Genomic DNA, 115,343 nt, shown 5'->3' with positions numbered 1-115,343 from the left:
AAATAGTTGGGATATCAATCGCGGCTACGCTTGTCGTCATAACGCCATCTCAAAAGTTGGTCATGACGGTGGCGAAGTTGGTTTTAGTATTTTCCGTACCAAAAGACGTGACTGCCCTATTACCTTATCGGTGATGGAATACCATCCGTTTGGTACGCAAGCCTTCTTTTCTATGAATAGCACAGACTATATAGTCGTTGTCGCAAAAGCTGGCGAGCCACCAAAATCAGCGGATGATTTAGAAGTTTTTTATGCCCGTTCGTATCAAGGTGTACAGTATGATGCCAATGTTTGGCATCATCCGCTACTGGCGCTAAAAGCGGATTGTGATTTCTTAGTAGTAGATCGTATCAATGGCGATGGTAATAACTGCCATGAGTTCGAAATTGATGATTGGGAAGTTTGCGTTGATGTCTCTACTGAGGAAGCTAAGTCAAATAGAGCAAAGGAAAATGCTGTTTAAAAGTTATATAAATAGTATTTTGATTGTGCTTTAATTTGACTGTACTCTAATTTTATTATGCTCTAAAAAGCTTACTGGTAGCAGACATAGCAACAATCGATATAAAAGAATATTAAATAAAATTCTCTAGAATAATTATCAAGATTTTTAGAGAAACAACACTCTGTTTTAACGAAGACAACAAGGAAATCTAATCATGTCAACTAAAAGTACTTATTACGCCCCTACAGGCGGCTTGCCCCCTCAAACACAATTACTATCAGATCGCGCTATCTTCACCGAAGCTTATGCGATTATTCCAAAGCGTGTATTAACTGATATTGTCATCAGCTATCTGCCGTTTTGGACAGGTATGCGCATGTGGGTACTTGCACGCCCACTTTCAGGTTTCTCTGAGACTTTTTCACAGTATATCGTTGAAGTTGAGCCTAATGGCGGCTCAGAAAAGCCTGAACTAGATGCCAACGCTGAAGGTGTTGTATTCATCGTTGAAGGCGAAATGGATATCACTATTGAAGGTGAGTCTCATCATCTTGAATCAGGTGGTTATGCATTCTTACCACCTGGCTGCAAATGGACGCTAAAAAACAATAGCGATAAGCATGTTAAGTTTCATTGGATCCGCAAAGCTTATCAACATTGTGAAGGTGTTGATGTGCCTGAAGCTTTTGTTACTAGCGACCATGATGTTGAAGCGATTGAGATGCCGGGTACTGGTGGCGTATGGACAACCACTCGATTTACCGAGCAGTCTGATATGCGTCACGATATGCATGTGAACATTGTTACTTTCCAACCAGGTGGCGTGATTCCATTTGATGAAACTCATGTTATGGAACATGGTTTGTATGTATTAGAAGGTAAAGCGGTATATCACTTAAACGGTGAATGGGTTGAAGTTGAAGCGGGCGACTTTATGTGGCTACGCGCATTCTGCCCACAATCTTGTTACGCTGGTGGACCTGGTCCATTCAGATACTTGCTATATAAAGACGTCAATAGACATATGCCGTTTATTCGTCCAGTAAAATAAGCAAGATAAAGGTATAATCGTTCATTCGAATAGGTCATTGATTACTTTTTAAAGGACAACCAAAACCTTTAATAATAAAGCCAGCTAATTGCAATTAGCTGGCTTTTTTGCGTTTAGTTGCCTCATAATGTTAATAAATATAGAAGAACAGCGATGCTCATTAAAAATCATATCTCTATACAAGCCAAACGTCTTAGTATGGCATTGTCCTTGCTAGTACTGTCTTCATTGAGTACCGCAGTTGCGCCTTTAGAAAGTAATTCTGTTATAGGGTTGGATATACAAGGTCAACGCTTAAACCGTTATGATGGCTGCCCAGAAGGTTATGTCAGGTGTGATAATATGCTATTGGTTGCACCAGATTTGGCAAGTATGACTTTTGCGGCACCAGCAGAAAAAGGGCTTAATAGATTGCTTTATAACATAAAGCTTTATCACGCCAAAACCATGTATAGCACCTGCAAAGATAGTGTGACGCCTTGTAGCTTTCAAGGTTATAGCTTTGATGGTGAAGATATTAATGGCTTTATAAATCCAACAAGCCACGAAATCACTATACATAGTAATTGGACGGATGACAGTCGAACCCTTCTCAATTCAATAAGCGTCCACTTAGGAATTATTTAGAATATTAAAACTAACGGTCTATTATCAGTAGTTCCGCAAAGACAGTCTATTTTAAGTGGTCTATTAACTGGTTAATGAGTCTGATTAGGTAGTTCCATTGAGGTATACTCTACGAAACTATGCTTTATTTATAGAGAATTTGAGCTGCCTTTTTACTTTTTAGAACTCACACATCTTTCCCATTCCTTCATAGGGATATAGTATTCATCAAGCTCAGTTTGATCTAAGTTGCTAACTGACCTCATATATAAACCAGGCCAACTATCTTCTTCAGAAATATAAGCGAAATCAATTTTAAAATTACCATCTTCATTTAAGACAACTTTAAACTGTGTCCAAGGTTCTTTATTGAAAATTAAGCATTGCTTCAAGTCTTCCATCAGCTTTCGTAAATCAAAGAAAAGATCATTTGTCATTTCTACATATTTAGGCCCTTCATTTGTTTCACATAGTAACTGAAAGTCTTGATGTTCAGAATAAATACGTCCTCTAAAAACAATATTATTATCTTTCAGAGACATTACTGACCATAGCAACTCACCTATTTTTTGATAAATGATTTGATCATCTGTTTTCATGCCATTTTCCTATATCAGTATTTTTTTTGATGCCTTAGCAATTGATAAATGATTTATCATTAAGACTGACGCTGATTATTTCATAATTACTAAAGTTGCATCTAACACTAGAAGCTCGATGCCTGTATAGCTCACCGATCATAGGTAGAATATGTATGGTAAGTACACCGTGAAGTACACTATGGTTATTTCAGTGAGTTAAAACCTTAATATCATTAGCTTACAGCCTAGTACTCGAGTCCTCACTAGGGAACCATGCTTATTTCCACAACAGGCGTTATAGTAAGATATTTTAGAACAAAAAAGCCACTGTATCGGTTGCACTAAAATAGCGATACCTTGAGACAAGTATGTTTAACAGATACTAGGGCGTATTGAACATAGACTCATATCCAACTCAAACGATGAAGACCTATATAAGAAGTCTAATGCTGATAAAAATGAGAAATGAGCCAAAAAAAATCATCAGCTGATCCACTAATGATTTTTTATGACTGAACCCGTTAAATACTTTAGTACTATTACTGCTCAATACGCTGCAAAAACGCTTGAGTTCGTGGGTGCTTCGATAGCTCGAACATTTGCGCAGCGCTGCCCTCTTCTACCACATAGCCATCTTCAATCAACACCACATGATCAGCAACATCACGAGCAAATTTAATCTCATGAGTGACCACAACCATCGTCCAGCCCTCTGATGCTAATTGCTTCATAGTCTCTAGCACATCTTGCACTAGCTCTGGATCTAAAGCCGAGGTTGGCTCATCAAATAATAATAGCGAAGGCTCGATAGCGAGTGCGCGTGCAATACCAATACGCTGCTGTTGACCCCCTGATAGCTGAAAGGGGTAAAGGTCTGCTTTATCTGATAGACCCACTTTATCTAGTAGCGCTAATGCTTGCGTATGAGCTTGTGCTCTACTCGTCCCTTGTACTATCGTCGGTCCTAAAGTTAGATTTTGGATTGCCGTCTTATGTGGAAATAAATTATAAGACTGAAATACCATGCCAGACTTACGTTGCAGTGCTAGCAAGGACTTCTTACTAGGCTTAGCCCCAAAATCTACTGTTAGGCTGCCATCATCAAAAGCTATTATTCCTTGATCGGGAGTCTCTAGTGCATTAATACAACGTAAAAAAGTAGTTTTACCAGAACCTGATGGCCCTAATATTACTACTACTTTACCTTTATGAATAGTCAAATCAATGCCTTTGAGCACTTGATTGCTACCAAAGGCTTTGTGAATATTAGTGATTTGAATCATAAGGGTTCCTGTCGGCTTAGCAGATCTAAAAACATCGGCTCATTATTTAAGATCAATGCTGCTCAATTATAAAGGTGGTAGTAGTTACTTTTAAAATTACAGTTATTTAGCAACATAGCGATCAAGGCGAGTCTCAAGCTTACCTTGAATAAAAGTCAGTATCAGACAAATCCCCCAATAAATGACCGCCGCTTCAGTATAAACCAACATAAACTCATAATTACGGGCAGTAATTATTTGTGCTTGTTTAAACAGCTCAGTGACTAATACTAATGAGGCCAAAGATGTATCTTTTACTAAACTAATAAAAGTATTAGATAATGGTGGTACTGATACTCGTAATGCTTGCGGTAAAATGACATGACGAAAAGTCTGTAAATAAGTCAGACCTACTGTCGAACCCGCTTCCCACTGACCTTTGGGGATGGATAAGATCGATGCCCGCACCGTCTCTGAGGCATAAGCGCCAATATTGAGTGAAAAGGCGATAATGGCAGAAGGAAAGGGATCGAGCTTTAGCCCTATACTAGGAAGACCATAAAATATAATAAATAGCTGCACTAGCATCGGCGTGCCACGAATAGCAGAGACATAAATACGCGCTAAGCGATAGGTAATACGGTGCATCCAGCTAGCGCGCGGTACAATCCGAATCAGCGCCACACTAAGCGCAATAGCCATACCTATTGCAAACGATATCAACGCCAGCGGTATCGAATAATAGATACCGCCTTTAAGCATTGGCCAAAACGAGGCAATGACAATTTGTGCCCGATCGGGAGTCATAAATGGCAGCAACGCCAGTAAATCAGCCAATACTGAAAGGATAGACGCTATCATTAGTCCTGCTTACTTATATCAGCACCAAAGAATTGCTGGCTTAATTTCGTTAAAGTACCATCCTTTTGTAAGGCACTCATTGCTTCGTCGATTTTTGCCACTACTGCGTCATCACCCTTACGTAAGATTAGGCCTGAACCACGCAACTCACTGGCAGGTGCCGTCAATTTAATCTCAAGGCTGCTATCTGGGAAGTTTTTAAGATAATCGAGCACCGCTAGATTATCGTTCATAGTAAAATCAGCTCGGTCTTGTTTGACTAACTGTACTGCTTGCGCCATACCATCAACGGGTACAATCTCGGCTCCATAACGTTCAGCAAGCTCGCCATAATTACTCGATAGCGATTGTGCCGTACGCAGTCCTTTTAGCCCTTCCCATGAGCTATAGCGGTTATCATCAGTAGGTGCTAGTACTACGGCACCTGACCAGCTATAAGCCATTGCTTTGTCATATTTAGCTTTACGCTCAGGGGTGGTTAGACTGACTTGGTTGGCCACCATATCGAACCGCTTGGAATCTAGTCCTGCCAGCATAGCATCCCACTGAGTTTCTTTAAACTCGACGGTAACTCCTAGCTTATCAGCAACTGCTCGCGATACTTCAACATCATAACCGGTAAGCTTGCCACTGACATCATGATAAGTAAACGGCGGATAAGTCCCTTCGGTACCAATGTTAATCGTGCCACCGCTATTGATGCGTTGTAGCAACTCGGATTCACCATTATTAGCAGCATCAGTGCTAGCTTCATTAGTAGTAGACTGACCACAAGCGCTTAATAATAGTGTACTGACCGCAAGGGTTAATAGGGCACGACGTTTCATAGGATGTCCTTTTATCATGATTTAGGCGTTCGGTTGCCCGATTTGAGGGTCTAAAGAGTATTTTTCAATATCAGCGGCAAATATATTCAATTTTATTGCTAATAGCTTCACTTATAGTAACGTGATTGACGCAACAACAACGTACAAAAACAGTGAACGTGTATGATTCATTAGCCTTTGCACTTATAGCTATGACTGGCAATAACTGACAAATATAAGCAATAAAATAGCACTTATTAACTTAGTTAATAAGTGCTCTCATAGTCGATAAGCAATTGTTAGAGGTTAGTACTGTTAACTGTCGTTGCTGTTAACTACCTTTGCTGCTTACTGTTATTTACGCTAACGGTTGTTGACGGTTATTTTTTAGTTTTCTTAGCGAATACCGAACCCGTATTAGCATCCACGTTTAGCTCAATGATTTGCTTGCCTTTAAGAATTTCAACTTCATAATAAAAAGTACGATCTTTATGATCACTATCCTTCTTAAACTCAATTTCCATTACTCGACCTTTAGTATTTTTTTCAGCGATATTCATAGCGTCTATAATGTGAACTTTTGCTTTGCGCTGAGTCTGGTAGTCTTCAATATCACCACTGTCTAAATTTTTAGTTTCTATTTTAATAATCTTGCTAGTCGTAGCATCGACCTTGATCTCGTACTTAATGCTATCGCTCTTGAACTCTATCTCGTACACCCCTGCTTGCGCATCATCGTCATCATCGTCAAACTCTGCACTAACTAGAGTACCTGCAGCTTGGGCGCTAGCTATAGTGATGGCTTGTTTTAAGCTTATTTTAGTTGCTTGGGCAGCGCTTATTTCACTTGATAGACTGCTAGCATTAGCCGCAGTACTCAAGGCACCAGCAGTTAATGCCAATATTAAGCCCGTGGCTAATGCAGTGGCCTTAAGGTTTTTGCTTGTGCTCATCATCAATAATCTCCTTAACTTAATTAGTAATTGTACAATGCTTGGTCTATTTATTTATCATAATAAACTTATGTAATATCTCTTAATAAGAAAAACAGTAGCGTAATGTACTGGCATTGTTAATCGAGGCTTATATGACCATTTGGGCTAGCTATAAAACTACAACTTGACTCTGTAAGCGTTACAATATCATCGTCATTACTTAAGTTCATACTGCAAAGCTCATAGCGCAAATCTCATATCCTAGGATTGCCTGCTAATTTTTCCCTACTTTTCTATAAACTCTTATTAGGTTGCTACTGTCTTTATGCTCAATAATTCTTTACCTAGTTCAGCGAATGACTCATTAGATTATTCGCCAGACGCTTGTAGTGTTGCCAAACCTAGCACGGCTAACCTTGACTCTATAAGCCTAGCACAAACCGCTTTTGACAGCTTACCGTCAGTGATACAACAAGCGCTATTTTATCAAAAACGTATAGTATGTATGGCTAATAACCCATCTATCACTAGTGATAGCCTTGATAAATTGCTGCAAACAACTGACATCCTAGTGCTGTTTAATGACTTCATTCATGCTGATTATCTTATTACTAATCCGTTAGCTCGCCAGCTGCCAAAATTACTATTCTTTCGTCAAAACGGCGATAGCCTTCTGCACTTTGGTCTGCCACCTAGAAGTAATAATGTGCTTGCTATCGATAAAATGGCCAAACTCGCACCGTTAGGTCTATTGTTTAGCAATCAGTGCTATCAATTTCCAACGCCGAGCGACGACCCCAAGCCTGCTGATGACCCTATAACCGCAAGTCGAACTTTGATTATTCCTCCGGCATTGACTCAGTTGCTGCATAGCTCAGAACATTGCCGCGTATTATCAGAATGGCATCCAGTAGTCGCTGACTATCCGAACTTTACGGCTATCCACTCTTCTGCACCTTCGTCAGGGTTCTTATTGTATCGGCTGTTGTTGGCCGCCCGCCAGCATGTCCAGCAGCTGCAAACCTCAGTAGCGCTCTTACAGATTATGATGCTTGGCTTCAATGATGAAGATAAGACCGGATATTTTTGGTCAGGACATAATTGGGCGTTCGAACGTCGAGAGATGGCTAATGCTCCGGCAGATGTGCAGCTTAGTCGTCAGTATTAGAGCCAATGTTATTTATATCAGCACTAGCCAAGTAAAAATAGTAAATCGACTATACATACGGCGCATCAGGATAATGTGCGGCATTTATTTCCGATTTGCTAGGCTTACGGCTCACACTAATAGCGGTTTGCTGTTCAGTGTACCAATTGATTAAATCCATCTCAGCAAATGCCGCTAACCAGCCCCCCATTGGCCACTGTTGCCATTTGTCATAAAAAATATTGGCATTGATAACAATACTGGATAAATGATTTAACGGTGGTCGATAAACACTGTGCTGCTGATGATAAATCACATCATTGGTCAAATAAAAATCAACACCTAAGGCGCGTGCGCTAAAAGAAAAATCGGTATCTTCAGCGCCGTAGCCCAAATAATCAGTATCAAAACCACCGATAGCCTCAAACTGCTTATAGCTAATAGCGAAGCATAAACTCCAAAAGGCACCATAATCTTGGGTTTGCTCAATTGCTGTGGCGTCGCTATCAAGCTCAGGCGCAGCAAAGTTATAGCGATAAGGGTTATAAACTGAGAGCTTATCTAAGCTAGTGCTAAGTAACTGACCTCGTTGTAGTTGTAAGCTCTCATCATCCGTTAACGGACGAGTCAAATATCTTGGCTGCCCCATTAGTAGTGCGTTAGGATAAATTCGCAGCTTATTATGTAACTGCTCTATAAAAGTAGACGCTACGATACAATCCACATCCAAGAATATTAACCCATCATAACTGGCTCTAGCAGCGCCTAAATTACGATTACGACCAATATCAAAACCAGTATCAGAGGTTTTATTTATGGTTGATGACTTAGAATTTTGGGCTAAAGCTAAAGCATCCCAATCAGTGGTAGCTATTTGCACAATATTTAGTGGATATTGGGCAAGCCGTTCAGGGTCTGCATCATCATTGACGATAATCACTTCACTAGGTCTAACGCTACCTTGCGATAAACTACTAAGTAGATTGTACAAATGGCCGTTACGACCATAGCAAGTAGTAATAACGCTTATAGGAATAATAGTAGTGTGAATGCTAGTCATAGTAAGCTCGCTTATAGGTACAGCTATAGATTTAGGGGGCTGCCGTGCTCATTGCTATAGTAACTGATGCTTATCAAATATCAGGTATCAGGGGTCAGTTGCAGCTGCGGCAGTAGCCATTGTTGGAACCACTGTTTATTACCACTATAAGCTACTAAGCTATCCATAAAGGTTTGGGCAGTTGCCGTTGCCTGATTATCAGCTGCCTTAGATATAGAGTGCTTGTTTAACGGTACCTCTACTGTTAACGGCACCTGCAATGAAGGCGTACTTTGAACTCGCCCTGCTGCTAACTGCCTTATAAATTGCTGCCAACTTAACGCCCGTCCTTCTGCTATTAATGCCTCTGCCATCACTTCTTGCTCCCGATGCGGCCTAGGGTCTGGTAGGACTACTAACGGAGTATCATAGCGGTAGACTTGAGCAATAGCATTGAGTCCACAAGCCATCAACAGCCAATCACTGTGAGCAATAAAAGGCGTGACATCGTCGACCTCAGTAGCAATATCTACGTATTGACGCACCTCATCACTAATAGGTCCTAAAGATAGGATTAATGCTTCTGGTAGAGCCTGTCGTAATGCAGGCAGTTTTGCATCGATAGCTTGATGGCCGCCATAGCCTTTTATGACCGTTACTATTAAAGGCTGATTCTGTTGCTTGCTGTCGCCTACACTAGTGCTGTCTATCAAGCTTTTAACTTCTGCTTGCTCAGTAGCTAAAGCTAAATCAACTAGCCGTTGCAAAAAAGCTTTATACGTCAGCGGATCACTGTTAGTAGCCGATAGAAAATCTAGGTATAAAGTTTTATTGGTTACCCAAGCTGGGGTCATAGTCGCCTCTAACGCTCTCGGGTAAGGAGCTAATAGCCCAATAGCACCTGTAAAAGCACTTATGTGCGCAGTATCGTCGCGCTCACCCGGTAATCTCACATATAGATACGGCACACTACAAGCACGGCATAGCATCGCTACTTCTGCGCTAACATCGATAATCATCAACTCAATCTGACGCTGTTGAATAGTCGCCAAAATCTGCCAGCTACGCTTTTGGATATCGCTATTACCTACTGGAGAATAATGCAAAGCTGCTGGTTGCCAGTACTGCCCTGCCCGTCCTGCCAGCACATCCTCTGCTAGCTCATCCTCTGGGTTTAAGCGAATGATTTGGGCCTCAGTTAAAGTAGTAAAGCGATAAGCATCAACGGGTAAACTAGTAAATACGGTTAGTTGCTGCTGCCATTCAATTGGCAATAATGCTGCCAGTTTATCCGCTTGCCGACAGTGCCCTGAACCATGATGATGAGCATAATAGCCAATACGCATAGCCTTACCCCTCAGCGCTGATTTTTTGCACAGTAGTGCTATTAGTATTGAGAGTCGACTCAGCTACTAGCACTGATCTATATAAGTTCAAATATCCTGCAACCATAGCAGCTACCGAACAGAACTGTTCAGCGCGATGGCGACAGGCTTGCCTTGATATGGCTTTTATATCAGTGAAAGCTTGTATAAATGCCAGCTCGTCCATTTTATCAACGATAATTCCAGTCTCCGCAGTAATAATCTCTGCGCTGGCGCCAGCATTAAAGCCAATCACTGGCGTACCGCAAGCCAAGCTTTCGGCTAAGGTCAAGCCATAAGGTTCATCCCAAGTACTCGTAAACAATAAGGCGGTGGCTTGGCATAAATAATCATTGATCTCAGCTTTGCTAAGATGTCCTACGTACTCAAATAATTTTGGCGTACCGTTAGCCTTGCTGTGTTTGTCATCTGCTGCAAACATCGGTGCCACTTGCTGCTCAAAATACTCTAGATTACTTTTTGGCCCAGCGATCACTAAGCGCTTACCAGCCGCTTGACAGTATTGCATCGCTAAATGAGTACCTTTTTCAGGACAAATACGACCGAACCAAAAATATACCTCATCATTAATAGGCTGTAGATTAGCTCTAAAAGACTGCACATCGATACCGTTATAAACCACATGCGAGAGCACAAACTCAGCGAATAATTGCTGCTGATGGCTACTAATAGCCGTGAACTGGGTAGCAGTTCCTTGTCTTAAGGTTAACAATGCTAAGCGTAGCTGAGGAAATATTGGGGTATGAAAAGTGGTAAAGCAGCGTGCACCAAAAGCCTGCCCTAGCGTCATTGGGATATGATGTAAGCTATGGTTATGAACAATATCAATCTCGCCCCGCTCATCACGAATGATAATGTCATGCATGGCACGCTGATAAGCTAAGTACTGATAGAGCTCCTCACGGCTCATGCCTACTGAGTCGTGCTCATTATCATAAACCAAGGCTTCAAACTCCTCACGAGTGAGCAACGGTATTAATGTCGCTTGAGTCTGGCTCTGGCCATGGGCATAAAGCAATACCTCGTGACCTTGCGCTGTCAACTCATCGCATATTAACTGAGTAATCATCTCAAGGCCACCAGCATAGGGCTGCGCAATCGGATATAGAGAATGGGCAATGATAGCTATTCGTAAGGTGGAGCCCCCATTGGAGTACTGCTGATCATTGAGGGCAGTAAAGTGATCATAAGCGCTAATAGCTGAGGTAAGATCTGACATAAAACATCCAAAATAAATGAGGTGAAAAACCGCTAAAATATAATTAATACTGTTAGGAATTTACGCTATGGTTATTACTAGTCTTAGCAGCATTTAACGGCTGCTTGATAACTGAACAATCGGTAGCTTGCTCATCTTCATCATTAATAGATATTAAATTAAGAGCTGAATGCTGCTGAGTATCAGCTAACGGGTCATTAACTGTGCTTATACCGGACTTTATAATTGGGCTAATGATGAGTTGAGACACTGGCTTAGTAATGCATTTAACTTCAGGATTTTTATAAGCGTAATTGGTTAGCATCACTTTTGCCGCCCAAATCTTTAGTAGACAAATACTAAGCGCACAAGCAAATAACAACGGCGAATATAACGCTGAGAATGGCGATACTATAAAAGCCGTTATCAGGTTTAGCACTAACAGTAGTTTAGGAAGGGCGAAGATATTTTCTAATAAAAGCGTGCGCAGGTTACGCTCTATAGTTAGCTTAGGAGTACAAATAAAAGGCTTGTTACGTCCCCAAAGTACTGGCAACCAAGACAAAGCTCCTAGCTCCCAAAAATTAAGATGTAACACCCAAACTCTTAAGCGTTGACTAGCGCTAGTACTAGCCATAGCTGGGTTCAATTGCCGATTTAAAGGCGACTCATCATGCCAATAAGCCCATAGACGTCTAGTTAAATAAATCCCATAGCTAGCATAGACTAAGTAAAGGGGCGCTAAAACTAAATTAGTATCAAACCGGCTTTGAGTCACTACTGCTACCAATAACAACAACAGAGTAATAGCTTGTAGCAGTATAAAAATACCCGTAGCATTTATCCAAGCACTTAACTGCGAAAAATGCGCTCTTCTATAAGCTAAGCGTTGAGTAAAAGTGTCGCTATCAGTATTAGTGAGCACTGATAAACTCGGCTTTGATGACCGCTGGGCTGCTGTCTTTAGTGCAGGCACTGACGCTATATCAGCATAGCCTTTTAGCACTTGTGCATTACCATAGATCCAACGTCGCCGTTGATTCAACAAATCGCTGATAGTAGTAGGTAGTAGCCCGGTAGCTATCACTTCAGGTATAAACTGACTGCGTAGACCTTGCTTGTGCATTAACACGCCCATCTGGGCATCTTCAGTTATAGATACCCCTGACCAACCCCCTAACTGAATCAGCGCTGGGTATTGAATAACCGCGTAAGTCCCTGTCGATAAGGCACGTTGTCTATTGAATCTACGGTAAAGATGGTAATTAAAGTAGTGATTAAGCTCGCTATCTACTTCTAGGCGATCAGCATCACGATAAAACTGTGGGAACTGCAATAAAGCACAATCAGGATAGTTGTGAATAGCGGCCGCTATGGCACTGCGACTATGCGCTAATGCTTGGTAGTCGCTATCAACTACTACTACATGCGTTGATTGAGCATCCATTAGTTGTAAGGCTAAATTTAAAGCGCCCGCTTTAAAGCCTGCCACTGTATCAACGTGATAAAAGCGTACTTTTAGCTGCTGATGCAAACTATTGCAAAAATCTGCTAATGGCTTATATAGCTCAACAGCTGTATTATTATTATCGATAATAAGTATTTCATCATCGGCCGCTTTAATTGCTAATAGGGACTCGATAGAAGCAATCACCATCTCTGGTGGCTCAGCACAAGTCATCAGCTGAAAGCTTAGTTGTATTGGGGGCGTTATTTCTTCAGCAGGTTTTGACTCAGCTAATTTTAGCTCAGCTATGAGCTTGGCTTGGTTAGATTGATGGTATTTATGAGCAGCATTGACTGATAAATGGCACACATCACTATCTACTGATAGCCAAGCATGTTGCGGTTTATCTACTTTATTAACAATCATGTTTTATCCCTAAACAGCTACATCAATTTATAGTTGTGAGTTTATTTTTCCGTTAGTTAATCACCAATTATTATGAGAATAATTGTTATAAAAATGCTTTATTAATAGGTGTTGTTTAGTTGATGAGTAATAGCGAAAAGCTACTAAAAAAAGTGGTAAGTATTATGGTATCTTCGACTTATGGAGAGCTTTTGCCTATCGATATCGACTTAGGGCTAATGCAGTCATAGTAAGCGAACAGATGATGAATGATTAGGGTAAGTCTGTGCTAAATACTAGCTTAGTGTAACTCCTAGTAAGTTGTGTAAAATCATTGTTAAATTAGACACTTATCGTCTTGGTATTCTTATATATCGTCTTTTATATTTTCTATCAAGCTAAGGTATATCTCAATATTAGTCGCCTAATAATGATTTATTAACCAGCTAAGCCTGGCTAATCTCAGCATAACCGCCCTTTAAAAAATAAAAAAAAGCTGCGCTCATCAATAGTGATAAGCGCAGCTTGCGATAAAATTATAAACTATTACTAATCTTAATAGGGATCAATAACTATTGCTTTAAAAGCGGTAGTATTTACTTAAGTTTTGTTGTGAGCTAATCATCACTCAACAACAAAACTTATTAATTAGAGTCAACCCTATTAATTTAAAATACCAAAAGCAACGAGAGCATCAGCAACACGTTTAAAGCCAACCATATTAGCGCCTGACATATAATCGATATAGCCTTCGTCCGTCTGTCCATACATCTCTGAAGCTTGAGCAGAACTGTCATGAATATCCTTCATGATACCTTGCAAACGCTCATCAACTTGCTCAAAGGTTTGATACTGACGTACTGAGTTTTGTGACATCTCAAGAGCTGATACCGCTACACCACCAGCGTTTGCTGCTTTACCTGGCGCGTAATGAACACGATGTAGACGAATATAATCGATAGCTTCAGCAGTCAACGGCATGTTAGCGCCTTCAACGATGTACTTGACACCATTATCAACAAGTAGCTTCGCGTCTTCTTCATTGATTTCATTTTGCGTTGCTGAAGGGATAGCGATATCTGCTTTGATACTCCAAGGCTTTTGATCGGCCATCCATTCACCACCAAACACCTCAACATAGTCTGCTAATGGTTTGTGTTGATCTTTCTGTACTTTTAACCAATCTATTTTTTCTTGATTTAAGCCTTTTGCATCATAAATTGTACCTTTTGAATCAGATACTGTCAGTACAATAGCGCCTATCAAAGTAGCTTTTTCAGCTGCATGTAAAGAGACATTACCAGCTCCTGACACTAAGACTTTTTTACCTTCAATACTTTCATTCTGAGCAGCTAGCATGTTTTGTAAGAAGTAAACGGCACCGTAACCAGTGGCTTCAGTACGCATTAAACTACCACCAAAACCAACACCCTTACCAGTAATTACCCCAGTAGATTCGCGTGTCAGATTTTTATACATAGCGAACATATAGCTGACTTCACGGCCACCTACGCCAATATCACCGGCTGGAACATCCATATCTTTATTAACGTAATGATGTAGCTCACGCATAAAGGCATAGCAAAAACGACGAATTTCAGAATCAGTTTTACCTTTAGGGTCAAAATCAGATCCCCCTTTACCGCCACCAATAGGTAGACCAGTCAAGGCATTTTTGAATATTTGCTCAAAGCCTAAGAACTTTAACACCGACTGGTTAACGGTCGGATGGAACCTAAGACCACCTTTGTAAGGCCCTAAAGCGTTACTAAACTGTACACGCCAACCGCGATTGATTTGAATTTCGCCGTTATCGTCTTCCCAATTCACACGAAAACCAAATACGCGATCGGGTTCAACTAGGCGCTCAAATACTTTTAATTTATCGTATTCAGGATGAGCATCGTATAACGGCTTGATAGTGATTGCCACTTCTTTGACCGCTTGTATAAACTCAGGCTGATGCGCATAACGGGCTTCAACTTTTTCAATGGCCTTACTGATACTCATATATCTTCCTTATTATAAAACGTGGAGGTTACTAAGTGGCGTGGGATCGTATTTGAATATCTCTGCGCAATTTGCCATCACAATATACGATAATATTGTGAATATTGAAGCAAAGTTATTTTGTTAATGATGCAATATGCATATAAAAACAGTGGGATTGAATACCAATAAGCTTAGCGACCAATAGGTCGTTCTCATTTAGGTATCAATGGATATCAACGGAAGGCTACTTGAAATAGTAACCGCAGACAATATTACACGAATAATACTTGCTATGCACAGCTTTACGTAAAAACAGCTCTGCAATTAATGCAAGCTATTTAATTTACCTTTCTGCTGAAAAAAGTCAATAGTTTATAGCTATATTAATAGTAACAATATTCCTATCTAATCAGCTCTATTACTGGGCAATTGTTAAATTGGTAATTTTAGTAATATTCTCGTGTTTAGCCAAACAGCATCTATAGACGGTGTAATAAGAAGATACTCGGGAAAATATAATCATCAATCATAGCTTTACCTGATGATACCATATCAATGATACTAACAAGGGTATTAGTTGTTAACAAGCTAATTTTAGACATTATAAGTAGCTATTATTTATGCCAAACCATTTTATAAGCTCGCCATACTGATAGCCGAATAAGGCTACTTAGCCTTCGATTATCCGCTGTTATAAACTACTATATCAGCGGCTGCGTAGTATGCAAAAAAGGTCAAGTTACTGTCATTGATCTAAGCTACGATGGCAAAAACAACCTTCCTTTATTCATGGCTAAGCCCCCACTACATACTAAAAGACAATAGCTATTTGGATTTACCTTGTAGAGACTCTGTGTTGATATTCTCAACAGTTGATGGGTTAATAGCGCTTGCTAACCACTGCTGCTGAGTAATTTTATATAGCACCTGCTCAGACAACCGATGGTCTTTTTTGAGCGCTGGATGGAAGAAGTTATCCTCAGTATTGGTCATACCAAGACGCTGCATCAGCTTTTGAGAGGGTTTATTAATAACCGCAGTAAAGGCTACTACTTGCTGAAGATTCAGTTCTGCAAAGGCAAACTTTAAGGCTGTCTGTGCCGCCTCAGTAGCATAGCCTTGCCGCCAATAGTCTTTATGTAGCCGCCAAGCAATCTCTACACTAGGTGCGAAGGGTAGATCAGCATGAGTAGCATTTAAGCCTACAAAACCAATGAAATTATCCGCCTTTTCTGAGTTAGCTTTTAGACTTAGCGCCCAAAAACCCCAACCGTTATCCTCAATAAGCTGTTGGCATTTATTGGCTATAATGTCGCTCACTGTAGGCGATAAGAGCTTAGGAAAATAGCGCATGACCTCTGGGTCGGCATTTATATCAGCGAATATTGGTAAGTCACTCGGCCGCCATTGACGCAGTAGCAAGCGTTGGGTTTGGATTATTTTTATAGTCATAAAGCTCTGTCTTATTTGATTATAAGTACGATTTATACTTGTACTTTATAAGTTAAATCATGCGCTTCATCGCCAGTCATACCACGAAAGCCCCAACAATGGGCTGGTTGCTCTTTTATAGTAATTTCTATGTCTATTGGGGCAATATTTAACTGCTCCTCTATACGCTGAAATAACAGCTTGATAAGGGCTTTTTTAGTCTTAACGCTACGTCCTTGCATTATGTTAATTTCGATGACAGTGTAAGCAGCAGACCTGTCAGCAGGATAATAAAAATCCTCAGCATCTAAAGCTATAAAACGCTGCGCTCGCTTGTCTTCAGGCATGCCGAGCACTGACTGCATACAGCCGTGTATAACATTCGATAGCTGTAATTTAATAGGGTTAAGGTTTGCTTTGATACCATAGATGACGATCATAATAGCTCTTATAGATTGTAGAGTTGAAAGATAGCAAAGTTCAAAGATAGCAAGAGAATCAACACAGAGTAAACATTTTTTATTTTCAATATAAAGCGCTAGCAGAATTCCTAAATAATGACGACAAAATTATTTGCTGCAAAGCTAATAAGCAAAAAGCTATTAAGCAAAAAATTACATACTAAAAAATTACTTTAAATCATACTCAGAGTTGTTTTATAGCGAAGTTATAACCTACCAAAGATAGCTAGTGAGCAGTCAAACATCGCGGTTAAAAATAGCGGTTGAAAACAGCAATTAAATCTAATGGAATAGTATTTAGACTAAAAATAAAAGGACTAAGACTTATGCGTTTAAAGACATTATGGGCAGCAGTGCTTACCGCAGGCCTTAGCCTGTCAGCAGTAACCTCAAGTTTTGCAGATACTACTGGCAAGATCATCGTTCTAATCAACCCCAACTCCAATGCTAAAGCGACAAAATCTATGGCAGATCTAGCCCGTGCTGAAAGTAAAGGCGTGGCGCTGGTAGAAGAGCGCAGCAATGAGGGCGCGCCGCCACTGTTGACCACACCAAAAGATATGCAAAATGCAATATCTGGAGTAGTCAGGATCGGTGTTGAGGCAGCAAAAGATAAGCGAGTATCAGCTATCATCGTATCTGCCTTCAGCGATCCTGGGCTGGAAGAGTTGCGCTCTGCAGTTAATATTCCAGTCTTTGGTATAGGAGAAGAAGTTTTTCACGAGGCGGCGCAGAATGGTCGAGCTTTTGGGATTGTCACTGTCACCCCCGATGAGGATCTAATACGCTCATTTCAAGAAAAAGCGGCCTCGTTAGGCTATGAAAAGCAATATCGCGGTGTACGTGCGACTCCGGGCGATCCACTTGAGTTAGTAAAGTCTCCTGAAAAACTTGATGCAGCGCTAGCGCAAGCTGTGAAAGCCTCTATCAGAGAAGATGGAGCGCAAGCCGTCATAATGGGTGGCGGACCACTTTCAGATTCTGCCATCAGGCTACAACCGCAATTCAAGGTCCCTCTTGTAGTGGCGGTGAGTGCAGCTGCCCGTGCGGCAGTTAAAGAAATACAAAAACCCAAATAATAGCTGCATCTGCTATAACTGATCTTATACTGGCTATTGTTCAAGTATTGTCCATTAAACACCCGTTTGATGGACTCTTTTATAAGTACCACTGATAAAGATTTGTTTGATAACCGGATTGATAAATGGATTAATAACTAGATGATCAGCAAGGTAACTATCAACACTTTTTCTACAGCCTCTATAACCAAAAAAAAGACCCCTTATTAGTGAGTCTTCTAAAGTATTTTTATAGCCGATAAGATAAGTATTTGGAAAATTTAAAATTTGCCGATTGCCACTGGATGAAGGCGTGAATACATCACTAGCGATAGGCCATTAGAAATCAGCTCGATAGCTAATAATACGCCAAGAATATAAGTCGATGACTGCGGATAGCCGGAAAAAATCATGATCGCTAATATAATTGAGATAACCCCAGAGAATAATACTGGTATAAACGCCGGCGTACCTTTAATTCCAAAAGCCACTACTGTTCTAACAATACCGGTTACCATAAATAGGATAGCAACTACCATAGTTAGGGTCAAGATACCTTGCAACGGCTCGGTTAACAGCTCAAACCCCAATAACACCCCAACTACCCCGCCGATAGCGGCGAATACTTTAGCGCTAGTACTACCTACAGTAAATAGCGCTACAAACTGTAAGATACCAACCAATAAAAATAGAAAACCTGCCAGCTGTTCAGCGGCAAAAGTGGCGCTCAGTGGATTGAATAATGCAAATATACCACCAACAATGCTAAGGATGCCCACCACTAGCCATAATGTACGATTCATAATATTACCTTAATTTAATCTATAGCTTTACTAAGGCGTAGATTATATCTTCTCGTTACTCTATTCATGTATGGCGGTAGTAATGTATTCAGATAGTCGTGTTAACAACGGCCTGTTAGGATTGCGTTACTCTAAACCTTCTGCTAACTGTTTTCTGTATAATTCAATTTTTCTTCTTTACTTAGATTTAAATATTATCAATGATTTAGGTTAGGGGCGCTTATTTAGCTTATTGACGCTGCTAGCTATCAAGCTAACCATGACCATTGCCATTATGATTAATATCAGCGACATCATATGAGCGGTCTGGTAATTTAGCGCTTCTACTTGCTCATAAATAGCAATAGAAATTACCTTAGTCTCACCTGAGATACTACCGCCTATCATTAACACCACCCCGAATTCGCCGATAGTATGGGCATAGCTAATCAGGCTACCGAGTATAATACCAGTACGGGCTTGTGGTAGCGCCACGGTCATAAAGCGACGTAAACGGCTGGGCTCTAATAAGTGCGCCACTTCCATCACGCTTTGCGGAATGCGTAAGAACTGGGCATAGACTGGCTGAATATAAAAAGGTAAAGAATAAATAAGGGAGCCAATCACTAGGCCCTCAAAAGTGAAGACTAAAGCACTAATCTCATGCTCAGCAAGCCATCTACCAACAGCAAAGTTCGGACTCAGTAGTAATAATAGATAAAAGCCTATCACTGTTGGCGGTAATACTAAGGGCATAGCAATCAGCCCTAGTAACATAACTTTTAGACGACTAATGATGGAACTATGACTAGGCTTGGCTAACCAATAAGCTAAAGGAGTGGCAAACACCAATAATAATAATGTAGTGACACCCGCCAGCTTAATACTGACCCAAAATGGGGTCAACATCGCTGATATAAGTGGTTGCTCTAGCATAGAGTCACTACTGGTTATATCCTATCATCAGCTACTGCACTGCCAAATAACCGGCTTCTACGAAGTATTTTTGTCCAGCAGGTGATAGTAAGTAGCTGGTAAAATCTGTCGCTACAGCCGCATCACTGATCACTATGCCATCTTGCAGGATAGCAGGATAAGCACTAGTAGGTAGCGTGTAGAACTGTTCCGGTGTGGCTTTAATAGCGGTCACTTGTGACTGGGCAACGAAGCCATAATCAACATTGCCTGTATTGGCATACTGAAACGCTTGCCCAATATTCTCCGCTTCAATCAGACGCTTTTGACGGTTGAGTGGCTCGTAGAGGTTATGCGCCTGTAGATAGGCTTTGGCAGAGGCGCCATAAGGGGCGAGCTCAGGATTGGCAATGGTAATCTTACTATCATTTTGCTCTGCTAATAATTGGGTCAGAGTGGTCTCGCTCAGCTTACCTACAGGTTTATTGACACTATAAAAGCTCAGCTGGCCTTGGGTATAAGTAAAAGCCTCGTGCTTGGTAGAATCTGGATGTCTTTGTTGCACCCATTTAGTAGGGAATTCTTGATTAGCTGATAAGAAAATATCATAAGGTGCACCAGCTATTATCTGTGCATAGAGCTTGCCTGAAGAAGCAAAAGTTACCTCGATCTCTTGATCAGGTATGTTTTTCGCTAATTTGTAGCCTGCGATAATATCAGGGAGTACATCAGATAGATTAGCAGCAGCGGCAATACGTATTTTTTGTGGCTGCAGCTGAGGTTTGGGCTCGTTAGGAGTAACTTGCTCCTTATCAGCAACGCTCTGCTTATTACAAGCGGTCAAGGTCAACACAACACAAGCTGATGCGGCAATCATCATTATATTTTTTGTCGCACTAGTGATACGCGGCATAATGTCTAACTGCCCATGAGCTGGTAATAACTTAACACTATTCATAACCTACCGCCTCTACTCTAAGATGGGTAAAACTCTAATGATTTAGAGTATTTTTATTTTCTAATTTTCTACTAAAACGACTAAGCAAAGATAGTTATAAAACTACTTATACTTAGCCGTGGTTACCTACTTATTATATGCTTTTACAACTTTAGTCAAATCTTATTTATTAAACAATGATGGTCTTTGTAGCTTAGAGGGCAGTTCCTGCGTTAAAGCTTATAGCTAGCTATTGTCGTTCAGCCATTATTGCTTAGCCATTTAGACGGTTGGTTGTCGTAATATTCCTGCTTCCAGACCGGTATTTCAGCTTTAACCGTATCCAATATCCAGCGGCACGCATCAAAGGCTGGATAGCGATGTGCAGAAGCGACACCCACCCAAACCGCGACATCGCCAATATCCAAGGCACCGATGCGGTGAATAGCAATGGCATGAGTAATCGCAAATTTACGCTTGGCTTCCTCGATAATCTGCCGACCTTGATTAATGGCTAAATCCTCATAACCATAATAGGTCAGACGCTCAACGCTACTAGCATTATTGTGGTTACGCACCCGACCTTCAAAACTGACAAAGGCACCGCAGCTATCATCATCAAGAATAGCTTTAAGCCGTCTATCATCAATAACTATATCCAATAATGCAAAACCATCAAGCTCTGCAAGCGCATAGGCCTGTTCAGCGCTGCGCTTAATAGTCATCGATTTACTGTGAACGTTAGCGCTCATTTATACTCTCTATTATTAATAGCCTATTATCAACGATATCTGTTATCAACAATATCTATTAGTGCGGTGGTTATGCAACACGCTCTATTTAACCGCCTGCTACTGGGGTAATAAAAACCACGTTATCACCATTTTCGATACTATCTGTCCACTGAGCAAAATAATCATTGATGGCGACTTTTAGCTCTAATGGTGAATGACTAAAACCGTGCTTTTCACTCAACTGCTCGTATAACTGCGTAAGTGAAGTTGACTGCGACACGGTCACGCTTTCTTCATTGCAACTGGCTTTATCTGCCAAGCTTGCGAAGTAGAGAACGTTAATATTGATAGTATTGTCTGTAACTGGGTCTGTGTCTTTTGCTGCAATAGGCATAAAGTTATCCATAGTGTATTAGGGTGTAGATGAACTTATGTATTCAACTTAGCCCTGCTGATAATCAGACTTACCACCAGTTTTAGTGATCAGATGAATATTATTGATTACGATATCATGAGATAAGGCTTTAGTCATATCATAAAGCGTCAAACAAGCCACACTGACTGCGGTTAGTGCTTCCATTTCCACTCCAGTTTTATGAGTGACCTTTACAGTGGCACTGACCGTAATAGCTTGTAGCGCATCATCGTAAACAAAGCTCAAGCCAATTTTATCTAGTGGTAGTGGATGACAAAGCGGGATTAGATCATGAGTGCGCTTAGCGGCCATAATACCAGCGATATGCGCAGTTTGAGTGATACTACCCTTTTTAGTCATCCCATCAGCCGCTTTGATCTGCTGATAGATTTCAGCTGGAAAAAGCACTTGACCTTCAGCATTAGCCTCTCTAGTCGTCGCAATCTTGCCACTAACATCAACCATGTGTATATCACCGTCACTATCTAAATGCGATAGCTTAGCAGCCATTAAATGAGCTGGAGCACCTTCTTTATTAATGGTTTTATTAGCGATTTGCTCGTGCTGTTGCTGATTACTTTTCACAAATAGTCTCATTATTTTTTTATTAGCTTTAGTAACGGCTTACCTAATAGCGATATTGTTTTATTGTGGGTATAAAGCACGATAAGCACGCTTAAAGTCTGTAGGAGTATTAAAGTTAGTCAATACTTGCTGCTCATCTAACACCGCAACCGCTTGACTGATTGGCTCAATAAAACTCATAACTTTGCGCTGCCCACTGTCGATATAGGCTCGTAACTGCGACTCAATAGTTAGCCTATAAAGTCCTAGTAGCGGATATAAATGTGACTCGTCTGTAAGACAAATGACTGACTTTTCTGTCGTTGCTAGATCGGTAGTTGAATCGATACAAGGACGCAGTTGCTGCCAAAGCCCAGCCGCCGTTATTAGGCTATCACAGCTAACGACTAGCAACCATGATAACTGCTGATTATTCAAACTATTAGCATCAGCTAACGGGTCTCGTGGTTGTGTAGTTAATGCTTGCTGATTTATTGGCTGTTTTTTTAGCGCTTGTAGCGCTGACTCGATTGCCACTAATGGCCCTTGAGGGTCAGTAACACTATTAGTAATACTGCTAGTAATAGTACCTACTTTACTACTGGCCTGAATAGAGGCTGGCAGATAGTCAGCGATATGAGCAATAACGGGCTTTGGATTGCTAGCCAATAACTCTGGGCTCACGGCAAAACCACGCCCATTATCGGCAATCATGATAGGCACCTGCAATTCACTAGCTTGCCGCACATGATAGTCCAGCAAACTTTCACCTGTTGGCAAGGTTAGCTGCGCTTTAGGCGTCCCCATACGATGCGAGGCGCCACCAGCTAAGATAACCACCCCAGCTAAGTTTGCCAACACATTAGTCATGACTGTGACCTTCATGACTGGGATTAGCACGCATAAAGTGCGGCACAAAGTTACAAGGGCGTGTACGGCTATCGAACTGCTCTTTTAGTAAGTCATTCCATCCAGTCCGGCAAGCGCCTGTCGAACCAGGTAAACAAAAAATACCAGTGCTATTAGCCATGCCAGCAACCGCTCGCGACTGAATGGTAGACATGCCAATATCGTCTTTTGAAATTAGGCGGAACATCTCACCAAAACCATCGATAGACTTATCGAATAACACGCTGACCGCTTCTGGCATACTGTCTCTGATAAAAAACCCAGTACCACCAGTGGTAATAACCGCATGCACATTAGGATCAGCAATCCAGCCACTAATAACCGCACGAATCTGATAAATATCATCGGTAATTAGCTGACGGTCAGCTAACTTATGTCCCGCTGCGGTCAAGCTATCTGCTAAGTATTGTCCTGAAGTATCTTGTTCTAAGGTGCGACTGTCAGAGACACAAAGCACAGCAATATTAAGGGGGATAAATTCTGCAGCAGGTTTAGACATCGTTATTCCTTGAGAGTTATTATGTAGTAGCAATTGTTCAGTAGTTGCTCTTTATCAAGTAGTCTTCAGCAAGAGCTGTTCAGTAGCTGTTTTATGCTAACCACCGATAATCGATAGATTGTGCATCATGCCACTGTTGGAGTCCTGTAGATGATGATGCTCAGGTTTGATTGGCATGAAGTTGTGCAAAGTCTGTACTAAGCCTGCAACGTCGTTTTGCTGTAGATAATTACGAATGTCGTAGTTACCTTCATCGAACAAGCATAGATGCACTTTGCCCTGACTGCTCACCCGTAGACGGTTACAGTTATCGCAGAAGTGCGCCGCATAAGGAGCAATCATGCCGATGCGCCCTAAATAATCCGGATGACTGTACTCAACCGCAGGGCCATCAGCACTGCCACGCTCTTGCGGCTGCCAACCGTGCTCGATAAGATAATCGGTAATCAGCTCAGATTGGGCATGTTGCGCAAAGAACAAATCGCTATTATCGCTAGTCTGCATAAACTCAATAAACCGATAAGTCACTGGGCGCAGCTTGACGTAATCCATCGCTGTTACTAAATTTTCAAATGCGGTTTCTACCATCAAAACACTGTTTATTTTTAGCTTAATGTCCGTGCTGTCTAATAGTTTATCCATATCCGTTAGCATCTGCGGCAAAGTATTGAAACCAGTCATCTTATGAAAAGTATCCGCATCAAAACTGTCCATACTGATATTTAGCTGATCCAATCCAGCACTATGCCAATTGGCTAAATGTTTGCCAAGCTTATAGCCATTACTAGTAATCGCTACGGTCTTGATACCAGTAGTGCTTTTTACGGTATCAATAATAGCCGCCACATCTCGACGGATAGAAGGCTCACCACCAGTAATACGTACTTTTTCAGTGCCTACTTGGGCAAAGGCTTTAATTAAAGTAGCAATTTCAGGCACACTCAACTCATCATCAGGACGCTTGCCTTGATAACCATTAGGCAGACAATACTCGCAGCGAAAATTACAGAAGTCAGTGATCGAAAGACGTAGATAAGTCAGTTGTCGTGAAAAGCTATCGGTCAGTGGCTGATAATGGGCTATAGACGAGTCAGTAGGCATAGCTGCTCCCAATAGGGGGCTGCGTGTCTCAGTATAAACTGGAATTGAGCTTGGTGAATATATTTGAGTGCTCTCTGCTATGGGATCGTCATAAGTCATAAATTATTACCGCCGATATTGCTTAGCTGTCATTACAAGATTGTCTTCAGCCATTACATTTACTGCTGTTTAACTATTTATTTTACACTACAAATTTTGTGCTGTGTGCTTTGAAATACATAGTTCCAACCATAAGTTGCAAACTATAATCTTTAATCACAAGTTGCTATCTATAGTTTCCAATCGTAAGTTTTACACTACTCGTTTAACAGCTTTAGAAGCTAAAAATCTGGGTCGCTAGGCTGTTAGAGACTATTGATTATAACAAACTCAAAATGGCTTTAAGCTACCTTTACTAACCATAGAGCCACGAAAAAGGTTGGACATTCACTACATTACCAGCAGCCACATTACCGCTATCTATATCCAAAACTACAAAGCAGTTGGCTAGGCTTAGCTGCTTTATTCTGTGCGACTGCTGGCTAGTGAAACACTGCACTTGATAATTACCGGTAGCGTCTTGTGACAGCAGACCACGCTGAAAGTCTTTACGTCCGGCTGACTTCCTCACCTCATTGACTAAAGTGGCTTTTAGAGTCAACGGCATAGGCTGCTGCTGCAAATCAGCTCCTGACATCTGCCATAGCGCCGGTATCACAAACTGCAAAGCCCCTACTACCGTAGACAAAGGGTTGCCCGGTAGGCCAAAATACAAGACTGGCTTATCGACGGCGCTGTGGTTATCCGCAAACAACTCTCCAAATACGAACGGCTTGCCAGGTTTCATCGCCACTTTATAATGGTTTATTTGCCCCAGTTGCTCAATAACTGTAGTCAAAAAATCATAATCACCAACCGATACTCCAGCCGTAGAGATCAGTACATCGCACTCCTGCATAGCCTTAGTCACTGCCGCCGTAGTCTGCTGTAAATTGTCAGCGATAATACCGTAATCACGAATAGTAATAGGCAAGCTGGACAATAAAGTCTTCAGCGTTGGAGTATTAGAGTTGTATATCTGCGCTAAGCTATCTAACGGCTGACCTACAGCAACTAGCTCATCACCTGTCGCCAACACTCCTACTATTAATGGCGCAAATACTGCTACTTTATCAATGCCTAAATTGGCTAATAAACTGATATCAGTAGGGTTTAGACGCTTGCCTCGTTGCAGCACGACTTCACCCGACTCAATCTCCTCGCCTTGCTTACGAATGTTGTCATCCACCTCAGCCGTTTGGCTCAAGACAATGGCATACGGCTGCGATTTATCGATGCTATCTCTAATAGCAGCAAAGTTAGTGTTCTCTTGCATAACGACCGTATCACAACTATCCGGTACTACTGCGCCAGTGAAGATACGTACGCCTTGTCCGGCTTGCAAACTACTCTCTGAGTCATCGCTACCGCTATTAGCATAAGGGCTACCAGCCTGCGACTCTCCTACTATATTGATAGTTTGGTCTTTGCCAAGATTGCTACCTTTAGCCAATGCATAACCGTCCATAGCAGATACATTCTGTCTGGGCACATTAAAAGGTGAAGTAATATTCTCAGCTAATATTTGATTACTGCTGTCTAATAACTGGCTTGTAGTTACTGCCCTGCTACTTAATGGTGCATCGACTTCGTTATAAAATTCAATGCGTTTTTTGATCGCTGCCAGCAGCTCTTCCATAGTAATCATAAGGGTAAACTCTTTTTATTCAGGGGCTTCTATAATAGTCTTAGTATTGAATAGCTAATTTTTATTGGCTAGCTGATTTATAGTGGATAGGCCATGTTACAACAACTATCCGTTAGTTCTTGACTGCAACTAGCAAGTGAGCAGCTAACGGTTTGACGGACTAATGGTTTGACTAGCTATCCAGCCATTGCTGTTGCTTAGCATAAGCCAGTTGTTCAGGCGTATCAATATCATAACTTAGTTGTTGGTTAATCACAGTACTCATTTGCTCAGTGTGCAGGGCTCTAATCAAGTGGCGCAAACCTTTATCACCCGTGAGCGCTACTCGCCACTCTTTAAGTCGCCAATAATTGATACTTATAGGTAAACCTATGATATTAGCTTTATATTTATCTACCGCAAAGTCTTTATCAGCTTCTTGCAGATGGGGATAGCTACTGGCCACTACTTCATGCTTGCCAGCTAATAGCTTATGCAAATGCTTACTGTCTAATAATAGTTGATCAGTAGCCATTATTAGCACTCGATCAATCATACTATTATCGTGGCTGATAATCCGCTGAGCCACAGCGTCAATAGCTAAATACAGACTATGCGCCATGCCAGTTTCGGGAGTCGGATTATTGACTATATGCACTACTGGCTGAGCGGCTAATTCATCAATAGCTTGTGCAATCTCAGTATTATTTTTAGGAATCACTACTATAATAGCTTGGGGCTGGGTAGTTAAGGCCAGCTTAACCATCTGCGCAATTAATGGCTCACCATCTTGAGTTAATAGTTGCTTAGACTGACCCAGTCGCTGACTCAAGCCACTGGCTAAGATAATAACGGCGTGGTTACTAAGATCATTAATAGTATTGTTACTAATATTCTTACCAATATTGTTACTAGTCATACGCATAACGCTGTTCAACTGATAATCGCTGCGTATGTGAGGACAACTCTGAGTCTATCACTGACAACTCAAATTGGTTGTCTATCACTGGCTGTGCTTGCTGATGAATTACCGAACTTATTTGCGCCATGATACTCAGTGCTAAGGCTTCTGGACCATCACCGCCTAGCTTATAGCCAATAGGATAATGCAACTTTGCAACAGCGTCAGTTAAGGTAGCGATCTTAGTAAAGTCATCCGCCTTATTAAGGCTAGCCCTAATCTCTTTGATGAGACGCTCAGTACGATAGCATGGGCCTAATTGTCCAACATAACTGAAGTTAGGCTGGGTCAATAGTATAGCTAGGCGAGCACGGTCTTGGGTTAAGCTATGTGACATCACTGCAACTACCGCACCGGCACTAAGCTGAGTTAAAGTTTCATGGTCGTGTACTGGTAAACATAACACCTTGTCTGCTTGTGGAAAACGAGCTTTAGTAGCATATTGCGCGCGGCTATCTATTACTGTTACCTGCCAGTCCTGTAGCTTAGCCATTGTCACTAACGGCATCACATCATTACCAGCACCGCAAATTAACAATCGAATCTGTGGACGAATCTGCTGTATCAACCATGCCGACTGCGCTACATAGCATTGACTGTCATTGTCTAGTAGTACGTGATCTACATCACTTTTTATATCACTGTCTACCACCATGTAGTCAGCATCTTTTTTATTAAAAGTATGCGCTGACAGCTTGGTTAGTGCGTTATGAATAAAACCTATAGCAGCAGCACTAGCCTCAGAAAAAATATGCTGGCCATCGATAGTCGCTATCTGTCCTGTAGCACGATAGGCGTCTATATCAAGGCGTATACCGATTGGCAATTGGGGACTATGCGACTTCAAATTATCGCAGCTAATCAAAGTGGCAATAGTCAAAGGTTGCTGGCTATTACGCACTTGCTGAATTGAATCTAACAGCGACATTGCAGTACTCAGGCGCTCAAACAACACATGGACTCGGCCATTACACCCTAAACCAAAATTTAACTCGCCATCCAACAACGCATCGACATCGTCATCACTGTCAATATAACTATAGGCATCGCTGTCACTATCACTAATAGCCCTATTACCAATATTACTAGCAACTGTTAGCTCTGCTGTATTGGTCTCTATGTGACTGCCAGTATCGGTATCAGTATCATCACTATAAGTAACCTCATCGCCAGTTTGATAGGTCTGAACACTAGCACCATTACGAGTTAGCCAAAAAGCACGCTTGATAATATGTGGCTCAAGACAACCCCCACTGATCATCCCAACCGAACGTCCATCAGCACAAATAAGCATCATCGCCCCAGCATGCCGATAAGCTGACCCTTCAGTGCGGACTACCGTAGCTAGTACCGCCTCAACATTTTGCTGTTGTACTCTGTTAGCTAAGTTAAGAATATCAGCGACTTGATTCATAATTTCCCTTTTATCTTAAGCATCTCAAATATCTTAAGCATCACAAACTATCTTAAAATATAGTTCAATACACTATTAAAGCTGGCATGCTGAAAAGCCATAACTTATGCCTAATGGCGATAATAACAAGCTTAAAAAACCCGTTGATTAGCGGGTTTTTTAATAAAAATCACTACTAGCTGTTGTTACTGGTAGCGACTACTCTGGCAGCTCACCCAGCAGCTTGTCCATAGTGATTGGAAAATCATAAACTCTTATCCCTACTGCGTTATAAACAGCGTTAGCAATAGCAGCGGCTGCACCAGCAATAGCCGTCTCACCGATACCTTTTATATGCATAGGATTAGTATAAGCATCATCCTCTTCTACTAAGATAACCTCGAGCTGCGGGACATCGGCATTGACCGGAATATGATACTCAGCTAAGTCATGATTACATAGACGACCATCACGCTTATCATGGATGACTTGCTCCATTAACGCTGAACCTATCCCGAACACCATACCGCCATAACACTGTGAAGTAGCGGTTTTATGATTGAGGATACGCCCTGCTGCAAAAGCACCAGTCATACGTTTGACTCTGATTTCACCGGTAACTCTATGCACAGCTACTTCCGCAAAATTAGCGCCAAATGATGCTTGACGATAACTTTTTTCATTCTTACCAGGAGCGATTGCCCCTTTAGCACTAATCAACTGCTCGTTGTACTCAGCAATGATATCAACTAACGGATAACCCTGAAAATTACTAAAGTCATAGTCTGTTTTGCCATCAGCTGGCTCAGTAGAGCGTTTTGGCTTAGGCAAATGAATGTCTGTTCTTTCTGCTATCTTAGCAACGAGCTCTGTGGCTTTATGAACAACATTGCTAGTGATATTTTTACCTGCCTCAATGGTAGCTTCTGTAATTGTCGCCTCATGCTCGCCCGCTTGTTTGACATAGCCGTTATCCAATTGAATGGTATCGGCATAGAGACCGACTTTTTCTGCTAACATCTCACGCAACTGCTGACAGGCCAGATAAATACTACTACCCGAACTGGCCGCTCCCATACTACCGCCGGAGCCCACTGCTGGCGGCAAGCTGGTATCTCCGAGTTTCATTTCAATATGGTCAATCGGTAAGCCTAATAAGTCGGCCGCAATTTGAGAAAACACCGTGTAAGAGCCTGTGCCAATATCGGTCATATCCGTCTCGATAATAGCTTTGACCCCCAGCGCTTTAGAGCGATCTACTTGTAGAGTGGCACGTGCCTGCGAGGGTGCTAAACTATTGCCACGAGCAGCAGCAGCCATACCCATACCTAGCCACCAATCCCCTTCTAAACGACTGGCAGGAAGCGCTAGGCGATGATCCCAACCAAACTGTTCCGCCCCTTGTTCCATACAAGCGATAAGGCTGCGAGTTGAAAAAGGAATCTGTTGAGTAGGATCTTGCTCAGGTTCATTACGGCGGCGTAGCTCTATAGGATCAATATTTAGCTTGATCGCCAATTCATCCATCGCACACTCTAAAGCTATCTGTCCGACCGCCTCGCCAGGGGCACGCATCGAGCCCGATAGCACTTGATTCATATCTACCATTTGATAATCTACTCGGCGATTTTCACCGCGATATAGATACTTAGTAGATAGTGCTGCAGGCTCAAAAAAGGTTTCTCCCGGTAAGTTGCTAGAGACCGTATCGTGAATAAGCGTATTAATAATACCGTCTTCATTACAGCCAATCGCTATACGTTGATGAGTATTTGAGCGTCTTATCGTCGCTTCCATCACTTGCGGGCGGGTCATAGTAATCAGTACTGGTCGACCTAACTCTTTGGCCGAAATAGCAGCAGCGATGGATTCAGGTGAGATACCAAGCTTACTACCAAAACCACCCCCAACGTAATGAGCGATCAGTTGTACATTATCAGCGTCCAAATCTAGCGCATCAGCGATTTGCTTTTTACAAGAAGCTAGCATTTGGTTAGAGGAGTACATAATCAGCTTGTCCCCTTCCCAGTGCGCTAAAGTCGCATGCGGCTCCATAGCAGAACTGTTTTGACTCGGCGTCTGATAAGTACGGTCGAGAGTCACTGCTGAGTCACTCAACCCTTGTTCAGGATCGCCTTGCTCAGCGTTTTTGTCTGAACCTTGTTTTTCATCTACTTCATGCGTATTAGGTAACTCTTTAGTAAAATCTAATGCCGCTTGCTCAGTCTCATCTTTATAAGTAACCTTTAGCGCTTTGGCCCCTTCAGTTGCCGCCTCAAAAGTCTCAGCGATTACCGCAGCAATAGGTTGACCATGATAAAAAATCTCTGTTGCGCCTTGAGTCGGTGATTTAGTAGCTCCACCCTGCTGAGCATTACGCAAAAAATGCTTGGGGTCAGTGACCACTTTAATCACTCCAGGTATAGATTCAACTGCGCTACTGTCTATTTTATCGACTTTACCTTTAGCGATAGTGGCACCAACTAATACCCCATAAGCTTGGTTCTCTAAATAAAATTCTGCACTATAAGTGGCTTGACCACTCACCTTTAGTGAACCCTCTACCCGATTAATAGGTTTGCCAACCAGTTTGCTAGCCGTTTGATCGAACAGTGTTTCAGTAGGCTCATTCATCATTAGCTTTTTGGTCGGTTCCGATGCAAATAGTGCCATGATTATGCTCCCTGATTCGCTAATGCGCGTTGAATAACTTGTTTTAGTAGACGACGAGTCAAAGGTATCTTAAAGTCATTTTGGCCACTACCTTTAGCCTCTTTTAATAATAAATCTGCGGCTTGGTTAATCACCTCAGTATTGCCATCGCTGCCAATTAATAGTGCCTCAACCGCTGTATTACGCCATGGTTGAGTACCAATACCACCAAAGGCTAAACGTACTGTAGCTAATTTATTATTATCGTCAACCTCTACTACCGCCGCGCAAGAAACTACGGCAAAGGCATAAGAGGCACGGTCACGGACTTTATCGTAGGTGTGCATACCTTTAATAGGAGCAGGCAAAGTCACATGAGTAATTAGCTCGCCAGTCTCTAATACGGTTTCGATATTTGGCGTATCTTTTGGTAAACAGTAAAAATCTGCTAGCGCAATTTGTCGCGTACTGCCATCAGTCTTTAGAGTTTCAACGCGGGCATCTAATAACCGCATAGCTAATGCCATATCCGAGGGATGCTGAGCGATACAAGACTCACTAGTACCCAAAATCGCTAATAGACGGTTCTCACCATTAATAGCTGGACAGCCAGACCCTGGCTCACGTTTGTTACAAGCACTATCCGGTTGATAAAAATAATAGCAACGCGAGCGCTGTAAGAGATTGCCACCCGTAGTGGCTTTATTACGTAACTGTCCAGTAGCTCCCGCTAAAATCGCTCTAGATAATACTGGGTAATTGGCGATCACTGTTGGATGCGCCGCCAAGTCACTGTTGGTCACTAGCGTACCGATACGTAGGCCGCCGTCAGCTGTTTCTTCAACTTCTGCTAACTCTAAGCGATTAATATCAACCAGCTTAAGTGGCGTCTCAATCTCAAACTTCATTAAATCGAGTAGATTAGTGCCACCGGCAATAAAAGAAGCATCTTTAGGAGTAGCAAACATAACCGCTTGCTGCGGCTCAAGAGCGCGAATATATTCAAAACGTTTCATGAGCGCTCTCCTTTAGACTTACTGCTTATCGATGGTGCTGCTTGCTTGCCGAGCTGAGTTTGGCTAGGCGGCGGCGACCAGATACCAGTTACGGTAGCTGCGTTATTCGAGCTGGCGAGGTTGTTTGTGGTTGAGGCATGTGTTGCAAGTTGCTCTGAGAGCACTTGATGAATGGCATTGATAATATTAGGATAAGCCGAGCAGCGACACAGATTGCCACTCATACGTTCAGATATCTCTTGTAGTAACAAGCCATCAGGATTACTCAAATCAGTAGTCACATAACTGGGCCACTGCGCTTTGATCTCTGCTATCAATGCTGTTGCTGAACAAATCTGTCCAGGCGTGCAATACCCACACTGAAAGGCATCATGATCTTTAAAGGCTTGTTGCAAGTCCGATAGCGAATCTGGCATGCCGATACCTTCAATAGTAGTGATCTCGTCGCCGTCATGCATCACCGCTAAAGTTAAGCAAGCATTCACTCGCCGACCATTAATAAGCATAGTACAAGCACCGCATTGACCGTGATCACAGCCTTTTTTGGGTCCTGTAATGTGCAAATGTTGACGGCATACATCGAGTAAAGTGGTACGAGGGTCAAGATCATCAAATTGATAATCAATTTTGTTAATCGTTAAAGTAAGCATGCTGGCTTCTCGCTGGCAAGTGGTAAGGGCTATCTACAAGGCTGAGTTTATTTTTTATTCACTTATTACTCATCACAATGACTAATTATAGTTGTAGCTACTAGTTGTAACTACTAAGATAACGGTTAGAGGTAATTAATCATTACTAGAGGAGTCAGCAATAAAAGAAATTTATTATGACTTATTCGACAAGCAAACTTTGTTTCAGCTTTGTACTGCTTACAGGGTAGTTTTTTAACTACGTCTTGGTTTGAAATATATTATTCAGCAGATTTAATAGTAGTCCTAGCATCGCCAGCAACAGCATAGCCTGTATAGTAAGTCACTCTATTGTCTCGCAAAAACCCAGCTAACCCTAGCCCGTAACGCTCTGCAACCCGTACCGCTGTACTAGTAGGCGCAGACATGCCTATCAGCCAAGGCAAACGCATACGGATAGACTTTTGTACTAGCTCAATAGACAATCGTGAAGTCATGACGACACAATCGACCTCGTGCTTATGTCGCAGTTGCCAACCAATCAGTTTATCAAGTGCATTGTGGCGTCCTACATCCTCAAACAAATATAACTGATCTTTTTGCAGGGTGGCTGCTGCATGAACTGCCCCCGTCAATTGGTGCGTATGTTGACTCGCATCGACTTGCGCTCTTATCGCTAACAAACGATCGAGACTAGGTCGCTTTACTACAGCTTTTTGTGAATTAATCTGCGAATACGGACTTAAATCCGGTAAAGCTTGCGTAAGTCCTGTGATACCACACATACCACAGCCAGTACGTCCCGCCAGCATACGCTTTTGCGCTTGGATACGCTGATGACGGCGTTGGTTAAGTACTAGCTCAACTATATAAATATCGTAATCTAATAAGTGTTGTAGATTATCTGCAAGCACCCCTGACACATCTATAGCATTAAGCTGGTCCTGCTGGTCAACCCTACTATCTGTAGCAAAAGTTTGAAAGCTGGCAGCATCATTCAATTGAGTCACTTCCCAATCCAACAGCTCATAGCTATGCTCGATCAGCCCTTCGCTAAACAGAAACCCAATAGCCAAATACTCCAGCTGGCTAGGACTAGCCATCAGTACGGCATAGTGAATACCATTGATAACAATAGCCACTGCTGCCTCTACCGCTAAACTAGTAGTTTGATGTTCAGTAGAAATAGACTGGGTGGCTTGCTTTTGATTACTATCTAAGATTGAAGAACTACGATGCTGCTCTGCTAAATGCTCACGAGCGAGTGGCGTAGCAGAAGCGTTGAGAGTTTCAGAAATAGCTTGCACGACAAGGTTAGAATTATTTTTAATCATTGAGCGCTATCTTTAATGGTAATGAATAGAGTTGACAGTCATACGCGCTATGAAAATAAATATTGTAGGCTGAGTATTTTATCGAAACTAGGCCTACAATATTCATTTTCATGCTAAAACATATCTAAGCAGAAGCTGTCAAGGTACTGTCGCTAATCCGTTCCAAAACAACGGTTGATGACTTATAGGCAGGTATATGCGAGTCTGGCGCATGAGTATCTAAGTCAAATAAGTCATTACACTCAGGATAATAAGTAGCCACCGCATTGGCAGCAATGTCCATCTCAGTGATTATCAGCGGTCCTAAAGTACGTGGCTGATTGTTACTGTCTTGACGCATGACCATAACGCTATCCCCCTTTTGCCAGCCTAAGCGTGCTATCTCATCAGGATGCATAAACAACACATCACGGCGATCGGTCTGACGGTAGCGATCTTGATAACCAAAAATCATAGTATTAAACTGATCATGACTACGCACACTAGTTAATTGCCATACTTTTTGTTCAGCAGCAGTGCTAGTAGTGCTAACAACATTGCTATTATTATCGGTACTCGATTGCAGCTGGGTAGTTGCCTGCGCCATCTGCGCTGCTACATAAGTAACCGGATACTTTGGTACTTCAAATTGCGCTTTGCCGCTGTCAGTAGTCCAAACCCGATGACGTGCTGGATGATACAAATAAAACCCACGCTCAGTCTCTCTGATGCGCTCATTAAAGTTCTCGAAACCGTCAATAGCTTCAGCAATATAATCACGAATGATATCAAAATCCTCGCCCATAGCTTGCCAAGGAATAGCCGACTCAGCACCAAGTACTTGGATCGCCATATCTGCAATTATTTGTACTTCAGATTTTATGCTGTCACTGATCGGTTTAAGATTGCCTTGCGATCGTGATATCTGACACATGGAGTCCTCAGTCGTCGCAAACTGCTTACCTTGACCCGTTAAGATAATCTCAGTACGGCTGATACAAGGTAAAATCAGGTTATTAGTACCCGGATATAGCATAGTGCCATTGAGCTTAGTGGCAACAAAAACATTAAGCTGGGTCTGACGCAAGGCTTGTTGAATCGCACTCATATCAGGAGCAGCTACCGCATAGTTACCCCCCATACTCACAAAAGCTTTAATTTTCCCGCTTATTAAAGCTTTAGCACCAGAGACGACATCATGGCCATCTTCTTGCGGCATAGGACGCTTAAAAACACGCTCTAAACTATCAAGCAAGCTCTGATTAGGACGCTCATGAACGCCCATAGTGCGATCGCCCTGTACATTGGAATGCCCACGTACAGGGGACGCGCCAGCCCCATCAATACCGATCATGCCCATCAATAGCAATAAATTGGTAATCATCGCTACATTGTCATCGCCCTGCACATGCTGAGTAATACCCATACCCCAAGTACAAATAGTTTGTGGGCTCTCGGCAACTAGACGTGCAACACTGATGATCTCATCTTTACTAATACCAGAGCCACGCTCCACATCTGCCCAAGACTGCTGACGTAGCCACTGATCTAGTGCCTCAAAACCAGAAGTATGCTGTTTAATAAAATCGGTATCGATCTTATTATTTTTAGTGAGCCATTTTGCCATACCAGTCAATAATGCCGCATCGCCACCAATTTGGATTTGAATGACATTATCTACCATAGCGTCGCTTTGACCAGCAGCCATGTGAGTTGGCTTTTGCGGATTTCTAAATGCTGCTAGTCCCTGCTCGCGCATAGGATTAATAGAAATGATTTTGCAACCTTGCTTATGGGCATGCGCCAACATCTCTAACATACGGGGATGGTTGGTCGCTGGATTTTGTCCAAACATCATGATCAACTTAGCTTGTTGAAAATCCTCTAACTTAACCGTAGCTTTACCGATGCCCAACTGCCGACTAAGCATTACTGAAGTCGGCTCGTGACACATATTAGAACAGTCAGGTAAATTATTAGTGCCAAAACAGCGCACAAATAGTTGATATAAAAAAGCCGGCTCATTGGTTACTCGACCTGAGGTATAAAATAAGGCCTCATCCGGGGAATCAAGCTGTTTCAATTGCTCAGCAATACGTGCGTAAGCATCCGCCCAAGCAATTGGTACATAACGATCTTGCGCTGCATCATAAGCCATAGGCTCTGATAAACGCCCACTATGCTCAAGCTCGTAACCGTTCCAGCCTTGTAGTTCAGTCACCGTATGCTGCGCAAAAAACTTAGCATCGGCCTTGGTGGACATGGTCTCACTAGCAAGCACTTTGATTCCATTCTCACAGACATCTAAGGTTTTATGCGATTTATGATCTGGCCAAGCACAGCCCGGACAGTCAAAACCACCGTTAGGCTGGTTGCTACTAAAAACACTCAAGCCACCACGGGTCAAGGCTTTATAGTCCATGAGTTTATGAGTAGAGGCAATCAGCGCAGGCCAACCAGCGGCAGGATGAGAGTAGATAGGAATTTTGCGCATGATAAACCTCGAAGATAAGTGGCTGTGATGAATGGCTGTGAATAGATAGCTGGGGCTAAATAATACTAAATGCGCTGTATAGATAGTGACGAGAAACTCAATAGTAGCGATGTTCTTACAAATATAATTATTAATAAGGGTTACGCACTATAGACAAGGAGGATAAGTTAAACGGCCGGTTAAATAATAATTTTTTGGTATATTTTCGGTAACTATTGTGAGCATTGAAGGTAAAAAAGGAATAGCAGCACGAAGATAAAGAGAACGAAACTTCATTGTCTCTAATATTACAACAATTGCAGTTAAAGTAAAGCGCAAAAAAAGCAGCCAAATAATAAATATTTGGCTGCTATAAAAGCTATTAATTTAAAGAATTACAACGAGATATGCTGAGCCTGACCTTTCTCGACAGCAAGTCTTGCAGCAGCGGAAGCGACTGCTAAATCTTGCAAGCCAACCCCAGTACCATCGAACAGAGTGATCTCATCATCTGAGCTACGACCTGGATGATCACCATTGATTACGTCACCTAGGGTGGTAATATCAGACTCTTTGATCGTGCCGGATTTGATTGCATGTTGCGCTTCACCAAGAGTGATCGATTGGGCGATCTCATCAGTAAATACAGTAGCAGAGGCTATTAGAGCGGGATCAACTTCTTGCTTACCCACTGTATCAGTACCCATACAAGCGATGTGCGTACCCGGCTTGATCCACTCTTTCATAAGCAATGGCTCAAACGCTGAAGTAATAGTAATAATGACATCAGCTTCTGCACATAACTGCTCACGATCAACAGACTCAAACGGTATGCCTAATTCTTCAGCGATGGCTTGTAGATTGCCAAGACGATCAGCGTCTTTATTCCAAGCAACGACTTTTTCGAAGTTACGTTGCTCAAGAGCAGCCCGTAGCTGAAAAGTAGACTGATGACCAGCACCAACCATACCAAGCACTTTACTATCTTTGCGTGCTAGATGAGCGATTGATACTGCAGATGCTGCTGCAGTACGTACAGCAGTTAGGTAGTTGCCGCCTACTATAGCGCGTAATTTACCATTATCAGGATTGAATAAAAAAATCGTTGACTGATGGTTAGTCAAGCCTTTAGCAGCATTGCCTGGCCAATAGCCACCTGATTTTAGACCTAGCGATTTGCCTGCACGGTCAAAACCTGATTTAAAGCCATACAAGGCATCAGCATAGCCAATAGCTTCGCGAATAACTGGGAAGTTATAAGCATCACCTTTCGACATTGACGCAAATACATTTTCAATCGCAGTGAATGCAGAATCACGATCAATCACTGATTTACAAGCGTCTTCTGATACGATCAACAGGCCTTCGTTGTTACTATTGTTTTCTTCACTCATTCTAAACTCCTTTTTATTACATGATTTTTACTTGATGTAGGCTGACGCTTATAATCTAAATAGTGGCAAATAACTACCAAATATACTAGGTAAAATGCGCAGCCTACGCCAAAAATTATGATAGTAAGAGTAGAGTTTCTTAGTACATTTTACCACGTGCAGATACAGGCCATACGCTTTCTACTTTACCGTTACGAACGCCGACGTAGAAATCATGAACGTTACAAGTAGGATCACAATGACCAGGTACTAGTTTAAGTTTTTCATTAATTTTAAGAACGCCATGCGGATCGCTAACTACGCCATGCTCATCTGAACATTTAACGTATTCAACATCGTCACGACCATAAATGAACGGTAGGCCACTATCAACTGACTGAGCTTTTAGACCAGCATCAACAATTGCTTTGTCAGGTTTGGCATGGCTCATCACAGAAGTTAGAAGGAATAAAGCATTTTCCCACTCATTCTTATCGATACGGTTGCCTTCTTCATCTAAAATACGACCGTAATCCGCATCCATAAACGCGTAAGAACCACACTGTAATTCGTTATAAACGCCAGAGTTACTTTCGAAATAGTAACTACCTGTACCGCCACCTGAAACGAATTCTGGTTTTAGGCCGATCTCTGTTAGGGCATCAACAGCGTCTTTTACTTGAGCCACAGAAATGGCAGTCTTAGCTTTACGATCGCTATAGCTGTCCATGTGCTGCATGGCGCCTTGATAAGCTTGGATACCTTTGAAATGGATATTTTCAGCAGCATCGATAGCTTTAGCGATTTCAACAACTGCTTCGGTAGTAGTCACACCACAACGTCCAGCACCACAATCGATTTCGATAAAGCAATTAAGTTGCGTACCATTTCTAGTCGCTGCTTCTGATAATTCAGCGGCACTATCGATGTCATCAACACATACAGTAATAGTTGCGCCCATTTTAGGCAATTTCGCTAAGCGATCAATTTTGGCAGGTTCGCGCACTTGGTTTGATACCAATACATCTTTGATGCCACCGCGTACAAACACTTCCGCTTCAGAAACTTTTTGACAGCAAACGCCAGCAGCGCCGCCAAGCTCTTCTTGCAATCTTTGTACATCAACAGATTTATGCATTTTACCGTGGCTACGGTGACGCATATTATGCTCTTTAGCATAATCACCCATTTTTTTGATGTTACGCTCAAGGGCGTCAAGATCTAGTATCAAACAAGGAGTTTGGATATCAGCTTCATCCATACCAACAGTTGCGGGTACGTTATAGCCTACTTCTAATGCTTCAGTTGTAATTGTCATTCGAAAATCTCCATTTTCTTAGTTAGTTTTATACAAAGTATTTTAAATTTGCACTTAATGTACGCTTGATTAATGCCTAGCTAATGCTTAGTTCCAAGGCAGTTTATCAAGATCAACGTTACCACCAGTAATAATTACCCCGACGCGTTTTCCAGCAAATACGTCTTTGTTCTTCAAAATAACAGCAAGCGGTACGGCACAGCTTGGCTCAATGACAATTTTCATATGAGTCCATGTCAGCTTCATCGCTTCAATAATTTCTTCTTCTGTCGCGGTCAAGATATCAGTAACGTAGTTGCTGACAAAGTGCCACGTCAAATCTTTAAGCGGCACTTTTAGGCCATCAGCGATAGTCTCAGGTGCATCATCAGCGATGATATGACCGGCTTTAAATGAGCGTGCTGCATCATCAGCATTCAATGGCTCTGCTGCATATATTTTTACGTCAGGAGCTAAGTTAGATAAGGTCAAGCAAGTACCTGATATCATGCCACCGCCACCGATTGGAGCCACTACCATATCAGGTTTTACGCCGATTTCTTCCATTTGCTCCAAGAACTCACGTGAACAAGTTGCTTGTCCAGCGATTACTCGTGGGTCGTTATAAGGATGAACGAAGTCACCACCAGTTTCGGCTTGAACCTTAGCAAACACTTCTTCACGTGAAGTAGTTGATGGTTCGCACTCAGTAATAATACCGCCATAACCACGTACTGCAGCTTTTTTAGCTTCTGGTGCACTGTGCGGCATTACTACGTGACAAGGTACCCCACGACGGCCAGCAGCATAAGACAAAGACAATGCATGATTACCTGAGCTATGCGTGCATACGCCATTTTTTGCTGCTTCGTCAGAGAGACCAAATACTGCATTTGAGGCACCGCGAACTTTAAAAGCACCAGCTTTTTGAAAGTTTTCACACTTAAAAAACATTTCACAACCTGCCAACTCGTTCAAAAACCGAGAAGTCATAACTGGTGTGCGATGAATGTACGGCTTAATGCGCTCATGAGCCTCTAACATATCATCGAGGGTTGGAATTGTTAATCCATCATCATTTGTAATCATAAAAGATACTCCCTATTAGTTGTTTATTTGGTTGCTTATCTAGCTGCTTTTTATTTAGGTGTTGCGGTAATACTCTTGTGCAGCAGCGACGCCTTGACCTAAAGTGATTGGATAATCTAAATCAACCATTGCCATCTCAATAGCTGCCAGCCCTGCTAGAACCATTACTTCAGTGAGTGAACCCAAATGCCCTATTCTAAAGGCACGACCGGCCATCTCGCCTAAGCCGACACCAAAAGATATGCCATATTTATTGAAGGCATGATCAGTCAGCTCATTACTATTAAAACCTTCAGGAACATATATCGCACTTACGGTTTCAGAATATAAATCAGGAGATACAGCACATAACTTAAAGCCCCATGCACTAACGGCTTGGCGTACGCCTTCAGCTAAACGATGATGACGCGCATAGACATTCTCAAGACCTTCTTCAAATAGCATATCAAGACTGGCTCTCATGCCATAAATCAGATTTAGTGGTGGCGTATAAGGGAAGCCACCATTGGCATTAGCTTTTAGCATGTCACGAAAGTCAAAATAAGTACGAGGTAATTTTGCTTGTTCCATTGCCGATAGAGCTTTTTGGCTAATAGCTAGTATCGCCATACCTGTTGACAGCATAAAACCCTTTTGTGAACCAGCTACCGCAATATCGACACCCCATTCATCCATTTTAAAAGGAACAGAAGCGATTGAGCTGACGCCATCAACGAATAACAAGGCAGGGTGATCAGCATTATTCATAGCACCACGTACCGCACCAATATTACTTAATACGCCAGTTGCTGTTTCGTTGTGCGTAACCATTAATGCTTTAATTTCGTGATTGGTATCTGCTGCTAAAATAGCCTGAAACTGATCAGCAGGAGCGCCAGTGCCCCAAGGGCATTCGATAACTTGTACATCTAGCCCATGACGCTGACACATATCGATCCAGCGATGAGAGAACATACCGTAGCGAGCGATTAATACTTTATCGCCAGGAGATAGAGTATTGCTGATAGCCGCTTCCCAGCCGCCTGTGCCACTTGAGGTAAATAAAAGGATTTCACCCTCTTCGGTGCCAAATACTTTTTTGGCATCAGCAAGCACCGGTAAGAAGGTATCTGAAAAGTCAGGAGCACGGTGATCTTGAGTGGGCACATTCATCGCGTGACGTAATCTTTCTGGTATATTAGTAGGGCCAGGGATAAAAATAGGATTTTGTAGCGACATGATTTACATCCTTGTAAGTGTGTATGAAGGTGACACAAAAATTGTATGAGTAGGTTATCGAACAGATTTAAGGCAAGAGTCTTCCCGACTCATACAGTTGTATTTTTTGTGTTTAGCAGATTTTCGTGTTGTACAGATTTAAAAATTAACCATGTCAAGAGAAAAGAGTTGCAGGTGATTTATCACTCTACTGCTTACTGCTTTCTTTTTATGGTGTGTCTTGCGGTAATCGTTTTTGGGGATGATAAACTAAGAGGTTTTGGTTGAAGAAGTTTAGATACTCGGCAACCATTTAAAAAATTATAGCATATACTAGAGGTGTTGTTTAACATACAGGGAAAATAATCTTATTACAAGCATATTTTGATCAGGCCTTATGCTTGTATTGATATTTTACCGCTATTAGCTAACAATTTAAACTGATAATTTAATAATCTAAAATAATGCTTGCAAACCTTCTGGAATTTGCTAAAATGCTCAACCTAAATAGGCGTATAGCTCAGTTGGTTAGAGCGCTACCTTGACATGGTAGAGGTCAGCAGTTCGAGTCTGCTTATGCCTACCAAATATTTAGAAAGCCCCAGTCTAACGATTGGGGCTTTTTTTGTCCGTAAAATATGGGCTGTAGCGGAAATATAAAGCTGATCTTGATCAAAACTTGCTTACCTATAGCCTTAGCCAAACTGCATCAAAAAATCTGTGTGCCTAAATTGTGCCTAAATTGTGCCTTCTATCAGTTTTGCCTGTCTTTCAAAATAGCATTTTTGACCTCTACTCTAGTTTTCCTAAAACTACGAAATAATTAATTTACTGCTTTTCCTCTACTGACTCATTGGGTACGTAAGTGAATAGATCACCTACTCCAACATTTAATGCCTCACAAATTTTATCCATGGTTTCAAAGTCTATCCTTGAAGTTTGTTCATTATAAATCTTGTGCATAGTCGATTTACTGATACCTGTCATTCTTATCAAATCTGCAACCTTCATTCTGCGCTCAGCCAGTAGCACTGGCAAATTACATAAAATCATAATAAAACCCTTTATCGACTAAAAAAGTACTTGCATACAACAACCTTTGCTAGTAAAGTACTTCTATCGAACAACTTAATAGTTCGATTAAATAATATAATTATTGAATTGACTCATAAGGAACTTATTATGTCACACACCTACCTAACTACCCAAGAGCTTTCTGAGCTTATCAAATACAACCCTCGTACTATCCGTAACGAGCTTAAGGATACTGTACTCATTGAAGGTATTCATTATATACGTCCCTTCGGAGGACGTAAGATTTTATATGTTTGGGAGGAAATTGAAAAAGATATGCGTACTGGCGTTGCCGGTAGCATCAACGCCATGGCATTACAATAAGGGGAATTACGATGGCTAGCATAAGAACACGTAAAGGTAGCGACATGCTGTTTGTTGACTTTCACTACATGGGCAAACGCTGTCGGGAGACGACAAACCTGATAGACACCCCAGCAAACCGCAAGAAGCTTGAAAACATCATTTTAAATATGGAAGCAAAAATCAGATTGGGCATTTTTAACTATGCTGAATTCTTCCCTAAAAGTGATAAAGCAGAAGAAATGATGGCATTAAACGATCGTAAGGAATGTATTAATAGTAATGTCCCTTCTTTTAAGCAGTTTGCCACACTATGGTTTTCTGAGAAAGAAATTGAGTGGCGCGATACTTACAAACGTAAAATACAGGAGATTATTGATATGTATTTACTACCTGAGTTTGGGACTAGACCCGTTCATCTCGTAAAAAAGACAGATGTATTAGCCTTCCGTTCATCCCTCGCCAAAGTGACTTACGGAAAAGCTAACAAACATCTGTCAGCGGCACGCATCAATTCGATAATGGTACCTTTAGGTATGATACTAAAAGAAGCCGCTAAACGCTATAAGTTTGATAACCCTTATGATGACATTAAGTCGCTCAAAGAGCCAAAGACTGATATCCAACCATTTACACTGGAGGAAGTCTGGAAATTCATCAATGGTGTGAGAGCTGATTATCGTAATTATTATCTGGTGCGCTTCTTTACAGGTATGCGTACGAGTGAGATTGATGGACTAACGTGGGAAAATATTGACTTTAATCGTCGTGAGATTGTGATTAAGCAGGCTCTGGTTAAAGGCAAAATGGTTCCCCCTAAGACGCAAGAATCTTATCGAGCGATTCAAATGTCACCTTGGGTTTTTGATGCTTTAAAAGATCAGCAAGCCATCACTTATAAGCGCTCAGAGTGTGTGTTTTGTGCTCATACTGGTTCGCCCCTCGATTATAACAATATCAATAAACAAGTATGGCATCCCACGCTACGGCTTTTAGGACTCAAGACACGCAATGCTTATCAGACACGGCATACAGCAGCCACGCTTTGGCTAGCAGCAGGTGAGAGCCCTGAGTGGATTGCCAGCCAAATGGGACACTCTACGACTAAGATGCTATTCAATACTTATAGCCGCTATGTGCCAAATGTGACCCGCCAAGATGGCAGTGCATTTGAGGCCTTGGTTACGCGCAGTCAGACTGTACAAGTATCTACTGACAAGGAGACATTACAATGAAATCCATTGATTATGATAAATTGCATGCGGCATTCAAACCTAGCGGCTATGTCAGTAAGGATGCCAATACTATCGGCAACATATTGATTTATGATCTATGTATTCAGCCTGGTTCTAATCTCGCGCGCTTTTTGGAAGTAAAAACGTGCTTTGACAATCATATGGCGATGCGTGTGTGGGTACAGAAGCGCTTGGACGTGAATATTGGGTATGTGGTTGATGATATGTGTCAGCAGCTTCAGGGTGAGCTTTATGAGCTATTATCGCAGCCTGGCTATGCGTACTGAGGAGAATATTATGAGTGTGAAACTTCAACCTAGCATGACGCAGAATACACGAGATTTAAATATCTGTAGCGATTACTGGGCATGTAATAATCAAGGTGATTATATTACACACGTAACATCAGTTTGTAAGAAGTACGACATCAGTTCTCATATCTTGTTTCAAACTATAGGTGAATGTTTTGCTTATTTAGATGATGTGCGATGCGAGTATTGTGGTTACGTTTGTCCTCTAGAAACACCTGCAGACATTCCTTTTATGCGCTCAAAAGAGCGTTGGTGTTGTGAGGTGTGCGAGCATGCCTTATGGCGTGACAACTAAAGCACTTAACAAGATAAAGTATTTTACTAATTACCAGATAATTTAGGTTGTCTGGTTTTTATTGTTTTAAAATGGCTAACGACGTTCGATGTTGTTTAACTCCCTTTTTGTATTGTGTCTTTCAATTTATTAAGATATGGTTGTTTAATAATTTAAAGAACTCTTGTTTGGATTGAAACGTACTAATGAAAAGTCTACCTATTGAAAATGAATCATCAGCTTCTATTCAACAGACGTTTATTGCGCATGTTCGTGCTAGCGATGGTAGCGAGCAATTGCTCTATAATCATCTGGTAGGTACGGCTAAAATATCTAAACTATTATCAACTAAAATTGGCTTGCCATTATCTGGTGAGCTAATCGGTCTGGTACATGATCTAGGTAAGTATAGTGAAGCGTTTCAAACATATATCAGAGATAGCATAGCCTTTGATAATTACAAAGATTTGGACTTAGATGAGGACGAAGAAGCTGAGATACTGCTCAAAGGTAAGCCTAAACGAGGCTCAGTTGATCACTCTACCGCTGGGGCAATATATCTTCATGAGCTATTTTGGAGATTAACAAAAACTATAAAAGATAATCTCAATCAGCAGAAAATAGCAGTCGGACAAGGACAGCTACTCGCCGACATTTTATTTATTTGCGTGGCTTCCCATCATAGTGGCATGGTAAATGTCGTCGATAAAGAAGGAAGCCGCTACCTTCAAAATCGTAAACAAAAAGAAGAGGATAAGTCCCATTATCAAGAATCTTTAGTTAATGCCATAAGCAATGATTTATTTTTTCATTTAGATAAGAGCATTAAAAGCGCAACGCTTAAAGAGTTCAATAACGCGATTGCTGATTTGCTATATGACAAGTCATCAACTACTAAACAAAAAGACTTTTATGTCGGCTTTTACGCACGAATGCTATTTAGCTGCCTTATTGATGCCGACCGTAGTAACAGCATTGCTTTTGAATATCCAAGCCAAGCTCACCTCCTAGAATACTACCGCCCCGACTGGCAAAAAGCTATAGATAAAGTCGAAACGCTTTACAAGGGTTTTGCTAGTAAAGCCATTCATAGTCCTCCTAACCCCATCAATCATCAGCGCAACCTTATTGCTAGTACCTGCTATGACACTGGGCAAAAAGAGCAAGGCATTTATACCTTAACAGTGCCTACAGGTGGCGGGAAAACGCTTGCCAGCCTGCGCTTTGCTGTGCAGCACGCCAAACGTCATAATCTTGATCGCATCATATATATTATTCCCTTCACTAGTATTATTGAGCAAAACGCTCAAGAAGTGCGAGATATTCTAGAAGAAAAGCTATCTGATGGCTGTTATGACGGGAAGTGGGTATTAGAACAACATTCTAATTTAGAGCCTGATTTACAGACATGGCAAAGCAAACTTATTATGGATAACTGGAATGCACCGATTGTCTTTACCACGATGGTGCAATTTTTAGAAAGTTGCTTTGGTGGCGGTACTAAAGGCGTCAGACGTTTGCACCAATTAAGCCGTGCAGTATTGATATTTGATGAGATTCAAACCCTGCCTATCAATTGCTACTATTTGTTTTGTAACGCTATTAACTTTTTGACTAGCCATGCTAATTCTACAGCGGTGTTATGTACTGCCACTCAGCCTGTATTAAACAAATTACCTATTGCCCATAATGGTAGTCTCAACCCATCGATAGAGATCATCGGTAATCGTGATCAATTAGCAGAACTGTTCAATACCTTAAATCGGGTAGATATTCATGATCATACTGGACAAGCTAAAAATTTAGACAGTATGACAGGTTATATTAGCGAAAATTTTAATCAGTATGCCAGCACTTTAGTGATTGTAAATACCAAGATTTGGGCAAGCCAGCTTTATCAGACATTATCAGAGTCCATACCTAAAGATGAGCTATATCATTTAAGTACGGGACAGTGTGCGCGTCATCGCAAAGACTTACTTGATCAGATTAGAGAACGCTTAAACCAAGGTTTGCCAACTTTGGTCATCTCAACTCAGCTCATCGAAGCGGGTGTTGACGTATCTTTTGCCTCAGTAATTCGGTTTTTGGCAGGGTTAGATAGTATCGCGCAAGCATCAGGACGGTGTAATCGTCATGGCGAAATGAGGAATAAGAATGGCAAGCCTACCAAAGGGCAAGTTTTTATCGTCAAGCCTGATAAGGAAAGCCTTAGTAAGCTGCCTACGATTAAATTAGGCAAAGAGCAGATGGAAAACAACATTTTACCGCTTCTATCTCGACCTGAAAATCAAGATAAACATCTTCTCGATCCCGACATCATGACTGACTTTTTTAAAGTGTTTTATACCACGGACTTTGCCAAGCAGCAAATGGCGTATCCTGTTAAAGACACGGGTAACAAATATTCTGGTGGCGACACTATCTTTGGTTGGACAAGCAATAATAGTCTCAATCCTGCGGTCAATAATGATAACGCTCACAGACTTAAAAATGGGCAGTTCCCTAAGTTATGGCAATCATTTATGGATGCAGGACGTGCATTTAAGGCTATTGATGCGCCAACCAAAGCTATTGTTGTGCCTTATGAAGATGAAGGTCGTGAATTGGTTACTGATCTATACGGAACACAAGTTAGTGACAAAGAATTCTATAAGCTGGCGCGAGAAGCGCAGCGGTATAGCGTCAACGTTTTTCCTTATATGTTTGATATGCTGCAGCAAGAGCATGCTATAGAACAGGTTAGAGATACAGGTATTTTTACTTTATCAGAGAAGTTCTACGATGAGCATATGGGGTTGAATATAGGAGGAGATGGCAAGCTTGATTTTATACAAGGATTTTAAAACGAGCTGGATGTTTTAGAGACAAATTAGTCAAAACTGTTTTAGATTATAAAAGGATATCCAATGTTGCAAAATACAAAACCAAAAAACTCAATCGAATTTCTACTCACAGGACGAAATGCTTTATTCACTGACCCTATTACGCGCATTGGTGGCGAGAAGACCAGCTACCACTTACCCACTTATGAAGCGTTAAAAGGCGTCTGTAAAAGCATTTACTGGAAGCCTAGTATTATCTGGTACATCGATAAAGTACGAGTGATAAATCCGATTCGTACCCAAACCAAAGGTATGAAGCCGATTAGATATCATAAAGACGGTAATGACTTGGCCTATTATACTTATTTGCATGATGTGGCTTATCAAGTGCAAGCGCATTTTGAATGGAATATGCACCGTCCAGAGCTTGAAGCGGATCACATAGACGGCAAGCATTATAGTATTGCTAAACGTATGGTTGATAAAGGCGGTCGCCAAGATATATTTTTAGGTGCTAGAGAATGCCAGGGCTATGTTGAACCCTGCGTATTTGGTAGTGGCAAAGGCGCTTATGATGATACTGATGAGCTAGGCTACGGGCTGATGTTTCATAGCTTCGCTTATCCTGATGAAACTGGCGTAGATGAATTGCACAGTCGTTTTTGGCATGCTGTAATACGTTTTGGTGTTATAGAGTTCCCTAAGCCTACGGATGACTTGCAAGCTGATAGTAATAACGGTATGCCGAATCGGTTTGTCCGCGCTATGAGCGCCAAAACCTTTACGCTTGATGAAAATATTGAGCCTGTCACCAGTACGGAGGAGTCGCTATGAGCTGGTTGCAACGACTATATCAAACTTATGAGCTGGCAAGCCAGAATGAAGAAATTCAGGCGCAAGAAAGCAGCTTAATGCCTTATTATCATGTCAATCAAAACGTGCAAATTATCGTTACTATCAACGATAAAGGCGACTTCGTCAACGCTGAAGTATGCCGAGATGGCAACGGTAAGGTTAAATCAAGCTACTTAGTTATTCCAGCGACCAATGATTCTGCTAACCGTACTTCGGGGGCTGTAGCGCACCCACTATCTGATAAGTTGCAATATATTGGTAAAGACTTTCATGAATATAGTGATGGAAATAAAAAGGATTTATATCCTTTATACGAACAAGAGCTATCTACTTGGTGTCATTCAGAATATGCCCATCCAAAAGCGCAAGCTGTCCTCAACTATGTGCAAAAAGGCACGCTAGTCAAAGATTTGTTAGACGCTAATGTCTTGATTGCTGACCCCGATGATATCAGCAAACTTGCCTACCCTGAACAAGCCAGCGATTATCCTGATAGCCTTTTATCCTCGTTAAATAAGAACAAAGGAGTGTTCGACCAAGGAGCAGCGTTTATTGCTTGGCGAGTCGCTGCTACAGAACTGGGTAAACAAGCTGAACACGGTGTGTCTGAAACATGGCGAGATGAGAGTTTGTTTGAGTCATGGCAGCAATTTTATGCCACTCTTGATAGTCTTGATGGTTTTTGTTATATCACTGGCAAAGACAGTCCACTGGCAAGCAAACATCCCAATCGCATACTTCGTAGCGCCACCAATGCTAAGCTTATCTCTGCCAATGACTTATCAAGTTTTACCTTCCTAGGACGCTTTACTGATGATGAAAAATCCATTAAAGCGCATGGGTTACAAGGGGCTAATATCAGTGCCGTTGTCACTGAAAAAGCTCATGCTGCTTTGTCATGGTTATTGTCTCGTCAAGGACGCGAAGATGCCGGTCAAGCCGTCGTCGCTTGGGCAATCTCGGGTAAAGAAACCCTGCAGCCCACCCAAGAAATTAATGAAGATGAACCTTTTGATGTTGAAGAAATTGTTGAGTCAGTGGACTTAAAGGAAGAGGAAATCAATCCTTTTACAATGTCCGATGATGACGACTTTGATGACGGCTTAGATAAAACAGACGATGATTCAGAATATAGCGAAATAGATGCAACGAAAGTAAATGAAAATAAACCCAACAAGCTCAACCATAGTAATAATCTAGGTCAGACTTTTGCCACGCACCTTAACAATACCATGCGAGGCTATCGTCAACAGCTTGATGTGCATGACCAAATCTCAATCATCACTTTAGATGCCGCCACCCCTGGGCGCATGGCTGTTACCTATTATCATGAAACTATGTCAAACGATTATATTGATGCTTTGGCATGCTGGTATCAGCAGTTTTCTTGGTATGCCACTTATAAAGATAGCGAAACCAATGAGTATAAGCTGATTATAAAATCACCAATACCTAAGCTCATAGCAGAAGTCGCTTATGGCTCTCGTGTATCAGATGCACTCAAAAAGCAAGTCGTCTCGCAAGTATTACCTTGTATAGTAGAAGGAGAAGCAAGACATTTTCCTTGGCAACTAGTAGACTTATGTATTAAACGTGCCTGTAATCCGTTGACATTAGAACATAGGGATTGGGAGCAAGCGTTAAGTGTCGCCTGTGCTTTATACCGTGGATATTATTTGCGCCAATCAGACAATAAAAAAAGGAGCTATACCGTGGCACTACAAACCGAACATAACAGCCGTGATTATCTATACGGTCGTCTATTGGCTGTTGCTGAAGATATTGAGAGCTTGGCATTATATATTGCAGGTGAAAAACGCAACACAACAGCGCAGCGTTATATGCAGCAGTTTGCCAATCGACCATTTACCACATGGCGCAATATAGAGCTGGCGCTTAAGCCTTATGAGAATCGCTTAAAGTCAAGTCGTGCTGGGTATCTAGCTAATATGCAGGACTTACTAGACCAAATTATGAGTCACTTTGAGGTTGAATGTTTCAATAATGACTCCGCCTTATCAGGTGAGTTTTTACTGGGCTATCACAGTCAAAAAATGCAAATAAAACTGGATAAACAGCAAGCGAAGAAGGCTCGTGAAGATAAGAAGCATTTAGAAGAGACGAGTAAAACGGCTTAATTCAAACTTTTGAACATCTGAATTTTAAACTTAATAAAAGGATATACCATGACTGCTTCTACCCAAAACACACTGAGTAATAAGATAGATTTTGCCTTAATTATTGGCGTGAATAATGCCAACCCAAACGGTGACCCATTAAACGGCAACCGTCCGCGTACTGATTTTGCAGGTAACGGCGAAATCACTGATGTTTGCTTAAAACGCAAAATTCGTGACCGTTTACAAGAGTCAGGTGAGGCGATATTCATCCAATCTGATGAGAAAAAGACTGACGGTATGACAAGTCTAAAAAATCGTGCTTATGATGAAGTAGTTGGCTTAGGTAAAGGTGCGTTTGAAGCCAATAAAAAAGAAAACATAGAAGCCAAACGTGACGAAACCGCACAGAAAGCCTGTGATAAATGGTTTGATGTGCGTGCGTTTGGTCAAGTATTTGCTTTTAAAGCCGATACTAAGGGCGCGGATGGTGTGTCTATCCCTATACGTGGTCCTGTTACCATACAGTCTGCATTTAGCTTGCAACCTGTTGACATTACTAGCACCCAAATTACTAAAAGTGTCAGTGGTGAAGGTGATGGAACGAAAAAGGGTAGCGATACCATGGGTATGAAGCACCGTGTTGATGAGGGTGTTTATGTCACTTATGGGGCGATCACTCCGCAATTGGCAGAACGAACAGGTTTTAGTGATATCGATGCTGAAAAAATAAAAGAGCTTTTACCCAATCTGTTTGAAGGCGATGCGTCATCTGCTCGCCCTGAAGGTAGTATGCAAGTTAAAAAGGTGATTTGGTGGGAACATAGTAGTAAATCAGGTCAATATTCTTCAGCTAAGGTTCATCGCAGTTTAAAAGAATTGCTGGACAAAAATAACGGTGAGTTTGATGAAGATGCCTTAAAATCAGCGTTAGGAGGATTAGAGCCTGAAATTATTGAAGGGTTTTAAATTACTTAACTTTTAATACTTGAACGAATTTTACGGAGTAAGGTTTGCTCAAAACTTATTATTAATTCAGAGTAAAACTAACCATGCAAACTCTCTACCTATCTCGTCTTCAGCATTACTTATTTTGCCCACGTCAGTTTGCACTGATTGAGCTTGAATGCGCGTGGGAGGAGAATATCTTTACTGCCGAAGGGCAGGTCATGCATGAAAAAGTTAACTCTGGCGGGCATGATACGCGCGGTAATATCAAAACGGTTCGTACTTTGCGACTAGGTCACAAAGCACTAGGACTAGAAGGCGTTGCTGATGTCGTTGAGTATCACACTGATGAAGACGGTAAGCAAACGCCTTTCCCTATTGAATATAAACGTGGTAAGCCTAAGTCGCATCGTGCTGATGAGGTGCAACTATGCGCCCAGGCTCTATGTTTGGGAGATATGCATGATTGCACAGTTACAAAGGGTGCGCTATTTTACGGCAAAACGCGCCGCCGTCACGCAGTAGATTTCGATGATGAGCTACGACAGATTACTTTAGATGCTATTAATGATTGCCGTCACATTATAGAGAGTGGACAGACACCAAAGCCCACTTATAGCACCAGTAAATGCCGCAATTGCTCGCTTAAAGATATCTGTCACCCAAAGATTTTTAATAAAAATGCCAAGGCTTGGTTAAGCAAAAAAATAGCGACCAGTTTAAAGGAAACGGATTACTAATTTATTGATGCATTATTATTGGCATAAAGATATCAATCCTCTTTTTGAGGCTGCGCATCGTTCTTGGGCTCTTGCGGATTTAATTGCTTGCCTTTATTGCATTGCGCTTGATCATAAGCTTTTTTAGTACCATCAGTCACTTTATTAGGGTTTTGCATATCAGCTTCGTTGTTAGATGTACTCATATCTTATTCCTTGATAACAGTTAAGAAATAGCTGATTTAACGTAGCATAATATAAAATAATATTCAAAATATAAATGGAATGATGTACTTAAAATAATCCTTAGGAAACTCTATGCGTCCACTAAAAAATACGCTATTTGTGCAGACTCAAGGCGCATGGCTTAATAAGCAAGGCGAAAATGTGGTCATGAATATTGACCATGAAGTTAAAGGACGTGTACCGATTCATAAGCTTGATGCTATTGTTTGTTTTGGGCAAGTATCAATTTCACCAGCCCTTATGGCGCACTGTACTGATAACGCTATGACAATTACACATCTAAATCGCTATGGCAAGTTTCAAGCCCGTATTGAAGGCGCGGTCAGTGGTAATGTGCTGCTACGTCGTGAGCAGTATCGTATCAGCGATGACCCTGAGCGAGTGCAGCCCATCTGTCACAGCGTCATCTTAGGTAAAGTGCATAATCAGCGCCAAGTTATTCGTCGCTACTTGCGAGATTATAAAAATCAGTTAGATGAGGCAACTATTGATAAATTAGAATCAGCTCAAAAGCGTTTAGAGCATGGTCTAAATAAAATTCTAGCAACTCAAAATTTGCCTGACCTATTAGGTCGGGAAGGTGAGATGGCGAGCACTTACTTTAGTGTGTTTCCACATTTTATTCGCAACCCTGACTTTAGCTTTCCTAAACGCACTCGCAATCCGCCCACTGATGCGGTCAATGCCCTACTCTCTTTTACTTATACCTTGATGACTCATGATTGCCGTAGTGCGCTTGAGACCGTAGGACTTGACCCTGCATGCGGAGTATTTCATCAACTGCGTCCCGGACGTCCTTCTTTAGCACTTGATTTGGTCGAGGAGTTTCGTCCTATGGCTGACAGATTTGTATTGTCTTTGATTAATAAAAAGCAGCTTGGTAAGTCTGATTTTAAGACAGAGGCAAGTGGCGCGGTCTGGCTTAAAGATGATGCTAGGCAAACCTTTTTTAAGGCATGGCATAACCGTAAACAGCAGACTATCTATCATGAATGGTTTGAAGAGACAGTACCGTTTGGTTTGCTCCCCCATTTACAGGCAACGATTATGGCGCGTCATATTCGAGGTGATATTGATGCTTATATTCCGTTCCTATGGAAGTAAGTCTCTTAAATAAGCAATAAAAAAGGATTTCTATTATGATGGTATTGGTCACTTATGATATCAGTTCAGAGGGTACATCAAGTGCCAAACGTCTACGCCATATTGCCAAGCATTGTTTGAACTATGGGCAACGAGTACAATATTCAGTATTTGAAATTGAGGTCAATCCTGCTGAGTGGACGATGCTTAGAGCCAAGCTTGAAGATATTATCGATCATAGCGTTGATAGTTTGCGCTATTATTATCTCGGTAAAAACTGGCAAAATAAAGTAGAACATATAGGGACAAAACCTGTGCTAGACTTAAACGATGTATTGCTGTTTTAGTCGTTATCATCATAAATAATTATCTTTAAACCTACTATCTGACTGTAATAAGGTCGATGCGAACCTATAGCGTACATAAAATCTCTAGGAGACTCGCAAAGGGGTCTCAATGCTATTTAACAACTTGATTTTACCACATTTATTTTCGTACGTTAAAACTTTGGTAAGCGAAATGCTTGCCAAATTTGCTCATGGTTTAGACGTTCGCAAATTTCAAGGTTTTTTCTTAATCTTATTAGCGACTTAGACTAGGGGCTTTCGCGTCCATCACGGGCGCGTGGATTGAAACTACTAACTGGCCTAATTGTACAGGGTTTAGGCCTTCGCGTCCATCACGGGCGCGTGGATTGAAACTGTCGTTGTATTTGTCTGTTATAACAATGACTTCTTCGCGTCCATCACGGGCGCGTGGATTGAAACCAACTCAACCACATCGCGCACCAAAAAAACATTTCGCGTCCATCACGGGCGCGTGGATTGAAACTCCAATGCAACTGTAGCAGGTAAAAACAGCGTGTTCGCGTCCATCACGGGCGCGTGGATTGAAACAAGCAAGGCGGTTACACGGGCAACATGGGCGCTTCGCGTCCATCACGGGCGCGTGGATTGAAACGTTACCCCACTTAATTAGCGTACGGGCCGTAACTTCGCGTCCATCACGGGCGCGTGGATTGAAACATGATAAACAAATGGGCGCTTGAGTACGTCGCTTCGCGTCCATCACGGGCGCGTGGATTGAAACCGATACATAAACAAAACGACTGCCCATAAGGCTTCGCGTCCATCACGGGCGCGTGGATTGAAACGATATAGATATAATAACATATCTGTACTAAAATATTCGCGTCCATCACGGGCGCGTGGATTGAAACGTGCTACCTTCACCAAGGGCAGCGCCTACTTTTTCGCGTCCATCACGGGCGCGTGGATTGAAACATTTCATCAATACGACCAGTGATGTGACCCCATTCGCGTCCATCACGGGCGCGTGGATTGAAACTCTTAATGATGATACGAGGGCAGCAGCCGTAATTTCGCGTCCATCACGGGCGCGTGGATTGAAACGCTAAAGTCACAGATGGATATTGCCCCAGTGTCTTCGCGTCCATCACGGGCGCGTGGATTGAAACAAGGTAACTAATATTAAGGGCCTAAACCCTGTATTCGCGTCCATCACGGGCGCGTGGATTGAAACTAATTGCACCTGTGGATAAAATAAGGCCCTCATTTCGCGTCCATCACGGGCGCGTGGATTGAAACTTGTTAGCGTCAGCCGACTCGTTAGCAGCATCATTCGCGTCCATCACGGGCGCGTGGATTGAAACTTGGTCAATATCATTGATGATAGCGATTTTCTGTTCGCGTCCATCACGGGCGCGTGGATTGAAACAATGTAGCTACTTGTTTTATTGCACCAAATACCTTCGCGTCCATCACGGGCGCGTGGATTGAAACCTGTCATCAATAACACCAAACTAAGCCATGAGGTTCGCGTCCATCACGGGCGCGTGGATTGAAACAGCAAAGTCATAGAAAGCGCCACGCAGCGAATGGTTCGCGTCCATCACGGGCGCGTGGATTGAAACCATGAATAGATAATAAACTCTAACCGCTCAAGTTCGCGTCCATCACGGGCGCGTGGATTGAAACACTATTGATGTGCCGCTAGACGATAGCGATGTTATTCGCGTCCATCACGGGCGCGTGGATTGAAACTATTCTTGGATGATTTCAAACAACTGCCATGTTCGCGTCCATCACGGGCGCGTGGATTGAAACGTCATACTTTTGCTTAGTTATCTTTTTGACAAACATTCGCGTCCATCACGGGCGCGTGGATTGAAACTAGTGAAGCAGTGGTTAAATTCATTGCCAATATTCGCGTCCATCACGGGCGCGTGGATTGAAACAATCCAAGTCGGCAGAATCCTAGGTAAGGATTCTTCGCGTCCATCACGGGCGCGTGGATTGAAACATCCAAGGTGATTAAAGTCATAATCAAACCGATTCGCGTCCATCACGGGCGCGTGGATTGAAACCATGTTATCAGTGATATGGTGGTCATAATCCTGACTTCGCGTCCATCACGGGCGCGTGGATTGAAACGATATAGATATAATAACATATCTGTATTAATAAATTCGCGTCCATCACGGGCGCGTGGATTGAAACACTTTAGCAATTGTCGACGAGGTAGGCGCATATCTTTCGCGTCCATCACGGGCGCGTGGATTGAAACAAGAAGATAGAGTTTGGTTACCTAAAGGGCAATTCGCGTCCATCACGGGCGCGTGGATTGAAACTCAGATAACGCATACTCAGACGTAAACTTGTCAGTTCGCGTCCATCACGGGCGCGTGGATTGAAACTTAGCAACAATGGCCTCTGCTATGTTGTCAAAGTTCGCGTCCATCACGGGCGCGTGGATTGAAACAGAACGCTGTGCAATGGCTATATGACGGATCATTCGCGTCCATCACGGGCGCGTGGATTGAAACAAACTACCGTTGTCTTGATACGTAAGCCTAAAATTCGCGTCCATCACGGGCGCGTGGATTGAAACTCTACAGCACGGTTAAGCTGTGACAGTAAGAATTTCGCGTCCATCACGGGCGCGTGGATTGAAACGGTACGGGTGACATCTTCACATCAGCAGCGAAGGTTTTCGCGTCCATCACGGGCGCGTGGATTGAAACAAAATAATCCATTTATATGTGATTCTGATAAAATTCGCGTCCATCACGGGCGCGTGGATTGAAACGCTACAGATAGTCAGCTCATTTAAACAAGCTGCAATTCGCGTCCATCACGGGCGCGTGGATTGAAACTCCAATGACTCGATAACAAATACCGTTCCAGTTTTCGCGTCCATCACGGGCGCGTGGATTGAAACTTAGAGCGCAATCATTTCAAGCCATTAGAAAATTCGCGTCCATCACGGGCGCGTGGATTGAAACTGAGTAAACCTTGTTGTTTGGTATTAGCAAATTTCGCGTCCATCACGGGCGCGTGGATTGAAACTTTTAAGCTCATGTTAGTTTCCTAGTTTCCTAGTTTCGCGTCCATCACGGGCGCGTGGATTGAAACTTGCCCCACAGCATCATATAAACTTGACCTTGTTCGCGTCCATCACGGGCGCGTGGATTGAAACATCAGACGGTCTAGCATATCGTGTGAAAACCCTTCGCGTCCATCACGGGCGCGTGGATTGAAACTCTCGAGCAAATCCTCGTAAAATGCTAAGACTGTTCGCGTCCATCACGGGCGCGTGGATTGAAACTCTCAATAGCGACACCGCATATAGAAAACGGTTTCGCGTCCATCACGGGCGCGTGGATTGAAACCCTACTGAGCTAGACGCTATTAGAGCCAGTGCCTTCGCGTCCATCACGGGCGCGTGGATTGAAACGCTCAGAAACTAGTAGTTATCACGATGATGATTTCGCGTCCATCACGGGCGCGTGGATTGAAACAACTGAGAGCGAAACGCTTTGGCAAGGTTGGTTTCGCGTCCATCACGGGCGCGTGGATTGAAACGCTTGAGCGCGTGACCGTAGATAAGATATCGGTTCGCGTCCATCACGGGCGCGTGGATTGAAACTGTACGACATCTTCTAAGCCACCTATGCGGTGTTCGCGTCCATCACGGGCGCGTGGATTGAAACAATACCGGCATCGCTCCATGCTTGAAATACAAGTTCGCGTCCATCACGGGCGCGTGGATTGAAACAGTTGATAGAAGCTAGTAATTGACACTCATCTTTTCGCGTCCATCACGGGCGCGTGGATTGAAACTCTCAATAGCGACACCGCATATAGAGAACGGTTTCGCGTCCATAACGGGCGCGTGGATTAAAACTTTATGGAGACAATAAAGCATGATACTCAAAATTCGCACCTATCGCAGGTGCGTGGATTGAAACTTACTTTTTAGCTATCCTGACCGCTATCGCAGTCATTTCATTCTGAAATTCACCTAATATACTATTTTTATTTCATCTAAGACCTTTATACATTTTCCTAAACGGCTTCTCTATTTACCCTGCCCATTCGCTTGCTAACTCTAGCTCACTTCTAAAGTGATTTAGATAAAGTCATCGTAATTCCTCTCTACATAACTTTAAAAGTAAGATAAGGCGTCACATGTTGTCGCCTAGTTAACGAAGTGGGATCTAATTGCTCGCCAGTAATAGTAAGATATGAGTAGAGGTCAATAAATGGGCGTATCGACCACATTAGATCATAACCTTAGTGGAGTGTCTATGAAGTCACTTAAATCATTATCGATTGCCAAGTTGCAGACAACATCGGTGCTCGTATTTCAAGGCATCTTTGATCTATTTAATATTTATACCTGTTGTATCAGACCGTTTATTACTGAAGCCTTTAAGCTTGAGCATAGCGCTGCCTGGACTAGACCTACCTTATTTATCAAAGAGGATAAAAAACAGTTTATGGTCAATAATTTTGAGCTTTTTCACCTGATCAAAAGTCCTGATGTTGATTTTAATGTACTTAGACAACAAGTGTCTGTGAGATATATCCCAAAAGATGATTTTAAATTTGATCTCTGTTTTTATGAGCTTATTGAATTGATTGCTCAACATAACAAGAAGCTAGATATCAAACTAATTTATAGTCATCTAAAAAATATTTTAGATAAACAGATGACCCAACAGTTATTTGGCAAAAATATCTTTGCCGTCACCAAATTTTGTGAGCTTATCGACATTACTGAACAAACTTATCATGCACGCCGCTCTGGAGTATCGATATGACTCAAAATAATAACGCCTCATCCAGCCAACAACAGATATCATCGGAGAATTTAAGAAAGACTATTAGCGCATTAAAGAATGATGAAAGCTTTGATTACCCAGAAACCGTCATAGAGGCCATTTCCACTATTGTTAGCGCGATGCATAACAGTTATCAAAGCGAAGAAAACGCGATTGCAGATTTGTCAAAAACGATTATACAGACACTGCAAGAGAGGCCAGTTGCCGATCAGTACATGCAAATTACTCGCAAGGCTTTGGCACAAAAACCACTAATTTTTCAGCTACTTATTTTAATGCAAGATATTGTCAGTCGTCAGTGGCTCGATCACTCATCGCGTCTGATTTGGCTGGCTATAGCGCAGCACACCGCAGCGCTGCTTATCGTGTCCGATAGAAAAACCGATACCAATAATGTACTCATGCAATTTAAGATGGCACAGTTCTCAGCATCTCCTAGGCGCACCTGGCTATGGGACACACTTCCTGGTATCGCCCAAACTGAGATAAACATAGAGCGTGTATTATCAGTATTCGATGGTATATTGAAGCAACAAAAAAGCGCACTTGATTTGTTAAATAATAAACAATCTATTCATATTGAAGAAAAAAAAGTAGCAAAAGATAATTCTGATGCAAAAGCCAAGCATAAAGAGAAAATAAAAAAGGCTAAATCTGATGCAAAAGCAAAACTCAGCCAAATAGAGAAAATAACGACCGCATATCAAAATGCGCACGTATTACAGAAGCCAAGACCTAAACGTAAGAAGCCACCTAAAAACATTAAAATCAAAGCTATCAACTTAGCAGATAATACATCTACATCTCCCTTAGACTCTACTGCAACGAGCCATAACTGGAATACTACGCCCAGTAATGATACATGGAGCAGGATACGTGATGATATAGAACACAGTGCTACCGCTGTAGATCTCGCATTTTTAGACCCTAATACCGAAATCTATGAAGGGTTAACTACCAACTTTGAAGAGCATATTGACCACTATGAGCCACCCTATGTCAGCTATGGCGAATATCCAAACCCGTTGATCAAAAACTCTATACCGCTGCAAACTATAGATTTATCGCTACAGCAAAACTACATGTCTCAGCGCAATCTCGCGCTCAACTCTAACACGCGATTGCTCTCTGTTGCTGGTTACCAAGCACTATTTGCGGCGCTCAACCAAGATTCAAGCACCTTACCAGAATCAGAAACTCATAAAACCTGCGCAGGTATTTTGCTGTTATCTATGATTACCGGACTGCCAGTTAAATCCTTACTAATATCCGGCTATATCGGTCATCCTGGTATTTTTAACATTGAGAGTAAAAGGTATTATATTAGACACAGCTTAGGTATTACCAAAAGGTCCACAAGCCAAACACTGGCTAAAAAGGATTATGAAAATAATTCCGATACCATTAAAGTTCCACTACCGGTGTGGCTGATAGATAATTTGCTTGATTGTGAATTACCGGAAAAGAAGGATATTACGACTTATCTTGCTACCTTACGTAGCAGTTTTGGACTACCGTACTTGTCAATCAATCGCATAGAAACCGCACTACATGTCGTGCTCTCTCGTTATACGCCTAATTGTCATGCGCACATTGCCGACCTCATTTGTCGCACGCCAGCGCCACATGCTCCAGCCATGTACTACAGCAGCCACACCAGTGAAATGATCATTGCTCACTATAAATCAGCGCTAAGCGTATTTAGCAGCTTAAGTGGTTTTGATTTGAATTATATCACCCCTTGGCATAAATATACCGTAGGATCAGGGTTCGCGCTTAAGCTAGAAACCGTTCGAAACATCATTGATAAATTTAAAGTCTGGGCAGACCAAAGTACAAATGATGATGAGCATTTCAATCGAACCAGTATTCTTGTATGGTTTATATTCTGCCTCTTAACTGGTGTACGACCAAATAATGGTCTTGGCAAAATGTACAATATTGATCTTGATATGGGTTGGCTGGAAATCAACGATAAGCCAGTTAAAAAAGTAAAAAGTGACCGTTTGATACCACTATGTCCTACTCTTATACGTCATCTAATAGGCTATAGAAATTATTTAATTGATTATCAGATTAAGCATCAAACAAAACATGATATCAGCGCAACCATTGATGATATCCGCTTAGGTAACGATGAAGCATTATTAAAGCTTTTGTCAGAGAGTACCTTTATATTAAAGGATATCAAGCGCGGCGATGCTTACCATATGACTAAAGAAATCATTGACGCCAACCCCTATTGGACACGCCACTTTGTGCGCACTCAGCTTGAAAGGCATGGCGTTCAGCTCTTGTTAATCAACACGGTTATCGGTCATGAAAAAGCCCGTCAAGAAGTATTGGGGCGCTTCTCATCAACTAGTAAAGCGAATATTAAGCGTGTGGCATCCGCGTTTGAGCAGATCGCTGAACAGCTAGGACTAACCGATATAAAAATCGACAATTACACTCTTCCAAATCATGTTGGCATAAGACTCGCAGAGGTAGACCATGCTAATAGATAAATTATGCTTACCAAAAATCATCGATGATCTAGCAAAGTTTAATGGCAGAAAAAATTGCTATGTGCCTTATTCTTCGGTAGTTAAAGACAGTAGCCCTGCTAGAGTACGTGAACTAAACCTGCTGGCTGACTTACAGACCGAGTGGGAGTCCTTGCAAAAGGCCTATCCTGGTAATATTAATTTTATTAAGTGTTTTGATAAACATTACAAACAAATACTTTGGCCAGATGATCGTATCTTTTTTGCTGTACCTGCACTAACTAGTTTTTATGATGAGTTATGGTTACCACCGAGCCAAGTGGTGAGTCGATTTAACCGTGTCTTTTATGAGCAGCTACGACCTTTATCTAACCAAGGATTCGATGAATTCCAAGCTATGGTTCAGGATAAGATTTCAAGGGCTTATGAGTCAACCAAAATACTAAAACAAACATGGCAAACCATCAGTAAGTTTATTGACTATCAAAATCATCATTACATGTTAGCTGAGCATCATTACCCTAAAATAATAGCGCCACAACCTATTAAAACCAATCCACTGATTATAAATGCAGATTGGGTAAAAAATGGCAAGTTACTGGTCAAAACTATTCGCGCAGTACAACACCACTGGAATCAAACAAGTGATTACAGCCAAGAGCAAATCTTAGGTTGGCTGGTATTCTCAGGTATTGTATATGGCGGCATTAATGAGGTACAGATGCTTCAAGGGTGGCTTGATTCTTTACTTAATAGGGAGTATCAGCCGTTTATTAATGAAAGAATAGTGGTCTCGCCACGCTTTGTGCAAAAACGCTATGGTAACGAACGTATAGAAAGTAGTGATACGCTTTATAACACCAAGCAAATCGTCTTAGATGTAGTCAGTCAATGCTGGCTGATGCGTTACCATAAAAACAGTAATCAAGCAGAGATTAAACATATCATTGCCAAGCTTTCAGAAAATAAGATAAAACAATACTTGACCGTGGCATTGTCTGACGTGATCAGGCCTTTAGGTATTAAGCCACCTCCTTTTTCAAGGTTTTTATATTACGCCAGTTATCACTGGGAGTGGCTCGATGGCGCTGATATTGACCATGCTTCAGTTGGGGTGCTGCGAGGTGTACATAACACTGTTGGACTAAGTACGCAGGACTTTAACCGTTTTTTAAACCAAAAACATCAGTATAAAGATGAGCCGTATGATCTAGAACATATCTTAATGCTGTCTATCAACCAAAACTCTATTAATCAAAAAGAGACACCTAGTAGTTCTAGCAAAAAGATAGAGGTTAGAAAGTCAGATTTAATTATGAATCTTACTAAAGACTTCAAAATGGATGAAAAACAGAATAAGAAAAAAATCGTTCAGAAGACTTACACCCTTATCAAAAGAGTACAAAAACGCTACGAGCAATATGATGACTTAAGTGAAAAGATTTTATTAGATTGGGTACTAAGTTTACTCAATCGAAAGGAGTCAAAATCGCTTAGTAATGAGTCTATTTTGAAATATATTAGAACCGTAGGATATGAATGGTTATATTTCACAACGGCGCAGCCACTTGATATTTGGTCAGAAGAAGAGTTTGAGGAGCTTTATGAAGATATTTTAGAATATAAGGCTGTCGTACGAAACAATACTGACATTGGATACTCTGCCAACTTATTCAAGAGTATGCACAACTTTGCTAAGAGCAAATATAACCTACCCTCAGTGAACTTCCAACAGTCCGAAAACGGTCGGCGTGTGCGTGCGGAGCTGATATCACCGCAAGCTTACAAAGCGATTATCGATCAAATAATGGGGTCTATAGATATATTAGAACGAGAGATGTTCGCGCTGTTATTTATATTAGTCTACCGTACTGGCATGCGTAAAAAAGAGCTACTTGGACTAAAGTATGACGACATCGAAGGTTTGAAGGAAGCGACGCCTTCAGTTGTAATCAGGCCTAATAGCTACCGCCCAATTAAGACCCAAAGCAGCAACCGCCGCGTTCCCATTTTTGCTCTTTTAAAACCCGATGAATTGCACTTTTTTATGACCTTTGTGCAAAGCAATATCGTCAACAACTCAAACAAGTTTATCTTTACCTTGTCATCTGATCAGCTCCCTATCGATGACCATGTCCCCCTACAGTTACTCAAACAAGTCTTAAAAGACATCTCGTTGGATGATAAATTTGCCAAACATACCTTCCATGGCTTTAGGCATACTGCGGTGAGCAACTTATCATTAGTACTATTAGGTCATCCAGATCTAGTTCAGTCATTAACTAATTATGATAACAGCGATGTATTACGTATCAAACATGGCTTACTTGGTGAGCATATAGATGGGCAAGATCGCTGGTACGCCTTGTCCGGTATAATGGGGCATTTATCGCCGCAGCGTAGCTTTGAGTATTACAACCACTTTGCTACTCTTATGGCTACTTATGCTTTAAGCTTCTCTGATATAGAACTACCTAAAAAAACGCTACTTAGTATCACCAGATTTACTGAGCTTACTGAAAGAATGATTAATGATAACGGCGACATTACTGATAACGGTATGATCAATATACCCAGTATCCGTAAGCCTTTATTCAAAAGTGTTATAAAAGGCAAACGCAAGTCACCGCGATTTGCAGTCGAAAACTCTGATAAGTATCTTTTATTCAGCACTGAGACGCCAGCCACTGACGAGCTGTTTAGTCGCTATGGCATAAACCGAATACAACTGCTCCTACAAGCATCTGATGACGAAATACCATTAAACAAAGCCGCACAACTTGCAAATATTTCTATGTACGATGCAGATATTTTAATAGAACGTGCAAGAGATGTAGTCGTCATCACCACCAAACGCGGTAAGCCCCGCTTTGTAAATACTACAGATTTAGAGACTACTCCCTTAAGCCCACTTAATATCCAATATCAAAGTGACCTAAGACTACTGTCACCCTTATTAAGTAATGCTTATCGGCTACGAGAAACATTAGAGTCTGACTGGGCTTGGTTCTTTGAAATATGCAGTCGGAAAATATCTAATAGTAGAGCCTATATATCATTCTCAAGAGAAGAGGACAAAGAATTACAGCGCTTTATCAATATCGCTAAAGAACTACTACCTTTAAAGCATTGGCTGATAACTAGTAACAAATCTATATTGATGAAAACCATGTCATCTGCTGATTTTCGAAACGCTAAGCAACAGTCTAATGATTCGATAAACACTATCAATATTGGTATTGCTAGCCGAGATAATAGAAGTGAAACAAGAAAATGGCAATACTCACCGCTACTAAGATTTTTTGTACACATGATGCTCATCACTGACGAAACCCTGTCCATTATTGATAAGGAGTCTTAGAAAGTTTGCTGAGTATAGTTACAAAGTAAAATAGATTATCTCAGTTTAATTCTATGCTCTATAGCGACGCCACATATCTCAAAAAGGGTGTAACGACTATCAATGATCGGAAAGTCGTTATTATTTGAAACTAGCTGTGAATAATTTTTGGCTGTACCTTCATCAATCCCTGGTGACCGCCACTTCCTAAAAACAACTTCTTTTGATTTTTTTTCTAATGCAACAATATAGTCGCCAGGACTAGGACTTAACTTAGGATTTATGAGAATTAGTTCACCGACCTTGAAATCTGGCTGCATACTTTCGTTTTCTAGGATCAACCAGTAATGATATTCACTATATTCAGCACCTAAAATAGGTATATATTTATCAACTACTATATTTTCAGAATCTATGTAGAACTTAGCCGCTTGAGTAAAGTTTAGGACAGGAGCATAGTACATACTTTCTGTACATATTGAAGAAGGATCGTTTTTCGATACTGTGCCTTCAGTTAAATACTCAATACTACAACCAAAGTAATTTGATAGTAATTGTAAGTACTCAAATTTAGGTGCATTTTCATCGTCTTCCCAATTCTTAATAGCTGTTTTAGAAACACCAATCTTTTTCCCTAAAGCATCCCGAGCAAGTTTCTTCTCTCTTCTAAGATTATATAATCGCTTTCCAAGTGTTTGCATAAAATCACCTTACCTATAAGTAACTTATCTTATCAGTTGAGAAGGTAAGTTTTCTATGCTTTAATAGGTAAGTAAACTTACCTTAAATATTTTAGAGCGTTATTACATTAGGAAAGATTTCTCTAAGTGAAATTTACCAATGAATAACAGGAGAATCCCATGTACCCATTATCTAAAGAACAACTTGAACAGTCACGCAGCATTCAGGCGCAAATACTGCAAAGCGCTGCAAAGTATAAAAGAGGTCAACTAGCACAAGGCATCGGTGTTGATACCACCACCGTCGGGCGCTGGTTAGATAGCAGTCATACAGAAAGCAAACTGATGCAATTTGCCACTATTCTGGCGATGTGTGATTTAAAAGTAGTACCTGCTGATATGAAATGCTATGACATAAAGAAGATTGACATCCTATTCAGACTCGCAAAAAACAGCTTTGATCGCTTAGACGTCGCAGAGGATTTTTTTATACCAAGAATAACTAATCAAGGAGAACATGATGAGTAAGGATGATGTGGGCATTTGGCTACCCGTTTATATTGGTGAGATGCTTGCCATGACCACGCGTTTTAGTACTGAGCAAGTCGGCGCGCTGTATTTACTCATGATGGATTATTGGAAGAATGGTGAGATACCACATGATGACAGAATCATTGCTGCGATCACTGGACTGTCCGCCATTAAAACAAAGACGTTTATCAAATTACTTTTGAGTATTCAGCTCTTTGAAAGTAATGGCGAGCTATTATTCAGCTCATATCTTAATGATAAAAAAGAAACTGCGACCAATAATAGAAGGGTCAAAACCGAACGGGCTAAAAAAGCTGCGGACGCTCGGTGGGGTAAACATGAAAGCATTGATAGTCAAAACCTTAAGTCTGCTGATGATAAAACTAATGCACAAGAAGTATCTGAGCCATGCCTAAGCAATGCTAACGATATGCTTGAGCAATGCCCGTCATCATCATCTTTATCTTCATCTAATAACTCTTCTCTCTCTCACTTAAATAATAACCGTTTAAATATTGATCCTATTAAAGACTGGGCAGCACCTACACTGAGTCAGACAAACACTTTACTTAAAAACGCATCGTCATCAGCACCAGTATTAGATTCAAAAGCTTATGCCAATCATATTAAGAGTTTCAAAAAGTACTACACAGAGCAAGAACTAAAAAACAATCCCATTTTAACGGATGACAGACGATGTGATGTGTTTGTTACATGGATCAATAACGACCGTCAGTACCAATCTAAAAACAAAAAAAGCAAAGGAGAGCACTATGAGTCAGCCTCAAAAACCAATCAAAAACATGCATCTGGCGACGCATTTGACCATGCTGCCCGCTACGTTGAACAAGGACAGCAAGACGTTGATGCCTACTTCGACCGCATGGCGTGATGACGATGCTACTGATGATAACAAACAGATGCGACAAATAACCAAAGAGCTAGTGCGATTGTTTGGTGAATGGCAGCTAAGCTTTGGCAATAAAGCGAAAAAGGCAGACTACCCTATACATAAAGCCATATTATGGGTCAGAGTCATCATGCATTTGAAGCCAACTGGTGATCAGTGACATCAAGCTCGGCAGCGCTCTATCCTTGAAGAGTGGCCACCAAGCTCAGCACGTGACTTGCTGGCATTAGCGGATGCTAGCAAGCAAGAATATCCAAACAGTCGCCACGCTTATCTTGATGCCGCTCAACAAAAGTATGTTCATGCTGTGGTTTATGAGACCGCTCGAAGGGTTGGCTTTTCAGACATAAGAAATAAAGCAGAAGCCCTTACCTATCCCTCTTGGCAGCAAATATATCCAAAGGTATGCCAGGAATATAGCAACGGCGCGACATTCGCATTACCTAAATCGCGGCAAATTGCTCATAAACATATACCTATGTCTAATGATAGCCCTATGGCACCAACCGTAGATACATTTTTAAAAGGGTTTGGACGTCGAAGTATTTAGTGCTATATATGAATAGGTTGTAATAAACATAACTGGCTTAGCGGTCTAATATAAGTGGTTCCATTATGCCAGTCTGTTTAAGTAGTCTGTTAATACGTTTGAGGGGTGAAATAGATAGTTCCCTTGGGGTATACCTAAATGGAAACAGTAAAACAGACATCCAACATAATAAATACTGTTTGACCTATGATGTTAAATCCGTAGACATTAACTTGAGAGATTTTAGTTACGTAGCCTGACGATAGAAGTCAAACCACATCTGTCTTACTAGCGTCTAAAAGACCGATTATGCTATACTTTTCTAAGCACCTTTCAAATAGCTGAATAAACGAGATACAATACTTAGGTTATTATTAATTACTAATGGTTTTATATCAAAAAATTCTAGCTCGATATCTTTACAGACAATATCTAAACTAAATCCAGTAGGAATCTGATAAGTACTAAAATCCCCCCCATCCTCCTCCATAATCTAAAACCACATCATTTTCTTTGATATTACCTATTTCTATAATGCTCTCCATAGGTCCAACAAAATCTAGCTTTAAATAAGTAATTCCTAAAAAGAATATCTTACTTTCATCATAGTAACCGGGAATATTCTCATCTTCGACAATAGTATCAAAATACTCAACACCTGATGACATGTGTAAACAAAACAAATCCTCCTTTAAAGAAAATGTACGCATGTTTCCCTCGAAGATATATATTTCATTATGCTTACTTCTTTCAATAAGGATTTTTCTGCTCATAGTTATTTGACCTCTGCCGTCAATCCCATCGAAATTAACTTGGGAGATTTTAATCATACAGCTAGATAATTATATTCTCTACAGTCGATTTTATAGTTATTAAGTTCATATCTAACACTGGCAGTTCGGTGCCTGTATAGCGCACCGACCTTGTTTTGAACCACTTTTTAGGAAGATAACGTTATAGAATCATTGGGAAAAATGCTTTTTAGTGTTATGACAGTAGTTTTCTGCTTAAGTCTATCCGCTTGTAACTACGGTGTTTTTGACTGGAATAAACAAAATATTGATAAGACTAGAGCTTATAAACTAACAGAGAAATGCCGTATAGAGCAGCAGAGTATTGCAAGAAATAAACTAGATGCCAAATATAAAGATGAGATTGATACCTATATTTTTAATAAGTGTATTAAAAATCATAATTATAAACTCAAATCTGATTCTAAATACAGGTAGTATCGGGGAGCTTATACACAATGAAAAGCCTTATTAAGATCAAAATTATAATGATATCATGTCTGATATTATCAGGATGTTTTCCGTGTAAGTTCGGGGACTGGAATTGTAGCCAAATAGACCCTACATGGTCTAAAAATATTGATAAATGCCAAAGTACTCAAAGGAGTATTGCAAAAAATATTCTTAAAGACAGATATTCTGACAAAATAGATAGTGAAATAGGGAATAGCTGTATTCAAAACACAAGCTACAAATTTAAGAGCACAAACTAAGTTGTAGTCTTAATCATAATTTAAAAATTGGATTCATACTAATAGACTCGAGATAATTAAACCTAAAAAACCTCAGTCAGAAGCAATTTATGATGAAAATCTTCTCTAGTGTTATAGCAGTTGTTTTCTACTTAAGTCTTTCCGCTTGTAATTACGGTATTTTCGATTGGAATAATCAAAATCTCGATAAAAGAAAAGATTATAAGAATCGGAGTATTTGTACTACTGACCAACAAAGTGTTGCGAGGGTACAATTACAAGATAGCTATAACAAAGCAATTGATCAGGATATTTTTGAAAAATGCACTACTAACTCTAACTATAGGTTTAAATCTGATCCTCAATATAAGCAGTAAAATTAAGAAGCTCACTATCAGGTCAAATCCCAAAAACTCCCGACTGTTCCCACAACGAGTCTTATGGTAAATAAAAATAATGACCAGAAGCTCACTGCATGTGCATCACGAAGTACACTGTGACTATTTCAGGGAGTAAAACTATTGGTGCTACTAGCATAAATATCTAAGCGTCCATTTTAGACGACAGTGAGTGATCACGAAGGGCAATATTTTCCAAAATATAGTACTCATCATAATAGTGATGGGCTAATATTTAAAATACATCAGTTATTAGCCCTGCTTTAAGACCCGATAAACCGTAGCGACACCAACACCAACAGCCTTAGCGATTTCCTCTTTTGTCATATTATTTTGACTGTTTAATTCTCTAATACGGTTGTGTTTCGTTGTATTAGGCTTCTTACCAGTGGGCTTATAGCCACTGTTAGCCAATCCCTGCTTGATGCGCTCTCTACGCTTGTCATTATCAAGCTTTGCCATCGTTGCTAACAAATCGATCAGCATATGGTTAATCACTGTTAGGATCTCACCTGTCATGCCCTTACTTACCGTATGTGTCGTTGGCAGATCCGCCACCACCAATCGTAATCCTTTATCTTTGATACGCTGCTTTAGAATCGCAAAATCATCTTGAGATAATCTGCTTAATCTATCCACGCTTTCAACCAGCAGAATATCGCCTTGCTCAGCGTCCTTTAGCAGCTTGGCTAATACTGGTCTATCGAGCTTTGTACCACTGAAATGCTCAACGTATTCAACATGGTTATCATCATAGCTTTGGCTAAAACTAATCAAGTCGGATAAGGCTCTCTTAGCGTCTTGATCCTTAGTGCTGGCTCTCACATAAATACGAACGGTCATAACACCACCTCTATTACTTAGACTTAATAATTAATGTTCATTGATAATAGCAAGATATTAATGTTATTTAATAATAGAAACAAGTCTAATGATAGGTAAGTTATCGTATAGGGATTTTATGTTTTGAGTATAGACTAATGATATCAATATTTTAAATTGTTGAGATAATCGCAGTGTACTTGTTGAACGATGCAAGGTTTTTTAAGCCACCTATCCAAGTATAGCAATACTTCTGCCGTCAGACTGCATAACATAATCTACCAAGTATTTTTATGCGTGATTGATAGCAGGGATCAGCTTAATCTTTAGCATACGGCACATAGTAGTAATTCTGAAGAGAGGCTGATTATCTTTAATGAAGGCGTACTTCACTAACTGTGCTTTGCGAAGTACGCGGTGGCCTTTTTTAATATTTCCCTTTCCTCTTCGGCCACTTTAAGCTGTCGTTTGAGGCACTTGGTTTCTTCAAGTGCGCTCATAAGTTCAGGATCGTAATACTCTGTTCCCTCAAGTTTGCCTTGGTTGGCTTTCTTGTGCCAGTTAGATAAGGTATGTATGGCGCTACCAAGCTGCTTTGCGGTCGCTAAGATATTGCCATTATTGTCCGCTATCTTTTTGACGGCTTCTGCTTTAAATTCGTCGCTGTAGCTTCTTACTTTCTTGGTCATGATAAATTCCGATCAATACACTTAGTTTACCAAGTTTACTTGCACGATTTCTTCAGCATAGCTCACTAAACAGTGTCATTCGTACTGCGGTGAATAATCGTAAGGTGTTACCGTCTGATTAAGCCGCGTTTAAAGTGGTGTACTTAGTAACCCAGCAGGCATCCAAAAAGTGGTCGATGCCAATCCGTAACTGGACGTCTGACCTTAATCGATTTATGATTATATTTAATGACTGTATCAGTAAGCATTTAATCTAAAGGGCAGTTACACAGAATGTGGGATGGGCTTTATAGAATTTCTATCACCTTGGCTTACGCATGAGTAAATTTTAAAAAGTATCGCTAAAAGCACTTTTATAGTTTATACGCCGCCCGCCCCTTTACTTGACGTCTCGCTATTTTCAACCAATATCGCCGCAGCACTTTTCTTAAGTAGCGCCCATTGTTCATCATCGATATAAATGCCTTCTTTCCATGCGCGTTTATGGGTTTCAAACAGCTCATCCGTTGATACTTTTTGGTCAAAATGTTGGATTTCTTGTTCAATATCAAAGTTAGCCGTCGATAGCTCAATCACCATATCATTGGTATTATAGTTGTTCTGCGCCTCATTGAAAAAATACAGATCAGGATAAACAAATCTTTTATCTAACGTAAATACCGTATGCTTAGGGGCACTGCCATTGTCCCATTTAGCCAAACAAGCAATGCCTTTTGCTGCCAGTTTTGCAAGCTCACTATACGCTAACCAGCGGTTATGACAGTTATGCAAATAGATTTTAAAATGATCACGATCACCCATTTTTTCAATGGCATAGTCCATCACTGCTGGCAGATGACAGACCAAACTGCTGCCATGTAGATCTAAACTGACCTCACCGTCAGCTTGATGGACGATATCAATAGGTTCATCACGTTCAGATAAAATAAATGGACTGGCATTATTAAAGTGTGTGATACCGTTAAGACCTGCCATCTGTAGCTCTGCTACCATAGAGGCAATCAGATCAGCTTCCCCGACTTCACGTTGCAACCCCAAAAAGGCCTTGTTCACCATGGTCACGATTTCATTATGCGATACAATCATGTCTCAATACTCCTTATTGGGCAGCTAATGGTAAAGTCGGAAACTCGTTTATTTTCGGTAATAAAGGAAATAGCCACTCATCACTATGGACATCATCGAATAACGGCGCACCTTGGAACAAGGTCACGCGCACCCAACGATCTGAACGCGGATCAAACTTGGTTGCACCAAACATAGACAATTTACAACGCAATAAATGCATCGGTAATGCGGTTTTTTGCAAGACGTTAATCTGAATATCGCCCATCTTTTTATGACCCATCGTCCAAACGCGACGGGCGATTGTACGATATTTTGGCTGCGTTAAAATAAATTCCGATAGCAACTGTTGTGGATCTGCTTGTTGTAATGCCAAATACAGTGTATTCGCTTGTCTGCCAATATCTAACAAGAATTCTTTATCATCACCATGCTCTTGTCCACGCACGCCCATTCTCGGCTCTTCTTTATCCTCTGAGCGATACCAAAACCAATAGACATTTTCTTCTGCGGCAAAATCAATGTTAATTGCCCACTGATAACGCGCTTCTAATACCTCAATCAAGTCTTGAACGACTTTGCCACTGGGCAGAGACATGGTTTCATCAGCATTTACTTGCACTGCAAATCCATCTACAAGCTCAGGATAAAGCTCCATCATGCACGAGATAATGACTTCTTGACTCTCATAACTGAGATGGTCATTGCGCTGTAAAAAATCTGCCCACGTGTCGGAGTCTTTAATCTCAGCTTCAAGGTTTTCTTGCAACGCTGTCAAATCTTTAACAACCGCACTGTTTAGTAGAATTTGTGGCTCATTGATGGTGACCACTTCCGAGAAGTGTTGAATGGCGCGATTCATTAAGATTGAGAATTGCTGTATTTTGCTATTATCAGATTCATGCTCAATATCACAGACCAATACGGCTTGTAGCGCCCCTTCGCGGGTACTTAACCATTGATCAACGACACAAGGATGATTAATTAAATAAGGTGCCATGCCAAGACCCGTGGCATTACCGATACCCAAATATTGCTTAATCTCTGGATGTAAGCTAACTGCCTTATCGCCACCTTTTTTCTTCGCCAAATAATCAACCCAATCAAGACTAAATTCTCGAATTAGATAAACTGCACACATCTGCGCGCGGAAAGATTGGTTAAAATCTTCGCTATGATCGAGGGGTTTAAAGTCGTAAATACCGAATTTACCATTGCCATAAACGGCAGTGGTGCGCAAGATATAACCGACTTGCGCCAGTACGTCCAAATCAGGCTGTTCCCCTTCGGCAAGCGAGGTGACAATATGATCAAAGACGCGCACGCTTTTATTAGCACGTGCCAGCACCATCACCATGTTTGAGTTGCGACCGGCTTCTTGTAGCGGCACATTGGCTTTTAGGTTTGCCAATAGCTCATCGCCGATTTCGCCATAAACCAAAGCAAATGTCACGTCCCATTTTTGCGCAATTACGCGGTCGTTACGCTCTTCATCAGCGATTTTATTACAGAATATCACTAAGTGATAAACGTGCTCAGGCGTTTGCAAACGATAGATAACTTGTCCATAGCCATTATCATCTAAATCCCAAAGATGCTTAGTTAGCGTCCAATTTTCTTTATCGATTTTACGCAGTAGCGTGCGCACGAAGCTGATACGGGTTTGGTGCATCGCGCCCAATCTTTCAGAGTGCATCACCACATCAGGGGTACGGAAGCTGACCGCGTCTAGATTTTCATTTGTTAGCTGTTGATTGGCTAGCTTTTCATTGACTGGCAAAGTATGTTCCATATAACTATCACCTTAAATAATGGGTTAAGCCAATAACTTATTTGCTACTCAAAAACACTGAGCTAAACGAGTAAATAAGTTATTCGCTATATTAATGACGCACTTAATCGATTTCTTTGGCACGCTTTTCTTCAGCAAGTCGATGAGCAGTTTCCACTCGATTAGGACGATAAAGGTCTTGATCACGAGCCATTTGCTGGGCAATTTTTGGTCCATTCCACAATGATGGCAGTAGTATGAAAGATACTGGCACTGCTGTAATCACAATAAAGGATTGCAAGGCGGTCACGCCGCCAGCGCCAAGCGAGATTAAAGCAATCGCCGTCACCCCCATCATCACGCCCCAAAAGGTACGAATCGTCGCGTTCGGCTCACGCTCACCACTGATCACGACACTGATGGTATAAGTCATCGAGTCACCGGTAGTGACGATAAATATCATGGTTAAAATGATAAACAGTAACGAGGTAATCAACGGGAATGGTAGCTGTTGAGTAATAGCTAACAAAGCACCGGGCAGATTAAAGCCTTCAAAAGCTTTGCTGACACTACCAGGATTGGCAACTTCAAACGCTAGGCCTGAACCACCAATAACGGTGAACCAAAAGCAGGTAACCAGTGGCGCAATGATACAGACGGTGGTAATTAACTGGCGAATAGTGCGACCGCGTGAGATACGAGCAATAAAGATTGCCATCATTGGTCCATAGCCTAAGAACCAACCCCAAAAGAACACCGTCCAACCACCCAACCAACCTTCATCACCGCGATAAGTTGCCATTGGGATAAAGTTTTGTACCATGGTGCCGACACCTTGAATATAACCATTAACAATAAATTTAGTCGGCCCAAACATGAGAATAAAAACCATCAGCCCAGCCGCTAATATGACGTTAAAGCGGCTAAGCAATTGCATGCCACGGGCAAGTCCACTGATCGCTGATATGGTATAAAGGACAATTGCAAATATAATAACGATCAGCTGCGTGGTAAAGGTATCAGGAATACCAAATAGCGTGTTGAGAGCATAACTGGTTTGCAAACCTAAGAAACCAATGGGGCCAATGGTACCGGCCGCAACAGCGACGATACAGCACGCATCAATGATCGCTCCCGTTTGACCCGTTAGTACGCGTTCACCAAACATAGGGTATAACAGCGTGCGCGGCTTAAGCGGCAAGCCTTTATCATAATGCAGGTGCATTACAACAATGGCGGTCAAGCTACCGACAATCGACCAGGCTAAAAAACCCCAATGCATAAATGATTGAGACAATGCATTAATAGCTCTTTGTTGGATATTAGTGGATTCACCATAAAGAGGTGGCGCGGTCACGAAATGAGCGATGGGTTCAGCAGCGGCCCAAAACACACCACCGCCCGCCAGTAACGTACAAAATAAAATAGCCATCCACTTAAAGGCATCCATTTCAGGCTTAGGCAGATTACCTAAAATCACTTGTCCTGTTCGACCCGCTGCGACGGCTAACGCAATCACAAACGTCGCCAGTAGCAGAATTTGCCAAAAGGGGCCAAAGATTCTAGCTGACCACACAAAGCCTATATCAACGATAGTTGCTAAGCGTTCTTCTGCAAAGATCGCCATTAAGACAAAGATAACAATAAAGCCGCCACTGTACCAAAATGCGGGGTTTTTAAGGCCCAAGGTATCAGTTGAGTCTTTTACTTGATTCAAACCCCCGTCTGCTTCTACAGTATTATGCGAGCGTCCTTGCTCATTATTTCGGTTAAGTCCCTTTAAGTCGGCCATGATGTGGCTCCATATGATAATGTTGCGTCATTTAAATTAGCGTTACATCTAGATAGTCTTACTTAGCCTTTCCATATTTTATTTTTGATAAATCAAATAATATTAAGGGCTTTGCAACGCAGGATACTGCGTAACCATTTAAGCTAAAGGTTTTATGCCACTCTCAAGAAAGTCAAACCAGTTTTGACCGATAATTTTTCCGGCGTCTGTGTCATTGAAACCATGTTGCAATAGACCGTTATAAATATTTTCCATACCGTCTTTGCCAGCGAACCACGGCAAGGTATCTGGCCAGCCTGAATTATTGGCATTGCCTTCACCATAATCCATCGCCTTTGACCAGCGACCGTTACGCATCCACTCAAGCACGGCTTGTGGTTGGTTAAGGCACAAATCACTGCCAATTGCTAAGTGCTCAACGCCATATTTATCGGCACAATCAGCAATCATGCTACAAAAATCATTGAGCGTACAGGCGCTACCATTCGGTAAGTGAAACGGATATAAGCTGAAACCTAATAATCCGCCCGCTTTGGTTAAAGCACTAATAACGGTATCGGATTTATTACGTAACGCCTCATGGGCAGTAGTTGGATTGGCATGACTGATACAGATTGGACGGCTCGATATCTCAATGGCTTCAAGAGTTGATTGCTCTGCGCTGTGCGACATATCAATAATCATACCGACTCGATTCATCTCTGCTATTGCTTGTTGACCAAAACGTGTCACCCCAGAATCATTCTGCTCATAACAACCAGTTGCCAGTAAGCTCTGGTTGTTATAAGTCAGTTGCATAATCAGTAAACCTAAGCGGCGCATGACGCTAATCAAACCAATTTCATCATCGATAGGCGAGCAGTTTTGCGCGCCAAAAAAGATACCAACTTTGCCTTGTTGCCTAGCAGTCTCAATATCAGCGACCGAATAAACGGGCAAAATCAAATCGCTATTTTGCTCAAAGCGTACATTCCATTCAGCAAAGCGCGTTAGGGTTTGGCGTGCATCCTCGTGATAGACCAAGGTAGCGTGTACCGCGTTGATACCACTGGCGTGTAGCATCTTGAAATAATCACGATCCCAATGGCTATACTGTAATCCGTCAATGATGATATAGTCTTGGTACATCTAAAACTCCTTTTATGCTTTTTATAAGTAGCCGCTCGGCGCAGGTCCAACCAGTTGCGCCATTTTTAATTAACTAATTAATTAACTGCGGCTAGCATCCTTTTTGATCCGCTTCTAGTACGCTTTCTGATAAGCAGTTTTAACAATGGTATAAAACTCTTTGGCATACGTTCCTTGTTCGCGTGGACCGAAGCTTGACTCTTTACGACCACCAAACGGCACATGATAATCGGTACCAGCAGTCGCTAGATTAACCATGACACAGCCTGCTTGTACTTGTTCCTTAAACATCGCGCTATTACGCAAGCTTTGCGTAATGATGCCACCAGTCAAACCAAAACGCGTGTCATTGGTCATAGCAATCGCTTCTTCTAAATTCTTCACACGCATCACACAAGCCATTGGTGCGAATACTTCTTCTTGGTTAACGTCCCAGCTATTATCAGTCTCGGTGAACAAAGTTGGCGACATATAGTAACCCTCATGCGGCATGTCTAAACGCTCACCACCAAAGGTTAAATTGGCACCGGCTTGTTTGGCTTTTTCGATCCAATCCATGTTAGACGCAAGCTGCTTGTCGTCAACAATCGGACCCATAAAAATACCGTCATCAAGCGCGTGACCAACTTTTAGAGTTTTCATTTTCGCCACTACACCGTCGACGAAAGCATCATGAATACCGTCCATGACGATCAAGCGTGAAGAAGCTGTACATTTTTGTCCTGAGCCACCAAACGCACCAGCAACCGCAGCATCAATGGCAACTTGCAAATCAGCATCATCCGCGATGACCAACGCATTTTTACTACCCATCTCAAGTTGGCAACGGACAAAGTTTGGCGCGGTTGCCGCAGCAACTTTGCGGCCTGTTGCGACTGAACCAGTAAAGCTGACCGCATCAATATCTTTTGAATTGATTAAAGTATCACCGACTGATGAGCCACCACCGAGTACCAAGTTAAACGTCCCTTCGGGCAACCCTTGACGGTGAATGATTTCAGCTAAAGCAACGGCACTGGCTGGCGTTAGATTCGCAGGCTTCCAAATCACACTATTACCATAGGCTAATGCTGGGGCAATTTTCCAGACAGCGGTAGCGGTTGGGAAGTTCCAAGGTGAAATGATAGCGACAACACCGACAGCTTCACGAGTCACTTCAACTTTCACGCCAGGGCGTACTGAGTCAGCAATATCACCCATCTGACGTAACACTTCAGCAGCATAATAATGAAAGAATTGACCAGCACGATAAATCTCGCCCCGACCTTCAGCAAAAGGCTTGCCTTCTTCACGTGATAGCAAAGTACCTAACTCATCACAACGCGCAATCATCTCATCGCCAATCGCTTGCAGAATTGACTGCTTTTTTTCCATGGGCGTTTTTTCCCATTTTGGCTGCGCAAGGCGTGCAGCGGCAATGGCCTCTACCACTTGATCGCTACTTGCTTGTGCAAACTCACCAATAGTTTCACTGATATCTGATGGGTTGATATTAGTAATCGTATCTGTACCACTTAACCATTCACCATTAATATAGAGTGATTTTTTTGGGTCTTGTTTGAGCACTTGAGTTGACATAAGAACATCCTTAATAAGAAGTTTGAGTGAGTTTTTTTAAATAAAAAATATGGCAAACTTGAGTAATGAAATAAATAGAACTTGCAAATGAAAGCCTAAGGTACAGCTGCATAAACAACCAGCTCAACCAGCATTTCTTCTCGCGCCAATCCTGATATGACTAAAGCAGCTCGATTTGGATAGGGTGCAGTAAAGTATTCAGCGTAGACTTGATTGACCGTTTTTAGATATTCACGGTCTGTGACATAAATCAGTACTTGCAATACCGAATCCTTGTTTGTACCAGCACATTCTAGGGTGTGTTTAAGGTTATCTAGCGTTTTTCGAGTTTGGGCTTCGATACCACCCGCAACTACTTCACCATTCTCATCAATAGGAATTTGTGCTGTATATAATGTGCCGTTGTTAGTGACTGCCCACTCAAGTGGCGACTTAGAAGCATAAAGTGAGGTTTTAACCGCTTGTTTGGTTGAATGAGTGGTCATAGATTCAATTCCTTTGAATGGAGATTTGATAAACTCTTTCTTAGCTTTTATCTGGTATGACATTCATGCTACGCACTTATTACTGATAAATCTAACCAATTAAATATTAAATATGATAGATTTAATCTATCACTAAGATTATAGTATTTCTAATCATTTTAATAAGCATATAGGCGCTAACTACTATGAAACTACGGCAGTTACGACATTTTTTATTTGTGGTAGAAGAAGGCGGTTTTCGCGCGGCAGCCAATCGCGCTAATCGCTCACAAGCTGCGATATCGGCATCAATAAAAGAGCTTGAGAAGACGCTGGATCAGCGTTTGTTTGAAGTCGGTAATAAAGCGACATTGACATCTTTTGGAGAAAGCTGTGTACCTAAGATTCAACAGTTTCTTAGTGTTTATCAAACATTAGAGGATGATTTACAAGCAATCGCATCAGGAGATAAAGGGAAAATCAGAATTGCTAGTGTGCCATCACTGGTAACTAAACTACTACCTAGCGTACTAGTAGCCTATTCGAAAAAATATCCCGATATTGAAATCGTCTTGATAGATGATAATGCGATTGGCGTGGCCAATCGATTACGGACTGGTGAGGTAGACCTAGCATTGGGAAATTGCACGAGTATAGATGAAAAAGAAATTGATTTTACCCTGCTTATATCGGATCCTATCGGTGTGGTCTGTCTTAAAAGTAACGAGCTCAATACTGAGCTAAGTCAGTTGCAGGGGTTAAAATGGCAACAACTTACAGAAGAGCCATTTATTTATAACGGTACTTGTCGGTTGCTCGAGAATACACCCGCTGAAGCGCTCAATCGAAAAGCTCGCTACACCATAGAAAATATCACATCACTGTTCTCATTGTTAAGAAACGATCTTGGTATTACTACCCTGCCGAAACTTGCCTTCCCTTCTAATGAACCTGAACTGATCTGGATAAACTTATTTGACCCTTCTTTAAATAGACAAATCGGTATTTTTAAACTGGCTAATAAGTCTATATCTCCACCAGCTCAAGCATTTTATGAGCTGTGTATTGAGTATGTTCAGGAGAACTACTTGTTGTAATCTCCTAATAACTTATTAGAAGACTTTTATTTGTTACTACTCATGGCTTTAGATTGTAATAATAAGGTACGCCCTAAAGGAAATATTTTATTAAGTGAGTAAATATATACATTGAAAACGCTTGAGACACTAATCTATAACCCATTTATCATAATGTCTCTTATGAGAATAAAATAAAAACTATTAATGTGAAAGGTTGAGCTATGCTGAAAAAACTGTAAAACCAAACTTGGTAAACTAACGACTCAATGAGGAGTTTATCATGACTAAGAAAATCAGGACCTATAGTGCAGCTTTCAAAGCTGAAGCCGTTAAAAAGATAGCAGATAATAATGGCAATGTTTCAGCGACGGCAAAGTAGCTAGGCATAGCCATGCAGACCTTATCTAACTGGCAAAACAAAGCTGATAAAGGCAAGCTGATTGGCACTAAGCAGTATGACCCTGAACTCATAGCCATTATAGAAGAGAATAAAAGTCTTAAACGTGACCTCAAAGTTGTTCAGGAAGAGCAAGATATTTTAAATAAGGAAGGATAAAGCGAAGCATTGCTTCGCCCCGACGCAAGATGAGAGCTATGCTCGAATGAAGCCACGACGTACTTCGCGAAACACAGTTGATGAAGTACGTCTTTATCAAGGATAACCAGAAGATATTTAGAATTACCTGCATGTGTCACGTATTAAATGTCAAGTTATCAAGCTATTACAACTGGGTAAATCGTGGTGTTAGTAATCAGCAGATCCACCGCAACTAGTGTGAGCTGCTGGTTCGCGTGGCTCATGATGAAACTAAGCAGCGCTATGGCTGTGAGCGATTGCATGCTCATCTTGCAGGGCAAGGCCATCATATCAGTCAATACATGGTAAGACGCATTAAAGTAGAATACGGCATTGTTTGCCGTCGTCACAAGCGTTTTAAAGTTACCACCAACTCAAACCATAACAAGCTTATCTATCCAAACCTGCTCGATCAAAAATTTGATACCAGTCGTCCTAACGAAGCTTGGGTTAGTGACATCACTTACATATGGACAAATGAAGGTTGGCTATACTTAGCAGATGTTAAAGACGTCTATACTAAAGAGCTAGTCGGCTATGCCATTGATCAGCGCATGACCACTGATTTAGTATGCCGTGCACTCAATATGGCAATCAAGAATAAACGACCCAACAAACAGCTGATTGTGCATTCTGATAGAGGCGGTCAGTACTGTAGCCACGCATACCACAAGATCATCAAGCAGCATAAATTTAAGGGCTCAATGTCCAGACGTAGTAATTGCTTTGATAATGCTCCGATAGAGAGTTTCTGGGGCATATTGAAAAATGAGTTGTTGTATTATCAGGATTATAAAACGAGATTCAAAGCTGTCAATGACATCATTAAATATATTGAGCTTAAGTATAATGAGGAGCGATTAGTAAAGCACTGCTTTGCAGCGACGCAAGACAAGAGCTATGCTCACAGTGGGATTAGAATCCAAAAGGGTTTGGGCTATAAAACGCCAAGACAGATGTGGTTTGACTTTTATCGTCAGGCTGCATAACTAAAATCTCTCAAGTTAATGTCTACAAATTTGACAGCATAGGTCAGATGCACGTGTGCATCAACTTGTAATAAATGTGATAGGTGCTCGAAATACTGTAAATGTGGTAAAAAGTAATATTCTTGAATATAGCGTTTGAAGCTACTAATAATGATTAAAAAAAGCAGCACCTTAGAAATCTATTCTAGGGTGCTGCTTTTTTAGATTTGAGCATTACAAATAGCTGTTAAGGCCTTTAATTAACAAAAGGCTTAACAATAACGCCCTTAATTAAAGGAAAGGTTTTTAAGCACCTTACTTATGCCTTGCTCGCTGCAATCAAAGTTTGCATTTGCTCAATTTCAGCCTTCTGTACATCAATAATTTCTTGAGCAAGCTTACGCATCTCTTAATCAATACCGTACTTGAGCTCAATCTCTGCCATATCCACTGCACCGATATGATGACCGATCATACCTTGAGCAAATGCCGCATCAGGATCCTTATAATCCATGCCAACCATCATCTCTTAATGCGTTTTAGTCATTGATTCGCTGTACTCTTTGAGCATAGGGGTCATCGGAGTTCCGTCTGCTACCATATCATCTGCACTCATACAGAATTAGAAAATATATTCATGACCACCACACCACTGACAATCATTGCAATACCAATTAAGGCTGGTGTATCTAAATTTTGCTTAAATATTACTATGCTAACAATAGAAGTTAGTACGATACCAAGTCCACCCCATAAAGCATAAGCAACACCTAGAGGTAAAGTTTTTAGAGTGTGAGTCAATAGATAAAACGAAAATACATAAAGTACACCCATAATAAGGGTTGGAACTAAACGGGTAAACTGTTGTGATTTAACCAAAAAAGTCGTGCCGATGACTTCACATATAATAGCCATTCCAAGGTAGAAGTAAGCAATAGTGGTAGGACTCATATTTAAAATGCTCATATTGATATTGGTGGAAGCGCTGTTGGTTAGAATTTTCTATAGAAACCGTATAGCGGCTATCTTATATGTTTTTACTGACTATAAAAAAGACCGTTTGAGTTTGCAGCTTTACCGTTTAAACTGATCTTAATACACAAGTTTGAAAAACTGTATATTAAGTAATCTTTGGTTACCTATATTTGCTGGATTTTTGCGCATTACGGAGTACGGACAGTATCAATTGGGCAGCAGTGCGGTACGACTTAGCGCCACTGCATGGAGTCGTCATGATATGGTCGCTGCAACTGAGCCTTTACTGCGACAGTTTGCCAGTAGCAATGAGGTATCAGTAAACTTGGCAACCGATGTCGAAGGAGAAATGCGCTATCACGCTTGTTGTTGTAGCCCTGCTCGGCTATCAGTCAATTTGCAAGTTGGCTCAGCAGTGCTCGTCGCCCGAACCGCTATTGGGCGTACTTTTTATGCGGCTAGCTCGCCAGCAAGATAATCCATCATTAATAGTAATCTGCAAGAGCATTTATTTGCAGAGGATTATAACCACGCGCAATTAAAAGCTATTAGATAGTGACTTATATTTCACGGATTTAATGTGCGCCAACTAAGGACACCAAACTATTTATGACTAATTTTTATGAAAAATGCGTGACAAAAATGGGTGCTGATAAATGAGCTTAGTTAAGGGTAGTACACCTATAACTAGTTAAGCAATAGAAGTACTACCGTTTAAAGAACTGTAAGTTTCAGTTTGAACGTTTGAAGCTATCTTATTTATTAGTCAGGTAATATGACATGTTTGCTTTTTTGATAAGCCGACAAACCATCTGCTCCAAGTTCGCGTCCAATACCACTTTGCTTGAATCCGCCCCAGCCAGCCTGAGGAAGTAAAATTTGTTGTTCATTAATCCAAAAATGACCGGCTTTAATCTGTAAAACCATTTCTAACGCTACTTGCTCATCTGAGCTGACGATGGTCGAAGCCAATGCAAACAGGCTGTCATTTGCCAACTTTATTGCTTCGTCATCATTTTTAAACGTTGTGCTTACAAGTACTGGTCCGAATATTTCCTCTTGCCATAATCCACTACTCGTTGTTACACTTGTATAAATTGTTGGGCAAGCAAAATATCCTGATCTATCTAATACTGTACCGCCTATGAGGCAATCAAGGTCTTCTTCGATAGCGATATTGAAATATCTTTCTATTTGTTGCAGCTGTTGCTGACTGACTAATGGTCCCATTTGAGTCATAGGATCAAAGCCATCACCAACATGAATATTTTGAGTATATTCTTTAAGTTTTTGATATAAAGACTCAGCGATATCCTGATGTACGAGCAGCCTTGAGGTCGCAGAACACATCTGACCTGCATTGGTGAAGATACCACCAATAATAATTTCGCATGCTGCCGCTATGTCCGCATCCGCGCGGATAATAATGGCAGACTTACCGCCAAGCTCAAGACTAATGTCTTTTACGCCTTTGGCTGCTTGGCTCATAACCTTTTCACCCACCCCATTACTGCCAGTGAAAGAAACTTTATCAACCAGAATATGACTAGTCATTGCTGTGCCTACTTCGGCAGCGCCCGGTAGAATATTGACGACCCCTTTTGGCAAGCCAATAGCGGACAATATATTACCCAGTATCAATTCTGGTAACAATGTTACCTCAGATGGTTTTAACACTACTGTACACCCCGCCGCCAAAGCCGATGCCAATTTCCAAGATGTGGTCACCATAGGAAAGTTCCAAGGTACGATGAGAGCGCAGACACCTATAGGGGCATATGTTTTAAGTAGACGTACACCAGATTCAAGAATTGACACTTCAGACCAAGTTTCTTGCTTTACAATGAGATTGGCATAATAACGGTAGCAAGCGATGGCATCACTGACATCCATTTTTGCTTCTTCAATAGGTTTGCCAGTATTCAATACAGACAAGGCTATTAGTTCACGGCATTGCTGCTCCATCTCATCTGCAATAGAATTCAAGTAACTAGCACGCTCGCTTACCGTTGTTTGTGACCATAACGGTAAAGCTCGAGAGGCCGCGTTAACCGCAGCATCTACATGAACCTTAGTACACAATTGAGTAGTAGCAATAACTTCGCCTGAGCTTGGGTCATACAAAGAATGGACATTATTTTTGTTATCAATGGTAGATGAAGGCACAATAGCTTCCCAATTGCCATCTATATAGGCTGCATTTAACACCACTTTAGTTTTAACCAACTGTTTGGCCAAGTCTCGCGTTATATCGTTAGGTTCTATAGTGTTCATAATAGGTTATTACCTTTAATATTTTTGATAGAAATCATAAGCATAGTCATTACTGTGCTGTCACGGGTATAGGAATATCCATACAAAATATAAAATATTTGCACTTAATTTTTTAAGATTATTTATGCAGATATTTTCAATACAATTTTGCCAAAGGTATGGCCTTTTTGTAGTTGCCGGTGTGCTGCGACTATTTCAGACAATGGGTAAATTTTTTGGATACGTAACGTAATTTCTCCATCAGCTAGCTGTTGCAGCACTCGCGCCATATCTTGGCCATTTTGCTCAACCCCATAGCCATCGACACTTAAACCTTTATAATTACCAGCCTGTTTTAACTTATCCACCCAAATTGTTGGCAGTACCTTAACGCGCCCTCCTGATCTCAAAATGCTAAGCGCTCGTACACCTGCATCACCACCAACCAAGTCAAGTAGAAGATCGGCTTGAAGATCAGGAAAATCGGTATCTTTAGTATAATCAATCCAACTCGTAAGCTTATTTCTTTCTATTAACTCGTCAAGCTTAGCGTACTTTCCGGGTGAGCAAATAACTGTTAACTTAATGCCATCTTGCGCTACTTTTATCATTAACAACTGAATCAAAAGATGCCCAACACCGCCTGCTGGGGCGTTCATCACGACATGCTCGCCTTTTTTGATATCAGCAAATTCCATAAACTGTATCGCTGTTTGTCCTATACAAGGTAATGCACCCGCCTCTTCTGAAGTAACGCCATATGGTACTTTGGCTAGTAGATTTGCGTCTACAGTCACATATTCAGCATAACAGCCGCCATTGAATGTAAGAGCAGCGACTGTGTCACCGATAGTAAACTGTCGAGTATTACTACTCACAACTTCACCTACCACATCAAAGCCTAGAATTGCACCCTTATCATATTCAAACGTATGTTCACGGATAATGTCTGCACCCCAGCCTTTACCTTGGCGAGTTTTATAATCAACAGGATTGATACCTGCGTAAGCCACTTTTATTAACACCTGTTCATCAGCAAGCTTAGGGATAGAAACGCCAGATTGATATCTCAAAACGTAAGGAGTACCAAACTCTTGGATAAGCACCGCATTTTGGGTGCTAGGTAACGGCTGAGGCGTAGCAGAAGCATTAAACATCGTAAAACATCCTTATTTTATTTATCAATTCACCCCTGTAATCTCGGTCTTAATAGCTTATTGGGTAATGGTTTTTTTAATAAATAACATTGTCATAGCTCACTCTCAATAACATAAATATAGTAATACTCAAATGCAGCTAGTAAAAAAATTGCTTGCTGTATGGATATAGCACTACAGCGAGTTTAAAAATTCATGCTAGCCACACTAGGCTTGTTTTCAAATAAACCCATGCTATTGATGATAAAACCACTCTAAAATAAAATATTGTTTACTTTTATTATTGGATTGACCAAACCCAAGCCTACTTAGCTAAAATAAGTATATGACTTACCCATTTCAGCGATAAACCCATCGGCTTCATCGATCTCGTAAATAATCGGCTGCTTTCCTTTAATGTCTTGCTGCAGCGCTTCTACCAGCTGTTGTTTATCTATAATTCTGCGGTAGCCTGCGCCAAACCCTTCTGCTAACGGCTCAAAGTTAGGGGTTTTAATACTAACGCCAATTAAAGGTAAACCTTGCTCCTGCATATAGCGACGAATCTCACCATAGCCTTGGTTATTCCACAACAATACAATGAGTGGTAGCTCAAGCTCTGCAGCACAAATTAGCTCAGCTATCGTAAACTGAATACCGCCATCACCGATTATGCTAACAACCGCATTATCGCTTGCTAGCATGGCACCAATGGCAGCTGGTAGTCCGTAGCCTAACGTACCAAACCCCGTCGCTGAATTAAACCACTTGCGAGTACCCAAGGCCTCAAATCCATTATTACCACTATAAACAGGCTGGGTTGAATCACCAACCATGATAACGTCTTTTAGTGTATCTCTAATCAGTTTAAGTAGTGCACTTTGACCGGCAAAGCTTGCTGGCATAGACGCTGCTATTTTCTGCTTTATCTGTGCTACTCGCTCACTCGCATCACGACTAAAGCGTTGATTCTCTAAGCGTTCACATAATCCAGTAATCGCCATTTGAGCATCCGCTAATACAGCAATATCGGCTCTAAATGGACGTTGCAACTGTCGTGCATCGCAATCAATTCGAATCAGGGTGCCATTGATATGAAAGCCTTTATCAAAAACGATATCATAATCGGTTTCACCAAGCTCAGTGCCGATCGCTAGTACTAGGTCTGCCTCAGCGATAAGCGCACGACCTGCAACTGATGATTGATTACTACCCAAGCTTAATGGGTGACCAGGTGGCAACAGACCTTTACCATTAATAGTCAAAAATGTTGGCACATCTATGAGTTCTGCTAACTTTTGCGCATCACTATCGACGCCAACGCAGCCACCACCATAGAGTAAAACTGGATTCTTCGAATTTTTTAAGCAGTCAATGATTAGATCTAATTGTGCTGGATTAGGAAGCGGTCTCATGACTTGTGGTAGCATGAAGTTATTTGAATTGATTTGATTACTATTTGGCGGCTTGGCAACATGACTGGCATCCGCTGTGATTACGTCAATGGGTAATTGAATGTGAACTGGTCCTGGTCGTCCACCATTGAATAATGAGAAAGCTTCTGCAAGAATTTTAGGTAGAGCCTCAGGTTGCCAGATGGTTTTACTAAATAACGCAACCTTACTAACTAGACCTTGCTGATCCAGTAATTCATGCAAGTGACCTTCACCGCTACCAGTATTTTCGATTTTATTAACACTAGAAATTACTAACATTGGTATTGAATCAGCCGCTGCTTGTGCCATCGCTGTCATAATATTGGTCATACCAGGTCCGGTAATTATAAAACAGACCCCAACTTTTCCAGACGCTCGGTAATAGCCGTCGGCCATAAACCCAGCACCTTGCTCATGACGCGGTGTGATATGGCGAATATTAGTATTTGGCAGACCACGATATAACTCTACGGTATGTACACCAGGGATACCAAATACAGTCTCTACTCCATAATATTCCAACCATTGTACCAATAGTTCTCCACAAGTCAGCGCTGGAATAGTTGGTGGAGTGGTTACTGTCGGTGTCAGTATCGATTGCGTCATAAAAATTCATCCTTAAATTTTACTGTCAGAGTTATAGTCTAATATCAAAAATGTCTTAATAAATTATTTTAACTTTATCTAAAAATAATCAACTACTATGGATTAAATCTTTAAGCCCTCTAAAGATCCAAGGTAATTTCTTTATTTTTTGCACGAGATACGCAAATCATCATCGTTTTCTGCGATATTTTTTCATCATCATCTAAGTACTTATCAAGGTGTTCAGCCTCACCTTCAAGAATAACTGTCTCACAGGTACCACAGACACCTTCTCGACATAGACATTCGACATCAATATTCAATGATTCTATCGCTTGTAAGATAGTCTGATCATGTTGTACCTCAATACGATGATTTGATTTAGCTAAAATTACTGTAAAAGCATTGCCACTTTCAGATACGTTTGAAGAAAACTGCTCCCAATGGACATACTCGTCACGGTGCCGATACTTATCACAAGCTTCAACAGTAGCGTCAATCATGGGTTTTGGCCCACATACGTATATATGGGTCCCTAAAGGCTGTTGAGAAATCAGCTGATCCAAGTCTAAAAATACGCCTTCACTACTAACGTACGTTTGAATACGATCAGCATGAATATTCTTATCCAAATTATTCAGTAAAGCTTCATATTCTGGACCGCGACACGCATACTTTAATTCATAATCTGCATTGCGTTGAGCCAACTCCTCCATCTGAGTCATAAACGGTGTGATGCCGATACCACCGGCAATAAGAAGATGTTTTTGACCAGTATGGGATAATTCAAATAAGTTTTTAGGTGAAGAGATCTCTAATTGAAAACCTTTGACGCAATGCTCATGCATAAAGGTAGACCCTCCCTTACCGTTTACTTCTTGTTGCACACAAATCTGATAACTGGACAAGTCTTTAGCATTACTTACTAGCGAGTAGGCATTAGAGAGCTTATCGTTCATCTTCACAAACATATGACTCCCCGCTGTAAACTCAGGGTAAGATTCACCATCAATACGTTTGAACGTAAATCGCTTTACTAAGGGGGTAAGCTGTTCAACTTCGGCTACTATAGAAGGGAACATTTGATAACTTTCAGTCATCTTTAACTCCTACTCTAAATATAATTTAGTATGTTATTAATATTTTAAAATTAATGTTTTAGGTTAACGCTAAAGTTCTAGGCATAGATACTTTGTAGTTACAAACTCTTCTAAGCCATATTTAGAACCTTCACGGCCAAAACCAGATTGCTTTACTCCACCAAAAGGCACCACTTCATTTGAAATAGCGGTTGAATTCATACCAACCATTCCATATTCAAGCTGCTCTGCAACTTCAAAAATTCGAGAAATATTTTCAGTATAAATATAAGCAGCTAAACCATATATTGTATCGTTCGCCTGTTCGATTACTTCTTTATCGCTTTCAAATCTAATTAAAGGTGCAACAGGACCAAATATTTCTTCGGATACGATGTCCATACTTTTATCTACATCAATTAAAACTGTTGGTTCAAAGAAGCCATTACCAAGTTCATGGCGCTTGCCACCACAAACTAAGGAGGCACCTTTACTACAAGCATCTTCAATCAACTTCTCAGCTTTGATAATAGCCTTCTCATTAATTAAAGGACCAACTTGTACTTGGTTGTCAAGACCATTACCGACCTTTAAACTTTTAACCGCTTCTGTAAATTTCGCTGCAAATTCACTGTATATTTTTTTATGTACATAAATACGATTTGCACAAACGCAAGTTTGTCCCGCATTTCGGAATTTTGCAAATAGTGCACCTTGTATAGCTTTATCTAGGTCTGCATCTTCAAAAATAATTAGCGGCGCATTACCACCAAGTTCTAAAGCAAGTTTTTTAACCGTTGAGGAACATTGTTGCATCAATATGCGCCCAATAGGGGTAGAGCCTGTAAATGTTAATTTTTTTACTTTCTCATGTGTTGTAAAAACACTTCCAATCGCTTCTGAATTCCCTGTTATAACATTGATAACGCCTGCCGGGACACCTGCTTGTTCTGCTAGTTTTGCGATTGCTAAAGCACAAAATGGCGTTTCATTTGCTGGTTTTATCACAATAGTGCAGCCTGCTGCTAGCGCTGGAGCTGCTTTACGAGTAATCATAGCAAGCGGGAAATTCCAAGGTGTTATTGCTGCTACTACACCTAAGGGCTCTTTAGTTATAATAAAACGTTGGTCTTTATTTGTTGATGGAATAACGTCTCCATAAATGCGTTTTCCTTCCTCTGCAAACCACTGAATAAATGAAGCTGCATATTTTACTTCGCCTAATGCCTCAGCAAGTGGTTTACCCTGCTCCATGGTCATAATAAAAGCAATCTCTTCCGCATTATCTAGAGTTAGCTTGTACCATGACGTAAGTATGTCGGCTCTCGCTTGAGCAGTCATGGCTTTCCAAGACTGTAAGGCATCATGCGAACCGTCAACTGCCTTTAGTGCTTCAGCAGAGCCCATATCCGGTACAGAACCTATTTCTTCACCTGTAGCCGGATTTGTAACTATCACTCGAGCTTTACTTTGTGCTTCTACCCATTCGCCATTGATAAAAGCAGACTGCTGAAATAAATTTATATCGTTGAGTGTCTGCATAGTCTTTCCTACTATATTTTTTAGTTAAATAGGAGAAGAGTGTATCCTTCTCCTATCCAAAAATTTAAAACAATTACTGATGATACTTCGCTACAAGATTATTAAAATGAGCGATACCATGTTCACTAATTCCAGAACGTTGTTGGTCAGTCATGACACGTCCTTGGCCTCTGTAGCCCCGTGAGTTTAGTCCACGTTGTACACTTTCTACTAGACTTAAATCTTCAGGGCGGAATACATGCTTGTACCATTCAATCAAGTCTTTTTGAGCTTGAGTCAACTCTTCGTTCATAAAATAGATATCATATTGCTGTATAGTCGTTTCTTCATCGACTGGAAACTCATATATAACAGTCATGAAGTCTCCTCCAGGGTTTACGTTAAACATGGTACTAGGCCATGTCCAAAACCCACTAAAAGACGCATCCCCCGCTGATGGATCTAGTTTGAATGACTTTTCAGAAGATTTTGCATAACCAAACTGAAGGGTCCAATTGCCATGCATGGTATGCCAGTATTTATCGACTTGAACAGAGTCTGCAAAGCCAGGATGGGCATTACTACAGTGGTAACACTCCATATAGTTATCGACAATAACTTTCCAGTTTGCTGGTGTATCAGTCATGAACCTTGCTGCAAGTTTCAAGTCTTTGATCACTGCACATGATTCATTTAATTTGGCAGCAAAGCCAGGAAGTTGATCTTCAACACACGTTGCCTCAGGATCCATATTAATAAAGACAAACCCACCATATTCTTCAACTTTTAAAGAAACAAGGCCAAATTCTTCTTTATCAAAGTTAGCAACATTTTCACAATTACGTGCTAATGCCAATGAACCATCAAGCTTAAAAGTCCAAGCATGATATGGACAAGTAATTACGTTTTTAGACTTGCCTGATCCTGTTAATAATTCATGACCGCGGTGAGGACATACATTGTAAAAAGCACGTAAAACAGAATCTTTACCACGAATAACAATAATATTTTCGCCAATTATTTTACGCGTAAAATAATCATTAGGATTTGCAACTTCATTCATGTGTGAAACGCAAATCCAGCTCTTTGCAAAAATTTCTTCTTTTTCTTTTTCGAATACCGTTTTAGAAGTATAAAAAACCTTAGGTAATGTCCAAGCATTATCTGCATCCTGATCGAAATCTTCAGGTAGTTTATCTGTTACCCCCATTGTAGAACTGTTGGATCCTCTGAGAGCGTTTTCCTTGTTAGCATTCATAGCAGCTTCCTTATTAGTATTCATAGTGTCTTCCTTATTAACGTTCATAATGTCTTCCTTATTAACATTCATAGTGGCTTCCTTGTTAACGTCTATAGTGCTTTCTTCGTTAAATTTCATATGGTTTTCCTTGTTAGTATTTATAGTGACCTCCTTGTCAAAGATAAAGTTAGGTATCTAAAGTATTGACCTAAAATCAATTCACTTATAGACAAAGCACAAAGTTTAAATATTTTATAAACCTAAGGCTTATCTATTATCACCTTTTGATTTTCTTGAATAAAGCTTGAAGAATCACTCACTTCATCTTTCTCAATTAAATTAGAATGCTTATTTGTAGCTATCTTTTCACTTCCTTGAATAAGCTTTTCTGTTTGAATAAGTCTTAGAGACTCACTCTTTTCGCCTTTTTCAATCAAGTAAGATGGCAAATCTGAATAGTCTTCACGTAACCACCTTACAAAGCCGAAGGTTTGGATTAAAATAATGACAATAAAGGGAATGGCTGTTACAACTGTTGCCGTTTTCATAGTGTCTAAAGGGGCTTTAGAGAAAATCATTGCTAAAGGTAGTAGTGTTAACATCACACACCAAAATAATCGAGTTCTTGGGGCAGGATCTTGACCTTCCATTAAGTCCTTGGAGCACGTTACTGACACGGCATACCCAACGGCATCCATATGCGCCGCTAAAAAGATCACCATAATTGCTAGCAAAAACCACATCATCATAGTTCCACCAGGAAGCATACCTAATAGCTGAACAATGGCAAACTCACCGCCTTGTGAGCTCAATACTTCTGGAACATTAACGAATCCGTTGATAAATTGATAAACACTGAAGCTTTCCATGATACCAAAGAGAATCAGCATACCAACAGAGCCACCTAACACCATCGCTAAGATAACTTCTTTAATTGTTCGACCCTTTGAGACGCGCGTGACGAATAAAGCTACACCTGGTGCATAGGAGATCCACCATAGCCAATAAAAAACAGTCCATTCACGGGTAAATTTGCCATCACCTAACGGATCAGTAAACAGGCTCATGCTTACAAAATTAGTAGCCATATGTCCTACACTTGAGATGGTATTATCTAAAATAAACTTCGTAGGGCCAAAAATAAAAATATACGCGACGAAAGCCATCAATGCGTAACACACCATGGAACTGAGCCGTTGCATACCCTTGTCCATACCAATATACGAACTTATCGCAAACAATACTGAAGCCCCCAAAACAAAGATAGCATTTGTCATGAAAGTATCAGGTATACCTGTGAGGGAGGACAAAATATTAGTAAAAGTGAGTGCGGTGAGCACTAGTGATATGGTTAGGGCGCCAAACATGCATAACAAGAACATCAAATCAACAAGACGCCCGACAATACCCGTTGCCTTAAAACCAGTGATCGACTCTATCATTGAAGCAAGACTTAAGCCTTTATTCTTGCGAACGTGGAAGCTGTAGCAGACAGATATTGAAGCTATCGCATAGATTGCCCATGCACTAAAGCTATAGTGAAACATTGTATATGGGACGCTATATTTTAATGATTCAGAGCTGTTGGGTTCAACATTTAATCCAGGAGTCTGATAATAATATGCCCAATCCAAAAACCCCCAGTACAATAATGAAGAGCCGAGTCCGGCCATCATGAACATAAAAATCCACGAGGATGTCTTATAGTCAGGCTTACCTTCACCTAATTTTATATGACCATATTTGCTAAAAGCTAAACTAATAACAAATACAAATGAAAAAATTGTAAATAATAAAACTGGAGTGGAGAAAACTGTTGTACTCCAATACAAAAGCTTGGCTGCAAAATCAATTGATTCTTCTGAAAAAACTGAAAGTGCAATCACAGAAATAAAAACTATAGATAAACTAATGACTGCTAAAACTTTATCTATTTTTACTGTATGAGCTTGGTCGATATCCATATCAACAAATCCTTTTATGTAGTTAAAGTAATACTTAGCACATTTTTTATAACCACTCTCGATCTCAAGAAATCACTTGATTTTTTTAGTTTAAAATTAGTATAGATTTTCAATATTCAGTAAAACAATATCTTGAAGACTAATTTTAGAATAAAGGTATGTTTAGTTATTCATTATCCACGAAACAATGGCATCACCCGCTTCGTTTGTATTTGCTATACCACCCACATCCATAGTTTTTGGACCATTTATCAATACATATTTAATAGCCTTCATTATATCTTGGCTTGCTTTCATAAAAGACTCATCGCCATTACCCAAGAAATCAAGCATCATGGCACCGGACCAAATTGCCCCGATTGGGTTAGCAATATTTTTTCCAGATATATCAGGCGCAGAACCATGTACTGGCTCAAAAAGAGACGGGAAATTTCGTTCAGGATTTAAGTTAGCTGAAGCAGCTAAGCCCATAGTGCCAGTACAGGCAGGACCAAGGTCTGATAGAATATCTCCAAAAAGATTAGATGCAACCACGACATCAAAGCGTTCTGGCTGTAATACGAATCGGGCTGCTAGAATATCAATATGCTGTATGTCCATCTTAACTTCAGGATAATTCGTAGACATTGCATCAACACGTTCATCCCAATATGGCATACTTACAGCAATTCCATTGGACTTAGTAGCAGCTGTCAGTTTTTTAGCTTCACGCTCACTAGCTAGTTCAAAAGCATATTTTAGAATACGATCTACACCATAACGTGTAAATACTGCTTCTTGTAATACAAACTCTCGTTCTGTACCTTCAAACGCTTTACCACCGATATTTGAGTATTCACCCTCGCTATTTTCACGAACCACATAAAAATCTATATCTCCAGGCTTTTTATTAGCAAGAGGTGAACTCACCCCTTCCATCAATCGAACAGGACGCAAGTTGACATATTGATCAAATCGACGTCGAAACTGTAGTAACGAACCCCATAAAGAAATATGGTCTGGAACTTTTTCTGGCAGACCAACCGCGCCAAAAAATATAGCGTCGTACTCTTTGAGGACTTCAAACCAATTGTCCGGCATCATCTTGCCATGCTTGAGATAGTAGTCACAGCTAGCCCAATCAAAGCTCTCAAAATGTAATGGAATATTATGTTTTTTTGCAACGGCATTTACTACTTTGATGCCTTGTGGTAAAACTTCTAATCCTATACCATCGCCTGCAAGTGCAGCTATTCTTAAACTCTTGATCATAAAACGTTCCTTGTGGTTATCAATTGCTTCCTTGACCCCATCATGCGTCGGTAAGAATAGAGGATCAACACCCTAATCATCAACATAAGGAACACGAATCGTGAACAATCTACCTAGTCTTTCCGATCTGAACGTTTTTTATACCGTCGCAAGGAAGAAAAGTTTCACTGCAGCTGCAGATGAACTTAGTTCGTCGCCTGCCTATGTCAGCAAACGCATACGTATTTTAGAAGAAACCCTCAAATGCTCTCTATTTCATCGCAGTACACGTCACATCAGTTTAACGGAAGATGGGAAACTGATACTTGAACGGGTTTTTCATATTCTTAGTGAGTATGAAAAACTTGAAAATATAATAAATAATCCAGAAAGTTTACCCACTGGCAAAATTAATATTGTCAGTAACTTCAGCTTCGGACATACTCATATTGCTCCAATTCTCTCGAAACTAATGACGATATATTCTGATTTAACCATCCAGTTTGATACAGTTGATCGCACTTTAGATTTGATCGAACATGGCTTAGATTTAGATATTTGTGTAGGTAACGATATAGCTCCAAACATGATTGCTAAAAAACTACTACCTAACTATAGAATCTTATGTGCTTCTCCTCATTATTTAAAAATTAATGATGAACCAGACGATTTGGATGATTTAATAAATCATAATTGCTTAGCAACCAAGCAAAGAGATCAGTCAAAACATGTATGGAAGTTACGTAGCCCTATGGAAGATATTTCCATTTCCATTGAACCAAAATTTATATCAAATAGCAGTGCTGTAATTAAGCAGTTAGCAATTGATGGCCAAGGTGTCATGCTCTGTTCGGTATGGGACGTTATAGAAGAAATAAGAATTGGTAAGCTACAACATGTTTTGACTAGTTATTGGCAGGATGCCGATATATGGGCAGTTTACCCTTCTCGTTTGAAAAGTTCATCTAAATTAAAGATTTGTATTCTATTTATTCAAACTGAGTTATTAAATCGTTTGCAAAGCCTAAATAGTCTAACAAGAGGTAAACCGATTTTGGCTGAAGTAGATAACATTAGACTTCCTATAGAAAAAATCTTTATATAATATTCGAATGTCAAAACTTAGAAAATTTCTAAACATTGGCCATACCAGAAATAGAGTTCTCAATTGATTAAAAGAGAATTTTCAAGCAATAAAAAACCTGCTGTAATTAGCAGGTTTATTCAAACAGTAAAAGTATGAATTACACACATCACATAATTTTTTATGAATTCGTTTATATTAATTGGCAAATCGTATAACTAAGGTATATCGCCAGTACAATAGAAACTATCATCCCTAAAAGATACGATATAAACTGTAAAAACATCATTATCATGAGCTTTTATTGCTTGTTCGTCGCTATCGTCATAGATAGCACACTATATGTGTTCATCACTACGCTTTAGCATTGCGAGAGCTAAGTCACTACCGATCCAATCTTTACCAACTTTCATCTCTTTATAATATATTAATAAACTTTCTATAGTCTAATCTAAATAAAATCGATACAATCCTATTAACAATTGCATTTAATGAAATAAACGATGACTTATTCAATCAACTATCGCAAACAGGTACTTTCTAGCATCGCTGAAGGTATGACCATTCGAGAAGCTGCGCTTTTTTATGGACTTAGTACCAGCACCATTCATAGTTGGCAGCAGAATTTAGCTCCTAAAACCACCAGAAATAAAGCACCGACTAAAATACCTGATGACGCCTTGATTGAAGACGTAAAAAAATACCCAGATGATTATAACTATGAAAGAGCTCGTCGCTTAAACTGTAGTAAAACGGGCATCTTTAATGCTTTAAAGCGTCTTGGTATCAGTCAAAAAAAAGACCTTAGAACATCCAAAAGCGTGTCCGATAAAAAGAGCGATATTCCAGAGTAGGCTTGATCGCTTTACGCAGCAAGGCAATCCCATTGTCTATATGGATGAAAGCGGCTTTGAGGCTGAAACCATTCGTTCTCATGGCTATGCACCGATTGGTAAACCCTGTATCGACAGCTACAACTAGCAAGCAAAGAAGCGTACGAATGTCATCGGAGCTCTGTATGAAAAAATGCTGTTTGCGCTTGAGTACGTTGAGACAAATATCAATAGCACTATATTTTATGACTGGTGTAAGTTCACACTTATTCCAAGTCTTAAAATCAAGAGCGTGATTGTCATGGATAACGCTCGGTTTCATAAAAGCAGACGTATCCAAAAACTACTCAACAGACATGGCCATCGTATTCTTTGGCTGCCGCCGTACAGCCCTGATCTGAACCCTATCGAGAAAAAATGGGCACAGGCTAAGTTTCTGCGCCAAGAGTGGATGGAGAATAATCCACCTAAACTGTTTCATGATATAGGCTGTATCGATTTTATAAAGACTTAACTATACTATGACCAATACAGACTAAGTATAATGAGCCTATGATTGACGAGATAGGGACGGCTTCTATTAGTAATATTTTATCGAAAAATAACAGTGCAATTACTATGAGTCTAATTGCAGAAAACACACTACTTATTACATTTGAAAATACTACTTCTTTGCCGTAGTTAATCGAATAATACAAGATTAGTTACTTCGTCTAGTAATAATACCAATTCCTCAATTATAGCCTGTCTAATTTTAAGCTATGATTAGCATCGGAACTAATGAGACCTTTTGTATGAAAAATATTAGATTAGTAATAAGACTGCTATAACCAATATAAAAAATATTTTTTTACAACAGTGATTGTATTTCTTATTTTCTCATACTCAAAAAATTTAGTATTTTTCGATGTTAATTTAGAGGTATTTGAACCATTTTGCTGCCATTCATAACAATTTGACTAGTGCATACGCCATATTTGCCTACTCTTTCTTTTAATTGGGTGTATATACCCGAGTACAGACTTAAATACTCACGGGACTCCCCCCCCAATCGCACTATCAATTTCTTTTGCAGTACTTCCAACATCCAAATGTTGCCGAATTTTATAGATGATGAAATACATACGAAATGAGTCATAACCACTCCCTAAACCGACCTCTTCTATCCAACGTCATTTGTGATAACGTTCGTTATGGAAATAAAGCTCAACTTGCCTGATAAGCGAAGTTTAAGGGGGCAACTAGAATAGCCCTACAGGGAGTAGCAGCCATATTACGCTAGTAATCGAGCTAGGAATGCCGTTAAAAGTCTTCAGCATATTGTAAAAATTCGAATTCTCCAGCCTGTCTTGACAGTAAGTGAGCAGCATAATGATCAATTGCTTCTGCTGGTTTGATTAGCTTTTGGATACTATAGATATCCTGATCTTGTATCAAATATATATCTTTTTGGATATGGTTAGCGACAGAAAATACCTGAAAATTCTTCTCTTGCTCTAGACCATTAAACCTAGTATCGAGTAAGGTGCGAAGTTGAAAGTGCGTCTCATAACTCGCGTCATCTTCATAGTCGACTAGCAATGGCTGTTGAAACTTCTCCTCTAAAAATGCCACCTTCTTATGAGCTTTTTTATTTTTACCTTCAATATCTGGGCAAATTGATCCGATAGGCCGATTGTTACTCGATGGTAAGCCGCTTGAAGCTAATGGTCCATAAACAGTATCCTCAGGGATATACCAACCAGCACTGTGCCACAGCCAAGACTGAATAATCTCTATTGGAAAGTTAAACTAGTTTTCCTGAGCATCATCAGCAATATAAGGCGTATACCGCAGATAAATAATAATGCCATTTATATTGATACCAAACACCGTGATATCTGAAACTATCTCTGGAAGAGTTGTTCTTTCAATAGCATAGAAAAACTCTTCTTTAACCTTAGATAAGACCTTGTAAGTTTCAGGTTGAGTGTCTTTAGAAGGCGTAAAGAAGTGTTCATGAAAACTCTGCTCTTTAGGCTTATCGTCTTTGAAATTCAATGGGTCATGACGAAATCGATCAAGTCCTAAAGATCTAATTCGATTTTTATAATAGATATTATCTGCACTAAGCTTACTTAAGTCAGAATATATTTCATCAAACTCGTTTAAAACATGGATATTAATTTTATTTGCCTTATTAAGCTTTTACAGCTGGGCTAATTTTTTATTGTAGAATCTAAGCTTATTGCATCAGTTAAGTGATACTACCCCATTAAATGGGTTCGCCCCCCCCCTCTCATTTAGCTACCATGCTTGATAGGTAAGTTACTGTTATTTATATCATTAACTGTATATTATTGCTTTTAGTGTACATCACAGTGTACTTGTTGATGATATTTCGAGGTTTTTCGATGGGTTCGACCTCAAGTCGAGGGTGTGAAGCAATTTACCTTAAACTTTTAGAAACGCTCTGACTTAAAGGTGCATATGTCATTAGACCCTGTATCAGCATGAAAAATGTCCATTACACCAATGAAGTAGAGAGATATTTTAATTATTCGTCATAGTATAGATCAAGATAATTAAAACAGTCATGTGAATAATTTGGGTTGGAACAAAAGCAAGTGCGTATTGAAAGCCACCAGTAATTGCCGCATTAATTGATTTAGAAATTGCATGTGTCGCTAAACCTAACAATAAGGCGAGCAATAAAATAGGGTTAGTTGGGTTCCCTTGCATTACTACGGCAGCCATTGCTGCATGCACCTCAAACATAGAACTAAGTACGGTTCCTGCAATAAGACCCGCGTCACCCAGCCATAAACTTAAACCATAAACAAGTACTTGAATAATAGTAAGTGAAACTACAATGATACCTGCCTCTTTTAAACTGAACATGGGTGTATCAGTTAACTTAACTTTCTCTCCGGATCGAGGTTTTCTCATCAACCATATTGCAGGAATAATTAAAATTATAATTGCAATAATAGATGGAAATAATAAAATTTTAAGCCAACTAAAACTTACACCTGCAACAATAATAAGAAGTTGTACCACTGTTGCGACACAGGATATAAGGGCAGCTCCAGCATTTTCTTTTGCATCTGCACGACCATGACGAACTTCCATTCCAAGGCTTGCAATTGTGGCTGTACTGGATACAAATCCTGATGCTAAAGCAGATAAAAACATGGCGTGGCGTGATGGTAGAAGCCTCTTTGCCATATGTGCTAGTGCTTGAATGGCTAAAATCAATGTCAATAATTTTAAAATAATATAAGGATTTAGTACTGAACCCCAAAGAGCCCTATTGGGTATTAAAGGAAGTGCAATTAAAAGTAAAGCAAGTAAAAATATACCATCTTTGAATTCAGGCTCAGTAATCCATCTAACTGCTACTCCATGCATTGAATGCTTTGTCACTAGAAGGAAGGTAAGGACGACTGTAAGTGCAGCTGCATAAGGAATATGCCATAAACATAGTCCACCTATAAAATAGGTGAGTATAAAAGCAAGTTCAGTTGTTACACCTGGATCTTCAATTTGTTTATTAATAGAGATGATACTTATACCACCTACTATTAATGCCCCCATGAGTCCCATAAATAAACCAAAAGAAAAACAAATTGCCCCTAATAAAGAGCAAATTGCAAAAGATCTAATACCTGCAAAGCTGTGTTGATTTTCACGTTGTTTGCTACGCTCTCTTTCTAGACCAATGAGTAGTCCACAACCTAGTGCTGCAGTAGATGCAGTCATTAAATGTTGGACAGGTTCAATCGTAAATGTATTCTCTATTATGAAATTCATCCCACTCTCCATGACCTCTGCTGTCAAATCCGTATAACTAAACTTGGGAGATTCTGATGACGCAGCATGACGATAAAAATTAAACCACGTCTGTCTTGGCGATCTATATTCCGAACGAACCATCTAAGAAGGCTCATTAATCAATTCATAGACTACTCATAGTAGACTACTATATTGGAACTACTTATATCAGGCTGCTGAACCATGTGGTCTATTACGTTATGCATCATAGAACCACATAATCTTCATTATAAAGCTACCTCATAGCTCGTACTACGCCCCAAAGCCTTAGATTTTTTCAGCATCCCCTTCTCTATCAAATCATTGATATCTCGCAGTGCTGTATCTATGGAACACTTAGTCATCACTGACCATTTCTTGGTAGTCAGCTTGCCATAAAACTCTGTGAGTAAAGTATTTAGCATATTAACTTGTCTAGTGTTCAAAGCATGCTGTCGATGAGTCTGCCAAAAATTCGCTTTATGCATAATTTTATCTGTGGTCGTTTGAGCAGCGATGAGTGCTTGTTCTAGCGTTTGTAAAAACCAGCACAGCCAATCAGTGATATCAGTATCGCCTTTTTGCGTTCGCTCCAGTACTTTATAATAGTCATTACGTTTTTTAAGAATCTGCGCTGACATACTATAAAAACGTTGGGCGCTATCATCGCTTTGCGCCAGCACTCTCTCCGTAATAGCACGGGTCAAACGCCCATTGCCATCATCAAAGGGATGGATAGTCACAAACCATAAATGAGCGATACCGGCTTTAATGACCAGATCTATATTTTCCTGCTCATTTGGTGAGGTATTAAACCAGGATAAAAACTTGTCTAGCTCATCTGACAATATATTCGCACTAGGTGCAACGAAATGAACCTGCTCACGACCATAACCACCAGAAACTACCTGCATAGATCCTTGACTGTCATCACGGATACTGCCCACTTTGATAAGATAAAGCCCACTATATCCCTCTGGAAATAATGCTCTGTGCCATCCCAGTAAATCGTCCAATAATAATGGACGTTGATAGTAATAAGTAGCCACAAGCATCATCTCCACTACTGCATCAATCTCACTACTAGCAATTTGTATACCGCCGTCATCTACCCCTAAGTGGCGCGCGACAGAAGATCGTACTTGCTCATTATTTAATGACTCACCCTCGATCTCTGAAGTTTTAACAATCTCTAAAGTCACGGCATCTAGTTGCGCCTCAACATTTATATCGAACCCTAGCGTTAGCAACTTTCCAAGCAAACGCCCTTGTAATATCCGCACACTACTGACCAATGGCAGCAGTTTTTTATCTGACCATTGCCACTCAGTCCAGTCTGGATGTTCATGAATATAGGTAATATGCTTCATATTCTTCTCAATTATACGCAGAGATTAAAACATTAATCTCCTTATATTATGCAGAGAAAATAAGGAGGATACAATGTATAAAAACTTTTGGAACAAGGAAGTAGTTTAAATAATAATGTGGAATAAGCATTCTTCTATGATAAAAGTATTATTTTTGGCTTAATCGACGCTAGAGTGGAAGTAAAAAGACTATAAAAATATAGTGCCCAAATACGTGCTAAATTTTATCTTGCATGAATTGACCTTGCCATTTTTTAATTATAGAATAACTGTAAGCTAATAAAATCAACACATGTAAGATAACGGCATATTATAAGATTTGGTTGACCTACCTTGACATGGTAGAGGTCAGCAGTTCGAGTCTGCTTATGCCTACCAAATATTTAGAAAGCCCCAGTCTAACGATTGGGGCTTTTTTTGTCCATAAAATATGGTCGGCAGCGGAAATATAAAGGTGTGCTTGGTCAAAACTTGCTTACTTATGGCCGTAGCCAAACTGCATCAAAAACCTGTGTGCCTAGATTGTGCCTTCTATCAATTTTACCTGTCTTTCAAACTTGAGCTATGCTGAAGAAATTATAGAAACAAGCTTGGTAAACTAACGACTGGATAAGGAGTTTAGCATGACCAAGAAAAAGCAAAGTGATAGCACAGGATACAAAGCAGAAGCGGTTAAAAAATTGCAGACAGCAAGGGTAACTTAAGTGCAACACCTCGGCAGCTAGAAATAAAGATACAAACGTTACATATTGATATGAATTATTTTATCTGTAGTCGTTTGAGCAGTAATGAATACTTGTTGTAGCGTTTGTAGAAACCAGCACAGCCAATCAATGATATCAGTATTACCTTTTTGCGTTCGCTCCAGTATTTTATAATAGTAATTACCTTTTTTAAGAGTCTGCTCTGACATACTATAAAAACGTTGGGCGCTATTGTTACTTTGCGCCAGCACTCTCTCCCTAATAGCACGGGTCAATCGCCCATTGCCATCATCAAAGGGATGAATCGTCACACACCATAAAGGAGCGATATCTGCTTGGATCACCAGATCTATATTGTCCTGCTCATTTGGTTAGGTGTTAAACTAGGATAAAAAATTGCCTATTTCATCTGCCAATGTATCAGCACTAGGTGCAACAAAATGCACCTGCTCACTACCATAACCACCATAAACTACCTGCATAGGTCCTTGACTATCATCACAGATACTACCCACTTTAATACGATAAAGTCCACTATAACCATTTGGAAATAATGCCCTGTGCCCTCCTAGTAAATCGTCCAACAATAATGGCTGTTGATAGTGATAGGTTGCATTTAGCATCATCTCCGCAACCTCATCAACCTCACAAATAGCCGTTGGCATGCCCTCGTCATCTATCCCTAAGTGGCGCGCGACAGAAGACCTTAGTTGCTTGTTATTTAATGACTCACCTTCAATCTCTGAAGTTTTAACGATCTCCAAAGTCACTGCGTCTAACTGTGCCTCAATGTTTAGATCAAACCCTATCGTTAGTAACTTTCCAAGCAAACCGCCTTGTAATATTCGCACACCACTGACTAATGGCAAAAGTGTTTTATCTGACCATTGTCACTCAGTCTAGTCTGAATATTGATGAATATAGATAATATGCCTCATATTTTTCTCAATTATAGGCAGAGATTAAACCCTGAATCTTCTTATATTATGCAGAGAAAAGAAACATATAACAATCTTCGACAAAGTAGGTTAAATAATAATATGGAATAAACATTCTTTTATAATAGAGGTATTATTTTTAGATGAATCGACGCCACAGCGCAGGCAAAAAGACTATGAAATTATAGGACCTAAATATCTGTTAAATTTTATCTTAGATTAATTTACCTTGCTATTTTTAATTATAAAATAGTTATAAAGCAATGTAATCGATATAAGTAAGATAATCTCATATTATAAGATTTAGTTGACCTAATTTGACATGGTGGATGTTCAGCCGCACTTACTGAATTTTATTCACTAGTTACTGAGGTTAGCGTTAGCACAAAACCAGTATCACTACTAACTCCTGTTTACAAAGCATAATTAGCCATGTTTGAATTTGATTATATTTTTACTTTCGGAGCGGTAAGAAAAATACGGTATTACTTGCGATTACTGATAAACTTTATTCAAACGAATAATATAAATGTCTAAAATAGTCTAATCATTGCACTGATTTACATTAATTTGCGTTCAGTGCGCTATACAGGCTTTGAGCTGCTAGTATTACATATCAACTTAATGACTAGTAAATCGACAACATAAGTCATTATAATCGAGCTTTCTGATTAAAATATCCCCTGTTAATTTCTCTCATTTCTTCAGCATAACTTAAAGCTGCCATAGTAGAACTTGCCAGCTCGCTTATCGTTACGCTTGGCAGATTTGCGATATAATAAACCCCAGCTCATTACTTAAATGGACTGGGGCTTTTTTGCTTTTAAAATATAGGGAAGTCACGTTAAAGGCAGTCTTTATTCATGACTTATTATTAATTTATTATTAGCTATCTATAAGAACAGATAACTATAGTGCTAGGCTTAAACGGCTCTCTAGATGACTGAAGTAGTTTCCAACCCAACTTATAGACTTTATCAAAACTAATTTAACGTTCGCCCATGCCTTCTGACAAGGTTTTAGTAATAGGTTTGGTTAGATAAGACAATACTGTACGTTCCATGGCTTTAATATCAACAGAAGCCGTCATACCAGGCTTGATAACTATTTTATCCGCCCGACCTTTGAACTCAGCACCAGTAATAACGATCAATACGCGATAGTAAGGCTCTTCCCCTTTAGGGGTTTGCTCCATTAGCGTATCCGGACTGATATAATTTACTGTACCGTTCATCGCACCAAAAATCGAATAGTCATAAGCATCAAGTTTTACGGTAGCGTCTTGCCCTTCTTTCACATAAGCAATATCAGCAGGACTGACTTTTGCATCTATGATTAGATCGCTACTGGTTGGTAGAATCTGCATAATGACTTCACCTGGCTTGACCACACCGCCGATAGTAGTGACGTTAATATTTTTGATTTTGCCATCTGTTGGCGAGGTCAAACGCTTCTCATCCAACACCTGCACCCGATCTCGTAACAGCTCAAGTTCGGTGTCCAGCTCTTCTTGGGCTTTAGTCATCTCTGCTTGCGCTTCTTCGAAATACTTATTACGTTTATTATTAATCTGTGCTTCAATCTCAGCAACCTGACGGCGTAGCTTAATGACATCAGCTTGGCTGACATCGCCATACTCCAATAACGGCTCATTCATACTAAGCTCTTTGTTAGCCAGAACTAGCATAGCTTCAAGAGAAGAAACCTCCTCATTAATAGCCTGACGACGACGATTATAAAGTGCGGTTTGGTTTTGGACGTATTCAGGGTATTTTTCGACATCTGCCGTAAATACTAACGGTTTCTCAAAAATCTCTGCATTAAGTCGGGCGAGCTTAGCTTTTAAAGCAGCAGTTTTGGAGGCAGAATTATCCAATGCCGCTTTAGCTCGCTCTTCTTCTAAAACTACTAGCAGCTGTCCTGCTTTGACCTCTTGTCCTTCAGTGACTGCCAATTCTGTCAAGACACCGCCCTCTGACGCTTGAATCTCTTGCGTTCGAGCGCTGGCGATCACTGTAGCTTTTGCACGAGTCACTTGATCAATTTTAGCAAATGAGGCCCAGATGACTAAAACTAAAATGCCGAGAAAACCGATCCAAATACTCAGTCTTGAACGACCAACTTTAACCTTATTGGGGGTATATTTATAGTCTGCCATACCTACTTACCTTCAGCGTCTGTTGCAGTTTTTGTAATTGTAGGCTTTATAGTGAGCCGTCTAGTTGGGGGATTATTCGGTTTTTCCGCTTCAGATTTTGCTGGGTTTTCTGGCTGCTGCTGCTCAATGTTTTTCTTAGCTTCCCCCCTTGATTGTATAGTACCTTGAGATTTTGCTTGTTCGTTCTTGCCTAACTCATCAAGTACTGCCTGTTTGGGGCCATCCATCACAATGCGTTGATTATCCATTATGATGATCCGATCAACCAACTCTAAAAGAGCCATTTTATGGGTAGATACGATAAAGGTTTGACCTTCTGTCAGTTCGTGCTTTAGAACTCGTATGCAGCGTTGTTCCTGTCTATTGTCCATAGAAGCAGTCGGTTCATCGAGCAAAAACACATTGGGCTTGGACAATAATAAACGAGTGAAAGCAACCAGCTGTTTTTGTCCACCTGATAGTCCGCGTCCCCCTTCGCTGATAGGTAGCTCAAGACCACTAGAGTGGCTAGATACTAAATTTATCAACCCTGTTTTCATTAGCACTTCTTGCATCAAATCATCATCTGGCGCCGGCATACCTATCAGTAAATTCTCCCTTAAGGTTCCTTGAAACAAACGATGGTCTTGTTGTAAATATCCCAAACGTTCACTCAAGGTCTCACGACTGATTTGATGAATATCTAGACCATCTAATAATATACGCCCTTTAGTAGGTGCATATAGTCCAGCCAGTACCTTGAGAAGGGTGGACTTACCTGATCCAATAGGCCCAAGAATCGCTATACGCTCTCCAGGACGAATGGTTAACCTCTTGATATCGATAGCTGGTCTATCATTATCTTGGTAATTAAACACTAGTCCATCGCATTGATAAAAACCTTTGATACGACTAGGTGACAGCGGATAAGCCACACCATGATTGTCTTGCTCTAATGCAAACAACGATTCGATATTGAGCTTAGCGGCTTTAGCATGTGAATATTGTACTAAAAGGCCAGGGAGCATCATGACAGGGGCTAACACTCTACCGCCTAATATCGAACAAGCAATCAACCCACCCATAGTCATGTCACCTGAAATGACAACGAACGAGCCCACAATCACAATCCCAACATAACTGATTTGTTGCAGCATTTGGGTAAAGTATGTCAAATTATCATTAGTGTGCTTCATATCTAAGTCGTTTTTGATAGTGATATTCATCACATCAAGCCAACGCGATAAGAACTTCCAGCTTCCTGCCCCTGCTTTTATAGTCTCGACCCCTTCTACTGCCTCTACCAATAGGCCAGTCTTATAATAAGAAGCAGTAGCACCTTCAGCAGCAATAGCATCGATACGTTTGCGAGCAGATAGTCCCATTACTACAGCTATCACTGCCGCAATAACGGGAACAACTGCCACTAATGGTGAGCCAATAACCGCCATTAAAGTAATAAAGATAATGGTCATCGGTAAATCGACCAGTCCAAATAAGGTACTGGCAGTGAAAAAACTACGGACTTGCTCATAGCCCCGTAGCTGTGCTGCCATAGACCCTACTGATCCTGGCATCTGATCGATACGTACTTTAAGTAGTCGTTGAAATACCTCACGAGACAAATACTGGTCAAGCCCCACAACCACTTTGTCCATAATTCTCGAGCGCGAAAACTTCATAAACGCTTCAAAGAGAATCACTAGGAATACACCACTAGCTAAAATAATGAGCGTATATTCGCTACGGGTTGGTATCACTCGATCATAAACTTGCATGGAGAATAGTGATACGGCCAGTGCCAACATATTGATTAAAAATGTGGCAAGAATAGCTTCAAAAAGTACGCCTTTGTAGTTTCCTAAGTCTGACTTTAACAGATCGGCAAAGGAGGCTTTGCGCTTTTGAATATGCTCATCAGTGAGGCGAAGCCGTAAAATCAACGTCAGCTCATTTACTCGAGTATGAGTGTTACTTTTTTCTTGTCTAAAGTTCCAGCTGCCTTGTGGCGTCTGACCATCGATGACACCCCAACCTAAGTCGGCACGATAGGCTAATAGAGGTAGAAAAGCCGCATCGGGTTGTTCTAATATTTCTGGTGTATTGTTAATGCCCACATCTTTTAACACGCCAATGACGCCGCCCAGCTCGTTAATAGCTTGTCCTTTATTATTAGCTGATAGTCCATCGTGGCGCGCAATGACGTCTTGCAGGCGTACGTTATCTATTGGATAACCTTGCTGACTTAACAAATGCCTCACAGCATCCGCTAAAGTTTGCGTCAACTCAGACGGAGACAGCACTTGGCCTGTCACACTAGTAATATCACTACTATATGAATTGGGGGACATAGGATTTAAGTTCGAACTCATAACAATCACTTTTTTAATATTAAAACAATGAAGATTATCAGCTATGTTTTAATTCAAATCGTTACTCTAACCTTTACGGTCATCATTGACGCATCGATTTTAAACTACTGATAGCAAGATTTTCATTCATGTAACTTACTGCTTTAATTGCTTATCATGTTTTTCTAATCAACTATAGGGGTAATACTATAGTCTTCATTTAGCATAATTCGCTCACCATTGTTGAGGCTATCCTCTACATTTGCAGGCAGTCTAATTTCTATATAGTCATCATCTGCGACTGCTGTAATATAACCAAGGCTAGCGCTTGATCTTTTTGCCTCTTGCTTATTAATCCACTTCTTGACTGGATCTAGTGGTCTAAATAAAGTCACTGGCTCACGGTTATGAGCGTATTGTTGCCAGGGCATACTACCAAAGTCCACTTGTAACTTATAGAATGCGCCCAGCATATCTGCTCGTGTCTGTACCAGTTGCACCTGATACTCATTATGTTCGCGAACCGCATTTAGTACTTCAAGCCATGACTTGCGGCCGGCGATAAACTGCCGACGATAAGAGCTAACTACGAGCTGTGCCCCTGCTACTGCTGCAACCAAAGAGCTCTCTCGATCTTTAGCACTGACAAACTGCTGATACTGTATCTGAATATTTTCTATCACAGTACGGCGCGCAGCTTCTTGAGTTTGCACTAGACTATTAACTTGGGCTTGGGAGGCACGTGCTAACGCAAAATTAGAAAAACCAGCACCAGGAGTGTAATTTAAACCTAAAGAGAACTTACCACTGTCTCTCTTGTCTTTATCGTCTCTGTTATCTTCATGATAATAAGCATACTCATATTGCGCATACACCGTAGGGAATTTGGACGCCTGCCGAGCTTCAACGCCTTGCTTTGCTGATTCAATTTGAAAGTGTTCTTTTACCACTGTTGGGTTATAGAACCCAGTTTGACTAAAGGCCAGTTGCTCAAAGCCAGCCGACTGCTGTTTCGCCTGGTTTACCAACTCCTTTATGTTTGGCATACTAGTGCTACTAATTTGTGGTAAGGGCTGACCGATAATTTGTTCAAGTCTGGCGACAGCAATACGTTGCTGCTCTACTGCACCTTGATAAGCATTTTGCTCTTGTAGAATACGGTTGGTTACTAAATCAAGCTCAATACGGGCAGATACACCTTGACCAACACGGCGCTGCATCATGGCTTCAAATTCGTTAAGTTCTTTTAGACCCTCAAGATGAATATCCTGCTTTGTAATAGCTTGGATATAACTTTGCCAAGCGTCAATAGTGGTTTTGGCGACTTGATTTTGCTGCTCATAAATATACTCTACTGCTGCCTTATCATCGAATATGGCTTGATTGACATCAGCTGTAAGCTTGCCTCCAGTCCATAGAGGCTGACGAATGGTGACTTGTGAGACAAAATCATTATCTCTATCGAAGCCTGAGCTCACACTTGGGGATGGCAACAGGTTTAGCTTAGCGGCGTTAATACCTTCTGTAGTAGCCTCTTGACTGGCTCTAGCTGAATTCACTAACGGATGTGTCTTAACCGCTTGCGTAATCAAACTATTAACTTGTATATCAGTGACGGCTGCGTAAGCGTTTACCGTGGCACCAAACCAAGATAGCAAACAGCCTAATAATATACGACTGATAGGACAGTGCGGTCGATTATAGGTTCGTGACATAATTTCTGGACTGTCCCTATGAACATAGTTACTATTTTATTGTTTTACTTTATATTGGTGCTATTAAGTTAGCCACCCTACTATAAAAACAATAGCGGTATTGGATAAATAGATTACTCGTTTAATCTTATCATCTATTTATCTAATAGTTATAGATTAAAAAAACCTTGATTTGATCTACGTCTAAATTTTGAAAAATAAATTCATATAGTTAAAAGTAACTTTACTCACTATTAGCATTATCTATATTTATTAATCTGACTTACTAAATACTCTTATTTGAATAGCCTACTTACTGCTAACAATAGGCTTTAATTAAATATATGAGTATGTATATAAAACTTTATGCTCATTATATAACGCACTATAGCAGATATCACGAGTGGTCTTAATAGATATTTATACCCTATAATAGTAAAGTGCTTATTAAAAATAACGATGACCGTATAGGAATAATTATTAACCGCTGATCCTAAATTATCTTTTCATTTGCTCAATAATGTAGGTGTAAAAAAACGCCCCCTATTGGGAGCGTTTTTCATTATTAGTATTTATTACAACCTCAGTAGATACTAAAGCTAATATTATATTATTGGCGGCAAAGTAAACCCTTCTACACTAATGTCAGTATCGATCAGCCATTGATAGCCAGCGCTGCCATTAGCATCAAATACTCGGTAGATATTACCTTCATAGTTTTCCGCAGTCTTATTACCCTCTGAGTCTAGATAGACAAATTTGGTATCTTGCGACCCGGTATCAAACTCCGCCTTGATATTGCGTCCAGTATCAAGCTTAAAGCTGCCATCCATTGATCTAGTAACAAGATCCCCATCACTATCGGCAAATAAATCGGTTTTAGTAAGCTTATTATTAGTGCCTGCTTGCTGAACATAGTCGCCTCTCTCACCATCAATGAATAGCTGTGTCTTGTTGGAAGTACTATTGAGAGCACCATTATTCCTAATATCAGCTTGAGCCTGAATAACGAAAGTATCAGCATGACGCGAGTCACCGATCATATCGATAAGCTCCATGTGAATAATATCATCTGAATATAAGGTTTGCGGACTTCCTGCATCATAACGAATAATATCGAATCCATCACCGCCATCAATAATGCCGTCAATATCATCACCCGAGTACTCTACTAGATCATTGCCAGCACCCATATAGACTTTAGCAGAACGATCTTTACCTACCAAGAAGCCGGTATTGTTCATTGAGCCGATCTTAGCAATATCATTACCGCCACCCATATAAATAAAGGTGTCATAATCGATATTACCTTTGATTTGAAGGAAGTCATTGCCATCATTAGGACCATCGGCTGTTACGGTTGGCGCCTTATTGCTATTACTGCCTAAGTTGGTGACCGACTGATCCATGGTAATGATAGTATCAATCAAATTACCATTTTCAAAAATCAGTTTGTCATTACCAAGACCCATGGAGATTACTACCCCGTCAGTTACGTAATCTTTTCTCTTGTTACCCACATTCCCTCTACCAATAATGGCAGTGTCATCACCTGTACCGGTATCAAGTCTGAGACTATAGTTATCATATCTATTAGTACCAGAGCCACCATCCATAGTACCATCCAAAGTAAACACATCATTACCACTGCCTAAATTGATCCGAGTATTGATCTGCATATTGCCGTTTTGAATGTTGAATGAATCATTGCCGCTACCAGTATAGATATCAAACAAGTCTCTTGCATTCTGACCTTGCGAGCCAACATCACCCACTACCACCACTAGCTGATCGGTGCCTGCAAGCTCTTTTGATTCATTAACTAATCCACTTGGCCCTGCACCAGTTACTGTCTGATGATCCCATACAAGCGCATAGTTCAAGACACCATCACCATCCGAATCGATCCAAGCCGCTCCTGAATTAATATCCTTCATAGTAATCTGTGCATCCCTTGGACGATCATCTCGATCTAGCGAGGCTTTTTGGTTATCAGATAGGTTATCATCTAGGTCGAATAAGTATAAACGCTGATCTCTAGCTATGGTATTCCCAGCTTTATCCACAAAATCAAGTGCCACAAATTCGTCGTAGATATTAACGAAAGGCCTGCCATTCGCTTCATCCCAAGTATCGCTATCTGTTGGCTTTCTGCTAGCTCCTGAGAAGTTGATAGACCAAGAGCCATCAGTGCCAACTTTAGCACTTAGTTCCCCTGCATCCAAGACACCATTACCTTTAAGCTTGCCGGTAATAGGATCAATTGACATGTTATCAACGAATACCGTGCCTTGCTCCATGTTGGATCCTGTCAGGACACTACCCGCATAGTTAAGGTTCTGTAAAACATCAGCTTTGGTGTCTAAGGTAAAGGCAGCTTGCTGCTGAGACACCACAATAGACTGGCCTGCACTATCATTTGACTTAACCTGCATCTGATAACGGTACTCTTGGCCATACGTATCTGGCAGCTGCTTATCAGTCAGAGTATAAGTTAGCCCATCGGTGGTGGTTAATTTTGACGTTACGTCTTCTTGAACCACCCATCCTTTGATAGGATCTTTAATATAGCGCTGAATCACAAGCTTTTCACCAGCTGCAGAGTTTACTGCTTCATTTAAGGTAATATTGAGCGTCGGTGTGCGATCATTGGTCAAGCCTTGAGTAATACTTGGCCCAGTCTGATTGACCACAACGCCTTGATACTTATAAGAAGTACCATAGTTACCACTGTTTACCCCAAATTCAGAGCCCGTATTATTCTTTCCGTCTCCACTAAAATTATCCACAACTTCAAATGCTTTTATAACCGGTGGCACCCAGTTAATCGTTGCACCTGTACCATTATTACCAGCAATGTCCGTATATTTATTATCATTTACCGTGATACTTGGTTTGGTAGCAGGATCAGAATCATTGGTAAATTTAGCGGTCCAAGTCTTACCGCTATCGTTAGTGCTCAATGATCCAAGATTCCCGCCCACGACAGCTATGTCTGCGGCCTTAAAGCCTGGAACTGGCTCTGAGAAAGTAAATGTCATATTAGCCATAGCACCCGGTAGCAGAATACCTTGAACGTTTGTAGTGATCGCTAAAGTTGGGGCTATAGTATCCAACTTAAAGCTTTCACCAGTACCAGCAACACTATTACCCGCAACATCTGTCGCTGTGACGGTTGGTGTATAAGTTCCATCAGCTAATGCTGTTGGCGTTACTGACCAAGTGCCATTGACGCCCACAGTGGTAGTTAGGGTCTGACCCCCAATCACAACAGTGATGGTGTCACCAGCATCCCCCGTTCCGGTAAGAGTTGGGGTTTTGTTCTTGGTGATGTTGTCACTTGCTGATATGCCAGTGTCATTGGCTGGATCTTCTGGCAATTTAAGCGTTGGCGTAGTAATTTTGGTGTCAATCGTAAATTTTTCACCGTTAGCAGTAGCAATGTTGCCCGCAGCATCTGTCGCTGTGACTGTTGGCGTATACACGCCATCCGCCAATGCTGCTGGTGTTACTGACCATGTGCCATCAGTAGCTACTTTGGTGGTTAGTGTCTGACCTCCAATTACAACGGTGATGGTGTCACCAGCATCCCCCGTTCCGGTAAGGGTTGGGGTTTTGTTGCTAGTGATGTTGTCAGTAGCTGATACGCCCGTGTCATTGGCCGCATCCGCAGGCAATTGAGTCGTTGGCGGGGTAATGCTAGCGTCAACTGCAAAGTCTACCGGCGCACTTGCTTCGGTGCTGTTGCCAGCGCCATCGGTGATTTGAGCGGTTACGCTGTAGTCGCCATCTTCTGGAATCTGACCCTTAGGAATGGTCACGGCGACAGTGCCCGCCTCCACATCAGCTTGCGTTAAGGCTTGCTCAACGGTGCTGGTGCTGCCATCTGAATTGGTGATGGTTACCGTAACCATGTCACCTTCTTCACTGCCTGTTGGCACAGTCACATTGGTTTGAATGCCACTAGCTAACTCTGCTGCGTTTACGCCATCCACAGCTTCTGGAATAGTGATTACAGGAGCGGTGTCAGTGATGCCATCACCAGTGGTGTCACCAGGAACAGTCGCATCAACGCTAAAGTCTACCGGCGCACTTGGGGCGGTGCTGTTACCAGCGGCATCTTTAATCTCTGCCACAACCTTGTAGTTACCATCTGCTGGAATTTGATCTTTAGGAATAGTAACGGCTGCTGTACTGGCATCAATCTCTTCTTGAGTGACAGGATGAGTAACGGTGCTGGTGCTGCTATCTGGATTGGTTACCGTCAAGGTTAAATTATCACCCGCTTGTGTGCCTTTAGGCACAGTCACATTGGTTTGAACGCCATCAGCTAACTCTGCTGCGTTTACGCCATCCACAGCTTCTGGAATGGTAATCGCAGGAGCGGTGTCAGTGATGCCATCGCCATCAGAATCACCAGGAACAATTAAGTCAGCGGTTGAGTCATCACGGCCTTCTGTAGAGCTGTTGCCTGCTGCATCAGTCACCACAGCAGTCACTTCGTTTAACTGACCGTCAACTGGCGTTACTGGCACAGTGATGCCATTGGTAATGTGGTCTGCTGTCAGTTCGTACTCAGTCTCTATACCATCAGGACCCGTGACTGTCAGGATGTCACCTGCTGCATAACCACTGCCCGCTGGGAAGGTGATCGCAACGTCTAAAGTGCCATCAGCATTGAGATCTTCTGGGTTAATAAACCCATCATCACCATCATTGATAGCGACCACTGGCGCACCTGCAGCATCTGCAATGCCATCACCAGTGGTGTCACCAGGAACAGTCGCATCAACGCTAAAGTCTACTGACTCACTTGGTGCTGTGCTGTTACCAGCGGCATCGGTGATTTGAGCGGTTACGCTGTAGTCGCCATCTTCTGGAATCTGACCCTTAGGAATGGTCACAGCTACAGTGCCCGCCTCCACATCAGCTTGTGTTAAGGCTTGCTCAACGGTGCTGGTGCTAAGATCTGGATTGGTGATGGTTACCGTAACCATGTCACCTTCTTCACTGCCTGTTGGCACAGTCACATTGGTTTGAATACCATCGGCAAGCTCTGCTGCATTCACGCCATCCAAAGCTTCTGGAATGGTAATCACAGGAGCCGTGTCAGTCACGCCATCACCAGTGGTGTCACCAGGAACAGTCGCATCAACGCTAAAGTCTACTGACTCACTTGGTGCTGTGCTGTTACCAGCGGCATCGGTGATTTGAGCGGTTACGCTGTAGTCGCCATCTTCTGGAATCTGACCCTTAGGAATGGTCACAGCTACAGTGCCCGCCTCCACATCAGCTTGTGTTAAGGCTTGCTCAACGGTGCTGGTGCTAAGATCTGGATTGGTGATGGTTACCGTAACCATGTCACCTTCTTCACTGCCTGTTGGCACAGTCACATTGGTTTGAATACCATCGGCAAGCTCTGCTGCATTCACGCCATCCAAAGCTTCTGGAATGGTAATCACAGGAGCCGTGTCAGTCACGCCATCACCAGTGGTGTCACCAGGAACAGTCGCATCAACGCTAAAGTCTAC

The 115,343-nt window shown here is 41.0% G+C and carries 90 protein-coding genes, 2 tRNA genes, 4 pseudogenes and 1 CRISPR repeat array (1 of these 97 cut by a window edge); of the genes and pseudogenes, 31 read left to right on the top strand and 65 right to left on the bottom strand.

Going from position 1 to position 115,343, the window contains the following annotated elements:
* From KPY62_RS11875 to KPY62_RS11865, 3 genes are all read left to right on the top strand, one after another.
* Positions 1–463, top strand: partial view of an ureidoglycolate lyase gene (locus KPY62_RS11875; protein ID WP_216582480.1) — the 3' portion only. The gene continues 98 nt to the left of window position 1, outside the view; 463 of the gene's 561 nt are visible here — the last part of the coding sequence; its start codon lies off the left edge, out of view; its stop codon occupies positions 461–463.
* Between the two features lie 196 nt (positions 464–659).
* The gene (locus KPY62_RS11870) at positions 660–1,496 is read left to right on the top strand and encodes a bifunctional allantoicase/(S)-ureidoglycine aminohydrolase (RefSeq protein ID WP_216582478.1); all 837 of its coding nucleotides are present in this window, start codon (positions 660–662) and stop codon (positions 1,494–1,496) included.
* Between the two features lie 153 nt (positions 1,497–1,649).
* Positions 1,650–2,123, top strand: a complete 474-nt coding sequence (locus KPY62_RS11865) for a hypothetical protein (protein ID WP_216582476.1) — start codon at positions 1,650–1,652, stop codon at positions 2,121–2,123.
* Between the two features lie 152 nt (positions 2,124–2,275).
* Here KPY62_RS11865 and KPY62_RS11860 read toward each other — a convergent pair whose 3' ends face one another.
* The 5 genes from KPY62_RS11860 to KPY62_RS11840 all read right to left on the bottom strand — a co-directional run bounded on the left by KPY62_RS11860 (position 2,276) and on the right by KPY62_RS11840 (position 6,568).
* Positions 2,276–2,701 carry an immunity protein YezG family protein gene (locus tag KPY62_RS11860; protein WP_216582474.1) on the bottom strand — a complete coding sequence of 142 codons (426 nt, stop codon included), beginning with the start codon at positions 2,699–2,701 and terminating at the stop codon, positions 2,276–2,278.
* Between the two features lie 521 nt (positions 2,702–3,222).
* A complete protein-coding gene (locus KPY62_RS11855) occupies positions 3,223–3,966 on the bottom strand; it encodes an amino acid ABC transporter ATP-binding protein (protein WP_216582472.1) in 744 nt (247 codons plus the stop codon).
* A 102-nt stretch (positions 3,967–4,068) separates the two neighbouring features.
* Positions 4,069–4,806, bottom strand: a complete 738-nt coding sequence (locus KPY62_RS11850; RefSeq protein ID WP_324033922.1) for an amino acid ABC transporter permease — start codon at positions 4,804–4,806, stop codon at positions 4,069–4,071.
* The gene (locus KPY62_RS11845; protein ID WP_216582470.1) at positions 4,806–5,633 is read right to left on the bottom strand and encodes an amino acid ABC transporter substrate-binding protein; all 828 of its coding nucleotides are present in this window, start codon (positions 5,631–5,633) and stop codon (positions 4,806–4,808) included. The genes KPY62_RS11850 and KPY62_RS11845 overlap by 1 nt, the downstream gene beginning before the upstream one ends.
* Positions 5,634–5,992: 359 nt before the next feature.
* Positions 5,993–6,568: a PepSY domain-containing protein gene (locus KPY62_RS11840; RefSeq protein WP_216582468.1), complete on the bottom strand. Its 576-nt coding sequence runs from the start codon at positions 6,566–6,568 to the stop codon at positions 5,993–5,995.
* Positions 6,569–6,872: 304 nt separating this feature from the next.
* On the opposite strand from KPY62_RS11840, the gene KPY62_RS11835 reads away from it, so the two are divergent.
* A complete protein-coding gene (locus tag KPY62_RS11835) occupies positions 6,873–7,715 on the top strand; it encodes a hypothetical protein (RefSeq protein WP_216582466.1) in 843 nt (280 codons plus the stop codon).
* 49 nt (positions 7,716–7,764) lie between these two features.
* Here the strand turns inward: KPY62_RS11835 and KPY62_RS11830 are convergent, their stop codons facing one another.
* The 7 genes from KPY62_RS11830 to KPY62_RS11800 form a co-directional block, all read right to left on the bottom strand.
* Positions 7,765–8,754, bottom strand: coding sequence for a glycosyltransferase family 2 protein (locus tag KPY62_RS11830; protein ID WP_216582464.1), 990 nt, complete (start codon positions 8,752–8,754; stop codon positions 7,765–7,767).
* Positions 8,755–8,834: 80 nt separating this feature from the next.
* Complete coding sequence (locus tag KPY62_RS11825; protein ID WP_216582462.1) at positions 8,835–10,079, bottom strand: hypothetical protein; 1,245 nt, start codon at positions 10,077–10,079, stop codon at positions 8,835–8,837.
* A gap of 4 nt (positions 10,080–10,083) precedes the next feature.
* Positions 10,084–11,337 (bottom strand): glycosyltransferase, encoded by a 1,254-nt coding sequence (locus KPY62_RS11820; RefSeq protein WP_216582460.1) that lies wholly within the window; start codon positions 11,335–11,337, stop codon positions 10,084–10,086.
* A gap of 52 nt (positions 11,338–11,389) precedes the next feature.
* Positions 11,390–13,189 (bottom strand): glycosyltransferase family 2 protein, encoded by a 1,800-nt coding sequence (locus KPY62_RS11815; RefSeq protein ID WP_216582458.1) that lies wholly within the window; start codon positions 13,187–13,189, stop codon positions 11,390–11,392.
* Between the two features lie 642 nt (positions 13,190–13,831).
* Positions 13,832–15,178 carry an NADP-specific glutamate dehydrogenase gene (gene gdhA, locus KPY62_RS11810; protein ID WP_216582453.1) on the bottom strand — a complete coding sequence of 449 codons (1,347 nt, stop codon included), beginning with the start codon at positions 15,176–15,178 and terminating at the stop codon, positions 13,832–13,834.
* An 807-nt stretch (positions 15,179–15,985) separates the two neighbouring features.
* Positions 15,986–16,612, bottom strand: a complete 627-nt coding sequence (locus KPY62_RS11805; RefSeq protein WP_216582450.1) for a GNAT family N-acetyltransferase — start codon at positions 16,610–16,612, stop codon at positions 15,986–15,988.
* 32 nt (positions 16,613–16,644) lie between these two features.
* Complete coding sequence (locus KPY62_RS11800) at positions 16,645–17,031, bottom strand: tautomerase family protein (protein ID WP_216582447.1); 387 nt, start codon at positions 17,029–17,031, stop codon at positions 16,645–16,647.
* A 347-nt stretch (positions 17,032–17,378) separates the two neighbouring features.
* On the opposite strand from KPY62_RS11800, the gene KPY62_RS11795 reads away from it, so the two are divergent.
* Positions 17,379–18,131: an aspartate/glutamate racemase family protein gene (locus tag KPY62_RS11795; RefSeq protein WP_216582444.1), complete on the top strand. Its 753-nt coding sequence runs from the start codon at positions 17,379–17,381 to the stop codon at positions 18,129–18,131.
* A 260-nt stretch (positions 18,132–18,391) separates the two neighbouring features.
* Here KPY62_RS11795 and KPY62_RS11790 read toward each other — a convergent pair whose 3' ends face one another.
* From KPY62_RS11790 to bhcA, 21 genes are all read right to left on the bottom strand, one after another.
* Positions 18,392–18,913, bottom strand: a complete 522-nt coding sequence (locus KPY62_RS11790) for an HdeD family acid-resistance protein (protein ID WP_216582441.1) — start codon at positions 18,911–18,913, stop codon at positions 18,392–18,394.
* 210 nt (positions 18,914–19,123) lie between these two features.
* Positions 19,124–19,828 (bottom strand): molybdate ABC transporter permease subunit, encoded by a 705-nt coding sequence (gene modB / locus KPY62_RS11785; protein ID WP_216582439.1) that lies wholly within the window; start codon positions 19,826–19,828, stop codon positions 19,124–19,126.
* Positions 19,829–19,859: 31 nt separating this feature from the next.
* Positions 19,860–20,765, bottom strand: coding sequence for a molybdate ABC transporter substrate-binding protein (gene modA / locus KPY62_RS11780; RefSeq protein ID WP_228730681.1), 906 nt, complete (start codon positions 20,763–20,765; stop codon positions 19,860–19,862).
* Between the two features lie 239 nt (positions 20,766–21,004).
* Positions 21,005–21,496 carry a molybdenum cofactor biosynthesis protein MoaE gene (locus tag KPY62_RS11775; protein WP_216582437.1) on the bottom strand — a complete coding sequence of 164 codons (492 nt, stop codon included), beginning with the start codon at positions 21,494–21,496 and terminating at the stop codon, positions 21,005–21,007.
* 88 nt (positions 21,497–21,584) lie between these two features.
* The gene (locus KPY62_RS11770) at positions 21,585–21,872 is read right to left on the bottom strand and encodes a MoaD/ThiS family protein (RefSeq protein WP_216582435.1); all 288 of its coding nucleotides are present in this window, start codon (positions 21,870–21,872) and stop codon (positions 21,585–21,587) included.
* A 48-nt stretch (positions 21,873–21,920) separates the two neighbouring features.
* Entirely contained in the window at positions 21,921–22,403 is a 483-nt protein-coding gene (moaC, locus tag KPY62_RS11765; protein ID WP_216583363.1) for a cyclic pyranopterin monophosphate synthase MoaC, read from the bottom strand.
* Positions 22,404–22,538: 135 nt separating this feature from the next.
* The gene (mobA, locus tag KPY62_RS11760; protein ID WP_228730680.1) at positions 22,539–23,327 is read right to left on the bottom strand and encodes a molybdenum cofactor guanylyltransferase; all 789 of its coding nucleotides are present in this window, start codon (positions 23,325–23,327) and stop codon (positions 22,539–22,541) included.
* Positions 23,320–23,865, bottom strand: coding sequence for a molybdenum cofactor biosynthesis protein B (moaB, locus tag KPY62_RS11755; protein WP_201623114.1), 546 nt, complete (start codon positions 23,863–23,865; stop codon positions 23,320–23,322). Before moaB ends, mobA begins: the two co-directional genes overlap by 8 nt.
* 96 nt (positions 23,866–23,961) lie before the next feature.
* Complete coding sequence (moaA, locus tag KPY62_RS11750) at positions 23,962–25,065, bottom strand: GTP 3',8-cyclase MoaA (RefSeq protein WP_216582431.1); 1,104 nt, start codon at positions 25,063–25,065, stop codon at positions 23,962–23,964.
* Positions 25,066–25,360: 295 nt separating this feature from the next.
* Positions 25,361–26,692, bottom strand: a complete 1,332-nt coding sequence (gene glp / locus KPY62_RS11745) for a gephyrin-like molybdotransferase Glp (RefSeq protein WP_216582429.1) — start codon at positions 26,690–26,692, stop codon at positions 25,361–25,363.
* A gap of 172 nt (positions 26,693–26,864) precedes the next feature.
* Positions 26,865–27,590 (bottom strand): nucleotidyltransferase family protein, encoded by a 726-nt coding sequence (locus KPY62_RS11740; protein ID WP_228730679.1) that lies wholly within the window; start codon positions 27,588–27,590, stop codon positions 26,865–26,867.
* Positions 27,583–29,046: an XdhC family protein gene (locus KPY62_RS11735; protein WP_216582425.1), complete on the bottom strand. Its 1,464-nt coding sequence runs from the start codon at positions 29,044–29,046 to the stop codon at positions 27,583–27,585. Before KPY62_RS11735 ends, KPY62_RS11740 begins: the two co-directional genes overlap by 8 nt.
* A gap of 198 nt (positions 29,047–29,244) precedes the next feature.
* Positions 29,245–31,698 (bottom strand): xanthine dehydrogenase family protein molybdopterin-binding subunit, encoded by a 2,454-nt coding sequence (locus KPY62_RS11730; protein ID WP_216582423.1) that lies wholly within the window; start codon positions 31,696–31,698, stop codon positions 29,245–29,247.
* 2 nt (positions 31,699–31,700) lie between these two features.
* Positions 31,701–32,693, bottom strand: coding sequence for an FAD binding domain-containing protein (locus tag KPY62_RS11725; protein ID WP_216582421.1), 993 nt, complete (start codon positions 32,691–32,693; stop codon positions 31,701–31,703).
* Entirely contained in the window at positions 32,690–33,343 is a 654-nt protein-coding gene (locus KPY62_RS11720; protein WP_216582418.1) for a 2Fe-2S iron-sulfur cluster-binding protein, read from the bottom strand. The genes KPY62_RS11725 and KPY62_RS11720 overlap by 4 nt, the downstream gene beginning before the upstream one ends.
* Positions 33,344–33,603: 260 nt before the next feature.
* Positions 33,604–34,656, bottom strand: coding sequence for a formate dehydrogenase accessory sulfurtransferase FdhD (locus KPY62_RS11715; RefSeq protein ID WP_216582416.1), 1,053 nt, complete (start codon positions 34,654–34,656; stop codon positions 33,604–33,606).
* Between the two features lie 124 nt (positions 34,657–34,780).
* The gene (locus tag KPY62_RS11710; protein WP_216582405.1) at positions 34,781–37,129 is read right to left on the bottom strand and encodes an FdhF/YdeP family oxidoreductase; all 2,349 of its coding nucleotides are present in this window, start codon (positions 37,127–37,129) and stop codon (positions 34,781–34,783) included.
* Positions 37,130–37,503: 374 nt separating this feature from the next.
* Positions 37,504–38,502: an iminosuccinate reductase BhcD gene (gene bhcD, locus KPY62_RS11705; protein WP_216582403.1), complete on the bottom strand. Its 999-nt coding sequence runs from the start codon at positions 38,500–38,502 to the stop codon at positions 37,504–37,506.
* Positions 38,503–38,641: 139 nt separating this feature from the next.
* Positions 38,642–39,799, bottom strand: a complete 1,158-nt coding sequence (gene bhcC, locus KPY62_RS11700; RefSeq protein WP_216582401.1) for a 3-hydroxy-D-aspartate aldolase BhcC — start codon at positions 39,797–39,799, stop codon at positions 38,642–38,644.
* Positions 39,800–39,886: 87 nt separating this feature from the next.
* A complete protein-coding gene (gene bhcB, locus KPY62_RS11695; RefSeq protein ID WP_216582399.1) occupies positions 39,887–40,867 on the bottom strand; it encodes a beta-hydroxyaspartate dehydratase BhcB in 981 nt (326 codons plus the stop codon).
* A gap of 54 nt (positions 40,868–40,921) precedes the next feature.
* Positions 40,922–42,085 (bottom strand): L-aspartate--glyoxylate aminotransferase BhcA, encoded by a 1,164-nt coding sequence (bhcA, locus tag KPY62_RS11690; RefSeq protein WP_216582392.1) that lies wholly within the window; start codon positions 42,083–42,085, stop codon positions 40,922–40,924.
* A gap of 488 nt (positions 42,086–42,573) precedes the next feature.
* Here bhcA and KPY62_RS11685 point away from each other — a divergent pair.
* Positions 42,574–42,650, top strand: a tRNA-Val gene (locus KPY62_RS11685).
* Positions 42,651–42,892: 242 nt separating this feature from the next.
* On the opposite strand, the gene KPY62_RS11680 is transcribed toward KPY62_RS11685, so the two are convergent.
* Entirely contained in the window at positions 42,893–43,117 is a 225-nt protein-coding gene (locus KPY62_RS11680) for a helix-turn-helix domain-containing protein (protein ID WP_216582390.1), read from the bottom strand.
* Between the two features lie 129 nt (positions 43,118–43,246).
* Between KPY62_RS11680 and KPY62_RS11675 the strand changes: the two genes are divergently transcribed.
* The 8 genes from KPY62_RS11675 to cas4 all read left to right on the top strand — a co-directional run bounded on the left by KPY62_RS11675 (position 43,247) and on the right by cas4 (position 52,746).
* Positions 43,247–43,462 (top strand): hypothetical protein, encoded by a 216-nt coding sequence (locus KPY62_RS11675; protein WP_058025596.1) that lies wholly within the window; start codon positions 43,247–43,249, stop codon positions 43,460–43,462.
* 11 nt (positions 43,463–43,473) lie between these two features.
* The gene (locus KPY62_RS11670; protein ID WP_216582377.1) at positions 43,474–44,676 is read left to right on the top strand and encodes a site-specific integrase; all 1,203 of its coding nucleotides are present in this window, start codon (positions 43,474–43,476) and stop codon (positions 44,674–44,676) included.
* A complete protein-coding gene (locus KPY62_RS11665; RefSeq protein ID WP_216582375.1) occupies positions 44,673–44,963 on the top strand; it encodes a hypothetical protein in 291 nt (96 codons plus the stop codon). Before KPY62_RS11670 ends, KPY62_RS11665 begins: the two co-directional genes overlap by 4 nt.
* 504 nt (positions 44,964–45,467) lie before the next feature.
* Positions 45,468–48,107 carry a CRISPR-associated helicase Cas3' gene (gene cas3 / locus KPY62_RS11660; protein WP_216582370.1) on the top strand — a complete coding sequence of 880 codons (2,640 nt, stop codon included), beginning with the start codon at positions 45,468–45,470 and terminating at the stop codon, positions 48,105–48,107.
* 63 nt (positions 48,108–48,170) lie between these two features.
* Positions 48,171–48,920 carry a type I-C CRISPR-associated protein Cas5c gene (cas5c, locus tag KPY62_RS11655; RefSeq protein WP_216582365.1) on the top strand — a complete coding sequence of 250 codons (750 nt, stop codon included), beginning with the start codon at positions 48,171–48,173 and terminating at the stop codon, positions 48,918–48,920.
* A complete protein-coding gene (cas8c, locus tag KPY62_RS11650; protein WP_216582363.1) occupies positions 48,917–51,079 on the top strand; it encodes a type I-C CRISPR-associated protein Cas8c/Csd1 in 2,163 nt (720 codons plus the stop codon). The genes cas5c and cas8c overlap by 4 nt, the downstream gene beginning before the upstream one ends.
* Positions 51,080–51,127: 48 nt before the next feature.
* Entirely contained in the window at positions 51,128–52,027 is a 900-nt protein-coding gene (gene cas7c, locus KPY62_RS11645) for a type I-C CRISPR-associated protein Cas7/Csd2 (RefSeq protein ID WP_216582361.1), read from the top strand.
* An 83-nt stretch (positions 52,028–52,110) separates the two neighbouring features.
* Entirely contained in the window at positions 52,111–52,746 is a 636-nt protein-coding gene (gene cas4, locus KPY62_RS11640; protein WP_216582359.1) for a CRISPR-associated protein Cas4, read from the top strand.
* A gap of 32 nt (positions 52,747–52,778) precedes the next feature.
* Here cas4 and KPY62_RS11635 read toward each other — a convergent pair whose 3' ends face one another.
* Positions 52,779–52,931, bottom strand: a complete 153-nt coding sequence (locus KPY62_RS11635; protein ID WP_216582357.1) for a hypothetical protein — start codon at positions 52,929–52,931, stop codon at positions 52,779–52,781.
* A 112-nt stretch (positions 52,932–53,043) separates the two neighbouring features.
* On the opposite strand from KPY62_RS11635, the gene cas1c reads away from it, so the two are divergent.
* The 5 genes from cas1c (at position 53,044) to KPY62_RS11610 (ending at position 65,047) form a co-directional block, all read left to right on the top strand.
* Positions 53,044–54,075 carry a type I-C CRISPR-associated endonuclease Cas1c gene (gene cas1c, locus KPY62_RS11630; protein WP_216582355.1) on the top strand — a complete coding sequence of 344 codons (1,032 nt, stop codon included), beginning with the start codon at positions 53,044–53,046 and terminating at the stop codon, positions 54,073–54,075.
* Positions 54,076–54,110: 35 nt separating this feature from the next.
* Entirely contained in the window at positions 54,111–54,401 is a 291-nt protein-coding gene (cas2, locus tag KPY62_RS11625) for a CRISPR-associated endonuclease Cas2 (RefSeq protein ID WP_216582354.1), read from the top strand.
* A gap of 257 nt (positions 54,402–54,658) precedes the next feature.
* Positions 54,659–58,324: a CRISPR direct-repeat array (repeat unit 32 nt; unit sequence TTCGCGTCCATCACGGGCGCGTGGATTGAAAC).
* A 339-nt stretch (positions 58,325–58,663) separates the two neighbouring features.
* Positions 58,664–59,179 (top strand): hypothetical protein, encoded by a 516-nt coding sequence (locus KPY62_RS11620; RefSeq protein WP_216582333.1) that lies wholly within the window; start codon positions 58,664–58,666, stop codon positions 59,177–59,179.
* The gene (locus KPY62_RS11615) at positions 59,176–61,707 is read left to right on the top strand and encodes a hypothetical protein (RefSeq protein ID WP_216582331.1); all 2,532 of its coding nucleotides are present in this window, start codon (positions 59,176–59,178) and stop codon (positions 61,705–61,707) included. Before KPY62_RS11620 ends, KPY62_RS11615 begins: the two co-directional genes overlap by 4 nt.
* Complete coding sequence (locus KPY62_RS11610) at positions 61,694–65,047, top strand: site-specific integrase (protein WP_216582323.1); 3,354 nt, start codon at positions 61,694–61,696, stop codon at positions 65,045–65,047. The genes KPY62_RS11615 and KPY62_RS11610 overlap by 14 nt, the downstream gene beginning before the upstream one ends.
* Positions 65,048–65,082: 35 nt before the next feature.
* On the opposite strand, the gene KPY62_RS11605 is transcribed toward KPY62_RS11610, so the two are convergent.
* Positions 65,083–65,727, bottom strand: coding sequence for a helix-turn-helix domain-containing protein (locus KPY62_RS11605; protein ID WP_216582312.1), 645 nt, complete (start codon positions 65,725–65,727; stop codon positions 65,083–65,085).
* A 159-nt stretch (positions 65,728–65,886) separates the two neighbouring features.
* Between KPY62_RS11605 and KPY62_RS11600 the strand changes: the two genes are divergently transcribed.
* Genes KPY62_RS11600 through KPY62_RS11585 form a run of 4 tightly spaced genes read left to right on the top strand, consistent with a single transcriptional unit; the run spans position 65,887 to position 67,697 of the window.
* Positions 65,887–66,234 (top strand): hypothetical protein, encoded by a 348-nt coding sequence (locus KPY62_RS11600; RefSeq protein WP_216582310.1) that lies wholly within the window; start codon positions 65,887–65,889, stop codon positions 66,232–66,234.
* Complete coding sequence (locus KPY62_RS11595; RefSeq protein WP_216582304.1) at positions 66,224–67,129, top strand: DUF1376 domain-containing protein; 906 nt, start codon at positions 66,224–66,226, stop codon at positions 67,127–67,129. The genes KPY62_RS11600 and KPY62_RS11595 overlap by 11 nt, the downstream gene beginning before the upstream one ends.
* A complete protein-coding gene (locus tag KPY62_RS11590; RefSeq protein ID WP_216582302.1) occupies positions 67,104–67,307 on the top strand; it encodes a hypothetical protein in 204 nt (67 codons plus the stop codon). Before KPY62_RS11595 ends, KPY62_RS11590 begins: the two co-directional genes overlap by 26 nt.
* Before the next feature lie 57 nt (positions 67,308–67,364).
* Positions 67,365–67,697, top strand: coding sequence for a hypothetical protein (locus tag KPY62_RS11585; RefSeq protein WP_216582300.1), 333 nt, complete (start codon positions 67,365–67,367; stop codon positions 67,695–67,697).
* Between the two features lie 443 nt (positions 67,698–68,140).
* On the opposite strand, the gene KPY62_RS11580 is transcribed toward KPY62_RS11585, so the two are convergent.
* From KPY62_RS11580 to KPY62_RS11570, 3 genes and pseudogenes are all read right to left on the bottom strand, one after another.
* On the bottom strand, positions 68,141–68,449 hold the full coding sequence (locus KPY62_RS11580; protein WP_216582298.1) for a hypothetical protein: 309 nt from the start codon (positions 68,447–68,449) through the stop codon (positions 68,141–68,143).
* 1,360 nt (positions 68,450–69,809) lie between these two features.
* Positions 69,810–70,400, bottom strand: coding sequence for a recombinase family protein (locus KPY62_RS11575; protein WP_216582296.1), 591 nt, complete (start codon positions 70,398–70,400; stop codon positions 69,810–69,812).
* Positions 70,401–70,697: 297 nt separating this feature from the next.
* Positions 70,698–71,068, bottom strand: a pseudogene (locus tag KPY62_RS11570) (transposase); the annotation flags it as partial.
* A gap of 62 nt (positions 71,069–71,130) precedes the next feature.
* On the opposite strand from KPY62_RS11570, the pseudogene KPY62_RS14045 reads away from it, so the two are divergent.
* Positions 71,131–71,325 (top strand): annotated as a pseudogene (locus KPY62_RS14045) (IS256 family transposase); the annotation flags it as partial.
* 103 nt (positions 71,326–71,428) lie between these two features.
* On the opposite strand, the gene KPY62_RS11565 reads toward KPY62_RS14045, so the two are convergent.
* The 6 genes from KPY62_RS11565 to KPY62_RS11540 form a co-directional block, all read right to left on the bottom strand.
* Positions 71,429–72,154 (bottom strand): DUF3726 domain-containing protein, encoded by a 726-nt coding sequence (locus tag KPY62_RS11565; protein ID WP_216582294.1) that lies wholly within the window; start codon positions 72,152–72,154, stop codon positions 71,429–71,431.
* A 13-nt stretch (positions 72,155–72,167) separates the two neighbouring features.
* Complete coding sequence (locus tag KPY62_RS11560) at positions 72,168–73,925, bottom strand: hypothetical protein (RefSeq protein ID WP_216582292.1); 1,758 nt, start codon at positions 73,923–73,925, stop codon at positions 72,168–72,170.
* Between the two features lie 103 nt (positions 73,926–74,028).
* Complete coding sequence (locus KPY62_RS11555) at positions 74,029–75,696, bottom strand: BCCT family transporter (RefSeq protein ID WP_216582290.1); 1,668 nt, start codon at positions 75,694–75,696, stop codon at positions 74,029–74,031.
* A 138-nt stretch (positions 75,697–75,834) separates the two neighbouring features.
* A complete protein-coding gene (locus KPY62_RS11550) occupies positions 75,835–76,824 on the bottom strand; it encodes a membrane dipeptidase (protein ID WP_216582288.1) in 990 nt (329 codons plus the stop codon).
* Positions 76,825–76,938: 114 nt separating this feature from the next.
* The gene (locus tag KPY62_RS11545; protein ID WP_216582282.1) at positions 76,939–78,402 is read right to left on the bottom strand and encodes an aldehyde dehydrogenase family protein; all 1,464 of its coding nucleotides are present in this window, start codon (positions 78,400–78,402) and stop codon (positions 76,939–76,941) included.
* Positions 78,403–78,497: 95 nt separating this feature from the next.
* Positions 78,498–78,887, bottom strand: coding sequence for a RidA family protein (locus tag KPY62_RS11540; RefSeq protein ID WP_216582280.1), 390 nt, complete (start codon positions 78,885–78,887; stop codon positions 78,498–78,500).
* 185 nt (positions 78,888–79,072) lie between these two features.
* Between KPY62_RS11540 and KPY62_RS11535 the strand changes: the two genes are divergently transcribed.
* Positions 79,073–79,963 (top strand): LysR family transcriptional regulator, encoded by an 891-nt coding sequence (locus tag KPY62_RS11535; RefSeq protein WP_216582278.1) that lies wholly within the window; start codon positions 79,073–79,075, stop codon positions 79,961–79,963.
* Between the two features lie 262 nt (positions 79,964–80,225).
* A pseudogene (locus KPY62_RS11530) lies at positions 80,226–81,511 on the top strand (IS3 family transposase).
* A 388-nt stretch (positions 81,512–81,899) separates the two neighbouring features.
* Here the strand turns inward: KPY62_RS11530 and KPY62_RS13915 are convergent.
* Positions 81,900–82,004, bottom strand: coding sequence for a DUF305 domain-containing protein (locus KPY62_RS13915; RefSeq protein WP_267459611.1), 105 nt, complete (start codon positions 82,002–82,004; stop codon positions 81,900–81,902).
* A gap of 98 nt (positions 82,005–82,102) precedes the next feature.
* Complete coding sequence (locus KPY62_RS11520) at positions 82,103–82,441, bottom strand: DMT family transporter (protein WP_216582276.1); 339 nt, start codon at positions 82,439–82,441, stop codon at positions 82,103–82,105.
* Positions 82,442–82,595: 154 nt separating this feature from the next.
* Here KPY62_RS11520 and KPY62_RS11515 point away from each other — a divergent pair, with 154 nt between their 5' ends.
* Positions 82,596–82,943, top strand: coding sequence for a hypothetical protein (locus KPY62_RS11515; protein ID WP_228730678.1), 348 nt, complete (start codon positions 82,596–82,598; stop codon positions 82,941–82,943).
* A gap of 284 nt (positions 82,944–83,227) precedes the next feature.
* Here the strand turns inward: KPY62_RS11515 and KPY62_RS11510 are convergent, their stop codons facing one another.
* The 8 genes from KPY62_RS11510 to KPY62_RS11475 form a co-directional block, all read right to left on the bottom strand.
* On the bottom strand, positions 83,228–84,739 hold the full coding sequence (locus KPY62_RS11510) for an aldehyde dehydrogenase family protein (protein ID WP_216582274.1): 1,512 nt from the start codon (positions 84,737–84,739) through the stop codon (positions 83,228–83,230).
* 122 nt (positions 84,740–84,861) lie between these two features.
* Positions 84,862–85,875, bottom strand: a complete 1,014-nt coding sequence (locus KPY62_RS11505) for an NADP-dependent oxidoreductase (protein ID WP_216582272.1) — start codon at positions 85,873–85,875, stop codon at positions 84,862–84,864.
* A gap of 308 nt (positions 85,876–86,183) precedes the next feature.
* Positions 86,184–87,896, bottom strand: coding sequence for a 5-guanidino-2-oxopentanoate decarboxylase (locus tag KPY62_RS11500; RefSeq protein WP_216582270.1), 1,713 nt, complete (start codon positions 87,894–87,896; stop codon positions 86,184–86,186).
* Positions 87,897–88,015: 119 nt separating this feature from the next.
* The gene (locus KPY62_RS11495; RefSeq protein ID WP_216582263.1) at positions 88,016–88,975 is read right to left on the bottom strand and encodes a PDR/VanB family oxidoreductase; all 960 of its coding nucleotides are present in this window, start codon (positions 88,973–88,975) and stop codon (positions 88,016–88,018) included.
* Positions 88,976–89,044: 69 nt separating this feature from the next.
* The gene (locus KPY62_RS11490) at positions 89,045–90,496 is read right to left on the bottom strand and encodes an NAD-dependent succinate-semialdehyde dehydrogenase (protein ID WP_216582261.1); all 1,452 of its coding nucleotides are present in this window, start codon (positions 90,494–90,496) and stop codon (positions 89,045–89,047) included.
* Positions 90,497–90,569: 73 nt separating this feature from the next.
* On the bottom strand, positions 90,570–91,685 hold the full coding sequence (locus KPY62_RS11485; protein WP_216583362.1) for an aromatic ring-hydroxylating oxygenase subunit alpha: 1,116 nt from the start codon (positions 91,683–91,685) through the stop codon (positions 90,570–90,572).
* A 290-nt stretch (positions 91,686–91,975) separates the two neighbouring features.
* Positions 91,976–93,679 carry a BCCT family transporter gene (locus tag KPY62_RS11480; protein ID WP_216582260.1) on the bottom strand — a complete coding sequence of 568 codons (1,704 nt, stop codon included), beginning with the start codon at positions 93,677–93,679 and terminating at the stop codon, positions 91,976–91,978.
* Positions 93,680–93,841: 162 nt separating this feature from the next.
* Positions 93,842–94,930, bottom strand: coding sequence for a tartrate dehydrogenase (locus KPY62_RS11475; RefSeq protein ID WP_216582254.1), 1,089 nt, complete (start codon positions 94,928–94,930; stop codon positions 93,842–93,844).
* Positions 94,931–95,030: 100 nt separating this feature from the next.
* Between KPY62_RS11475 and KPY62_RS11470 the strand changes: the two genes are divergently transcribed.
* The 3 genes from KPY62_RS11470 to KPY62_RS11460 all read left to right on the top strand — a co-directional run bounded on the left by KPY62_RS11470 (position 95,031) and on the right by KPY62_RS11460 (position 97,340).
* Positions 95,031–96,014 carry a LysR substrate-binding domain-containing protein gene (locus KPY62_RS11470; RefSeq protein WP_216582247.1) on the top strand — a complete coding sequence of 328 codons (984 nt, stop codon included), beginning with the start codon at positions 95,031–95,033 and terminating at the stop codon, positions 96,012–96,014.
* 482 nt (positions 96,015–96,496) lie between these two features.
* Positions 96,497–96,847, top strand: a complete 351-nt coding sequence (locus KPY62_RS11465) for an IS630 transposase-related protein (RefSeq protein WP_216582240.1) — start codon at positions 96,497–96,499, stop codon at positions 96,845–96,847.
* A 172-nt stretch (positions 96,848–97,019) separates the two neighbouring features.
* Positions 97,020–97,340, top strand: a complete 321-nt coding sequence (locus KPY62_RS11460; RefSeq protein WP_216582238.1) for a transposase — start codon at positions 97,020–97,022, stop codon at positions 97,338–97,340.
* A 788-nt stretch (positions 97,341–98,128) separates the two neighbouring features.
* Here KPY62_RS11460 and KPY62_RS11455 read toward each other — a convergent pair.
* The 4 genes from KPY62_RS11455 to KPY62_RS11440 all read right to left on the bottom strand — a co-directional run bounded on the left by KPY62_RS11455 (position 98,129) and on the right by KPY62_RS11440 (position 101,988).
* Positions 98,129–98,440: a hypothetical protein gene (locus KPY62_RS11455; RefSeq protein ID WP_216582236.1), complete on the bottom strand. Its 312-nt coding sequence runs from the start codon at positions 98,438–98,440 to the stop codon at positions 98,129–98,131.
* A gap of 177 nt (positions 98,441–98,617) precedes the next feature.
* On the bottom strand, positions 98,618–98,866 hold the full coding sequence (locus KPY62_RS11450; RefSeq protein WP_216582234.1) for a hypothetical protein: 249 nt from the start codon (positions 98,864–98,866) through the stop codon (positions 98,618–98,620).
* 492 nt (positions 98,867–99,358) lie between these two features.
* Complete coding sequence (locus tag KPY62_RS11445) at positions 99,359–100,618, bottom strand: DUF4010 domain-containing protein (protein ID WP_216582232.1); 1,260 nt, start codon at positions 100,616–100,618, stop codon at positions 99,359–99,361.
* Between the two features lie 248 nt (positions 100,619–100,866).
* The gene (locus KPY62_RS11440) at positions 100,867–101,988 is read right to left on the bottom strand and encodes a Fic family protein (RefSeq protein ID WP_216582230.1); all 1,122 of its coding nucleotides are present in this window, start codon (positions 101,986–101,988) and stop codon (positions 100,867–100,869) included.
* Between the two features lie 303 nt (positions 101,989–102,291).
* Here KPY62_RS11440 and KPY62_RS11435 point away from each other — a divergent pair.
* Positions 102,292–102,366: transfer RNA gene (locus KPY62_RS11435), tRNA-OTHER, on the top strand.
* 364 nt (positions 102,367–102,730) lie between these two features.
* Here KPY62_RS11435 and KPY62_RS13815 read toward each other — a convergent pair.
* From KPY62_RS13815 to KPY62_RS11410, 6 genes and pseudogenes are all read right to left on the bottom strand, one after another.
* Entirely contained in the window at positions 102,731–103,036 is a 306-nt protein-coding gene (locus KPY62_RS13815; protein WP_416384040.1) for a hypothetical protein, read from the bottom strand.
* Between the two features lie 39 nt (positions 103,037–103,075).
* Positions 103,076–103,570: pseudogene (locus KPY62_RS13810) on the bottom strand (DUF4172 domain-containing protein); the annotation flags it as partial.
* A 1,048-nt stretch (positions 103,571–104,618) separates the two neighbouring features.
* Positions 104,619–105,788: an HlyD family type I secretion periplasmic adaptor subunit gene (locus KPY62_RS11425; protein ID WP_216582223.1), complete on the bottom strand. Its 1,170-nt coding sequence runs from the start codon at positions 105,786–105,788 to the stop codon at positions 104,619–104,621.
* A gap of 2 nt (positions 105,789–105,790) precedes the next feature.
* On the bottom strand, positions 105,791–108,118 hold the full coding sequence (locus KPY62_RS11420) for a type I secretion system permease/ATPase (RefSeq protein ID WP_416384065.1): 2,328 nt from the start codon (positions 108,116–108,118) through the stop codon (positions 105,791–105,793).
* Positions 108,119–108,303: 185 nt separating this feature from the next.
* The gene (locus tag KPY62_RS11415; protein ID WP_216582214.1) at positions 108,304–109,833 is read right to left on the bottom strand and encodes a TolC family protein; all 1,530 of its coding nucleotides are present in this window, start codon (positions 109,831–109,833) and stop codon (positions 108,304–108,306) included.
* Between the two features lie 584 nt (positions 109,834–110,417).
* The coding region (locus KPY62_RS11410; RefSeq protein WP_216582207.1) for an Ig-like domain-containing protein at positions 110,418–115,343 on the bottom strand (4,926 nt) is incomplete at its 5' end.

The sequence above is a fragment of the Psychrobacter sp. TAE2020 genome (assembly GCF_018919485.1).
Lineage (GTDB): Bacteria > Pseudomonadota > Gammaproteobacteria > Pseudomonadales > Moraxellaceae > Psychrobacter.
Note: the sequence above shows the minus strand (reverse complement) of the source record. Positions and strands in the feature narration are given on the sequence as shown.

Coding starts and splice junctions, on each gene's coding strand:
- KPY62_RS11855 (WP_216582472.1), bottom strand. CDS start 3,966: ATGATTCAAATCACTAATATTCACAAAGCCTTTGGTAGCAATCAAGTG.
- bhcD (WP_216582403.1), bottom strand. CDS start 38,502: ATGAGTGAAGAAAACAATAGTAACAACGAAGGCCTGTTGATCGTATCA.
- KPY62_RS11790 (WP_216582441.1), bottom strand. CDS start 18,913: ATGAATCGTACATTATGGCTAGTGGTGGGCATCCTTAGCATTGTTGGT.
- bhcB (WP_216582399.1), bottom strand. CDS start 40,867: ATGATTACAAATGATGATGGATTAACAATTCCAACCCTCGATGATATG.
- gdhA (WP_216582453.1), bottom strand. CDS start 15,178: ATGAGTATCAGTAAGGCCATTGAAAAAGTTGAAGCCCGTTATGCGCAT.
- bhcC (WP_216582401.1), bottom strand. CDS start 39,799: ATGACAATTACAACTGAAGCATTAGAAGTAGGCTATAACGTACCCGCA.
- cas4 (WP_216582359.1), top strand. CDS start 52,111: ATGCAAACTCTCTACCTATCTCGTCTTCAGCATTACTTATTTTGCCCA.
- KPY62_RS11800 (WP_216582447.1), bottom strand. CDS start 17,031: ATGATCGTCATCTATGGTATCAAAGCAAACCTTAACCCTATTAAATTA.
- KPY62_RS11565 (WP_216582294.1), bottom strand. CDS start 72,154: ATGATTGTATCGCATAATGAAATCGTGACCATGGTGAACAAGGCCTTT.
- KPY62_RS11490 (WP_216582261.1), bottom strand. CDS start 90,496: ATGCAGACACTCAACGATATAAATTTATTTCAGCAGTCTGCTTTTATC.
- KPY62_RS11830 (WP_216582464.1), bottom strand. CDS start 8,754: ATGACTAGCATTCACACTACTATTATTCCTATAAGCGTTATTACTACT.
- KPY62_RS11595 (WP_216582304.1), top strand. CDS start 66,224: ATGATGAGTAAGGATGATGTGGGCATTTGGCTACCCGTTTATATTGGT.
- cas8c (WP_216582363.1), top strand. CDS start 48,917: ATGAGCTGGTTGCAACGACTATATCAAACTTATGAGCTGGCAAGCCAG.
- bhcA (WP_216582392.1), bottom strand. CDS start 42,085: ATGTCGCTACAAAATCCTATTTTTATCCCTGGCCCTACTAATATACCA.
- KPY62_RS11550 (WP_216582288.1), bottom strand. CDS start 76,824: ATGTACCAAGACTATATCATCATTGACGGATTACAGTATAGCCATTGG.
- KPY62_RS11775 (WP_216582437.1), bottom strand. CDS start 21,496: ATGAGCGCTAACGTTCACAGTAAATCGATGACTATTAAGCGCAGCGCT.
- KPY62_RS11865 (WP_216582476.1), top strand. CDS start 1,650: ATGCTCATTAAAAATCATATCTCTATACAAGCCAAACGTCTTAGTATG.
- KPY62_RS11425 (WP_216582223.1), bottom strand. CDS start 105,788: ATGGCAGACTATAAATATACCCCCAATAAGGTTAAAGTTGGTCGTTCA.
- KPY62_RS11805 (WP_216582450.1), bottom strand. CDS start 16,612: ATGACTATAAAAATAATCCAAACCCAACGCTTGCTACTGCGTCAATGG.
- KPY62_RS11675 (WP_058025596.1), top strand. CDS start 43,247: ATGTCACACACCTACCTAACTACCCAAGAGCTTTCTGAGCTTATCAAA.
- KPY62_RS11580 (WP_216582298.1), bottom strand. CDS start 68,449: ATGAGCAGAAAAATCCTTATTGAAAGAAGTAAGCATAATGAAATATAT.
- KPY62_RS11820 (WP_216582460.1), bottom strand. CDS start 11,337: ATGTCAGATCTTACCTCAGCTATTAGCGCTTATGATCACTTTACTGCC.
- KPY62_RS11825 (WP_216582462.1), bottom strand. CDS start 10,079: ATGCGTATTGGCTATTATGCTCATCATCATGGTTCAGGGCACTGTCGG.
- KPY62_RS11710 (WP_216582405.1), bottom strand. CDS start 37,129: ATGCGCAAAATTCCTATCTACTCTCATCCTGCCGCTGGTTGGCCTGCG.
- KPY62_RS11600 (WP_216582310.1), top strand. CDS start 65,887: ATGTACCCATTATCTAAAGAACAACTTGAACAGTCACGCAGCATTCAG.
- KPY62_RS11860 (WP_216582474.1), bottom strand. CDS start 2,701: ATGAAAACAGATGATCAAATCATTTATCAAAAAATAGGTGAGTTGCTA.
- modA (WP_228730681.1), bottom strand. CDS start 20,765: ATGAATAGTGTTAAGTTATTACCAGCTCATGGGCAGTTAGACATTATG.
- KPY62_RS11850 (WP_324033922.1), bottom strand. CDS start 4,806: ATGATAGCGTCTATCCTTTCAGTATTGGCTGATTTACTGGCGTTGCTG.
- KPY62_RS11680 (WP_216582390.1), bottom strand. CDS start 43,117: ATGATTTTATGTAATTTGCCAGTGCTACTGGCTGAGCGCAGAATGAAG.
- KPY62_RS11415 (WP_216582214.1), bottom strand. CDS start 109,833: ATGTCACGAACCTATAATCGACCGCACTGTCCTATCAGTCGTATATTA.
- KPY62_RS11615 (WP_216582331.1), top strand. CDS start 59,176: ATGACTCAAAATAATAACGCCTCATCCAGCCAACAACAGATATCATCG.
- KPY62_RS11590 (WP_216582302.1), top strand. CDS start 67,104: ATGCCTACTTCGACCGCATGGCGTGATGACGATGCTACTGATGATAAC.
- KPY62_RS11420 (WP_416384065.1), bottom strand. CDS start 108,118: ATGTCCCCCAATTCATATAGTAGTGATATTACTAGTGTGACAGGCCAA.
- modB (WP_216582439.1), bottom strand. CDS start 19,828: ATGCTAGAGCAACCACTTATATCAGCGATGTTGACCCCATTTTGGGTC.
- KPY62_RS11500 (WP_216582270.1), bottom strand. CDS start 87,896: ATGACGCAATCGATACTGACACCGACAGTAACCACTCCACCAACTATT.
- KPY62_RS11870 (WP_216582478.1), top strand. CDS start 660: ATGTCAACTAAAAGTACTTATTACGCCCCTACAGGCGGCTTGCCCCCT.
- KPY62_RS11460 (WP_216582238.1), top strand. CDS start 97,020: ATGCTGTTTGCGCTTGAGTACGTTGAGACAAATATCAATAGCACTATA.
- cas5c (WP_216582365.1), top strand. CDS start 48,171: ATGTTGCAAAATACAAAACCAAAAAACTCAATCGAATTTCTACTCACA.
- cas7c (WP_216582361.1), top strand. CDS start 51,128: ATGACTGCTTCTACCCAAAACACACTGAGTAATAAGATAGATTTTGCC.
- KPY62_RS11510 (WP_216582274.1), bottom strand. CDS start 84,739: ATGAACACTATAGAACCTAACGATATAACGCGAGACTTGGCCAAACAG.
- KPY62_RS11535 (WP_216582278.1), top strand. CDS start 79,073: ATGAAACTACGGCAGTTACGACATTTTTTATTTGTGGTAGAAGAAGGC.
- KPY62_RS11465 (WP_216582240.1), top strand. CDS start 96,497: ATGACTTATTCAATCAACTATCGCAAACAGGTACTTTCTAGCATCGCT.
- moaB (WP_201623114.1), bottom strand. CDS start 23,865: ATGTCTAAACCTGCTGCAGAATTTATCCCCCTTAATATTGCTGTGCTT.
- KPY62_RS11795 (WP_216582444.1), top strand. CDS start 17,379: ATGCGTTTAAAGACATTATGGGCAGCAGTGCTTACCGCAGGCCTTAGC.
- KPY62_RS11440 (WP_216582230.1), bottom strand. CDS start 101,988: ATGAAGCATATTACCTATATTCATGAACATCCAGACTGGACTGAGTGG.
- KPY62_RS11715 (WP_216582416.1), bottom strand. CDS start 34,656: ATGATTAAAAATAATTCTAACCTTGTCGTGCAAGCTATTTCTGAAACT.
- cas2 (WP_216582354.1), top strand. CDS start 54,111: ATGATGGTATTGGTCACTTATGATATCAGTTCAGAGGGTACATCAAGT.
- KPY62_RS11835 (WP_216582466.1), top strand. CDS start 6,873: ATGCTCAATAATTCTTTACCTAGTTCAGCGAATGACTCATTAGATTAT.
- KPY62_RS11670 (WP_216582377.1), top strand. CDS start 43,474: ATGGCTAGCATAAGAACACGTAAAGGTAGCGACATGCTGTTTGTTGAC.
- KPY62_RS11445 (WP_216582232.1), bottom strand. CDS start 100,618: ATGAATTTCATAATAGAGAATACATTTACGATTGAACCTGTCCAACAT.
- KPY62_RS11815 (WP_216582458.1), bottom strand. CDS start 13,189: ATGATTGTTAATAAAGTAGATAAACCGCAACATGCTTGGCTATCAGTA.
- glp (WP_216582429.1), bottom strand. CDS start 26,692: ATGATTACTATGGAAGAGCTGCTGGCAGCGATCAAAAAACGCATTGAA.
- KPY62_RS11520 (WP_216582276.1), bottom strand. CDS start 82,441: ATGAGTCCTACCACTATTGCTTACTTCTACCTTGGAATGGCTATTATA.
- moaA (WP_216582431.1), bottom strand. CDS start 25,065: ATGACTTATGACGATCCCATAGCAGAGAGCACTCAAATATATTCACCA.
- KPY62_RS11845 (WP_216582470.1), bottom strand. CDS start 5,633: ATGAAACGTCGTGCCCTATTAACCCTTGCGGTCAGTACACTATTATTA.
- cas1c (WP_216582355.1), top strand. CDS start 53,044: ATGCGTCCACTAAAAAATACGCTATTTGTGCAGACTCAAGGCGCATGG.
- KPY62_RS11620 (WP_216582333.1), top strand. CDS start 58,664: ATGAAGTCACTTAAATCATTATCGATTGCCAAGTTGCAGACAACATCG.
- KPY62_RS11540 (WP_216582280.1), bottom strand. CDS start 78,887: ATGACCACTCATTCAACCAAACAAGCGGTTAAAACCTCACTTTATGCT.
- cas3 (WP_216582370.1), top strand. CDS start 45,468: ATGAAAAGTCTACCTATTGAAAATGAATCATCAGCTTCTATTCAACAG.
- KPY62_RS11475 (WP_216582254.1), bottom strand. CDS start 94,930: ATGATCAAGAGTTTAAGAATAGCTGCACTTGCAGGCGATGGTATAGGA.
- KPY62_RS11495 (WP_216582263.1), bottom strand. CDS start 88,975: ATGACTGAAAGTTATCAAATGTTCCCTTCTATAGTAGCCGAAGTTGAA.
- KPY62_RS11480 (WP_216582260.1), bottom strand. CDS start 93,679: ATGGATATCGACCAAGCTCATACAGTAAAAATAGATAAAGTTTTAGCA.
- KPY62_RS11720 (WP_216582418.1), bottom strand. CDS start 33,343: ATGCTTACTTTAACGATTAACAAAATTGATTATCAATTTGATGATCTT.
- KPY62_RS11545 (WP_216582282.1), bottom strand. CDS start 78,402: ATGTCAACTCAAGTGCTCAAACAAGACCCAAAAAAATCACTCTATATT.
- KPY62_RS11730 (WP_216582423.1), bottom strand. CDS start 31,698: ATGGCACTATTTGCATCGGAACCGACCAAAAAGCTAATGATGAATGAG.
- KPY62_RS11610 (WP_216582323.1), top strand. CDS start 61,694: ATGCTAATAGATAAATTATGCTTACCAAAAATCATCGATGATCTAGCA.
- moaC (WP_216583363.1), bottom strand. CDS start 22,403: ATGGCTGCTAAGCTATCGCATTTAGATAGTGACGGTGATATACACATG.
- KPY62_RS11770 (WP_216582435.1), bottom strand. CDS start 21,872: ATGCCTATTGCAGCAAAAGACACAGACCCAGTTACAGACAATACTATC.
- KPY62_RS11725 (WP_216582421.1), bottom strand. CDS start 32,693: ATGAAACGTTTTGAATATATTCGCGCTCTTGAGCCGCAGCAAGCGGTT.
- KPY62_RS11840 (WP_216582468.1), bottom strand. CDS start 6,568: ATGATGAGCACAAGCAAAAACCTTAAGGCCACTGCATTAGCCACGGGC.
- KPY62_RS13915 (WP_267459611.1), bottom strand. CDS start 82,004: ATGGATTATAAGGATCCTGATGCGGCATTTGCTCAAGGTATGATCGGT.
- KPY62_RS11665 (WP_216582375.1), top strand. CDS start 44,673: ATGAAATCCATTGATTATGATAAATTGCATGCGGCATTCAAACCTAGC.
- mobA (WP_228730680.1), bottom strand. CDS start 23,327: ATGACTAATGTGTTGGCAAACTTAGCTGGGGTGGTTATCTTAGCTGGT.
- KPY62_RS11575 (WP_216582296.1), bottom strand. CDS start 70,400: ATGACCGTTCGTATTTATGTGAGAGCCAGCACTAAGGATCAAGACGCT.
- KPY62_RS11560 (WP_216582292.1), bottom strand. CDS start 73,925: ATGGAACATACTTTGCCAGTCAATGAAAAGCTAGCCAATCAACAGCTA.
- KPY62_RS11485 (WP_216583362.1), bottom strand. CDS start 91,685: ATGGGGGTAACAGATAAACTACCTGAAGATTTCGATCAGGATGCAGAT.
- KPY62_RS11635 (WP_216582357.1), bottom strand. CDS start 52,931: ATGAGTACATCTAACAACGAAGCTGATATGCAAAACCCTAATAAAGTG.
- KPY62_RS11555 (WP_216582290.1), bottom strand. CDS start 75,696: ATGGCCGACTTAAAGGGACTTAACCGAAATAATGAGCAAGGACGCTCG.
- KPY62_RS11505 (WP_216582272.1), bottom strand. CDS start 85,875: ATGTTTAATGCTTCTGCTACGCCTCAGCCGTTACCTAGCACCCAAAAT.
- KPY62_RS11740 (WP_228730679.1), bottom strand. CDS start 27,590: ATGACTAGTAACAATATTGGTAAGAATATTAGTAACAATACTATTAAT.
- KPY62_RS11605 (WP_216582312.1), bottom strand. CDS start 65,727: ATGCAAACACTTGGAAAGCGATTATATAATCTTAGAAGAGAGAAGAAA.
- KPY62_RS11735 (WP_216582425.1), bottom strand. CDS start 29,046: ATGAATCAAGTCGCTGATATTCTTAACTTAGCTAACAGAGTACAACAG.